The 89,522-nt window shown below is 59.5% G+C and carries 85 protein-coding genes and 1 pseudogene; 25 read left to right on the top strand and 61 right to left on the bottom strand.

The annotated features are described in order from the left end of the window. Positions 1-33: 33 nt before the first annotated feature. Positions 34-972: an AEC family transporter gene (locus ACLTXB_RS03905; protein WP_428226111.1), complete on the top strand. Its 939-nt coding sequence runs from the start codon at positions 34-36 to the stop codon at positions 970-972. Positions 973-1,817: 845 nt separating this feature from the next. Here ACLTXB_RS03905 and ACLTXB_RS03910 read toward each other — a convergent pair. Together ACLTXB_RS03910 and ACLTXB_RS03915 are read right to left on the bottom strand one after the other, a co-directional pair. Beyond that, complete coding sequence (locus ACLTXB_RS03910; protein ID WP_235395800.1) at positions 1,818-2,492, bottom strand: DUF2461 domain-containing protein; 675 nt, start codon at positions 2,490-2,492, stop codon at positions 1,818-1,820. A gap of 11 nt (positions 2,493-2,503) precedes the next feature. Further along, positions 2,504-4,276, bottom strand: a complete 1,773-nt coding sequence (locus tag ACLTXB_RS03915; RefSeq protein WP_428226112.1) for a VanW family protein — start codon at positions 4,274-4,276, stop codon at positions 2,504-2,506. Between the two features lie 447 nt (positions 4,277-4,723). Here ACLTXB_RS03915 and ACLTXB_RS03920 point away from each other — a divergent pair, with 447 nt between their 5' ends. Then, entirely contained in the window at positions 4,724-5,872 is a 1,149-nt protein-coding gene (locus tag ACLTXB_RS03920) for a 5-bromo-4-chloroindolyl phosphate hydrolysis family protein (protein WP_235395797.1), read from the top strand. A gap of 50 nt (positions 5,873-5,922) precedes the next feature. On the opposite strand, the gene ACLTXB_RS03925 is transcribed toward ACLTXB_RS03920, so the two are convergent. Then, positions 5,923-7,938, bottom strand: a complete 2,016-nt coding sequence (locus tag ACLTXB_RS03925) for an LTA synthase family protein (RefSeq protein ID WP_428226113.1) — start codon at positions 7,936-7,938, stop codon at positions 5,923-5,925. 455 nt (positions 7,939-8,393) lie between these two features. On the opposite strand from ACLTXB_RS03925, the gene ACLTXB_RS03930 reads away from it, so the two are divergent. The 4 genes from ACLTXB_RS03930 (at position 8,394) to ACLTXB_RS03945 (ending at position 12,173) form a co-directional block, all read left to right on the top strand. Next, positions 8,394-8,933 carry a hypothetical protein gene (locus ACLTXB_RS03930; protein ID WP_428226114.1) on the top strand — a complete coding sequence of 180 codons (540 nt, stop codon included), beginning with the start codon at positions 8,394-8,396 and terminating at the stop codon, positions 8,931-8,933. Next, the gene (locus ACLTXB_RS03935) at positions 8,930-10,660 is read left to right on the top strand and encodes a carbon starvation CstA family protein (protein WP_428226115.1); all 1,731 of its coding nucleotides are present in this window, start codon (positions 8,930-8,932) and stop codon (positions 10,658-10,660) included. The genes ACLTXB_RS03930 and ACLTXB_RS03935 overlap by 4 nt, the downstream gene beginning before the upstream one ends. 111 nt (positions 10,661-10,771) lie before the next feature. After that, a complete protein-coding gene (locus ACLTXB_RS03940) occupies positions 10,772-11,449 on the top strand; it encodes a lysoplasmalogenase family protein (protein ID WP_428226116.1) in 678 nt (225 codons plus the stop codon). Next, on the top strand, positions 11,436-12,173 hold the full coding sequence (locus ACLTXB_RS03945) for a TIGR01906 family membrane protein (RefSeq protein WP_428226117.1): 738 nt from the start codon (positions 11,436-11,438) through the stop codon (positions 12,171-12,173). The genes ACLTXB_RS03940 and ACLTXB_RS03945 overlap by 14 nt, the downstream gene beginning before the upstream one ends. A 49-nt stretch (positions 12,174-12,222) precedes the next feature. Here the strand turns inward: ACLTXB_RS03945 and trxA are convergent, their stop codons facing one another. The 3 genes from trxA to ACLTXB_RS03960 all read right to left on the bottom strand — a co-directional run bounded on the left by trxA (position 12,223) and on the right by ACLTXB_RS03960 (position 14,006). Continuing rightward, complete coding sequence (gene trxA / locus ACLTXB_RS03950) at positions 12,223-12,540, bottom strand: thioredoxin (RefSeq protein WP_008981704.1); 318 nt, start codon at positions 12,538-12,540, stop codon at positions 12,223-12,225. Positions 12,541-12,575: 35 nt separating this feature from the next. Further along, positions 12,576-13,430, bottom strand: a complete 855-nt coding sequence (locus tag ACLTXB_RS03955; protein ID WP_428226118.1) for an NAD(P)/FAD-dependent oxidoreductase — start codon at positions 13,428-13,430, stop codon at positions 12,576-12,578. 78 nt (positions 13,431-13,508) lie between these two features. After that, positions 13,509-14,006 carry a pyridoxamine 5'-phosphate oxidase family protein gene (locus tag ACLTXB_RS03960; RefSeq protein WP_428226119.1) on the bottom strand — a complete coding sequence of 166 codons (498 nt, stop codon included), beginning with the start codon at positions 14,004-14,006 and terminating at the stop codon, positions 13,509-13,511. A 193-nt stretch (positions 14,007-14,199) separates the two neighbouring features. On the opposite strand from ACLTXB_RS03960, the gene ACLTXB_RS03965 reads away from it, so the two are divergent. Beyond that, positions 14,200-15,906 (top strand): glutamine--tRNA ligase/YqeY domain fusion protein, encoded by a 1,707-nt coding sequence (locus ACLTXB_RS03965; RefSeq protein WP_428226120.1) that lies wholly within the window; start codon positions 14,200-14,202, stop codon positions 15,904-15,906. 67 nt (positions 15,907-15,973) lie between these two features. Here the strand turns inward: ACLTXB_RS03965 and ACLTXB_RS03970 are convergent, their stop codons facing one another. The 12 genes from ACLTXB_RS03970 to pyrE all read right to left on the bottom strand — a co-directional run bounded on the left by ACLTXB_RS03970 (position 15,974) and on the right by pyrE (position 29,252). Continuing rightward, on the bottom strand, positions 15,974-16,876 hold the full coding sequence (locus ACLTXB_RS03970) for a zf-HC2 domain-containing protein (protein ID WP_428226121.1): 903 nt from the start codon (positions 16,874-16,876) through the stop codon (positions 15,974-15,976). Beyond that, the gene (locus ACLTXB_RS03975) at positions 16,873-17,352 is read right to left on the bottom strand and encodes an RNA polymerase sigma factor (protein ID WP_151076210.1); all 480 of its coding nucleotides are present in this window, start codon (positions 17,350-17,352) and stop codon (positions 16,873-16,875) included. Before ACLTXB_RS03975 ends, ACLTXB_RS03970 begins: the two co-directional genes overlap by 4 nt. A gap of 218 nt (positions 17,353-17,570) precedes the next feature. Then, the gene (recD2, locus tag ACLTXB_RS03980) at positions 17,571-19,775 is read right to left on the bottom strand and encodes an SF1B family DNA helicase RecD2 (RefSeq protein ID WP_428226122.1); all 2,205 of its coding nucleotides are present in this window, start codon (positions 19,773-19,775) and stop codon (positions 17,571-17,573) included. A gap of 21 nt (positions 19,776-19,796) precedes the next feature. Beyond that, positions 19,797-20,138, bottom strand: a complete 342-nt coding sequence (locus ACLTXB_RS03985; protein WP_428226123.1) for a hypothetical protein — start codon at positions 20,136-20,138, stop codon at positions 19,797-19,799. Between the two features lie 46 nt (positions 20,139-20,184). Beyond that, positions 20,185-20,673: a COG2426 family protein gene (locus ACLTXB_RS03990; protein WP_008981696.1), complete on the bottom strand. Its 489-nt coding sequence runs from the start codon at positions 20,671-20,673 to the stop codon at positions 20,185-20,187. A gap of 27 nt (positions 20,674-20,700) precedes the next feature. After that, positions 20,701-21,240 carry a GNAT family N-acetyltransferase gene (locus ACLTXB_RS03995; RefSeq protein WP_428226124.1) on the bottom strand — a complete coding sequence of 180 codons (540 nt, stop codon included), beginning with the start codon at positions 21,238-21,240 and terminating at the stop codon, positions 20,701-20,703. An 89-nt stretch (positions 21,241-21,329) separates the two neighbouring features. Continuing rightward, positions 21,330-24,164, bottom strand: coding sequence for an excinuclease ABC subunit UvrA (uvrA, locus tag ACLTXB_RS04000; RefSeq protein ID WP_428226125.1), 2,835 nt, complete (start codon positions 24,162-24,164; stop codon positions 21,330-21,332). Between the two features lie 46 nt (positions 24,165-24,210). Further along, positions 24,211-25,083 carry a DMT family transporter gene (locus ACLTXB_RS04005; protein ID WP_428226126.1) on the bottom strand — a complete coding sequence of 291 codons (873 nt, stop codon included), beginning with the start codon at positions 25,081-25,083 and terminating at the stop codon, positions 24,211-24,213. Positions 25,084-25,107: 24 nt separating this feature from the next. After that, positions 25,108-25,599 (bottom strand): Cys-tRNA(Pro) deacylase, encoded by a 492-nt coding sequence (ybaK, locus tag ACLTXB_RS04010; protein WP_008981692.1) that lies wholly within the window; start codon positions 25,597-25,599, stop codon positions 25,108-25,110. A 32-nt stretch (positions 25,600-25,631) separates the two neighbouring features. Then, on the bottom strand, positions 25,632-27,602 hold the full coding sequence (uvrB, locus tag ACLTXB_RS04015; protein WP_235395755.1) for an excinuclease ABC subunit UvrB: 1,971 nt from the start codon (positions 27,600-27,602) through the stop codon (positions 25,632-25,634). A 110-nt stretch (positions 27,603-27,712) separates the two neighbouring features. Beyond that, complete coding sequence (locus tag ACLTXB_RS04020) at positions 27,713-28,402, bottom strand: JAB domain-containing protein (protein ID WP_235395753.1); 690 nt, start codon at positions 28,400-28,402, stop codon at positions 27,713-27,715. A 175-nt stretch (positions 28,403-28,577) separates the two neighbouring features. Beyond that, positions 28,578-29,252: an orotate phosphoribosyltransferase gene (gene pyrE / locus ACLTXB_RS04025; RefSeq protein ID WP_008981689.1), complete on the bottom strand. Its 675-nt coding sequence runs from the start codon at positions 29,250-29,252 to the stop codon at positions 28,578-28,580. Positions 29,253-29,469: 217 nt separating this feature from the next. Here pyrE and ACLTXB_RS04030 point away from each other — a divergent pair, with 217 nt between their 5' ends. Both ACLTXB_RS04030 and ACLTXB_RS04035 read left to right on the top strand, forming a co-directional pair. Next, complete coding sequence (locus ACLTXB_RS04030) at positions 29,470-30,648, top strand: sensor histidine kinase (protein WP_008981688.1); 1,179 nt, start codon at positions 29,470-29,472, stop codon at positions 30,646-30,648. Beyond that, positions 30,641-31,345, top strand: coding sequence for a response regulator transcription factor (locus ACLTXB_RS04035; RefSeq protein WP_020989903.1), 705 nt, complete (start codon positions 30,641-30,643; stop codon positions 31,343-31,345). The genes ACLTXB_RS04030 and ACLTXB_RS04035 overlap by 8 nt, the downstream gene beginning before the upstream one ends. 346 nt (positions 31,346-31,691) lie before the next feature. On the opposite strand, the gene ACLTXB_RS04040 is transcribed toward ACLTXB_RS04035, so the two are convergent. Genes ACLTXB_RS04040 through ACLTXB_RS04050 form a run of 3 tightly spaced genes read right to left on the bottom strand, consistent with a single transcriptional unit; the run spans position 31,692 to position 33,165 of the window. Then, on the bottom strand, positions 31,692-32,411 hold the full coding sequence (locus ACLTXB_RS04040) for a sigma-70 family RNA polymerase sigma factor (protein WP_110440010.1): 720 nt from the start codon (positions 32,409-32,411) through the stop codon (positions 31,692-31,694). Beyond that, on the bottom strand, positions 32,408-32,845 hold the full coding sequence (gene spoIIAB, locus ACLTXB_RS04045) for an anti-sigma F factor (protein ID WP_428226127.1): 438 nt from the start codon (positions 32,843-32,845) through the stop codon (positions 32,408-32,410). Before spoIIAB ends, ACLTXB_RS04040 begins: the two co-directional genes overlap by 4 nt. 14 nt (positions 32,846-32,859) lie before the next feature. Then, positions 32,860-33,165: an STAS domain-containing protein gene (locus tag ACLTXB_RS04050; protein WP_008981684.1), complete on the bottom strand. Its 306-nt coding sequence runs from the start codon at positions 33,163-33,165 to the stop codon at positions 32,860-32,862. A 247-nt stretch (positions 33,166-33,412) separates the two neighbouring features. On the opposite strand from ACLTXB_RS04050, the gene ACLTXB_RS04055 reads away from it, so the two are divergent. Beyond that, on the top strand, positions 33,413-34,783 hold the full coding sequence (locus tag ACLTXB_RS04055) for an MATE family efflux transporter (protein ID WP_428226128.1): 1,371 nt from the start codon (positions 33,413-33,415) through the stop codon (positions 34,781-34,783). Positions 34,784-34,917: 134 nt separating this feature from the next. On the opposite strand, the gene ACLTXB_RS04060 is transcribed toward ACLTXB_RS04055, so the two are convergent. The 7 genes from ACLTXB_RS04060 to ACLTXB_RS04090 all read right to left on the bottom strand — a co-directional run bounded on the left by ACLTXB_RS04060 (position 34,918) and on the right by ACLTXB_RS04090 (position 41,260). After that, positions 34,918-35,427 carry a hypothetical protein gene (locus tag ACLTXB_RS04060; RefSeq protein ID WP_428226129.1) on the bottom strand — a complete coding sequence of 170 codons (510 nt, stop codon included), beginning with the start codon at positions 35,425-35,427 and terminating at the stop codon, positions 34,918-34,920. A 66-nt stretch (positions 35,428-35,493) separates the two neighbouring features. Continuing rightward, on the bottom strand, positions 35,494-35,865 hold the full coding sequence (locus ACLTXB_RS04065; protein WP_020989901.1) for a type II toxin-antitoxin system PemK/MazF family toxin: 372 nt from the start codon (positions 35,863-35,865) through the stop codon (positions 35,494-35,496). A 198-nt stretch (positions 35,866-36,063) separates the two neighbouring features. After that, positions 36,064-37,182, bottom strand: a complete 1,119-nt coding sequence (gene alr / locus ACLTXB_RS04070) for an alanine racemase (protein WP_428226130.1) — start codon at positions 37,180-37,182, stop codon at positions 36,064-36,066. A 14-nt stretch (positions 37,183-37,196) separates the two neighbouring features. Next, positions 37,197-37,778, bottom strand: coding sequence for a hypothetical protein (locus tag ACLTXB_RS04075; protein WP_428226131.1), 582 nt, complete (start codon positions 37,776-37,778; stop codon positions 37,197-37,199). Positions 37,779-37,802: 24 nt separating this feature from the next. Continuing rightward, entirely contained in the window at positions 37,803-39,494 is a 1,692-nt protein-coding gene (locus ACLTXB_RS04080; protein WP_428226132.1) for an NAD(P)H-hydrate dehydratase, read from the bottom strand. Between the two features lie 95 nt (positions 39,495-39,589). Next, positions 39,590-40,507, bottom strand: coding sequence for a SufB/SufD family protein (locus ACLTXB_RS04085; RefSeq protein ID WP_235395735.1), 918 nt, complete (start codon positions 40,505-40,507; stop codon positions 39,590-39,592). A gap of 24 nt (positions 40,508-40,531) precedes the next feature. Then, the gene (locus ACLTXB_RS04090; protein WP_428226133.1) at positions 40,532-41,260 is read right to left on the bottom strand and encodes an ABC transporter ATP-binding protein; all 729 of its coding nucleotides are present in this window, start codon (positions 41,258-41,260) and stop codon (positions 40,532-40,534) included. A 569-nt stretch (positions 41,261-41,829) separates the two neighbouring features. Here ACLTXB_RS04090 and ACLTXB_RS04095 point away from each other — a divergent pair. The 4 genes from ACLTXB_RS04095 (at position 41,830) to ACLTXB_RS04110 (ending at position 47,781) form a co-directional block, all read left to right on the top strand. Continuing rightward, positions 41,830-42,615, top strand: a complete 786-nt coding sequence (locus ACLTXB_RS04095; RefSeq protein ID WP_428226134.1) for a polysaccharide deacetylase family protein — start codon at positions 41,830-41,832, stop codon at positions 42,613-42,615. Positions 42,616-42,680: 65 nt separating this feature from the next. Further along, a complete protein-coding gene (gene pheS / locus ACLTXB_RS04100) occupies positions 42,681-43,706 on the top strand; it encodes a phenylalanine--tRNA ligase subunit alpha (RefSeq protein ID WP_110440003.1) in 1,026 nt (341 codons plus the stop codon). Positions 43,707-43,775: 69 nt separating this feature from the next. Continuing rightward, positions 43,776-46,466 carry a phenylalanine--tRNA ligase subunit beta gene (gene pheT / locus ACLTXB_RS04105; protein WP_428226135.1) on the top strand — a complete coding sequence of 897 codons (2,691 nt, stop codon included), beginning with the start codon at positions 43,776-43,778 and terminating at the stop codon, positions 46,464-46,466. 235 nt (positions 46,467-46,701) lie between these two features. Beyond that, positions 46,702-47,781, top strand: coding sequence for a hypothetical protein (locus tag ACLTXB_RS04110; RefSeq protein WP_428226136.1), 1,080 nt, complete (start codon positions 46,702-46,704; stop codon positions 47,779-47,781). A gap of 49 nt (positions 47,782-47,830) precedes the next feature. Here the strand turns inward: ACLTXB_RS04110 and ACLTXB_RS04115 are convergent, their stop codons facing one another. The 7 genes from ACLTXB_RS04115 to ACLTXB_RS04145 form a co-directional block, all read right to left on the bottom strand. Beyond that, on the bottom strand, positions 47,831-48,694 hold the full coding sequence (locus ACLTXB_RS04115) for a glycoside hydrolase family 25 protein (protein WP_428226137.1): 864 nt from the start codon (positions 48,692-48,694) through the stop codon (positions 47,831-47,833). Between the two features lie 127 nt (positions 48,695-48,821). Then, a complete protein-coding gene (locus tag ACLTXB_RS04120) occupies positions 48,822-51,206 on the bottom strand; it encodes a homocysteine S-methyltransferase family protein (protein ID WP_428226138.1) in 2,385 nt (794 codons plus the stop codon). Next, positions 51,193-51,870 (bottom strand): vitamin B12 dependent-methionine synthase activation domain-containing protein, encoded by a 678-nt coding sequence (locus tag ACLTXB_RS04125; protein ID WP_428226139.1) that lies wholly within the window; start codon positions 51,868-51,870, stop codon positions 51,193-51,195. The genes ACLTXB_RS04120 and ACLTXB_RS04125 overlap by 14 nt, the downstream gene beginning before the upstream one ends. Before the next feature lie 15 nt (positions 51,871-51,885). Next, entirely contained in the window at positions 51,886-52,755 is an 870-nt protein-coding gene (gene metF, locus ACLTXB_RS04130) for a methylenetetrahydrofolate reductase [NAD(P)H] (protein WP_008981668.1), read from the bottom strand. 418 nt (positions 52,756-53,173) lie between these two features. Continuing rightward, complete coding sequence (locus ACLTXB_RS04135) at positions 53,174-54,802, bottom strand: gamma-glutamyltransferase family protein (protein WP_428226140.1); 1,629 nt, start codon at positions 54,800-54,802, stop codon at positions 53,174-53,176. A gap of 13 nt (positions 54,803-54,815) precedes the next feature. Beyond that, on the bottom strand, positions 54,816-55,289 hold the full coding sequence (locus ACLTXB_RS04140) for a pyridoxamine 5'-phosphate oxidase family protein (protein WP_428226141.1): 474 nt from the start codon (positions 55,287-55,289) through the stop codon (positions 54,816-54,818). A gap of 13 nt (positions 55,290-55,302) precedes the next feature. Next, a complete protein-coding gene (locus ACLTXB_RS04145; protein ID WP_008981665.1) occupies positions 55,303-56,061 on the bottom strand; it encodes an exodeoxyribonuclease III in 759 nt (252 codons plus the stop codon). A 183-nt stretch (positions 56,062-56,244) separates the two neighbouring features. Between ACLTXB_RS04145 and asnA the strand changes: the two genes are divergently transcribed. The 6 genes from asnA to ACLTXB_RS04175 all read left to right on the top strand — a co-directional run bounded on the left by asnA (position 56,245) and on the right by ACLTXB_RS04175 (position 60,333). Next, positions 56,245-57,258, top strand: coding sequence for an aspartate--ammonia ligase (gene asnA / locus ACLTXB_RS04150; protein WP_428226142.1), 1,014 nt, complete (start codon positions 56,245-56,247; stop codon positions 57,256-57,258). Between the two features lie 168 nt (positions 57,259-57,426). After that, positions 57,427-58,113: a TVP38/TMEM64 family protein gene (locus ACLTXB_RS04155; RefSeq protein ID WP_110442127.1), complete on the top strand. Its 687-nt coding sequence runs from the start codon at positions 57,427-57,429 to the stop codon at positions 58,111-58,113. Between the two features lie 118 nt (positions 58,114-58,231). Then, positions 58,232-58,651: a transcriptional repressor gene (locus ACLTXB_RS04160; protein ID WP_040649750.1), complete on the top strand. Its 420-nt coding sequence runs from the start codon at positions 58,232-58,234 to the stop codon at positions 58,649-58,651. Continuing rightward, positions 58,648-59,190 carry an NADH peroxidase gene (locus ACLTXB_RS04165; RefSeq protein WP_008981661.1) on the top strand — a complete coding sequence of 181 codons (543 nt, stop codon included), beginning with the start codon at positions 58,648-58,650 and terminating at the stop codon, positions 59,188-59,190. The genes ACLTXB_RS04160 and ACLTXB_RS04165 overlap by 4 nt, the downstream gene beginning before the upstream one ends. Before the next feature lie 25 nt (positions 59,191-59,215). Next, complete coding sequence (locus ACLTXB_RS04170; RefSeq protein WP_008981660.1) at positions 59,216-59,371, top strand: rubredoxin; 156 nt, start codon at positions 59,216-59,218, stop codon at positions 59,369-59,371. A gap of 188 nt (positions 59,372-59,559) precedes the next feature. Then, positions 59,560-60,333, top strand: coding sequence for a helix-turn-helix domain-containing protein (locus ACLTXB_RS04175; RefSeq protein ID WP_428226143.1), 774 nt, complete (start codon positions 59,560-59,562; stop codon positions 60,331-60,333). Positions 60,334-60,377: 44 nt separating this feature from the next. Here ACLTXB_RS04175 and bioA read toward each other — a convergent pair whose 3' ends face one another. The 13 genes from bioA to argC all read right to left on the bottom strand — a co-directional run bounded on the left by bioA (position 60,378) and on the right by argC (position 73,728). Beyond that, positions 60,378-61,565, bottom strand: coding sequence for an adenosylmethionine--8-amino-7-oxononanoate transaminase (gene bioA, locus ACLTXB_RS04180; protein WP_428226144.1), 1,188 nt, complete (start codon positions 61,563-61,565; stop codon positions 60,378-60,380). Between the two features lie 18 nt (positions 61,566-61,583). Beyond that, positions 61,584-62,267, bottom strand: coding sequence for a dethiobiotin synthase (bioD, locus tag ACLTXB_RS04185; protein ID WP_428226145.1), 684 nt, complete (start codon positions 62,265-62,267; stop codon positions 61,584-61,586). A gap of 14 nt (positions 62,268-62,281) precedes the next feature. Next, the gene (bioF, locus tag ACLTXB_RS04190) at positions 62,282-63,451 is read right to left on the bottom strand and encodes an 8-amino-7-oxononanoate synthase (RefSeq protein WP_428226146.1); all 1,170 of its coding nucleotides are present in this window, start codon (positions 63,449-63,451) and stop codon (positions 62,282-62,284) included. Further along, on the bottom strand, positions 63,448-64,188 hold the full coding sequence (locus ACLTXB_RS04195) for a 6-carboxyhexanoate--CoA ligase (RefSeq protein ID WP_428226147.1): 741 nt from the start codon (positions 64,186-64,188) through the stop codon (positions 63,448-63,450). The genes bioF and ACLTXB_RS04195 overlap by 4 nt, the downstream gene beginning before the upstream one ends. 2 nt (positions 64,189-64,190) lie before the next feature. Continuing rightward, positions 64,191-64,694, bottom strand: coding sequence for a hypothetical protein (locus tag ACLTXB_RS04200; RefSeq protein ID WP_428226148.1), 504 nt, complete (start codon positions 64,692-64,694; stop codon positions 64,191-64,193). 180 nt (positions 64,695-64,874) lie between these two features. After that, positions 64,875-65,666 (bottom strand): zinc transporter ZupT, encoded by a 792-nt coding sequence (gene zupT, locus ACLTXB_RS04205; RefSeq protein WP_110442121.1) that lies wholly within the window; start codon positions 65,664-65,666, stop codon positions 64,875-64,877. Between the two features lie 145 nt (positions 65,667-65,811). Then, positions 65,812-66,315 carry a GreA/GreB family elongation factor gene (locus tag ACLTXB_RS04210; protein WP_008981654.1) on the bottom strand — a complete coding sequence of 168 codons (504 nt, stop codon included), beginning with the start codon at positions 66,313-66,315 and terminating at the stop codon, positions 65,812-65,814. Between the two features lie 47 nt (positions 66,316-66,362). Next, positions 66,363-67,457 (bottom strand): alanine racemase, encoded by a 1,095-nt coding sequence (locus ACLTXB_RS04215; protein WP_110442120.1) that lies wholly within the window; start codon positions 67,455-67,457, stop codon positions 66,363-66,365. 26 nt (positions 67,458-67,483) lie between these two features. After that, complete coding sequence (gene nhaC / locus ACLTXB_RS04220; RefSeq protein ID WP_428226149.1) at positions 67,484-68,974, bottom strand: Na+/H+ antiporter NhaC; 1,491 nt, start codon at positions 68,972-68,974, stop codon at positions 67,484-67,486. A gap of 216 nt (positions 68,975-69,190) precedes the next feature. Next, complete coding sequence (locus ACLTXB_RS04225; protein ID WP_110442119.1) at positions 69,191-70,414, bottom strand: aspartate aminotransferase family protein; 1,224 nt, start codon at positions 70,412-70,414, stop codon at positions 69,191-69,193. 75 nt (positions 70,415-70,489) lie between these two features. Further along, positions 70,490-71,371, bottom strand: coding sequence for an acetylglutamate kinase (gene argB / locus ACLTXB_RS04230; protein ID WP_040649748.1), 882 nt, complete (start codon positions 71,369-71,371; stop codon positions 70,490-70,492). A gap of 15 nt (positions 71,372-71,386) precedes the next feature. Then, positions 71,387-72,610 (bottom strand): bifunctional glutamate N-acetyltransferase/amino-acid acetyltransferase ArgJ, encoded by a 1,224-nt coding sequence (argJ, locus tag ACLTXB_RS04235; RefSeq protein ID WP_040649747.1) that lies wholly within the window; start codon positions 72,608-72,610, stop codon positions 71,387-71,389. Positions 72,611-72,654: 44 nt separating this feature from the next. After that, positions 72,655-73,728 carry an N-acetyl-gamma-glutamyl-phosphate reductase gene (argC, locus tag ACLTXB_RS04240; RefSeq protein WP_008981650.1) on the bottom strand — a complete coding sequence of 358 codons (1,074 nt, stop codon included), beginning with the start codon at positions 73,726-73,728 and terminating at the stop codon, positions 72,655-72,657. Between the two features lie 224 nt (positions 73,729-73,952). Between argC and ACLTXB_RS04245 the strand changes: the two genes are divergently transcribed. Then, positions 73,953-74,834, top strand: a complete 882-nt coding sequence (locus tag ACLTXB_RS04245; RefSeq protein WP_008981649.1) for a LysR family transcriptional regulator — start codon at positions 73,953-73,955, stop codon at positions 74,832-74,834. A gap of 465 nt (positions 74,835-75,299) precedes the next feature. Here ACLTXB_RS04245 and ACLTXB_RS04250 read toward each other — a convergent pair whose 3' ends face one another. The 4 genes from ACLTXB_RS04250 to ACLTXB_RS04265 all read right to left on the bottom strand — a co-directional run bounded on the left by ACLTXB_RS04250 (position 75,300) and on the right by ACLTXB_RS04265 (position 79,008). Further along, complete coding sequence (locus ACLTXB_RS04250) at positions 75,300-76,334, bottom strand: rod shape-determining protein (protein WP_008981648.1); 1,035 nt, start codon at positions 76,332-76,334, stop codon at positions 75,300-75,302. A 146-nt stretch (positions 76,335-76,480) separates the two neighbouring features. Beyond that, positions 76,481-77,140 (bottom strand): ComF family protein, encoded by a 660-nt coding sequence (locus tag ACLTXB_RS04255; RefSeq protein WP_428226150.1) that lies wholly within the window; start codon positions 77,138-77,140, stop codon positions 76,481-76,483. After that, on the bottom strand, positions 77,137-77,322 hold the full coding sequence (locus ACLTXB_RS04260; RefSeq protein WP_374737092.1) for a hypothetical protein: 186 nt from the start codon (positions 77,320-77,322) through the stop codon (positions 77,137-77,139). The genes ACLTXB_RS04255 and ACLTXB_RS04260 overlap by 4 nt, the downstream gene beginning before the upstream one ends. 918 nt (positions 77,323-78,240) lie before the next feature. Beyond that, on the bottom strand, positions 78,241-79,008 hold the full coding sequence (locus ACLTXB_RS04265; RefSeq protein WP_008981645.1) for a type III pantothenate kinase: 768 nt from the start codon (positions 79,006-79,008) through the stop codon (positions 78,241-78,243). Between the two features lie 207 nt (positions 79,009-79,215). On the opposite strand from ACLTXB_RS04265, the gene coaBC reads away from it, so the two are divergent. After that, positions 79,216-80,406 carry a bifunctional phosphopantothenoylcysteine decarboxylase/phosphopantothenate--cysteine ligase CoaBC gene (gene coaBC, locus ACLTXB_RS04270; protein WP_428226151.1) on the top strand — a complete coding sequence of 397 codons (1,191 nt, stop codon included), beginning with the start codon at positions 79,216-79,218 and terminating at the stop codon, positions 80,404-80,406. A 145-nt stretch (positions 80,407-80,551) separates the two neighbouring features. Here the strand turns inward: coaBC and ACLTXB_RS04275 are convergent, their stop codons facing one another. The 3 genes from ACLTXB_RS04275 to ACLTXB_RS04285 form a co-directional block, all read right to left on the bottom strand. Further along, entirely contained in the window at positions 80,552-81,280 is a 729-nt protein-coding gene (locus tag ACLTXB_RS04275; protein ID WP_368076983.1) for an LrgB family protein, read from the bottom strand. Next, entirely contained in the window at positions 81,229-81,591 is a 363-nt protein-coding gene (locus tag ACLTXB_RS04280; RefSeq protein ID WP_151076236.1) for a CidA/LrgA family protein, read from the bottom strand. The genes ACLTXB_RS04275 and ACLTXB_RS04280 overlap by 52 nt, the downstream gene beginning before the upstream one ends. Positions 81,592-81,677: 86 nt before the next feature. Next, positions 81,678-82,937 (bottom strand): diaminopimelate decarboxylase, encoded by a 1,260-nt coding sequence (locus tag ACLTXB_RS04285; protein ID WP_428226152.1) that lies wholly within the window; start codon positions 82,935-82,937, stop codon positions 81,678-81,680. Positions 82,938-83,271: 334 nt separating this feature from the next. Between ACLTXB_RS04285 and ACLTXB_RS04290 the strand changes: the two genes are divergently transcribed. The 3 genes from ACLTXB_RS04290 (at position 83,272) to ACLTXB_RS04300 (ending at position 86,162) form a co-directional block, all read left to right on the top strand. Next, complete coding sequence (locus tag ACLTXB_RS04290; RefSeq protein WP_428226153.1) at positions 83,272-84,636, top strand: uracil-xanthine permease family protein; 1,365 nt, start codon at positions 83,272-83,274, stop codon at positions 84,634-84,636. 175 nt (positions 84,637-84,811) lie between these two features. Beyond that, positions 84,812-85,213, top strand: coding sequence for a serine proteinase (locus ACLTXB_RS04295; protein WP_428226154.1), 402 nt, complete (start codon positions 84,812-84,814; stop codon positions 85,211-85,213). A 121-nt stretch (positions 85,214-85,334) separates the two neighbouring features. Beyond that, positions 85,335-86,162 carry a glycosyltransferase family 8 protein gene (locus ACLTXB_RS04300; protein WP_428226155.1) on the top strand — a complete coding sequence of 276 codons (828 nt, stop codon included), beginning with the start codon at positions 85,335-85,337 and terminating at the stop codon, positions 86,160-86,162. 38 nt (positions 86,163-86,200) lie between these two features. On the opposite strand, the gene ACLTXB_RS04305 is transcribed toward ACLTXB_RS04300, so the two are convergent. The 6 genes and pseudogenes from ACLTXB_RS04305 to ACLTXB_RS04330 all read right to left on the bottom strand — a co-directional run. Beyond that, positions 86,201-86,440 (bottom strand): hypothetical protein, encoded by a 240-nt coding sequence (locus tag ACLTXB_RS04305; protein ID WP_428226156.1) that lies wholly within the window; start codon positions 86,438-86,440, stop codon positions 86,201-86,203. A gap of 202 nt (positions 86,441-86,642) precedes the next feature. After that, on the bottom strand, positions 86,643-87,143 hold the full coding sequence (locus ACLTXB_RS04310; protein ID WP_428226157.1) for a hypothetical protein: 501 nt from the start codon (positions 87,141-87,143) through the stop codon (positions 86,643-86,645). Positions 87,144-87,202: 59 nt separating this feature from the next. After that, entirely contained in the window at positions 87,203-87,700 is a 498-nt protein-coding gene (locus tag ACLTXB_RS04315; protein ID WP_428226158.1) for a hypothetical protein, read from the bottom strand. A gap of 88 nt (positions 87,701-87,788) precedes the next feature. Further along, positions 87,789-88,478 carry a DUF4367 domain-containing protein gene (locus tag ACLTXB_RS04320; RefSeq protein ID WP_428226159.1) on the bottom strand — a complete coding sequence of 230 codons (690 nt, stop codon included), beginning with the start codon at positions 88,476-88,478 and terminating at the stop codon, positions 87,789-87,791. Beyond that, positions 88,475-89,005, bottom strand: coding sequence for an RNA polymerase sigma factor (locus ACLTXB_RS04325; protein WP_428226160.1), 531 nt, complete (start codon positions 89,003-89,005; stop codon positions 88,475-88,477). Before ACLTXB_RS04325 ends, ACLTXB_RS04320 begins: the two co-directional genes overlap by 4 nt. A 75-nt stretch (positions 89,006-89,080) precedes the next feature. Further along, positions 89,081-89,522 (bottom strand): annotated as a pseudogene (locus ACLTXB_RS04330) (cell division protein FtsZ); the annotation flags it as partial.

Here is an 89,522-nt window from a genome sequence, read left to right on the forward strand (position 1 = left end):
AATTTCAGCACCGCCGTGAAAGGAGTTTGATCCATGCTGAACATCGGAGACGTCTTCTCCAATCTGGTGGGCCTGTTTCTGCTCATCGCCGTGGGATACGCCGCGGTAAAACTTCAGGTCCTCCCCGTCTCCTCCACCAAGCTGCTGAGCAATCTGCTCATGCAGATCACCCTGCCCGCCACCATTCTGGTCTCCCTGGTGCGGCCCTACGACGCCGCCTTTATCCGGGACGGGGTACTCATTGCGATACTTGGAACGGTGCTGTACCTTCTCTATGGCCTGCTGTCCCTGCCAGCCTGCCGCCTTTTCCATGTCGGTGAGGGACGCAGAGGCGCATGGATTTTCTCCGCTATGTTCAGCAACAATGGCTTTATGGGCTTTCCCGTAGCCCTTGCTCTCTTTCAGGAAGAGGGGTTGGCTCTGGCGGTATTCCTGGGTATTCCCTTTAATCTGCTGGCCTACACACTGGGCGCCAAGCTCATGTGCATGGACCACGAGGCAGAGGACTCCAGCCCACCGCCCTCCTGGCGCTCCATCCTGCTGACCAGCGTCAATGGTGCCATCCTGCTGGGGCTGGTAATGTACGTGGCGCAAATTCCCATTCCCGACGTGCTGTCCACTCCTCTCACCCATCTCTCTAATATTACCACTCCCCTGTCCATGCTGGTTATCGGTATGAATCTGACCGAGGGACGGGTGGGCGATCTGCTGCGGGATCGGGACGTCTTTTCCGTCTCCTTTCTGCGCCTCGTCTTTTTCCCGGTCCTTACCTGGGCCATTTTGCGGCTGCTGCCCATCTCCAATCCTCTGGTAGTGGGGGTGACTCTGATCATTATGGCCATGCCTTCCCCGGCCATCAGCGCCATTCTGGCGGAGAGCTATCACTCGGACAAGGAGTTCGCCTCCCGGTCGGTATTTCTCTCCAGCCTGCTGTGTCTTATTTCTATCCCGCTGATCTCTCTGCTTTTGTAACAGAGCCGAAAAAAGAAAAAAACGGGCCTTCGCCCGCTTCCATACGATGATAAAAAAGAAATGACCCTTGACTGCTTGTTTCGTAATCCAATGCAGTCAAGGGTCATTTCTGGTGGTTCTTGTTATCTAACATCATATGGTTACCTCACTTTCTATTGATTCGCATCTACCACACGTTCCGTTTACAGGATATCGATTTCTGCCATTCAACTTTTGTTGCCGCGCGTTCACTTCGCCGTGCATCCTCGCTTATGAGGTTCTGTGCTGTTGTGCGATCTCATGCTTCCTGCAACATCCTGTGGCATTTGCGTGACCAGATATACACTGCATCCTACCAGCTGATCTTGTACGGGGTTCAGAGCTTACCATTGGTTTACGCAGGTCCTGTTCGATTTCCCTGGCATTTTTGCTACCCATTGAATTCTTCTCTGCGTTCAGGATCTTGATTTCTCTTCAGCTTACCAAACTCTCATGAGTTTTTCCTGGTCCGCCGGGTACTGACAAGGTTTACCGAATTTTACTTGCTGATCTGGAATTCTTAAGATACAAACTTGCCTTGGATCTTTAAGGTGCCTTTGTTTTCCTTCGGGTCGATCTGTATTCCGATACAGGTTTGACAGCGTATGTTTTTGATTTACCAGGGATTTGATATATCTCAACTTTCTGCTGTCGGATCAGGTGTATCTGGTATCTAGGTTTGCTACCACATTGGTATCACCCTTTCTGGTTATAATATAGCACCCGCTCTATAATTTGTCAACGGTTTTTGGAGGAAATTACAATTCATTTTGCAAGTTTTTTGAAAATCACTTGCAAAAAGGGCGTGCCGCTGGGCACGCCCTTTTTTAGATCCGTTCCGGCGGCGCATCGCCCGCCAGATCCATCAGATATTCGTAGTACGGTTTCAGGAAACAGAAGCCCTGTGCCACCTGCTGGACCAGCTCAGGCTGGAACAGCAGGCCCTCACAATTTTCATCCCGGGTCAGGGAGATACTCTTGCGGTTGTACCAGGGGTACAGCAGAGGTCCCGGGTCCCCCTTGGGCCGCTTGTACTGCTCCCCTTCCAGCGCAAAGCCGGAGCCCTCCAGCTTCCTAGCCAGCTTCTCCAGAGGCTTGGGGTCCCGGTCAATGCGGGCACGGAGCTTGGCCATGGTGACAGGGGTGGGGTCGTAGCAGCCCATGCCGAAGCTGTAATACTCCGGAGCGATCTCAAAATAGAACGCCGGCAGACTGACCCACCGCTCCTTGGGACGGCGCAGGGTAAACCACAGGTGATCCTTATAAGGTCCCCGGCCGTGGAGCCGCCGGGCATCCCGGTAGATCCGGGAGACATGGAGGTTGAGTCCCAGCTCCGGGGATTTCTCCTCCATGACCTGCTGGACCTCCTCCCCCAGTTGGCGCAGGGGCTCAGCCACGTAGGTCAGATACTCCTGCTTGTGCTCCAAAAACCAGCTGCGTTCGTTATTGAAGCGGATTCCCCACAGGAAATCCACTGCTTGCTGTGAAAAACCTTGAAACATGTTGTGCTCCTTCAGGATGCCTGACTGCTGGCCCCTCCTGCCGACTGATCCGACGTACTGCTGGACGAGGAAGCCCCGGAATCCGTGCCCTGGCTGCCGGAATCGATGGGCTGTTCCGGTTCGGGCTGAGGCTCCGGTTCAGGCTGAGGTTCGGGCTGGGGCTGCGGCGGCACGCCGTTGACCCAGGTGGAGGGATCGCCGTCGGCGGGGTTGTACAAAATGGTCTTGGGACGCATTTTGTAGGTGCTGGAGGTCATCTGCTGCTTCTCCACCAGATTGCCGTTTTTGTCGTAGATATAGCGGTAGGTACTGGCACTGATACCGGTATAAGGATTCTGCTTGCTGTCCACCTTGGTGGTTCCGCGGGGGATAGACTCATCCGCCTTATACTGGGTGGTGGGAGAGACCCTGTCATAGGTGGTGCTCTTGGGCACGGCATAATAACCGGTCTCGTTGGTGCCGTAGATCTCCACGGTGAGCTTGCGCTTGCCGCCCTGGTCGTAGCTACGGGTGACGATCTTCACGGGATAGTTGGTGTTGTTTTTAAAGCGGAAATCCGTCAGACCATAGTATACCGTGGCGTCCATGCCCTCATCCACATAACCGGTGTTATACATGTGGGCCTTGCGCTCCACCACCTCCAGCGTGGTGTGCAGGACGGCGTAGTAGATGGTAGAGGAGGTCTGGCAGATACCGCCGCCCACCTCGTCCACCGAGGCGCCGCCGGAGTACACCGGCGCGGACAGATAGCCCTTGGAGGCAGTGCGGCTGCCGGTGGTGTTGTTGTAGGAGAAGATCTCTCCGGGCATAAGGACCACGCCGTTGCAGGCCTGGGCCGAGAGCTTAACGTTGTGCTTGCGGTTGGAAGAGCCGCTGACCGTTGTGGTACCGCTGCCCAGCAGATCCCGGAACAGCTTGGCCTGAAGGCTCTCCTTGGTCTCATTGGGCTGGGTCAGGGTGAGAGGGATGGAGACAGTCTCGCCCTCGGCCGCCGACTGATAGGCCGCCTTGGCCTGCTCCACGTCAAAGTCTACACCTACCACATGGTCCGTGGCCTGATAGGTCTCGGGGTCCACGGTGGCATCCACAGGCTCGGTATGCAGTTCTTCATACATGGCCTCAAAATCAGGCTCCCGGGGGCTCTCCTCGTGGGCGGTAAGGGTCACCGTCTCCGCCTGTACCGCTTCGCCCCGCAGCTGCTGGCTGATCTCGTCGGTCAGAGCCTGTTTGACCTGCTGCTCCGACTGCTCCCGGTCAATGGCCACACCGGTAACGCCCTTGGTGATCTTCAGGGCATCGCCCTCCACCACATAGGCGGCCTCGGTGATGCCGCCGCCGGCCAGCTGATCGGCCTCGTCCAGCAGCGCATTCAGCTCCTCTTTTCCGCTCTCGCTCCAGTCCAGCACCAGATCCACGTCCTGCTTCATTCCCATCAGGCTGCTCAGATAGGCACCGCCCTGAAGCAGGAAGTTACTCCGGCCGGCTTCCCACGCCTGCCGGACGCAGTCATCCGCCTCCAGGCTGAGGGCACTGCCGCTGATGCTGCCGCTCCAGGTGCCGTACTCCACCGGCAGGGTGACGCTCTTGGCCTGGGTCATGCTCTGCTCCAGGGTGGACTTTGCCTGCTCCTGGGTCATGCCGCCCACGGACACGCCGCCCACATGGACGCCCTTCATGATAGTCTGGGAGCCGCCCACCCAGGCACACAGGCCCACATAGGCGCCGACCACCACAACCGCTGCCGCTCCGATTCCGATGAGCAATTTCTTTTTCTTTGGGTTCATAGGGCCCTTGGCCCCATTGTTTTGGACCCGACTACCTTCCATATGACGTTACCTCCGCGCATCGGCCCGCGGCCGATACGTTTTTCTGTTTATTTCTCCACACAGATTCAGAATTTTATGGATATTTCTCCCTGATCCTGCGTGTTTCTGGAGATCATGACCCATTATAGCACCCCTGTTTTCCCCTTACAATTACAGAACAGTTACAACTGTCTTTCCCAAATTTCCCCTTTGAAGCAAAATATTTGGACCGCCCTTTACTTTTTTGCGCCCTTGGGGTATCATGTTTTTTACCCAGGTACTCCTGTCTGTTTTCAGGATCTGCATCCATTGTATGCGCCTTTAATCAATTTTAAGAAAATCTCAATTCGTTTTTGACACATCTCTGCTACAATATCCTTGTTAAGTCGGCCGCCCTGCGGCCTGCTATCGGAGGGAAAAGCCATTATGTCAAACTATCAATATCAGAGGGGAAACCGAAACAACGGCGATCTGACCTATTGGATCCTCGCCGTGGTATTTCTGGTCTGTATGCCGCCCATCGGCTTTTTTATGATCGTTCTGAAACTGCTGGGCGGAAAAAAGCGCACTGGACGCAGCGCAACCACCTATGCCCGCCGTCCCGATGCCGCGCCGGTGGGAGCCAGAACTACCTCCCCCCAGCCCGCTGCTGAGCTCACCGCCGAAGGCCGCAACGCCCAGCTGGCCGCGCTGGAGCGCAAGGGCCGCACGATGACCATTGTGGGCGCCGTACTTACCGCGGTTTTCCTCTTTGTCTCCCTCTCCAGCGTCAGCAACGCCTTTTATTGGCTGCTCCACGGAGATGTCGTGTGGTTTTTGGAAGACATGATGAACCTGCTGCCCATCTTCTGCTTCCTGGGCGGCGGCGCCGGATGCCTGTTTGTGGGGCTTCGCCGACAGAAGAAGGTACGCCGCTTCCGCCAGTATCTGGCCATGATTGGACGGCGCACCAGCATCTCCCTGGCCTCCCTGGCCTCCGCTACCGGCACCTCCCCCGCCAAAGTGAAGGATGACCTGGAAGACATGTTGGAGGAGAACCTGTTCCCCAACGGCTACCTGGATCTGGGCAGCGGCATGCTGGTGATCTCGGGCGACGGCCTGTCCGATCCTCCCAAGGAGGAGCCTAAGCAGCCGGAACAGCCCAAAGAGGAGCGTCCCCAGGACGCGGTACTGGATGAGATTCGCGCTGTCAACGACGCCATCGATAACCCCCGGCTCAGCCAGCAGATCGACCGCATCGGCGTCATCACCGCCAAAATTCTGGACTACCAGCGGCAGCACCCGGAGAAATCTCCCCAGCTGCACAGCTTTTTGAGCTATTACCTCCCCACTACGCTGAAGATCCTCCGGGCCTATGCCCAGTTGGAGGACCAGGAGGTGGCCGGTGAAAACATTACCGCCGCTATGGAGCGCATTGAAGGCATGATGGATAAGGTCGTGGAGGGCTTTGAAAAACAGCTGGACCAGCTGTTCCAGGGAGACGCCCTGGACATCACCTCCGATGTGGAGGTATTGGAGCGGATGCTCTCCAAAGACGGCCTGTCCTCCAAGGACAGTATCCGCCTGGAGCTTTAAAAGATAAAAGGAAAAGGCTGACATCCAACGATGTCAGCCTTTTTTCATGCTCAGGAAGCTCCAAATACCACCCGGTAATAGTCGTTATCCAAAATAGACGCCGAGTAGGCCACCCGGTTTTGCACCTCGGAGAGGCGCTCCGCCACATACTCCGGGTCAGGCTCGCTGCCGTCCCACATTTGGAAGGTGTCGGTGGTGGAGTCATAGCGTCCCTTGTCGGTGATAAAGCTGTAATTGGAGAAGATGACCAGCCCAGGCTCATCCGAGAGAATGTCCCGCCCCATAATGAGCCGGGAGTCGTATTCCAGGCCAAAGAGATTGGCCAGAGTGGGCATCACATCCAGGCTGGAACAGAATTTATCCACATGGACAGGCTCATCAATATCTGCACTCCACAAAATCAAGGTGTTTTTGTAGATTTCAAAGACGGGGTCCACCTCGTGGCCCAGCAGCTCGCTGTACTCCTCATCGGTGAGACCATAGGGGTAGTGGTCGGCGGAGAGGACGATAACGGTGTCATCCAGCTTGCCTGCCTCCTCCAGCTGATTGACCAGGCTCTCCATGGCCAGCTCCAGCTCCATCTGGCAGGCCAGATAGGCGGTCACCGCCTCGGAGTAGCCCAGGTCCGACACCTGGCTCCAGTGGCGGCGGGCCATGGAGTTGCTCTCATAGTTGTACTTCAAATGGCCGCTCACCGTCAGGCAGTAGACCATGAACTGATCCTCATTCACAAATTGGGGCACGATCTTTTCCATCATCTCCTGGTCAGAGGGCGGGAAATTCTCCTCGTCGATCTCCATATCCAGTCCGTTGCCGATGCCGTAATATTCGTAGCCCATATTGGGATGAGAGAGGTTGCGGTCGTAGTAATCGTAGAGGTAGTCGTGGTAGGCCAGGGTGCGGTACCCCAGATTTTTGAACAGGGTGCCAAAGCCGAAGGGCATGTAGTTGTCCGACGACTCCGAGTAACTCCACACCCCCGACTTGGGGATGAGACCCGTGGTGGTCACATACTCCCCGTCCGAGGTGGACACACCCCACAAGGGCGTATAGAAGTGGTCGCAGATAATTCCCTCGTGGGACAGCTTCCACAAGGTGGGAGTACGCTGGGGATCCATAGCCAGGGTGGAAAATCCCTCTGCCACTACCCAGACCAGATTTTTCCCTGCAAAGCGGCCCGTCCATTCATTTTCCGCCGTAGGTTCCACTTTGGAGAAGTACTGGTGCATGTCGGTAAGCACCGGATCGTCCTGGTCCCGCTCCAGCAGAGCGTCAAAGTCGATCTCCATCACATGCAGTCCGGGCTTCTTCTTCTCCTCCAGCTGGTAGGGTGCGGAAGTGCGCACCGCCAGCTTGGGCAGGATCTGGTCGTCCGGATCGATCCCAAAGAGCACCCGCCGGATCTCCAGCTGGGTCTGGGTAATCATACCGAAGTTCTGTACCTCCAGCTCCGGCGCGGCCGCCTGGAAGTAGATATACCGCAGCGACAGGTTCCCCCCGCCGCACAGCAGCACCAAGAGGATCCCCGCCACCTGTACCAGCGCACCCACGCCAAACCAGCGCAGCCGGTCGCCCCGGGCCAGAGGCTCACCGCTCACGATCCGGTCCCGGAACACCAGGGACAGCACCACAGGCACCACCATCATCAAAATGGGAAACCAGTTCATCAGGATCTGGCCCACCGCCATATCGCCGAAGGCTCCGGCCACCATGGCCATTTTGGTGATGGAAAAGATGGTCAAAAAGGTTTTGAACAGATGGTAGTAGACGATCTGAGAGCCCATCCACAGGGAGAGCAGGGCGGTACATATCACTACCAGCCACCGTCCCCGCCGCTCCTGCACGCCGCCGCACAGCAGTCCCAGCAGCACCGCCACCGGAATGGAGAACAGCAGGGTAAAAAATGCCCCGGCCGGGGACAGGCTATGAAAGCAGAAGAGCTTCATAAACAGCTCTTCATAATAAATAACGGCCAGGAAAAAGGCCGTGGGCACAAGAAGCCGCCGCCTGCCTGTCTTGGACAGGTGGAGAAGCCTTCTTTTTTTCTTCTGATCCGCCAACTCCATCCCGCAGCTCCTTTCCGCCCGCAGCACGGGTCCTTTCCAATATACCATACCTTATAAATGCAGGCTCATTTTACCCGATTGGGCCTAACCTGTCAACAAACCGCCCCAGGCCGGTTCCTTTTTCTTTTTTTCCAGCTCTCACCTTTAAATTTAAGGTTCAACCCACTCTCTAATTTTCTTCCTCCCTGCATTCTGACGCTTTCTCCCGTTCTTAACCACTTCCTTTTGCCGTTCCAACCAAAAAGGCATAGAATTTTTTCTTTTGCAGATAGTTTAGGGTTGCATTGAGCATGGAAATCTGCTATATTATCCTTAATAATTTATTCACATTTTTTCCATTTTCATTTCTTAAGTTTTTCCTAAATTTTTTCCGGCAACTTTTTGAGAAAAGCAGCCTTTTCCGGCTGCTTTCAACTTTGTCACCCCGCGCTGGGCGGGGGAAAGGATGGTTTTACGTGACTTCTCTGCGCCAGACCCTGGAGGAGCGTCTGCTGACGATCTTTTCCACCCACTATGACATCGAGCGCGGCAGCGACGATTCTGCTCTGAAGGCCTGCTGTGCCTTTCACTCCCGGGACTCCCAGTACGTACTGAGCAAAAAGGCGGAGCTCTGGGCGGCGGAGCACCACGAGTACCTCTACCTCTATTCCTTGTCTGAGCTGAACGAGACCGCTCTGGAGGACGTGTGCCGACAGACCCTGGAACTGGGCACCCCCCTGGTCAAGCCCCATGCTCAGCATATGTATACGTATCTCACTGCTTTGGTTCTGTGTGATCAGGCTGACAAGCAGGCTCTGGGCGCTTTGGTCAAGAAAAAGCACCGCAGAGAATTTAAGCTATCGCTCCATGGATGGATGGAGTTTCGTATAGCCGCCGTGGACCTGTCCACCGGCGAAATTACCACCAACCGCGCAGGAAGAGCCTTTGGCAAGGACCTGAAGCGGATGGTGGAACGTGTCATTGCAAACTATAAAGGAGAGGAGAAAACTCAATGAATGCAATGCTTGTTGTCATCGTTGGCATTATCATTCTGATCGTAGGTTACATTTTCTACGGCGGATGGCTTGCCAAGCAGTGGGGCGTTGACGACTCCAAAGTCACCCCCGCCCATGAGTTGGAGGACGGCATGGACTACGTCCCCGCCAAGGCTCCTGTTCTGATGGGTCACCACTTTTCTTCCATCGCCGGCGCCGGCCCCATCAACGGCCCCATTCAGGCTGCCGTGTTCGGCTGGGTCCCCGTTGTTCTGTGGGTCCTGATCGGCGGTATCTTCTTCGGCGCGGTTCATGACTACGGCGCTCTGTTCGCCTCCATCCGCCACAAGGGTCAGTCCCTGGGCGAGGTGGTCGCCCTGAACATCGGCGATCGTGCCAAGAAGCTGTTCCTGATCTTCTCTTACCTGACCCTGGTGCTGGTGGTGGCCGCTTTCGCCTCCATCGTGGCCAGCACCTTCGTGGGTATCAATGCGGACGGCTCCCACAATGAGACCAACGCCTCCGTGGCCATGATCTCCCTGCTGTTCATCGTGATGGCTATCCTGTTCGGCTTCTTTGTTTACCGCAAGGGCGCTTCTCTGGCTATCGCCACCGTCGCCGGCTGCATCGGCATCGTGATCTGCCTGGCTCTGGGCCTGGCCTGGCACCCCATCTACCTGTCCAGCACCACCTGGATGTGGATCATCGGTGCTTACATCCTGGTTGCTTCCGTGGCTCCCGTGTGGATCCTGCTGCAGCCCCGTGACTACCTCAGCTCCTTCCTGCTGTACGCCATGATGGTCATCGCCGCTGTGGGCGTCATCGGCGCCGGCCTCACCGGTGCGGACGCTGCTCACATGGATATGCCCGCCTTCACCGGCTGGTATGACACCCTGGCTCCCACCGGCAGCTCCCTGGGCTATGTGTTCCCCGCCCTGTTCGTTACCATCGCCTGCGGCGCTATCTCCGGCTTCCACTCTCTGGTGGGCTCCGGCACCACCGCCAAGCAGCTGGACCACGAGCGCGACGCTAAGCCCATCGCTTACGGCGGCATGCTCATCGAGTGTGCCCTGGCTCTGATCTCCCTGAGCGCCGTGTCCTTCATCTGGACCGAGTACGCCTCCGGCGAGATTGTCACCCCCACTCAGGTCTTTGCCGTCGGTATCTCCCGCATGGTGGCCTCCATCCCCGGCCTGGCCAGCGCTCAGGAGACCATTGCCTCCCTGCTGGTTCTGACCGTTTCCGTGTTCTGCCTGACCTCTCTGGATACCGCCACCCGTCTGGCCCGCTACATGTTCCAGGAGTTCTGGCTCAAGCCCGGCGAGACCTACAAGGACGCCACCGGCTTCAAGGCTATCCTCTGCAACCCCGTGGTGGCTACCGCCATCACCGTGGTGCTGGGCGTTGGCCTGGGCATGACCGGCTACTCCAAGATCTGGCCTCTGTTCGGCGCTGCCAACCAGCTGCTGGCCGCTCTGGCTCTGCTGACCGTGTGTGCCTGGCTGGGCAACATCGGCCGCAACAACAAGATGTTCTACTTCCCCATGGCCTTCATGCTGGTAGTCACTCTGGTCTCTCTGTTCCAGACTGTGACCAGCAAGGTGTCCGTCATCGCCGCCGGCGCTGCCAGCGACTGGGGCCCCTATGCTCAGGCCATTCTGGGCACCCTGCTCTTCGTGCTGGCCATCGTGCTGGCTGTGGAGGGCTGCATGACCATCTTCGGCGGCAAGAATCCCGCTCAGAAGTAATTCCATTTTTCCATCCAGACAAGAGGGTCCGGCAAACGCCGGGCCCTCTTTCTTGTTCTCTCTGCCCCTTTGTGGTATGATAGAACCTGCAGTCAGAAAGGAGGCGGTCTTTTGCGCCTATCTTATCGGGTACTGCCCCTGTTTCTCACTCTGGAGGCCATCCTCTACGCCGCCTTTCTGATCTGGGATGTGACGATCGGAGGCCGCGGCTCCAACCCCATTAAGTTTGCCGGCATCCTGCTGTGTCTGATCTACTCTTTATATCTGAGCCATCAGGGCGGCAGCCGTCTGGTGTCCGCCGCTCTGACCCTCACCGTCTTGGCCGATGTATTTCTCCTGCTGCTGGACGCACACTATGCCCTGGGTATTGTGCTGTTTTGCCTGGTGCAGGGGCTCTACTTTGTCCGCATCTACCGCAGCAATGGAGGCCGCAGCCTGTGGGGGCTGAGGGCAGCCCTGTTTGTTCTCGCCCTGGTCGTACTAAACGTGCTGGACCTGCTCATCCCCCTGAATATTCTGGCCCTGTTTTACTTCACCAACTTCTTCTGCAACGCGCTGTCCAGTCTGAGCTGTCCCGGACAGTCCATGCGCCTGTTTTCTGTGGGTCTTTGGCTCTTTCTCTGCTGCGATACGTGTGTGGGCCTGTTCCAGAATCCACAGCTGGTTCCCCCGGCGGTAAGCGCTTTCGTGTCGGTGGGGATGTGGCTGTTTTATCTCCCCGCCCAAGTTCTCATTGCCCTGTCGGGGGCAAATCCTTCTTCCGGAGGTTTTTCCCATGAAACCAAGTAAACTACTCTCTCTTTTTACCGGAGTGTTCACCGCCCTTCTGGTACTCTCCGCCTCCATCGCGGTGCCTCTGCTGTGCCGCCCCTTCTATTACGCCCACATCAAGGCCCTGAACCTGGACGGCTATACTGGCTTGAGTGTGGAGCAGATCAAAGAGGCTTTCGACCAGGTGATGGACTACTGTCTTGGCCTGCGGCCTGACTTTGCCGCGGGCGTGCTGCCCTTCTCCGCGTCCGGTGCCTCCCACTTTGCCGATGTGCGGGTGCTGTTTCTGCTGGATCTGTGGATAGCTGTGATTTCCCTGGCTGCGCTGGTGATTTTGTTTGTCCTCAGCCGGAAACGCAAGCTCACTCCCGCCCCTCTGCTGGGCCACGGCCCCGGCTTCTGGGCGGCCATTGGACTGGGCGGCCTGTTTCTCATCGTGGGCGGTCTGGCCGCCACCAACTTTGAGCGGGCCTTTGTGGTGTTCCACTCTATCTTTTTCCCGGGTAAGACCAACTGGCTCTTTGACTGGCGCACCGACCCCATCATCCTGCTGCTGCCCGAGGACTTCTTCCGCAACTGCGCCATTTTGATTTTGGCGCTGCTGGTGTTCTGGTGCGTGGTGCTCATTGCCGCCGACCTGCTGGCCCAGCGCCGCCGCAAAAAGCTGGCTCCGCCTCCCGCCTCCCCCTGTTCCGGCTGTCCCGGCGGTGGGGACTGCTCTGGGTGCTCTGGCTGTTCTTGAGAAAGGCATAAAAAATCCCGCTGTTGTAAAGCAGCGGGATTTTTGTCTCTTACAGGTTCTGATCCAGCACCTGGGTGAAGGCGCCGGCGGGCATCACGCCCACCTTGCGGTCGATCTCCTTGCCGTCCTTGAAGAAGATCACGGTGGGGATGGACATCACGCCGTAGCGCATGGCCAGCTCGCCCTGCTCATCCACGTCCACCTTGCCGATCTCGGCCTTGCCCTCGTACTGACCGGCCAGCTGCTCGATCACAGGACCCAGCATGCGGCAGGGACCGCACCAGTTAGCCCAGAAGTCTACCATCATCAGCTTGCCCTCGTTCAGGCTCTTGTCAAAACTCTCCTTGTTGTAATGCTGCAGTGCCATATTCAAATCCTTCTTTCTAAATATATTTTATGTTCTTACTTTGACCCATTGCGGTCCAGATATTCACAGGCGGACAGGGCAGCGATCAGGCCCTCCCCCACCGCCTTGGATACTTGCAGAGGTGCTCCCGTGGCATCTCCGGCGGCAAAGACGCCGGGCACACTGGTGGCCATGGATCGGTCCACCTGGATGGCTCCCTTCTCCAGAGTCAGGCCAGGGAGCAGGTCGCCGGGGGCCACCGCCTCCCGGAGGATAAACACTCCATTGACCGGGATGTCCGCTCCGTCCGCCTCCAGGGCGGTGACGGTCTGCTCGCCTTTGACGGCCAGCTTGGCCGCCTGGATGAAGGGGATGTCCTCCTCCAGCTGGTCCGGCCGCTTGGGGGCCACATAGACCACCTGGCAGCCGATGCTCTTGAGGTAAGCCGCCTCGTGGGGGGCGTCCTTGCTGCGGCCCACCACCGCCACCGGCTTATTGCGGTAGAGCATCCCGTCGCAGGTGGCGCAGTAGCTCACGCCCCGGCCCAGGTAGGTCTCCTCCCCGGGGAACTTGGCCTGGCGCACTACGCCGGGGGCCAAAATCAGGGCAGAGCCCTGGTAGAGCTGGCTGCCTACGGTGAGGGTGAAGCCCTCCCACTCCATAATAGAGAGCACCTTTCCGGTGACCATCTCCACCCCCATCTCCTGGGCGTGGCGCTGGAAGGCCTCCAGCATCTCCATTCCGGTCATTCCGGGCATCCCCAGGTAGTTGTCTACCCGCTCGGCCCGGGCCAGGGGACTGTCCTGCCAACGGTTGCCAATGACCAGAACGCTCTTATTCCGGCCCCGGGCGGTCACCGCCGCCGAGAGGCCCGCCGGGCCGCTGCCCAGCACAATGATATCATACTTCACACTTCCAGCCTCCTTTGGCGGTTCTTTCTGGTTCTGGTGGTATCATACCCCATTTTTCGGGGGTATACTGTGACTGGGTCACAAAGAGGAAGAATTTTTCTCCCGCACCAGTTCGATGGCCTCTTTGCCCGTCATGTGCTCCACGGTGAGCTCCACCATGGTCACATTGGAAAACTGAGCGCGGATCTCCTCGCTGCGCCCCTCCTCCTGGTCCGGGGAATACTTGGCGGCCAGAGCCGCCAGGGCCTGGCGCTTCTCCCAGGGGTCCTCCAGCACCCGGGCGGTGCCGAAGGCGATGACGCTGCGGAAGTAAGTGGTGTACTCCTCCGGCACGATCCGGTCCTGGTCCACCACACAGAAGGATACCTTATTATAATTCCGGATGGCATCCAGTTTATGCCCAGCCTTGGCGCAGTGGAACCAGATCTTTCCCTCTCCGTGCACATAGCTCAGGGGAACTGCATAGGGATAGCCCTCGTCCCCCAGCACGGCCAACACTCCGTGGGTGCCCCGTTCCAGCACCTGAACACACTCCTCCGCCGTCAGCTCCTGACGAAATCGACGCATGGGACGCATATGATGTCTCCTCTCTGTGCCTTTGGCGCATGATCTTTGGATACCTGAGTATAGCACACCGCCCCAACTCCTGCAAGGTGAGAGCAAAAATGGAAAAAACCTTGCAAGACAACCGCCCCTGGTGTAGAATAGTGAAGTTAAGATTCCCACGCGGGCAGGCTGTCTGCCCGTGAAAGAGACAGGAGGGTCAACCATGGCTGACGACATCAAGACCGGCGCCCCCGCCACCGAGGGTCCCGCCCCCAGCCAGAACTTTATTCACGAATTTATCGCGGAGGACATCGCTCCCGGCGGACGCTTTGCCGGGATGCAGGTCCACACCCGTTTCCCGCCCGAGCCCAACGGCTATCTCCACATCGGCCACTGCAAGGCGCTAATCATCGACTTCGGCTCTGCTGAGAAGTTCGGCGGCATCTGCAACTTGCGCATGGACGACACCAACCCCGCCAAAGAGGACACCGAGTTCGTAGACGCTATCCAGGAGGATATCCACTGGCTGGGCTTTGACTGGGGTGACCGCTTCTTCTACGGCAGCGATTACTTCGAAAAGACCTACGAGCTGGCTGTGGGCCTCATCAAGAAGGGCCTGGCCTACGTGTGCGAGCTGACCCCCGAGCAGTTCAAGGAGTACCGCGGCGACACCAACACCCCCGCCCGCTCCCCCTGGCGTGACCGCCCCATCGAGGAGAGCCTGGACCTGTTCGAGCGGATGAAGAACGGCGAGTTCCCCGAGGGCAAGTACACCCTGCGTGCCAAGATCGACCTGGAGAGCGGTAACTTCAATATGCGCGACCCGGTGCTCTACCGCATCCGCTATATCGAGCATCACCGCCAGGGTACCAAGTGGTGCATCTTCCCCATGTACGACTTCGCCCACCCCATTCAGGACGCCCTGGAGGGCATCACCCACTCTCTGTGCTCCCTGGAGTATGAGGACCACCGTCCCCTGTATGACTGGGTGATCAACAACACCGATGTGCCCAGCAAGCCCCGTCAGATTGAGTTTGCCCGCCTGGGTATCAACTACACCGTCATGTCCAAGCGGAAACTGCGCAAGCTGGTGGAGGAGAAGTATGTCTCCGGCTGGGACGATCCCCGTATGCCCACCCTGTGCGGCCTGCGCCGCCGCGGCTACACCCCCGCCTCCATCCGCAACTTCTGCGACCGCATCGGCGTGGCCAAGAACACCTCCACCGTGGAGTACGGCTTCCTGGAGCACTGCCTGCGTGAGGACCTCAATGAGCACGCCCAGCGTGCCATGGCGGTGCTGCGCCCCATCAAGCTGACCATCATCAACTATCCCGAGGGCCAGAGCGAGACCTTCGAGGTGGAGAACAACCCCAACGATCCCGAGGCCGGCACCCGTCCGGTCACCTTCTCCCGCAACCTCTATGTGGAGTCTGACGACTTCCTGGAGACTCCCATTCCCAAGTATAAGCGTCTCTACCCCGACGGCCCCGAGTGCCGCCTGAAGGGTGCCTACCTCATCAAGTGCACCGGCTGTGTGAAGGACGAGCAGGGCAATGTGGTGGAGATCTTGGCCACCTATGATCCCGACTCCAAGGGCGGCAACCCCGCCGACGGCCGGAAGGTGAAGGGCGCTACCATCCACTGGGTAGACGCTGAGACCGCTGTGGACGCCCAGGTGCGTCTGTACGACAACCTATTTGCCGACGAGAACCCCGACGGCGGCGATAAGGACTTCCTGGACTGCCTGAATCCCGGCTCCCTGGAGGTACTGGAGGGCTGCAAGCTGGAGGCCAGCCTGGCCAACGCCCAGCCCAGCGACCGCTTCCAGTTCCTGCGTCTTGGCTACTTCTGTGCCGACAGCAAGGACTCCAAGCCCGGCGCTCTGGTGTTCAACCGCGCCGTCAGCCTGAAGGACGGCTTCAAAAAGTAAGCATATGACGAAAAACAGCCCGGCGCACGTTAAAACGTGCGCCGGGCTGTTCTTTCTCTTGCAAGGATCATTCCTTGGGAGCTACCTGGAGACCGCTCTCGTATGCCCGCTGTTCCACAAACGCGGTATACGCAGCCTCGCGCTCCGGGTTATCATAACGGGCCTCATATTCGTCCCACAGGGTGTATTCCCACACGTTGATGGCATTGAGCTGCTGTGGGCCGCCCATGGGGTTGTCATAGACCGAGCAGTTCGTCACCCCGTTATCTGTTACCTCCAGGGATGCCAGGTAATCTTTTCCGCCCACGGTGATGGTAAAGTCAAAGCGGTAGAAAGTATCCCCATCGAACGATTCGCCGCCTACCACGGCAGAGGCATATCCACCCCAGTGGAAGCGGTAGCCGGAGAGTCCTCCCATCTCGGTATAGCCCTGGGCGGCAGCCACAAAGGTGTCGATGGCATCCTGGTCATAGTTTGCCAGCTCCTCTTCGGTAAACCGCTCCTGGAACTCCCCCCGTCTGGTCTCCCGGTCCACATACTTGGCCGCTCCCTCATAGTCCCCAGCCTTCATCTTTCCCAGAAAGGCGTGGGCCAGGTAGAACTCATGGAGGTTGGTATAGCACAGGCCGTCTCCAGTGACCTGGGCGATGCCCATAAGCACGAAGGGCACCAGAATGATGACCACGATCAGGGAGGCGATCCACCGGCGGCGGATCTTCTTCATCCCCTTGCGGAAGGTTTTCTCATGCTTTTTCTCCGGCTCCTCCGGAACGGGTTCTGCCGGGACAGGCTCCGCCTCAGGCTGGGGCTCCTCCGGAGTGGGGATATCCCCCGTCATCTCCCCAAATACCTGTTTGCAGGCGGCACATTCCTGCAGGTGCTCCTCCACCAGCTCCCGGCTGCTCTGGGTGCAGCAGCCGTCCACATAGAGGGGAAGCAGGTCCTGAACAATGTCACACTTGTTTTTCATCGCAGTCCCTCCAATTTCTGTTTTAACATCTGTTTGGCCCGGTAGTAGGTGACCTTGCCCCAACTCTCCGACTTACCCTTCATGGCTGAAATCTCCTTGAGAGAAATCTCACCGTAGATGTGAAGGATGACTACATCCCGGTAGTCCTCCGGCAGGGCGGCCACCGCCCGGCGCAGGGTATTTTGGACCTCCTGAGCGGAGAGGGCCTCCTCCGGTCCGGGCTGAGGCGTGTCGGCGAGGGTGGGAGTTCTGCGGCGCTCCTTGCGGCACTGGCTAAGCCAGAGGTTCTTCCCGATGGCGCACAGCCAGGTGAGCATCTGCCCCTGCTCCCGGTAGCTGCCGATATGGAGCAGCGCCCGGTAAAAGACCTCCTGAGTCAGGTCCTCCGCCTGGTTGGGATCGCCGGAGAGGGCCAGAAGAAAGCGGTATACCCGGTCATAGTAGACCTGGCAGGCCGCTGCAAAATCCTGGCTCATACTCCATCCCCTCCCTCCCGGTCCCCTGTTTGTTGGTTCCACTTGTTAAACGCCGCTTTTTCAGATAAGTTACAGGTTTCTTGAAAAAAATAGGGATGGCAATGCCATCCCTATTTTTATTTTCGTCTGATGGTACAGACTCCTGCTTTTGCCCGGAAGCAAAACGAAGTTTTGCAGAAAGTTCTTTGCCAAGCTTTCTTTCAAGAAAGCGGCTTTTCTTACAAGGAAAGCAACCGCGCTCGTAACCCCGAATAACGGCGGGTCTGGCGGTTGTTGGCCACCATGCGCTCCACCGCCTGGTCGTCTCCCACAATAATAAACAGTTCCTTCGCCCGTGTGATAGCCGTATAGAGCACGCCCCGGGTCATCAGCATGGACGCACCGTCCAGAGCGGCCAAAATCACCGCCCGGTACTCGCTGCCCTGGGCCTTATGTACCGTCACCGCAAAGGCGGGCTCCAGCTCCCCCAGCATGTCGGGTGAGTACTCCACCACCTTGCCGTCAAAGTCCACGGTGATGCACTCCCGGTCCACCTCCCGGATGACTCCGATGTCGCCATTGAACATGCCCATACCGGAGTCGGTGCCTCCGTCCTCCCGCCAGAGAATGTCATAGTTGTTTTTCACCTGCATGACCCGGTCCCCCGCCCGGAAGATCCAGTCCCCGAAGCGGCGCTCCCCCTTGTTCTCATCCGGCGGGTTCAGGGCAGCCTGGAGAGCCTGGTTGAGCACGCCCGTGCCAGTACCCCGGCGGCGGGTGGGGGACAGGACCTGAATCTGGTCGGCGGGGATGCCCATATTCTCGGGCAGCCTGCGGCGGCACAGGTCCACGATGGTCTCCGCCGCGCTCTGGGCGTCCCGGCGGCGCAGGAAGAAGAAGTCCCCCCGGTTCTCCCGCAGGTCGGGGAGCACCCCCTGGTTTACCTGGTGGGCGTTGCGGACGATGGCGCTCTGAGCGGCCTGGCGGAAAATCTCGGTGAGCCGCACGGTGGGCACCACCTGGCTGCGGATGAGGTCTGAAAACAGGTTGCCCGGCCCCACGGAGGGCAGCTGATCCGGGTCGCCCACCAGCACCAGGCGGCAGTCGTCCCGCAGCGCGGACAAAAGAGCGGCCATGAGAGGCACATCCACCATGGATACCTCGTCCACAATGACGGCGTCCACCTCCAGGGGATCGTACTCATTGCGGGTAAAGACCAGCTGGCCGGTGTGGGGGTCAAAGCCGGTCTCCAGCAGGCGGTGGATGGTAGAGGCCTCGGTGGAGCACAGCTCTCCCAGGCGCTTGGCCGCCCGTCCGGTGGGTGCGGCCAGAGCCGTCTCCAGCCCCATAGCTTCAAAGAGGGCCAGCACACCCCGGAGACAGGTTGTCTTACCGGTACCCGGTCCGCCAGTGAGGAGCATCACCTGCCGTCCGGCGGCCTGCTCCACCGCCTGCCGCTGCTGCTGGGCGTAGGTAATGCCCTGGCGGTCCTGGATCTTTTTGAGCAGCTTGTCCAGGTTATCGGGAGGCAGCAGCTCGGCCCGGCTCATCTCCCCGATGCGCTGGGCAATGTACACCTCCGCCTCGTAGATCTGAGGCAGGTAGACCGCCTGTTCTCCGGCGATCTCCTCTCGGACGATCTCTCCCCGGCGCTCCAGAGTGTCCAGCGACTCCTCCAGCCGCTCCTCCGGCACCGACAACAGCTGTCCGGTGGCCGCCACCAGCTTGCCCGCCGGGAGGAAGCTGTGGCCGTTATTCAGGTTGTGGTCCAGCTCAAAGAGCAGGCCAGCCTCTCGGCGCAGGGGAGCCTCCCCCTCCACGCCCAGCTCCAGAGCCAGGGCGTCGGCCTGGGAGAAGTCCACCCCAAACTCCCACCCGGACAGCAGGTAGGGGTTGGAACGCACCGCCTCCAGGGCCACATCCCCATAGGTGCGGTACAGAGGCATGGCCAGCTCCAGGGGCAGCTGATGCTGGTTTAAAAACTCCATCATGCGGCGCATGCCCATCTGCTGGCGGAAGGCGTTGCTGATGGTGCGGGCACGCTTGGGAGAGATACCCCGGATTCTGGTGAGCTTGTCCGGCTCCTCCTCAATGACATTGAGAGCCTCCTCCCCAAATTCCTCCACCAGCAGTCGGGCAGTGGCTTTGCCCACCCCCTTGACCGCTCCGGAGGCCAGGTAATGGTAGACCTCTTTCAGCCCCTGGGGCAGGCGGCGCTCCACCACATCGGCCCGGAACTGAGTGCCGTAGGTGGCGTGGCGCACCCACTCGCCCCGGACGGTCAGGTACTCCCCCGGGGACACCCCGGGCATAGAGCCTACCACCGTCATTTCCTCCTCCCCTGCGTCCAGGCGGAGGATGGTATAGCCGTTTTCCTCGTTTTGAAAAATAATGGAGGAGACCGTTCCCTCCAGCACCGGCTTCTCTCCGCGCTCTTGGTCCATACAGTCTCCTCCTCTCTCGTGTTATGGTTCCTCGTCCTGGCTCAGCCACTCCTCCAGACTTCCGGCGGGGCAGCAGCTTACCCAGCTCCAGCGCCGGGCCAGGTTCAGGGCCAGCTCCCGGCCCTGAGGGGTCAGGCTCCGGTCAAAAATCACCGCCCAGCCGCGAAATACGCCGCCCTCCCGGCACCAGGCCAACCAGCGCAGGGTGGCCTCCAGCCCCTCGCCGTCTCCCTCTCCAGGCAAGAGCATCCAAATGCGCTCTCCCCGCATGGGGCGCAGCAGCCGCCCAAACAAATGCCACAGCAGGACTGCCGCCCAAATCACAAACAGCACCGCCGCCGCCAGTTCTCCCAACTGTGTCAAGGAAACCACCTCCGGGCCATCCTATGCCCAGAGGTGGTCTATGGTGTCAGGAAAACAGGTTGACCCCCACATGGGTCAGGGCGGTCATGATACAGCCAGCGGTCAGCACACCCAGCAGCACCGCAGGGAAGGCCTTGCGCAGGCGCATGTCCAGGAAGGCGGCAGCCAGGGAGCCGGTCCAGGCTCCGGTGCCGGGCAGGGGGATGGCCACAAACAGCCACAGGCCGATATACTTGTATTTGCTCACCTTCTGTCCCTTCAGGTGGGCTTTTTTCTCCATCTTATCCACAACACCATTGAGACGGGGCATATACCGGCGCATCATCATAAAAATCTTACGGATATAGACGATGATGAAGGGGGCGGGAATAATATTGCCGATGACGGCAGAGACAAAGGCCTCCTGATAGGGCAGGCCCAGGGCCACGCCGAAGGGGATGCCGCCCCGCAATTCAATGATGGGGATCATGGAGACCAACGTGGTGAACACACACCGTCCAAAGTCGGTCTCCGTTAAAAAGTGCATGATATCCATGGGGGAACGAAACTCCTTTTATCTGTTTTATTCCAGAGGAGGCTTACAATCCGACATGACCACCTGATCCAGATACCGGGCAAAGTCCTGGTACTCCCCGGGCGCAGCCGGTCCGGGATTGGTCATCACCACCAGCGCATGGCCGGAAAAGCCCGCGCGATAAGGTGGGTGGATGTGGTGGTAGGGATTGGCGCAGAAGCCCGCCTTCTCGTAAAAACGCTGACGGCGGCGGGAGACTTCATCCACCGGAGGGTCGATCTCCAAAAGGACCCGACGCCCCTCCTCTCTCAGCTGCTCCAGGGCACGGGTCCCAATCCCCGTTCCCCGCAGCTGGGGCGCGATGGCAAAGTGCTCCACATAGCAAAAGGGGCCGGCTTCCCACCACAGAAGGATGCCCTGAAGCTCCTCGCCCTCCATCAGCAGGTCAAAGTGGTACCCAGGGCAGCCCAAACGGACCTGCTGAGCCTGCTTTGTGCGCCGCTCATGGATGGGAAAGCTCTGTTCATACAGGGCAAAGGCAGGCGCAAAGCGCCCGTCCTTGGGATGGGTCAAGTGATATCTGGTCATGCCCCTAACTCCTTTTTCCAGCGTTTCCTTTCTATCCTACACATTTTCGTTCCCCGCGTCAATGGCGCTGGAATTAAGAAACTATAAAGTTAATCCTGTGGTTTCAGCATCCGCGCCAAATACTGGCCGGTGTAGCTCCCGGGACAGGCAGCCACTTCCTCCGGTGTGCCGGTACACACAATGGTACCTCCCCCGTCGCCTCCTTCGGGACCCAGGTCAATGATATGGTCGGCGGTTTTGATGACATCCAGGTTGTGCTCGATGACTACAATGGTGTTGCCCGCATCCACCAGCTTTTGCAGCACATCAATAAGCCGCTGCACGTCGTAGCTATGAAGGCCGGTGGTGGGCTCGTCCAGAATATAGATGGTCTTGCCGGTGGAGCGTTTGCTGAGCTCGGTGGCCAGCTTCACCCGCTGGGCCTCGCCGCCGGACAGGGTGGTGGAGGACTGCCCCAGCTTGACATAGCCCAGGCCCACCTCCTCCAGCGTCTTGAGGCGGTTATACAGCTTGGGAATGTTCTCGAAGAAGGGCAGGGCCTCGTCCACCGTCATCTCCAGCACATCGTAGATGTTCTTGCCCTTGTAGCGCACTTCCAGAGTCTCCCGGTTGTACCGCTTGCCCTTACACACCTCGCAGGGCACATAGATGTCGGGGAGGAAGTGCATCTCAATTTTCAGCAGACCGTCGCCCTGGCAGGCCTCACACCGGCCTCCCCGGGTGTTGAAGGAGAACCGCCCCGGACCGTAGCCCCGGGTCTTGGCATCCTGAGTGGAGGCAAACAGCTCCCGGATGTCGTTGAAGAGTCCCGTGTAGGTGGCGGGGTTACTGCGGGGCGTGCGGCCAATGGGAGACTGGTCAATGTCGATGACCTTGTCCAGATACTCCTCCCCCTCGATGCGGTCGTGCTTGCCCGGGCGCACCTTCACCCGGTTCAGGTCGGCCCCCAGCTTTTTGTATAGGATCTCGTTGACCAAGGAGGACTTGCCGCTGCCCGACACGCCGGTAACGCAGGTAAAGGTGCCCAGGGGGATGTCCACGTCCACACCCCGCAGGTTATTTTCCCGGGCGCCGAAGATTTTCAGATGCTTTCCATTGCCTTCCCGGCGGTGCTCAGGAACAGGGATCTTCCGCCGGCCGGACAGGTAGTCTCCTGTGATAGAGCCGGGGGTGTTCATGACCTCCTCCGGGGTACCCGCCGCCACGATCTCGCCGCCGTGAACTCCTGCGCCGGGACCTACGTCTACAATGTAATCGGCAGCGCGCATGGTGTCCTCGTCGTGCTCCACCACCAGCAGAGTGTTGCCCAGGTCCCGCAGGTCCTGGAGGGTTTTCAGCAGCTTGTCGTTATCCCGCTGGTGAAGGCCGATAGAGGGCTCGTCCAGGATATAGAGAACGCCCATGAGGGAGGAGCCGATCTGGGTGGCCAGGCGGATGCGCTGGCTCTCGCCGCCGGAGAGAGAGGCGGCGGAGCGGGACAGAGTGAGATACTGAAGGCCCACGGAGCGCAAAAAGCCCAAGCGGTTTTTGATCTCCTTCAAGATCTGAGCGGCGATCATCTGCTGGGTCTCGGTGAGCTCCAGATGCTCCATGAAGTCCAGGGCCTCGGTGACCGACTTGTGGCAGAAGGTATCAATGTCGATGCCCCCCACCGTCACCGCCAGGGACTCCCGGCGCAGACGGCGACCGTGGCAGGTGGGGCAGGGGTTCTGGCTCATGCAGTCCTCCAGCTCCTTGCGCACCGCGTCGGACTGGGTCTCCTTGTACCGCCGCTCCAGGTTGTTGCAGATGCCCTCAAAAGCCTGGTGAAGGGTACCCTTTCCCCGGGGCTGGTCATAGTGGAGGGTAAGCTCCTCTCCCTTGGTGCCGTAGAGGATCACATCCAGCGCCTCTTTGGACAGGTCCTTCACCGGGGTATCCAGCTTGAAGCGGTACTTCTTGGCCAGAGCGTCAAAGTACATGCGGGAGATTCCGTCGGACTTGATGTTGTTCCACCCGGAGGCGGTGATGGCCCCCTCCAGGATGGACAGATTCTTGTTGGGGATGATGAGGTCGGGGTCCACCTTCAGCTGGCTGCCCAGGCCGGTACAGGTGGGGCAGGCGCCGAAGGGGTTGTTGAAGGAGAACATCCGGGGGGTGAGCTCCTCAATGGACACACCGCAGTCCTCACAGGCGTAGTTCTGGGAGAAGAGGATATCCCGGTCCTCCCCCACCACGTTGATGACTACCAAGCCTCCCGCCAGGTTGGAGGCCACCTCCACGCTGTCGGTAAGGCGGCGGGCAATGTCCTCCCGGATGACCAGACGGTCCACCACGATCTCAATGTTGTGCTTCTTGTTCTTCTCCAGCTTGATCTCCTCGCTGAGATCATAGGCAATGCCGTCTACCCGGCAGCGCACATAGCCGGAGCGGCGGGCATCCTCAAAAATTTTGGCGTGCTCGCCCTTCTTGCCCCGGATCACCGGAGCCATCACCTGGATACGGGTGGCCTCAGGCAGAGCCAGGACCTGGTCGATGATCTGGTCGATGGTCTGCTGTTTGATCTCCTTGCCGCAGATGGGACAGTGGGGCGTGCCCACCCGTGCCCACAGCAGACGCAGGTAGTCGTAGATCTCGGTGACGGTACCCACGGTGGAGCGGGGGTTTTTGGATGTGGTCTTCTGGTCAATGGAGATGGCGGGAGAAAGGCCATCGATGTAGTCCACGTCGGGCTTCTCCATCTGCCCTAAAAACATCCGGGCGTAGGAACTCAGAGACTCCACATACCGGCGCTGACCCTCGGCGTAGATGGTGTCGAAGGCCAGGGACGACTTGCCCGAACCGGACAGGCCGGTGAGCACCACCAGCTTGTCCCGGGGGATGGTCAGGTCGATGTTTTTCAGGTTGTTTTCCCGGGCCCCTTTGATGTCAATAAAATTCTGCATAGTGTCGTTCCTCTATCTTGATCTCTCCCCAGGCGGGGGAAGTTAGTTACTCTCGCAGCAGCACCACTGCCGCCAGGATGCTCACCACACCCAGGGCGGTGGAAATGTCCATGGCCTCATGAAACACCAGCACCCCCACCAAGGCGGCCACCACCGGCTCCACGGAGGCCAGGATGGCAGCTTTGCCGCTGTCGATCCGGGCCAGCCCCGCGGTATACAGCAGGTAGGGCAGTACAGTGGACACCACCACCAGAGCAGCGGCGGCTCCCAGCAGCTTGGGCTGGGTGGTAAGCACGGCCAGCTCTCCTGGGTGCAGGAACACCAGGGCGGCCAAACCGGCAAAGACGAAGGTGTACAGGGTGACTGTATATGGACCGTAGTGGCGCAGGGCAAAACGGCCGAAGATGGAGTACAGAGCGTAGAAAAATCCGGCTCCCAGCCCCAGCAGCAGGCCCTGCCCCGTCAGGCTGGCCTCGCCGCTCCAGGTGCCCGCCACACAGGCGCAGCCAAAGAAGGTGAGCCCCAGGGCGAGAAGCTTGCGCTTTGTGATCTTGTCCCGCCACAGCAGGGCGGACAGCAGCACCACAAAGGCGGGGGAGGTATAGAGCAAAATGGCGGCCACCGCCAGGGAGCACTGCTCCTGGCAGCTGAAATAGCACCAGGTGAAGAACACCACACTCACCACTCCAGTGCCGAAAAACCACCCCAGATGCTTTCCCTGCACCCGGAAGGCCTCCCGCTTCCACACCGCCAGCACCAGAGCCAGCGCCACAAGGCCGCCCAGGTTGCGCACCAGCACGATGCTCTCCGGCCCTAACCCGGCTCCCAGCAGGGCCCGGTTGAAGAGACCAATAAGCCCCAACAGGCTAGCTCCGGCCAATACCAGACCGGCGCCGCCCCGCTGCTGTGTCTCCTTCATCCAGCTTCCCTCCACAAAGCAGAATTATTCCACCGTTACATCGGCGGTGGTGCCCCCCACCAGGGCGATGAGGTCCGCGGGGTTGAGCTGCACCTGGTAGCCGATCTTCCCGGCGGACACCATGATGGTATCGATAATCTCCGCCGTCTCGTGGAACACGGTGGGATACTGCTTCTTCATCCCCACCGGGGAACAGCCCCCGTGGACGTAGCCGGTGAGGGGCAGCAGTTCCTTCTGGTGGAGCATGGCAATGGACTTCTCCCCCACCGCCTTAGCCGCCTTTTTCAGGTCCAGAGTATCTTCCACAGGGATGTCAAACACATAGATAGCCTTGGAGGCACCCCGGGCCACCAGAGTCTTGAACACACACTCCGGGTCCTGGCCCAGGGAACGGGCTACACTTGCCCCGTCCACCGCCACCCCCTCCTCGTGGGGATAGGTGTGGGGGGTGAAGGGGATGCCCTTCTGCTCCAAAATGCGCATGACGTTGGTCTTTTCTTCTTTCTGCTTTGCCATGGATCTCATTCCTTTTGTTGATATGCTTACGCTCACTGCCCACGCAATTCAATGATCTGATCCCGCAGGGTAGCAGCCAATTCAAACTCCAGCATTTTTGCAGCTTCTTTCATTGCCTTCTCCAGGCGGGCGATCTCGGCGGCCTTCTCCTGCTTGCTCATGGCCTTCACCCGGCCCTGGCGGGTCTGGGAGGGCTCGTCCGCCGGAGCGGAGATCTCCAGCAGGTCCCGCACCGACTTGATGACCGTCTTGGGCACGATGCCGTGCTCCTTGTTGTAGGCGTCCTGCTTTTGGCGGCGGCGTTCCGTCTCGTCGATAGCTCGTCGCATAGAGGGTGTGATAGTATCGGCGTACATGACCACCATGCCCTCAGCGTTTCGGGCGGCACGGCCGATGGTCTGGATGAGGGAGGTCTCGCTGCGCAGGAAGCCCTCCTTGTCCGCGTCCAGAATGGCCACCAGGGACACCTCGGGCAGGTCCAGGCCCTCACGCAGCAGGTTGATACCCACCAGCACGTCGAAGGTACCCAAGCGCAGGTCCCGGATGATCTCCATACGTTCCATGGTGTCCACATCGTGGTGCATATAGCGCACCTTGATGCCGTTGTTCTGCAAGTAATCGGTGAGGTCCTCCGCCATCTTCTTGGTGAGGGTGGTGACCAGTACCCGCTCTTTCCGGGCGGTGCGGGCGTTGATCTCGCCGATGAGGTCGTCGATCTGGCCCTCCACCGGCCGCACCTCGATCTTGGGGTCCAGCAGACCGGTGGGACGAATGACCTGCTCCACGATCTGGCCCGACCGGGTGCGCTCGTACTCGCCGGGGGTAGCAGAGACGTAGATCACCTGGTTGAGCCGCTTTTCAAACTCCTCAAATTTCAGCGGCCGGTTGTCGTAGGCGCAGGGCAGACGGAAGCCGTAGTCCACCAGGGTATTCTTTCGGGCCCGGTCGCCGTTGTACATGGCCCGCACCTGGGGCAGGGTGACGTGGCTCTCGTCGATAAACAGCACAAAGTCCTTGGGGAAGTAGTCCAGCAGAGTATGGGGCGGGGAGCCCACCGGGCGGCCCTCAATGACCCGGGAGTAGTTCTCAATGCCGGAGCAGTAGCCCAGCTCCTGCATCATCTCTACGTCGTACATGGTGCGCTGCTTGATGCGCTGGGCCTCGATGAGCTTGCCCTCCTTCTCAAAGTAGGCCACCCGCTCCTCCAGCTCCTTATAGATCTCCTGGACAGCAGCGTCCATCTTCTCCTTGGGAGTGACATAGTGGGTGGCGGGCCAGATGGGGATATGGCTGAGTTTGCGGATGGGGGAGCCGGTGACCACGTTGATTTCCGAGATGCGGTCGATTTCATCCCCAAAAAACTCCACCCGGATGGCGGTGTCCTTCCAGTAGGCGGGCCACACCTCCACCGTGTCCCCCCGCACCCGGAACATGTTGCGCTCAAAGGCAATGTCGTTGCGCTCGTAGCGGATGGAGACTAACCGTTTTAAAAACTCGTCCCGCTCCAGGATATCTCCCACCCGGAGGGAGACCATCATCTTGGCAAAGTCCTCCGGCTCGCCCAGGCCGTAGATGCAGGACACGGAGGAGACCACGATCACGTCCCGCCGCTCCAGCAGGGAGGCGGTGGCAGAGAGCCGCAGGCGGTCAATTTCCTCGTTGATGGCAGAGTCCTTCTCGATAAAGGTATCGGTGTGGGGGATATAGGCCTCGGGCTGGTAGTAGTCGTAGTAGGAGACGAAATATTCCACCGCGTTGTTGGGGAAAAACTCCTTAAACTCGGCGCACAGCTGGGCGGCCAGGGTCTTGTTGTGGGCCAGCACCAGGGTGGGCCGCTGGACCTGCTCAATGATCTTGGCCATGGTGAAGGTCTTGCCCGAACCGGTAACGCCCAGCAGGGTCTGCTCATCCAGGCCCATCTCGATGCCCTGGGACAGGGCCTCAATGGCCTGAGGCTGGTCACCCGACGGGGTGTACTCAGAAACCACTTCAAATTTCGGCATGTCGTCCCCTCCTCTGCCCGATGTCTCGTCCTATCATTATATCAGAACTAATGTTCTACGGCAACCAAAACTTGCGCCTCTCCCCTAGTTTTCCGGGAGAGGCGCAAATCTTACACAAATTTCAGTCCCCGCAGCTTTCGGCTCTCGCCCATGGATACCATGTCTCCGTCCACAAAGACCAGGTGGTCCACCAGCTCAATGCCGATGGGAGCCAGAATGGCCCGCAGGGTATCGGTGGTCAGCCAGTCGGCCTGGGATGGGATGGCCAGGTTGCTCACGTGGTTGTGGGCCACATAGACCCGGGCGGCCCGCAGGCCCATGGCCTCCTCGGCAATGCGCCGGGCGTTCATCTCGGCCATTTCGATGCTGCCCTCGGCCACCTTCCGCACGCCCAGCACCTGGCGCTTGCCGTCCAGGCACAGAACGTACACCATCTCGTTCCGGGCCCCGAAGAAGTAGGGCTCCAGCCAGGGGTAAGCGTCGTCGGCGCTGTTGATGATGTCGCTGAGCCGGGTGCGGCTGGCCTGATAGCGGCCCAACAGGGCGGGCAGCATCCGCAGTAGCACGGCCGTGTGCTCCCCAACGCCCTTTACCTTGCGCAGCTCCTCCACCGACGCATCCAGCACACCGGACAGAGAGCCGAACTGCTCAATCAGGTCATGGGCCAGGCCGTTTACATCCCCCTGAGGGATAGAGTAGAAGAGCAGCAGCTCCAGCACTCGGTGGTCGGGCCAGCCCTCGATGCCCCGGGCCAGAAATTCCGCTTTCATCCGCTGACGGTGACCGGTATGACTGGCCATGAGGAATCGCTCCTTTCTCTCTAAAAACGCTTACTTCTTTGCGCCGTACTGCTCCAGATAAGCCTCCATCCAAAACGCGGGCGATCCCTGCGGGGATCGCCCGCGTTTTCCGGGGGGCACCAGTTCCCCCCGGAGGCCCCCCTCCGCTCTCCGAGGGGGACGATAAGATTTTTTCTTAGCCCTTCGCTCCGTACTGCTCCAGATAAGCTTCCATCTTGGCCTTCATCTCGTCGTCGATGTAGACCTTGCCGTCCACGGGGTTATTGTGGAGGAAGTCGATGACCTCACGCACGGTGACGATGGGGAAGACCTGGATGCCGTAGTCCTCACGCAGCTCGTCCAGGGTGGAGCAGTCACGGGTACCCCGCTCCATGCGGTCCACCGAGACAAACAGGGCCTTCATGTTCACGTTGGCCACGTGCTTAAAGAGCTCAATGGACTCCCGCACAGCAGTGCCGGCGGTGACCACGTCCTCGATGATGGCCACGTTGTCCCCGTCCTGGGGCTTGTAGCCCACCATGGAGCCGCCCTCGCCGTGGTCCTTGGCCTCCTTGCGGTTGAAGCAGTAGGGCAGGTCCCGGTCATAGTTGCGGTACAGGGAGGCGGCGGCGGACACCGCCAGAGGGATGCCCTTGTAGGCGGGGCCAAACAGGCAGGTGATGCCCTCGGGCATGTGCTCCTGGATGCAGGCGGCGTAGTAGTCGCCCAGCTTGGCAGCCTGGGCGCCGGTCTTATAGTTGCCGGTGTTGACAAAGTAGGGGGTCTTGCGGCCGGACTTGGTGGTAAAGTCCCCGAAGGTCAGCACGCCGGAGCGCACCATAAAGGTAATAAATTCTTCCCGATAAGTCATCGTTGTTCCCTCACAGTTCTTTTTTCTATTTGACAGGGCGCAGCGCCCATGAGAAATCATTGTATTATACCACTTAATGCCCCGTCAGACAAGGAATTCTACCCTGTTTTTTCCTCCTTCTCGCCTCTCAGGTTCTCTCCCTTTACGGACCCGCGGCTTCCTGCTATAATGGAATCAAATCCATCTCCATACCCTTTGGGGAGAAAGGAACCGCGGTATGCCGAAAACATTGACCCGTATGTACGCTGCCCTATCCAAAGCCATAGGCTTTCTTCCGTCAGTTCCCCGGAATCTGCTGGTCACTCTTCTGTTTTTGTGCATCGCCTATGTGGTCAGCAGCATCCTGCTGGGCCATACCGGCGCGGAAAATAACTCCGCTCTGGTTTTTGTGCTGGCGGTGGTCTGTATCTCCTCCCTGACCGACGGCTACGCATACGGCATTGCCGCCTCTCTGGTGGGCGGATTTTGTATCAACTACTACTTCATGTTCCCCTACCGGGTCTTCTCCCTGAGCTACGCGGGCTACCCGGTGGCCATGGTGAGCATGGTGGCCATCTCCTCGGTGGTGTGCGCCCTCACCTCCCGAGTAAAGCTCCAGGCCATTGAGGCCATCAAGCGGGAACAGAACACCAAAACGCTCTACGAGCTCAATGCCCGCCTCAACGAGGAGAAAAACGCCATCCAGCTGGAGGCCGACCGGGAGGCCATCCGGGGCAACATCCTGCGTGCGGTGTCCCACGACCTGCGCACCCCCCTCACCGCTATTTCCGGCGCCGCCACTGTATTGCTCTCCGCCGACGAGGTCAAAAACTCGGAGAAAAATCTCTCCCTGGTCCAGGACATCAAAAGCGACGCCGACTCCCTCATTGCCATGGTGGAAAACCTGCTGTCTATTACAAAAATCCGGGACGGCGTGATGCCTCTCAACAAGCAGGAGGAGATGCTGGAGGAGGTGGCCGGCGACGCCCTGCTCACCATCCGCCGCCGCTTCCCCGCCTACCACATCTCCCTGGAGCTGTCGGAGGATATTCTCTATCTCCCCATGGAGCCCATGCTCATCAAACAGGTGATGGTCAACCTGCTGGAAAACGCCATCCGCCATTCCGGCGACCACGACCACATCCGCCTGCACCTGTTCCGCCAGGATGACTGGGCGGTGGTGGAGGTGCGGGACCGGGGAAAGGGCATCTCCCCAGAGGTGCGCCAGGCGGTGCAGTCGGGCCGTCCCCTGTCCGCCCGGCTCTCCGACGACTCGTCCCGGGGAATGGGTATCGGACTTTCTGTGTGTCAAAGCATCATCAAAGCCCACAACGGCTTCTTTGCCGCCGGCAACGACCCGGAGGGCGGAGCAGTCTTCCGTTTTGGCCTGCCACTGGAGGAAACCAACGATGAATGAAAAACGTGTGATCCTCGTCATCGAGGATGAAAAGACTATCAGCAACTTTATCTGCCGCGCCCTCACCGCCAACGACTACAAGGCCATCCCCGCCTTCAGCGGCAAGGAGGGCCTGTCCCTGTTCTTCTCCCACGGCCCTGACCTCATCCTGCTGGATCTGGGTCTGCCCGACATGGACGGCATGGACATTCTGAAGGAGGTCAGCGGCCTGCCTCAGGAGACCCCTGTCATCATCATCTCTGCCCGAGACCGGGAGTCGGAGAAGGTGAAGGCTCTGGACATGGGGGCAGATGACTACATCGTAAAGCCCTTCGGCGTCTCCGAGCTGCTGGCCCGCATCCGCACCACTCTGCGCCGCAGTGACCGGCTCAAGCTGTCCCAGGGCTCCCAGAAGGACGTGTACCATATCAAGGACCTGACGGTGGACATCGCTAAGCACCAGGTGCTGCTGGACGGAGAGGAGATTCACTTCACCCAGAACGAGTTCAAGATCCTGGAGCTTTTGTGCATCCATGCGGGCAAGGTCCTCACCTATGATTTCATTCTGGAGCATGTCTGGGGCCCCTACGGCGGCACCAGCAATCAGATCCTCCGGGTGAACATGGCCAACATCCGCCGCAAGCTCAAGGAGAATCCCTCCGACCCCAAATATGTCCTCACCGAGCTGGGCATCGGCTACCGGATGCTGGAAGATTGACTCTCTTATACACTGCTTTGGGCCCCGGCGCACGCTCTGCGCCGGGGCCCTTTACAACATTTTAACAGCAGAAATTCTTACATTAACGCCGCGTTTATCTCCCGGAGTCTATAATGGACTTTGTTGAACGGGTCCCCTTCCGGCCCGTCAACCGGCTTTACATAGCCAGCGTCTGAGGGTCCCTCACTTCCCTTCAGACGTCCCCCATCCAGGCGTGTGTGCCGGCGGTTTTCTTCTCTCTCCAAAACCCGGCCGGCCAAGTCCTCCACGCCCGGCATCCATCCGCGGCCCTCTTTCCGCCAAAAGAGGGCCGCCTTTTTTTGCAAAAAGCGGCCCTTCGTCTCTGCTAAGGCGGCAGCAGTACCTGGCGCAGCCGGTCCACGGCCCGGCGCTCCAGCCGGGAGATCTGCACCTGGGACACCCCAAGCACCCGGGCGGTGTTGGTCTGGGTGAGCCCCTTGTAGTAGCGCAGCAGCAGCACCTCCCGCTCCCGCTCCGGCAGCTGCTCCAGCGCTCCCCGCAGGGCGATGCGCTCCACCAGCCCCTCCTCCATACCGCCGGCACTGAGCACCCCCTCCAGGGTCAGCCCGCCCTCTCCCGTTTCGGCCTGGAGGGAGACCACCGGGTCGGCGGCGGTCTCGGCGGCAGCGATTTCCTCCGGGGTCAGTCCGGTCGCCTGGGCCAGTTCGGACAGGGCGGGCTCCCGCCCCAGGGTGCTCCACAGCTGGCTGCGCGCCCCCCGGATGAGAGCTCCCTGCTCCTTGAGTCCCCGGCTCACCTTCACCGCCCCGTCATCCCGCAAAAAGCGTCGAATTTCCCCGGCAATCTTGGGCACCGCGTAGGTGGAAAACTGGGTGCCGAAGGCAGGGTCAAAGCCCCGCACCGCCTTCAAAAACCCCAGGCAACCCAGTTGGTACAGGTCGTCCGGCTCTACCCCCCGGCCGTAGTAGCGCCGCACCACCGACCAGATGAGGCCGTTATTTTCCTCCAACACCTGTTCACAGGCCCGGTTGTCCCCTTCCCGGGCGGCCTGCAGCAGTTCCGGTGCGGTGGCCGTGCCGCTCATCGCCCCAGACGGCGGGCGATCTGCCGCCGCATAGTGACGGTGGTCCCCTTCCCTGGGGTGGAGCGCACCCGCAGCGTATCCATAAAGCTCTCCATGATGGTAAAGCCCATGCCGGAGCGCTCCTCGCTGCCGGTAGTGAACAGAGGGGTACGGGCCTGCTCCACGTCGGCGATGCCCACCCCCCAGTCCTTCACCACGATCTCCAGCTCATTGCCCGCCCGGAAGCGCAGCTTCTTGACTATTTTCCCCAACCGGTCGGGGTAGGCGTGGACAATGGCGTTGGTCACCGCCTCGCTGACGGCGGTCTTGATGTCGTTGATCTCCTCCAGAGTGGGGTCCAGCTGAGCGGCAAAGCAGGCCGCCGCCGTGCGGGCAAACCCCTCGTTGGCCGAGCGGCTGGAGAACTCCAGGGTCACGTAATTTTCCACCTTCATATGTATCCCCTCTTTCATTGGAAGCGAACGAGCTTGTTCAGGCCCGCGGTATCAAACACTCTCTGCGCCTGCTGAGGGGTATGGACCACCGTCATGGTGCCCTGGATCTGGGCCATGCGGCGGCTGGCCCGCAGCAAAACCGCGATGCCCGAGCTGTCGGTAAAGGTCAGGCCCCCCAGGTCCAGGGTCAGGGTGCGGGGCAGAGCCGCGTCGATCTGCCGGTCCAGCTCCTCCATGACCTCCTTGGCTCGGTGGTGATCCAGCTCGCCGGTGACGGCGGCGGTCAGGTGCCGTCCCTCTTCTGTACAGGTCACTGCCATGGTATTCTCTCCTCTCCCCTCCCGCCGGGCGGGGCAAAATCAAAGCGTCCGCGGCCTTTCAGCCGGGACGCTTCCGATTATAGGGCATGTCCCCCGTCACATTCCCCTGTATTCTGTCGCCCCGGGACGGGCAGCGTATTTTTTCCACCGTTTCGGGCAGGCTGTGGAAACAGCGGTTTACAAATTTCGCTCCGGGCGGTATGATGAAAAGGAATCCGCCGCCCCCGCGGCCCCGGGAGGTCCTACCGTGTCCAAACAGATCCATCTCACCTCCGGCCCCATCACCAGCCAGCTCATCCGGCTGTGTCTGCCTCTGCTGGCGGCCAATGTGCTCCAGCAGCTGTACAACATCATCAACTCCCTCATCGTGCGCCACTACATCGGCGGCGATGCCTTTGCGGCTCTTGGTGTGGCCGAGAGCGTGATGAACCTGTTCATCTATGTCATTACCGGAGCCTGCATGGGCGCATCCGTGCTGGTGGCCCGGTTCTTCGGGGAGCGCAACTTTCCCCGCCTGCGCCGGCAGCTGTTTGTCTCCGGCGTGCTCATTGGCGGCACCACCCTGGTGGCCGTCACCCTGACCCAGCTGTTCCTGCCCCAGCTGCTCCGGCTCATTTCCACCCCGGATGAGCTGATGGCGGACACCACCGCCTATCTGCGGGTCATTCTGGTGGGCATGCTCTTTACCTTCGCCTATAACTACCTTGCCTCCACCCTGCGGGCCATCGGCAACACCAAGGCGGCCCTGTACTTCCTCTTGGCCTCCCTGGGGTACAATCTCCTTGCCGCCTGGATCCTGGTGGCCCAAATGAAGCTGGGCATTGTAGGCACTGCCCTGGCCACCTCCAGCGCCCAGCTGCTCTCCGCCCTGCTGTGCCTTGCCTACATGCGCAAAAAGCTCTCCTTCCTGCGCATCCGAAAAACGGACATGCAGCTGGAGCCCATGCTCATGCGGCTGACCACCAGCTATGCCGCGGTGGCCGCCCTCCAGCAGTCCAGCCTGTACCTGGGCAAGCTGATGATCCAGAGCGCGGTCAACGGCATCAGTACCGACGCCATTTCCGCCTTTACCGCCACCACCCGGGTGGAAAACTTCACCCAGGCCTTCGGTATCAGCGCCTGTGAGGCCATCGCCATTTTTGTGGCCCAGAACCAGGGAGCCAAGCAGTACCGACGGGCCAACCGGGGATTTCTCCAGGGCTTTGCCATCACTACCGCCATCGGTCTTGGCTTCTCCCTGTTGCTGGGCTTCTTTGCCCAGCCCATGGTGTCCCTGTTTTTGGGGGACGACCTGCAGAGCATCCCCCTGGGCGTCTCCTATCTCCAGCTTATGGCCTGGTTCTACTTCCTCTCCTTCATCGGCCACTCCTATGTGGGCCACTACCGCGGCATCGGCCGCATGAACATCACCTTCTTCGGCACCACCTTACAGATCGTGGTGCGGGTGATCGGCACCTATCTGCTGGTAGGCGCTATGGGATTGGACGCGGTGGCCCTGTCCACCGGCCTTGGCTGGGTGGTCATTGTCCTCTTCCACTCCACCGTTTACCTGCTGGAGCGGCGAGGCATCGGCTATCACCTGTCCAGCGAGGACGGTCCTCCTCCCAAACAGGCATAAAAAATCGGCGAACCAAACTTGGTTCGCCGATTTTTTATTCTGTTTATTAAGAATGTTCTTCTGGTTTCACCCAGAAGCGAAACGCAGTTTCGCGCCAAAGTTCTTTTGCCTACTTTTCTTTCAAGAAAAGTAGGTTAAGAAAGCGAAAAAGAGCCGCGCACCAGGACCTTCACCGTGCTGTCGCCGGCGGTGATGTAGTGGTCGGTCATGGTGGCCATGTACAGGTGATTCTGTACCAGGGCGCCGCCGTGATTGAGGTTCTCCCCGGTGGTGGTATCCACCAGAGCGGGATTCACCGCCGCGCCGGCCGTGGCGCTGCCCACTCGGAGCATAACCTCCGCTCCCAGGCCCAAATTCATCCGCTGGCCCGCAGACAGGGTGACCACCTGGTAGGAGGCGCTGCCGCCAGTGCCCGACTGGCCCGCCAGCTGCTCAAACTGGGTAGTCAGCTCCTGCGCCTTGGCGTCTGCCTTGTCCTGGGTGGACTTCACCAAATCCGGGAGCACCGTCTGGGTGAGATAGCTCAGGGTGACCAGGGGGTCGTTCTGGTCTCCGGCCGCCAGCGCTCCCGCTCCTGCCGCCAGACAGGTGCCGGCCAGACAGAAGGCAGCCAGGCGGATCTTCCAGGTTCCCATCTTTTTCATTCTGATGTACTCCTTTTATCGTCGCGTTTCCTATGTAAACCGCCCGCAGGCGGTTTCCCTCCCGGTCTACACCATGGTCTCCGGATGGAGTCCAAAGCTGACCGCGATGGCGTTATCTACCTTTTTCATCGCCTTCTCATCCACCTTCCCCATGTGCTCCCGCAGACGGCGCTTATCCAGGGTGCGGATCTGCTCCAGCAGGACGATGGAGTCCTTGGGCAATCCGCAGCTGAGGGCGGAGAGAGGGATATGGGTGGGCAGCTTGGCCTTCCCGGTCTGGGAGGTAATGGCCGCAGCGATGACAGTGGGGCTGTGGCGGTTTCCGGTGTCGTTCTGCACGATGAGCACCGGACGCACGCCGCCCTGCTCACTGCCCACCACCGGGCTGAGATCGGCGTAAAAAATGTCGCCTCGTTTCACACTGTTGTCCACGTACATTCACACTCCGCTGGAAAATAGTACGCGTTACAGGGCCTTCCCGGTCCTTTATGTAACGCTGTACTATGATTCTCCCACGGGGCAGAGGGGATTATACGTCGCTGGGGTCAGAAAATTTTCGCCTCCGCGCCTTCCCTGCCGCAGGCGGACAGCCTGCCGCTCCACACCATCCTATGCCGCCCAAGGGCGGCTGGGCACTCAGGGCAGATAGATCCTGGGAACGCGGGGATTGAGGTCGCAGAGAAGCTCGTAGACAATGGTGCCCGTCAAGTCGGCCGCTTTTTCAGTCAGTTCCGGGCCGTAGACCAGCGCGATGTCGCCCGGCTTCACGTCGGGCAGATCGGTGACGTCCACCATACACATATCCATGCACACCCGGCCCACAATGGGACAGGGAACGCCGTGGATTTCCATAACCATGCGGTTGGACAGGCTGCGGGGATAGCCGTCGCCGTAGCCGATGGGCACCACCGCCAGCTTGGAATCCCGCTTCAAAACGGCAGTTCTGCCGTAGCTGACACAGGTACCGGCAGGCAGCTCTCGCACAGCGGCGATGCGGCTTTTCACCGTCATCACCGGGCGCAAACCCGGGCCGTCCAGCCCCTCCATCTCAGGAGCGGGATAGTAACCGTACAGGGCAATACCGGGGCGCACCATGTCCATATGGGTACAGGGATAGTTTAGCACAGCCCCGCTGGCCCCGCAATGGCAAATTTGAAAGGTAACCCCAATCTTTTCCAAGGTCTGCTTAGCATCCAGAAACTTGGTGAGCTGCCCCATGGTGTACTCCTCGCTGCTGTCGGCGTCGGCAAAATGGGTGAACATTCCCTCCGCCTTCAGGCCGGGCAGCGCGCACAGCCAGGCGATTTCCTGGGCGGTCTGTTCCCCTTGCCAAAGGAAACCCAGGCGGCTCATGCCGGTGTCCAGCTTCACATGGATGGTGAGCGTCTTTCCCGCCGCCACTGCCGCATCCGAGAGAGCCTGTCCGGTGGCCAGGTCCCCCACCGCCTGGGTCACCTGATACTCCAGCAGCATGGGGGCCAGTTCCACAGGAGTGTTGCCAAGGCACAGGATGGGCAGGGTGATCCCCGCCTGGCGCAGCTCCCTGGCCTCGTCCACACAGGCCACCGCCAGCATGTCGGCCCCCAGCTGCTCCAGCTTTTGGGCCACCTGCACCGCCCCATGGCCATAGGCGTTGGCCTTGCACACGCCCAAAAACCGGCAGCCCGCAGGCAGCATGGCGCGCAGAGCCCGGTAGTTATGTTCCAGGGCGGACAGGTCGATCTCCGCCCAGGTTCTCATCTTTGTGGTGTCCATCTTTGATTCCTTCTTTATGTCTTTGTAAATTCCGTGATCTCACAGGTAATGACCCGCCGTCCGTCCTGACTGATCTCCCCACCGGTGAGGGCGTGGGTCTGGGTGTCAAACCACAAGGTCACCTCACGCCCGGTGCCGGCATCCTCCTCCGGGTCGGCGCAGTGTACCTCCAGCACCCCGTCAGCCAGCGTACAACGGTCGATATACTGGGTGCGGGCGGCCTCCACCAGGGTGGGCAGAGCGCTCACCGGGGACAGGCTCTCCCCGTCCAGAAATCCGGTCTCCAGGCTCAGGTCCTCATATTCCAGAGTACCCTTGTCCCCATCCATACGGGCGGTGACCCCGGCGAGCATCCCCGGCTCCCGGATGACCACGGTGGTCTCCTCCCCGTCGCTGGTGACAGACAGGGTAAAGTCATAGACCCGCTGGCCGTAGTCTGCGTTCACCTGAGCCTGGAGAGAGTAACCGGTCATGGCCATATACTCCCCGCGAATGGCTACCGCCAGGGCCTCCGCCCCGGTCTCACCCTCTTGCCCGCCGCCGCAGCCTGTCAGCAGCAGGAACATCATTGGTAGGAAAAGCAGCCGCTTTATCACGCTGTTCCCTCCAAAATGGTTGATTCAGATTTCTGTCTGAGAACACTCCAACAGCACCTGGGGAATGGTGTCCAGCAGGTCGCTGGGGAGCATGGCGTACTCCCCCAGCTTCTGGGCGCACTTGTCCCCCGCCTTTCCGTGGAACCACACCGCCCAGGCAGCCAGCTCCGAGAGGTCCGTGTACTGCCCTACCAAATGCTTCTGCCCCCACAGGGCGGCGATCATACCGGACAGCACATCCCCCGAGCCTCCCTTGGCCATGCCCGGGTTGCCGGTCCCGCAGATCCAACACTGGCCGGAAGGGGCGGCGGTCACCGTTCCGTGGCCTTTCAGTACCACGGTACAGTGATGCGCTTTGGCAAAGGAGCGGGCAGCACTCAGCCGGTCCGTCACCGGCAGAGAAGTACCGGTGAGCCGTGCATACTCCCCGGCGTGGGGGGTAAGGACGGTGGGGGCGGAGCGTTTGTCCAGAATATCTATATGCCCCACCAAGGCATTTATGCCATCGGCGTCCAGCACCACAGGGATGTCCAGGTCCTCCAACAGGGCGCGCACCAGCTTCTCGGTCTTGGGGTGGCGGCCCAGGCCGGGTCCGATGAGAGCCACATCACAGCCCCTTGCCTTCTCCAGAATTTCTTCGTACTTCTCCGGCAGAGGGAAGGGCATAGCCTCGTCACACTTGACAGCCAAGATGTGGTAGATCTCACGGGGCACACCCAAAAAGACCAGTCCCGCTCCCGTGCGCAGGGCTGCCCGGGCGGCCAGGTTGGGCGCGCCGGTGTAGCCCTCGCTGCCCGCCAAAAGAAACAGCTTGCCAAAGTCCCCCTTGTGGCCGTCCACCGGGCGGCGGGGAAGATTGCGGCACACGTCGCCGGGCATGGCCCAGCTTTGCTCCGGAGCGCGCCAAATCTGACGGTTGAGCAGCTCCCAAGGGATGCCAATATCAACAGCCTGAACCTCTCCGGCCCGGCCCGCGCCGGCGTCCAGATAGAGGCCAGGCTTGGCACAGGTGAAGGTGACGGTCACCTTGGCCTGGACCGCGTCCCCCAGAATTTCTCCTGTGTCCCCGTATACCCCGGAGGGCAGGTCGCAGGAGACCACCGGGGTGTGCATCCGGTTGAGCCACTGCACCAGAGTCAAAAATTCCCCCGCCAGTGGGCGCTGAAGCCCCACCCCGAACAGGGCGTCCACAAAGCAGTCGCAGGTGGACATCCAGACGGTGGTGCGCTGGTCATTGAGATCCAGGGATTCCAGCTCGCCACCGGCCTCTCTCAACTTTTCCTCCATGGCCCGCTCGTCCTGCGTCATCTTTGCCCGGTCTCCCACCAGAAAGGTGCGGACCCGGTATCCTGCCTCCAGCAAGATCCGGGCAGCGGCCACGCCGTCTCCTCCGTTGTTGCCCGGTCCGCAGAAAATACCGATGCGCTGGGTAGGATCGGTGTTTTTGGACTCCACAATAGAGCGCAGCTCTTTCATCTCTCGCTGCTCCTCCGCCGTGGGCTCCTCCCCTGTTTTCACCATAAAGCACACGGAGGTGGCCTCTCCCAGGACACCCTTTTTTCTTTCAGGCCGTTTGACCTCTCCAACCAGATTCATCACCGTCTGGGCTACCGCCTGGGCGGCGTTCTCCATCAGCTCCAGGGATGGAATGCCCCGCTCCTCAATGGCAATGCGGTCCAGTTCCTTCATCTGTGCCGTGCTGGCCAGAATCTCCATGCTGCCGCGCTCCTTTCTCCCGGGACGTTTTTGCACATTGTACCACGTTTCTGTGGATAAAAAAAGTGGGACGCCCTGGGCGTCCCACAAAATATTTACTTCAAAAATCCGTTGACGATCTGCTCCTCGGCTTCCTTCTCGGTGAGTCCCAGGGTCATCAGCTTGATGAGCTGCTCACCGGCGATCTTGCCGATGGCGGCCTCGTGGATGAGCTCGGCGTCCACACAGTTGGCGGTCACCTCGGGGATGGCGGCCACCACGCCGTTGTCCATGATGATGGCGTCGCACTCGGAGTGGCCGTGGCACTTGGCGTTGCCGTTGATGCGGGCCAGGAACACCTGCTTGGAGTCCTCCCGGGCCACGGAGCGGGAGATGACGTTGGTGTGGCAGTCTTCACCGTTCAGGTCCACGGTAAAGTCGGACTTGGCCAGCTGCTTGCCGTGGGTCATTACCTTCTCCTTGATGATCAGCGTGGAGCGGGGACCCAGGGTGGCCTTGGTGGTGCGGACGGTGGAGTCCACGCCCTTGATCTGGGTGGTCTCCATCTCCATGTAGCTGCCCTCGTCCATCTCCACCACGGTGGTGGGGTTCATGATGTTCTCGCCCATGCCGTCGCCCTCGCCGTAGTGGCGCTCCACGTAGCGCACCCGGGCGTTCTTGCCCACGTAGAAGGTGTGGATGCCGGAGTGCTCGGAGTTCTGCACGCCGCAGTTGTGGATGCCGCAGCCGGCCACGATGGTAACGTCGCAGTCCTCGCCGATGAAGAAGTCATTATACACCGTCTCCTGCAGGCCGCTCTGGCTGAGCACCACGGGGATGTGCACGCTCTCGTTCTTGGTGCCGGGCTTAATGATGATGTCGATGCCGTCCTTGTCCTCTTTGGAGACGATATCGATGTTGGCGGTGGTGTTTCGGGCGGCCTTCTGGCCGTTGGCCCGGATATTGTAGGCCCCTTCGGGCACTTCGTGCAGATCAGCTACCTGCTCCAGCAGGCTCTTTTGAATTGCGTCCATAACTTGTCCCTCCTCAGCCTTTGCTCACTTTACCTTGTCGCTCAGGGCGCTGCACACGCCGGGGGCAGCCCCCAGCAGCTCGGGCAGGATCTCGTCCCGGGTGCCCTGGGAACGCACCTGGCCGTCGGCCAGCACAATGATGCGGTCGGCAATGTTCAGGATGCGCTCCTGGTGGGAGATGATGAGAATGGAGCCGTTGATCTTCTCATGCAGGTGCTCAAAGACCTGGATGAGGTTGGAGAAGGACCACAGGTCGATGCCCGCCTCCGGCTCGTCAAAGACGGACAGCTTGGTGCCCCGGGCCATGATCATGGCGATCTCAATGCGCTTGAGCTCGCCGCCGGACAGGGAGCCGTCCACCTCACGGTCAATGTAGTCCTTGGCGCACAGGCCCACCTCGGAGAGGTAGTTGCAGGCCTCAGGCACGCCGATATTCTTGCCGCTGGCCAGGGTGATGAGGTCCTTTACCGTCAGGCCCTTGAAGCGCACCGGCTGCTGGAAGGCAAAGCTGATGCCCCGCTGGGCCCGCTGGGTAATGTCCAGGTCGGTGATGTCCTCCCCGTCCAGCAGGATGCGGCCGGCGGTGGGCTTATAGATGCCGGCGATGATCTTAGCCATGGTGGACTTACCGCCCCCGTTGGGGCCGGTGATGGCCACAAAGCGCTCGTCGATGGTCAAATTGATATCCCGCAGGATGCCCTTGTTGTCGCCGTCCTGCTCGACGTCATAGCTGATGTGCTGTAACTCTAGCATGGGGTTGTCCCTCCGTTATCCTCTTCCGGCCCCACAGCCGGTGTTGTACATTCAGTTTGCCCGCCGGGGGAGATCCTTAGCAGGCAGTCTTTTTATTTTACCACTCTCCCGGTGGTTTGTCTATTGATTCCAGGGGCTGATCCCCTCTTTTTACGCTTTTTTCAACCGCGGGGGGCTGTTTCCCTTGGAGTGGTTTCTATTATATCCCTAAAAACCTACCTTGTAAATAGGTTTTTAAGATTTTGTTTTTCCCAGCTCTACTCCGGGAAAGGGGGTTGCTTTTTCCCTTTTTTTGTGATATAAAAGTCCATAGTCGAAATGCGAAGAACGGGAAAATAGGGTGTTTTCTTCTGTCAGAGAGGGCGGGTCACCGGCTGAAAGCCTGCCTGGGAAGCTTCCCCTTGGTTCGCCCGGGAGCGGCCCCCGAGAGGGGGACGGTGGTTCCGCCGTTACGGGAAATGAAGTGCGTGTCCAAGGACGCGAATGCGGGTGGTACCGCGGAAGGGTTGCCTTTCGTCCCAATTGATTGGGATGAAAGGCTTTTTTGTTTTCTTTTTCGGAGGCACACAATGTTTACGCGACGGATCTGTTCCCTGTTTGCATGCTCTGCAGTGGCCCTGCTGCTCCTGGTTTTCTGCACCGGCGACAGCGCCCTCTCCGGCAACGGTCAGGCCCTGCCCATCCTCATGTACCACGATGTGGTAGAGGACGGTCAGCCCTATAACACCTGGACGGTGACGGCGGGGCGGTTTCGGCAGGACCTGCAGTGGCTGAAGGACCACGGCTATGCCTGCGTGCTCCCCCGGGAGCTGGCAAGGGGCCACCTTCCCAGAGGGAAGGCGGTGCTCATTACCTTCGATGACGGCTACGAGAGCAACTACCGCCTGGCCTTTCCCATATTAAAGGAGTTTGGAGACAAGGCGGCCATCGCCCTGGTTACCAAATCGGTGGACCAGGGGGAGCCCGGATTTCTCACCTGGGACATGTGCCGGGAGATGGAGGCGTCGGGTCTGGTGGAGTTTGGCTCCCACACCTATGATCTGCACCACGACCAGCCCCGGGGCATCCGGCGCGCGCCGGGCGAGACCCGGGAGGCCTATGACCAGCGAGTGCTCCCTGACCTGGAGACCAGTGTGGATCTGATCCAGAAGAATCTGAACACAAAGGTTCTCTACTTCGCCTATCCCTACGGCCAAAAGGAGCCATGGTCCAGCGACTTTCTCCAAAAGCGCTTTGCTATGACGGTGACCACTAAATATGGCCGGGCCAATCTCTCCGGCGGGCGGTACGACCTGCCCCGGTACACCATCAGCATGGAGGAATCGGTGGCCCACCATCTGGGCGGAACGCCCTGAGATCGTTTTCTCTGTGGAACGGCGCTTTGCCGTCCCCATTTCATCCAAAAAAGGAGTTATGAACCATGAAAGAACAGTTAGCCAACATTCGCGCCCAGGCGCTTGCCGCCTTTGAGGGCGCCCAGTCCACTGCCGAGCTGGACAGCCTGCGCGTCCAGTACCTGGGCAAGAAGGGCGAGCTCACCGCGGTGCTGAAGATGATGGGCAAGCTCTCCGCCGAGGAGCGCCCCGCCATGGGCCAGCTGGCCAACGAGGTCCGCGCCGCCCTGGAGCAGGCTCTGGAGGCCAAGGGCAAGGAACTGGAAGCCAAGGCCCTGGAGGACCGTCTGAAGGCCGAGGCCCTGGACGTCACCGTTCCCGGCAAGGCCGTGAAGGAGGGCCACCGCCACCCCATGTATATCGCTCTGGATGAGATCAAGGAGATCTTCATCGGCATGGGCTTCACCGTGCTGGACGGCCCCGAGGTGGAGCTGGCCGAGCTCAACTTCGACCGCCTCAACGCCGAGGAGGGCCACCCCTCCCGTGACTGGTCCGACACCTTCTACTTTGACGAGGACAGCCGGGTGATGCTCCGCTCCCAGACCTCCCCCATGCAGGTCCGGGCCATGGACACCATGCAGCTGCCCATCCGCATCATCGCCCCCGGCCGCGTCTACCGTAAGGACGAGGTGGACGCCACCCACTCCCCCATGTTCCACCAGGTGGAGGGCATGGTCATCGACAAGAACGTCACCATGGCCGACCTGAAGGGCACCCTGAACACCGTGGTAGAGAAGCTCTACGGCGAGGGCACCAAGACCCGTTTCCGTCCCCACCACTTCCCCTTCACCGAGCCCTCCTGCGAGATGGACGTACAGTGCCACAAGTGCGGCGGCGTGGGCTGCCCCACCTGTAAGGGCGAGGGCTGGATCGAGCTGCTGGGCGCGGGTATGATCCATCCCCGGGTGCTGGAGATGAGCGGCATCGACCCCAACGAGTACTCTGGCTGGGCTTTCGGCATCGGCCTGGAGCGTACCGCTATGCGCCGCTTCAAAATCGCCGACCTGCGTCTCATCTTCGAGAACGACGTACGGTTCCTGGAGCAGTTCTGAGTTTGCGATCTGCTGCCAGCGGGCGCATAGAATGCGCCTCCACAAAACAAAACAAGGGAGTTTTCATATATGAATTTATCGCGTAAGTGGCTCAGCGAGTTCGTCCCCGTTGAGGCCAATGATAAGGAATTTGCCGAGGCCATGACTCTGTCTGGCTCCAAGGTGGAGGTCACCTACGATCTGGGCGCTGAGATTTCCAACGTGCTGGTGGGCCGCGTGCTGGAGATGGCCCGCCACGAGAACAGCGACCACATGTGGGTCTGCCAGATCGACGTGGGCCAGGCAGAGCCTGTCCAGATCGTCACCGGCGCCTGGAACGTCCATGTGGGCGATCTGGTGCCTGTTGCCATGCACAAGTCCACCCTCCCCGGCGGCAAGAAGATCGAGAAGGGCAAGCTGCGCGGCGTGGTGTCCAACGGCATGCTGTGCGGTCTCAGCGAGCTGGGCCTGGACGAGCGTGACTTCCCCTACGCCGTCATTACCCCTGCCGCCATTCTGGGCGACTACAAGCCTCTGGACAAGGAGAAGCCCTCTATCCCCGCTGACATTCAGCCCGGCCACAAGATCTACGGCCCTGTGGTGGCCGCCAAGGTGGCCGCCATCGCTGTCACCGGCTACTCCGCCTATGAGGTGACTCTGGACACCGGCGACGGCTCCTGCACTGCTTCCACCACCTGCCCCAACCTTCACGATGGGGACCTGGTGGCCTACAACACCAAGGCCAATGCCATCTGCACTTTGGAGGACCTCCACGCCCAGCAGGCCGAGTTCCCTCACTGCATCCCCGACGGCATCTTTATCCTCAACGAGGACTGCAAGCCCGGCGACGACCTCAAGCCCGTCATCGGTGCGGACGACCACGTGGTGGAGTTTGAGATCACCCCCAACCGCCCTGACTGTCTCTCCGTGATCGGTCTGGCCCGTGAGGCCGCCGCCACCTTCAACGCCCCCCTCACCCTCCACGATCCCGTGGTTAAGGGCGGCGCGGACGGCAATCTGATGGAGCTACTGGACGTGGAGACCCCCGCTTCCGACCTGTGCCAGCGCTACACCGCCCGGATGGTGCGCAACGTAAAGATCGCCCCCTCCCCCAAGTGGATGCGGGAGCGTCTGCGCTCCATGGGTGTGCGTCCCATCAACAACATCGTGGACATTACCAACTACGTCATGCTGGAGTACGGCCAGCCCATGCACGCCTTTGACTACCGCTATGTGAAGGGCGGCAAGATCATTGTGCGCCGGGCCAAGGAGGGCGAGGAGCTCACCACCCTGGACGGCCAGGTGCGCAAGCTCACCGCCAATCACCTGGTCATCGCCGACGAGACCCGGGCCGTAGGCCTGGCGGGCATCATGGGCGGCGAGAACAGCGAGATCGTCTCCGACACCGTGGACGTGGTCTTCGAGTCTGCCTGCTTCGACGGCACCTGCATCCGCAAGGGCGCCCTGGCTCTGGGCATGCGTACCGAGGCTTCCGCCAAGTTTGAGAAGGGCCTGGACCCCCTGAACACCCTGCCCGCTGTCAACCGCGCCTGCGAGCTGGTGGAGATGCTGGGGGCCGGCGAGGTGCTGGACGGCACCATCGACATTCTCAACTACGTGCCCCAGCCCCGCGTTCTCAAGCTGGAGCCTGAGAAGATCAACGCCCTGCTGGGCACCGACATCGGTGAGGCCGAGATGGTCTCCATCCTCAAGAAGCTGGACTTCCAGGTGGAGGGCGATCAGGTGACCGTGCCCTCCTGGCGCGGCGACGTCATCGGCATGGCCGACCTGGCGGAAGAGGTGGCCCGTTTCCACGGCTACAACAACATTCCCACCACCCTCATGCGCGGTCAGACCACCCTGGGCGGCTTCTCCGAGGAGGAGAAGCTGGAGCGTCAGCTGGGCTCTGTGTGCCGCTCCATGGGCTTTGATGAGATCATCACCTACTCCTTCATTTCCCCCACCTGCTACGATAAGATCCGCTGGGCCGCCGACGATGCCCGCCGGGAGTCCTTCAAGATCCTCAACCCCCTGGGCGAGGACACCTCCATCATGCGTACCACCGTCCTGCCCTCCATGCTGGAGATCCTGACCCGGAACTACAACTACCGCAATCAGAACGTGCGCCTCTACGAGGTGGGACGCATCTACCTGCCCGGCGGCGAGGACGGCCTGGCCGTGGAGAACAAGATCCTGTCCATGGGTGCCTACGGCGAGGATATGGACTTCTACACCCTGAAGGGCTGCGTGGAGGCCATTCTGAAGGACCTGCGGGCCTCCGACGTCCGCTTTGTGGTGCCCAGTGAGACCAATCCCTCCTATCATCCCGGCCGTGTGGCGGATGTCTACGTGGGTGATCGCCGCATCGGCGTAATGGGGCAGGTCCACCCCCTGGTGGCTCAGAACTACGGCGTGGACGCTCAGTTCTACTGCGCCGAGCTGGAGCTCAAGGAACTGATGGCCGCCAAGGGCGCCGATCCCGAGTACGTCCCCCTGCCCAAGTTCCCCGCCGTCACCCGGGACATCGCCGTGGTGTGCGACGAGGCCGTCACGGTGGGCGCGCTGGAGGACTGCATCCGCAAGGGCGCCAAGGGTCTGCTGAAGGACTGCAAGCTCTTCGACATCTACCGCGGCAAGGGCGTGGACGAGGGCAAGAAGTCCGTAGCCTTCAGCCTGGTGCTCCGCGCCGACGACCGTTCTCTCACTAGTGAAGAGGCTGACGAAGACGTGAAGAGCATCCTGGCTGCCCTGGAGAAGGACCTGGGTGCCATCCTCCGCTAACCCCGCTTTCTTGAAAGAAAGCTTGGCAAAGAACTTTGTGCGAAACTTCGTTTCGCCTCTGCGCCCGTAGGGTAGTCGGGTAGGAAAATCCCCGTTCTCCTCGCCTGATACACCAACCAAAAATATAAATCCCGGCCAGACGTTTGTCCGGCCGGGATTTTTCTTGCCTCTTTTTCACCGATGCCGCCAAACCAGCATAGTCTGAGGCAGATTTGGAAAGGACGGCGATGATTCTATGGCGGATGAAAAACACATCCAGTATTTTCTGGGGGCCAACTCCCCCTCCGGCTTTTACTCCCTCTACGACCACCTGCTGCCCCCCGAGCGGGCCAGCCGGTTCTACATCCTGAAAGGCGGCCCTGGCTGCGGCAAGTCCACTCTCATGCGCAAGGTGGCCCGCCGGGCCGAGGAGGCGGGCGAAACGGTGGAGTACACTCTCTGCTCCGGCGATCCCGACTCCCTGGACGCCATTCTCCTGCCCCGGCTGGGGGTAGCGATCGTCGACGGCACCGCTCCCCACGTGGTCGAGCCCAAATATCCCGGTGCGGTGGAGGAGTACGTCAACCTGGGTCGTGCCTATCAGAGAGAAGGGTTGCAGGAGGTGAAGGGAGAGCTCATGTCCTGCATGACAGGCTACAAGGCCTGCTACCAGCGGGCCTATCGGTGTCTGGGTGCGGCGGCAGCCATCCAGGAGGATTTGAGGGCCACCCTTACCACCCCCGCCCTGGAGGAGCGGCTGGCCAAACGGGCCAAAGGGATTCTCAGCCGGGAGCTGAAAGCTCGTCCCGCGCTGCCCGGACAGGTAAAGCAACGCTTTCTGGGCGCAGTCACCCACAAGGGGGTTATCACGCTCTACGACACAGCCCTCATTCAGTGTCCCAAGGTCTATGAGCTCCATGACCGCTGCGGCCTAGCCCATGGGCTGCTTACCCATCTGCTCTCCGGCGCGGTGGCCAAGGGCTATGATGTGGTGGCCTGCCCCGATCCCATGGCCCCCCAGCGTCTGGCCCATCTGCTCATTCCCCAGGCCGGGCTGGCCTTCCTCTCCGTCACCCCCGGTCAGTCTCCGGCGGAAAAACCCTGGCGGCGGGTACGCATCGAGACCGGCGTGGGCGGCGACCTGATGCGCCGCAGCCGCCCCCGCATCCGCTTTGCCCAGAAGGTGGGGGAGGCTCTCATGGAGGAGGCCGTGGCCTCCCTGGCCCAGGCCAAGGCCATGCACGACGACCTGGAGGCCATCTACCACCCCTACGTGGACTTCTCCCTGGTAGACCGCACCGCCCAGGAGCTGGCCCAGACCATTCTGAAGAAATAAAAATAGCCCCGCCCTGAGACCAATCTCACGGCGGGGCTGCGTTTCTTCGTTACTCTTTGGACAGATCCCGGAAGGCCAGGTTCAGATCCACGTTGCCCTGGATGCCCGGTACCGTTCCGGTGTGGGTATACTGCCACATCTCAAAGTCATAGTAAAAGTCGGGCTTTTCATCGTACTCCGCCAGCCAGAAGGAGAATTCGTCCAGCTGGTCCAGTTGGTAGTACAGGTATCCCTGCTCCTGGTTGAAGTAGACCATGGGGGTATACCCTCCTGCCCGCACCAGCTCGCAGAAGGTCTTGGCGCACTCGGTCATGCGCTCCCCCTCGATCTCGTCCGTACGTGCCTGCTGTCCGTCAATAAACTCCCAGTCAAAGACCACCGGATAGGTCACCGGGTAGTTGCGGATGGCCTCCAGCACGTAGTCGGCCTCCTCCTCTGCCTCCCGCACTGTGGTAGCCTGAGAGAAGAAGTATACGCCCACATCCAGTCCTGCCTTCAGGGCGCCTTCCATATTCTTCTGGAAGTTGGTGTCAGGCTGAATCGCTCCCTGGGAGTAGCCCCGGTAGCCCACCCGGATGATGGCAAAGTCCACCCCGGCGTCAGCCACCGCCTGCCAGTCGATCTCCCCCTGATAGACGGATACGTCCACACCCTGGAGGGCGTCGGGATAAGAAATCCACCCGTTTTCTCCCCGCACAAAGGCCTGGGGGATATAGGTGTTGCGCTCCACCCCATCCAGGGCGGTCATCTCCATATTGCGGTAATAAAAGGTATCCGGCTGCTGGCTCTGCCAGAACCAGTAGCCTCCGGCGCAGGCCACCGCCAGTACCAGCAACCCGAACAGCGCCTTTCCGATGCCGGTCTGCAGCAGCGGCCGTTTTTCGCTCCGCTTTCCAGCTCCTGCCTTGCCCATTCTGATAAGCCTCCTATATTCGGCCCGGAGGCCAATACGTAAAATTCTCCACCCTCTCCCCCGGTTTTGGGGAAAGGGCGGAGAATATTGTACCAGTTTTCGGTTCAAAAGGCAAGCTTTCTGCCCATTATCCCACCACGCGCTTGGCGATATCCACACTCTCCTTGGCATCTCGTGCATAGAAGTCCGCGGAGATCTCCTTGGCGTACTCGGGGGTGAGCACCGCGCCGCCCACCATGATTTTGCAGGGCAGCCCCGCGTCATGGAGCTGGGCAATGGTCTGGGCCATGCTCTTGAGTGTTGTGGTCATCAGGGCGGACAGGCCCACCAGGGGGGCCTCATACTTCCGGGCGGCTTCCACCACGGCGGCAGGGTCCACGTCCCGGCCAAGGTCGATGACGGTGTAGCCGTAGTTTTCCAGCAGCACCTTGACGATGTTCTTGCCGATGTCGTGGATGTCCCCCTTCACGGTGGCCAGCACCACGTTGCCGCGGCTCACATTGCCCCCCTCGCCGGTGGACAGCTTTTCCCGAATGACCTCAAAGGCGGCCTGGGCAGCGCCGGCCGACTGGATGAGCTGGGGCAGGAAAACCTTGTTCTGTTCAAAGTCGGCTCCCACCTGATCGAGCGCCGGGATAAGCACGTTATCCACAATGTCCATGGGAGCGGTGGTCTCCAGCAGAGCGCGGGTAGCCTGACCCGCCTCTCCCTTGAGTCCCGCGATGACCAGGTCCTTGAGAGACCGTCCCGTGGACTGGGGAGCCGCCGGGGCACTCCCAGCGGTGATGGAGGTGGACACGGAGGCATTGGCGTAGGCGGCAATAAACTCCCGGGCATCGGTATCCACGTTGGTGAGCAGGTGGAAGCACCGCACCGCTGCCATCATGGCGTCCACATTGGGGTTGATGATGGGCAGGTCCAGCCCGGCAGACATGGCCATGGTGAGGAAGTTCTGGTTCACCAGAGGCCGGGCGGGGAGACCAAAGGAGATGTTGGACACGCCCAACACCGTCTTCAGACCCAGCTCCGTTTTCACCCGATGAAGGGCCTCCAGAGTCTGGGAAGCCGCTGCCTGCTCGGCAGAGACCGTGAGGGTGAGGCAGTCGATATACACGTCCTCTCTCCGGATGCCAAGGGCCATAGCCCGCTCCAGAATGCGTTTGGCCACCTCAACGCGGGCCTGGGCGGTCTTGGGGATGCCGTTCTCATCCAGAGTGAGGCCCACCACCGCCGCGCCGTACTTCTTCACCAGGGGCAGGATGGTCTCCAGAGAGGCGCTCTCTCCGTTCACCGAGTTGACGATGGCCTTGCCGCAGTAGACCCGCAGGGCCTGCTCCAGCACCTTGGGGTCCGTGGAATCCAGCTGGAGAGGAGCGTCGGTGACTCCCTGGAGAGCCTTGACGGTGCGCACCATCATGTCCGCCTCGTCGATCTCCGGCAGGCCCACGTTCACATCCAGAATGTCGGCTCCCGCCTCGGTCTGAGCCAGAGCCTGACCCAGCATATAGTCCACATCGCCCCGCCGGAGGGCCTCCTTCATCAGCTTCTTGCCGGTGGGGTTGATGCGCTCGCCGATGACCCGCACCCGGTCAATGGGCACGGCCTGGGTGGCGCTGCACACGGCGGCGGGGACATGGCGGGGCACGTCCTTCACCGTCTTGCCCGCCAGCTCCTTGGACAGCAGGGCGATATACTCCGGCGTGGTGCCGCAGCAGCCGCCGAACACCTTCACACCTAGGTCGGCCAGAGCGGCCAGGCTCTGGGCAAACTCCAGGGGGGTAATGTCATAGCCCGACCCGTCGGGGTGGGGCAGTCCGGCGTTGGGCTTGAGGACGATGGGCAGGTTGGTCCACTTCAGCAGCTCCTCCACCAGAGGGGGCATCTCCCGGGGCCCCAGAGAGCAGTTGACGCCCACAGCGTCCGCTCCCAGGCCCTCCAGGGTAAGGGCGGCGGCAGCGGGAGAACAGCCCAGGAAGGTACGGCCGCTGGCCTCGTAGGTCATGGTGACCAGCACCGGGAGGTTGGAGTTCTCCTTGGCAGCCAGCAGGGCAGCACGGGCCTCCTGCAGGTCGGTCATAGTCTCGATGGCGATAAGGTCGGCTCCCGCCTTCACGCCTGCACGGACCACCTGGGCAAACAGGTCCACCGCGTCTTCAAAGCCCAGCATACCGGTGGGCTCCAGCAGTTGGCCGCAGGGACCGATGTCCAGAGCCACCAGGCCTCGTCCGGCGGCGGCCTCCTTGGCCACGGTGACTGCGGCGGTGACGATCTCCTCCACGGTGCGGCCGGTGCGCTCCAGCTTCTCCCGGTTGGCCCCGAAGGTATTGGCGTAGATGATCTGGGACCCGGCGTCCAGGTAGGCGGTGTGGATGTCCCGCAGCCAGTCGGGGTGCTCTAGGGCCACCAGCTCTGGGGTAGCGCCCACGGGCAGGCCCCGGGCCTGGAGCATGGTGCCCATGCCGCCGTCCAGCAGGACGGGGCGGTCGGTTTTTAACAGTTCAAGAAATTCCACAATGTCCACCTGACTTTCGGTATTGGCAGCTCTCCCGGGCGGGACAGCTCAGGCAGCTGCGCACGGTTTGTTGGATCTCCCCCCGGGCGATGCCCAGAATGGCGGTCACCGATTTGCGGGGGGTCAAAATATGGCTGGCGCTGGCGCACAGGCCGATCTTTCGGGGGGCGTCCAGCAGATGAAGGATCTCCCCCTGGAGCTCCAGAGGCAGGTCGCCGTAGCCGGGGCTAAATCGGAACGGGAAGGAGCAGCCGGGGAACTGGCTCTCGATCTCCTGCTCCACCTGGTCGCACACCTGCTCCACTCCGGCGGTGGCGCAGCAGTCCAGAGCCAGAGCCCGGAGCATGTCCCGGCTCTCCCAGCGGCGGATGAGGGCATCGGCCTGGGCGGAGAGGGTGGCGCAGAACACCGCCGCCCGCTCACAGCCCTCCAGGTGCTTGCGGAGATCCTGCCCCGGAAGGAGCAGTCCGCCCTCCAGGCGCACGCCGTCTTCCTCCAGGGTGATATCCAGCACCCGCCCTGTCCACCGGGGACGGGCCGCCGCCTCCATCTCCCGGGCACAGGTCTCTACCAGAGCCCGGGTTTCGGGGTCGGCCTTCTCGGCAGGGCAGCCCATGTACCGCAGCACCTCGTCCAAATCCAGAGGGGAAAGAGCGCTGATCACAGGGTACCTCCTAAATTATACGCGGCGGATGGAGGCCACGCTGTCGCTGATCTGCTTGGCCACCTGGGGATTATTCATGGTGTAGAGATGGATGCCATCCACCCCGGCGGCAATAAGGTCAGAGATCTGGTCGATGGCGTAGGCGATGCCGGCCTCCCGCAGGGCCTCGGGGTGGTCGCCATACCGGGCCAGAAGCCGGGTGAGCTTATGGGGCAGAGAGGCGCCGCACATAGACACCATGCGCTCGATGGAGGCCTTGTTCAGTACCGGCATGATACCTGCCTCAATGGGCACCTCGATGCCCGCCAGACGGCAGCGCTCCAGGAAGCGGAAGAAGTCGTCGTTATCAAAGAAAAGCTGGCTGACCAGGTGCTGGGCGCCCGCGTCCACTTTCTTCTTCAGATGGCGCACATCGGTAATGAGGTCAGGGCTTTCGGGATGTCCCTCGGGGTAGCAGGCGCCGGACACACCGAAATCGCCCCGGCGGCGGATAAAGGCCACCAGCTCATCGGCGTGGGCAAAGTCGGTCTTGGGCGGGAAGTTGGGGTTGCGGTCGCCCCGGAGAGCCAGCACATTCTCCACGCCGTCCTGCTTAAGACCGGCCAGCAGCTCGGTGACCTCTCCCTTGGTGCAGGCCACACAGGTGACGTGAGCCATGGCGGGGATATGGTACTGGTTCTGGATGATAGAGGCGATCTCACGGGTGGACTGGTTCACCGTGCTGGAGCCGCCTGCGCCGTAAGTGACGCTGATGAAGTCGGGCTTGATATCCTTCAAGCCGTCCAGAGTCTTATAAATGCTGTCCACGGGGCTGGTCTTCTTGGGAGGGAACACCTCACAGGAGAAGACGGTCTTGCCTTTTCCGAACAGTTCTGCGATTTTCATAACAGTTTACCTTCTTTCCTGGGTCATTGTTTCGCCCTGGTGGGCGAGTTCCTTTCTGCTCGCACAGAAAGGAACCAAAGATGCGCCAAGGGGTGTTCTTCCGATGAGCGCCTTCGCGCAGCGGGCGCTCATAGTCAGCCCACCCCCTGGACCCCCACTTACGGGGGACGCACTCCTGTAAATTGAGCACTTGCATCCGGCGGCTCCTAAAACAAGACCATCTGTTTTTTCTTGCCTCGGCCCACTGGGGCCTTCCTGAGTGAAAATTTGAATATTTCTGCGCTGAACCGACGCCGCCTGGTCCGGCAGAGCTGTGGCAGTTGGCTTGTTTATGCGCCTGCCTTTGGGCCTCTGCCCAGAGGCAAAACGAAGTTTTGCACAAAGTTCTTTTGCCTACTTTTCTTTCAAGAAAAGTAGGTTACCAGGCGGCAACGGAGCCGTCACAGCGGGGCTCGGTACCGGCGGCCAGCAGGCCGTTTTCCGTGCGCCAGATGATCTCTCCACGGCCCATGTCCACGTTCCGGTTGGCGATCTCCACCTCGTGGCCCATGTCTTCCAAGCCTAAAGCCACATGGGCGGGCACCTCCCGCTCCAGCTGGATGTGCTTGCCGCCGATCCACTGCATCCGGGGCGCGTCCAAGCACTCCTGGGGATTCATGTGGTAGTCAATGGTGTTGACGATGACCTGCACATGGCCCTGAGGCTGCATAAAGGCCCCCATAACGCCAAAGGGACCCACGGCCTTCCCGTCTTTCGTGAGGAAACCGGGGATGATAGTGTGGTAGGACCGCTTGCCTCCGGCCAGACAGTTGTCGCTCTGTTCATCCAGCGAGAAGTTGCCTCCCCGGTTCTGCAAAGAAATGCCGGTACCCGGGATGGCTACGCCGGAGCCAAAGGTGGTGTAGTTGCTCTGGATGAAGGAGACCATATTGCCCTGAGGGTCGGCGGTGCACAGATAGACCGTGCCGCCGCAGGAGGGGTCACCCGCTTCCGGCAGAATCGCCTTGTCGGTGATGAGAGCGCGCCGCTTGGCGGCGTACTCCTCGCTGAGCAGGTCCTCCACCCGGGTCTTCATGTACTTGGGATCGGCCACATAGGTCTTTGTGTCGGCAAAGGCCAGCTTGATGGACTCCAAAATCTTGTGGTAGGTCTCCGGACAATCCCGCTGCTCCGGCATGGACAGGCCCTTGAGGATATTGAGGGCCATGAGCACCGTGATGCCGTGGCCGTTGGGCGGGATCTCCCACACCCGGTAGCCCTTATAGTCCGTAGAGATGGGCTCCACCCACTCGGGGTGGTAATTCCGGAAGTCCTCCTCGCTGAAGTGACCCCCGGTCTCCCGACTAAAGGCCACGATTTTCTCCATCAGCGCGCCTCGGTAGTAGCTCTCACAGTTGGTGGCTGCCAACTCCTCCAGAGTCTGGGCATACTCCTCCCACCGGAAGATGTCGCCGGAGCGGTAGGGAGCGCCGTCCTCCTTTAAAAATACCTGCCGCCACCAAACGTGGGGGGCAGGGTTTTGCCCCATAGCGGCCAAAATGCGCTTGGAGTCCTTCTCCCACTGGGGCTGGAGGTTCACCTGAACCGGCACCCCATCCCGGGCTGAGGTGATGGCGGGGGCAAAAAGCTCTTTAAGGGGCTTGGTGCCAAAGCGGCGGTTCAGCTCCGCCCACCCTGCCGGGGCGCCCGGCACCATGGTGGGGATCCAACCTGTTTTGGGCATCTGGTCAAAGCCCAGCTCCCGCACCAGCTTCGCCGACAGATTCCTAGGGGCTCGTCCGCTGGCATTGAGGCCGTAGAGCTTCTGCTCGGCCTCGATCCACACCAGGGCAAAGCAGTCAGAACCCAGGCCGTTGCCAGTGGGCTCCAGCAGAGGCATGGCAGCGGCCATGGCCACCGCCGCGTCCACCGCGTTGCCCCCTGCCTTCATCACATCCAGGCCAATCTGTGCCCCCTGTGGAATGGAGGTACAGGCCGCCGCATGGCGGGCGTAGACCATATTGCGGCGGGAGGGGTAGGCGTATTTCTGGCTGTCAAAGTTCGGCATACCGATCCCCTCCTCAGCCCGCCTGGTTGGATTTGCCCGTCCACTGAGCGACCTCCAGGGCAAATACCGCGGTGCGGTCCACCGCATCATCCGGGAAGTCCCAGGTCCGGCCGGTCATGTGCTCCATGACCGCACCCAGTCCAACCTTCTTCTCCTCCCGGTCTGTGAGCGGCCGGATCATGCCGGAGCCCATAATACTCCGGTAGGTAAAGCTGTGGCCGCAGGCAGTGTCGGCAGTACGCAGGGCGTGGCCGCAGTCCATCTCAAAGGCCACCATGCCGTCTTGACGGAAGGCATCTACTTTTCTTCCCTCCGGGGCAGAGTGGACAAACAGGGTGAGCTTCTCCCCCTCCAGCCGATAACCGAAGTTCATGGGGACAATAAACAGCCCCGCTTCATCCTGGGCTGCAATGCGCACCGCGTCGCACTCCTTCAAAATATCTTCCAGCTGATCCAGATCCCGGATCTCCCGGTCTTTCCGTCTCATCCCGCTCCCTCCTTTAAATATCCAGTTCCAACAGGACGGGGCAATGGTCGCTGCCCTCTACCTGGGTGAGGATCTCCGCCCGCTTGATGGCGTTTTGCAGGCGGTCGGATACGATAAAGTAGTCGATGCGCCACCCCGCGTTCTTCTTCCGGGCCTGGAACCGGTAGGACCACCAGGAGTATACCCCCTCCAGGTCGGGATAGAGGAAACGGAAGGTGTCGGTAAAACCGGAGGAGAGCAGAGTAGTCATTTTCTCCCGCTCCTGATCGGTAAAGCCGGCGTTCATGCGGTTGGTCTTGGGGTTTTTCAGGTCGATCTCCCGGTGGGCCACGTTGAGGTCGCCGCAGTAGATGACCGGCTTGACCTTGTCCAGCTCCATGAGGTAGGCGCGCAGGTCGTCCTCCCACTCCATGCGGTAGTCCAAACGCTTGAGCTCACTCTGGGAGTTGGGGGTGTAGCAGCACACCAGATAGAACTTCTCATACTCCAGAGTAATGAGCCGCCCCTCGTGGTCGTGCTCCTCTTTCCCCATGCCGTAGCGCACCGCCAAAGGCTGGTGGGGAGTAAAGACGGCGGTACCCGAGTACCCCTTCTTTTCCGCGGAGTTCCAGTACTCCAACATATTCTCCCCCAGGTCCACGTCGGCTTGGCCTTGCTCCATCTTGGTCTCCTGCAGGCAGCAGAAATCCGGCTTTTGTTCCTGATAAAAGTCCAAAAACCCCTTTTTCAAACAGGCCCGCAGGCCATTTACGTTCCATGAGATCAATTTCATCCAGTCGCTCTCCCCTTTCCTGAGCGTAAAATTACTTGTCCCATTATACGTGACGGATGACAAATTGGCAAGAAGCGATTGCAATTCCTGCGAAGGCGCATTATAATATGTTCCATTGAAATCCGCTCCATGCGCTTCAATTCGTATCGTAACGCAATTCTAAATAAAGGAGGCTCCATTTCTATGGAACATTCCAGTATTCCCCAGGGGTATGCGCCCCTGCTGAGTATTTATGAGACCCAAAAGGCCATCGGCCTGCTCAATCGCCTGTTTGAGGACCGGCTGAGCGGCGCGCTGCGGCTGCACCGGGTGTCCGCTCCTCTGTTTGTGGCCGCCTCTTCCGGCCTCAACGACGACCTCAACGGCGTGGAGCGTCCTGTCGCCTTCGACATCCGGGGCGTGGATGACACCGCCGTGGTGGTGCACTCCCTGGCTAAGTGGAAGCGCCTGGCCCTCAAGCGCTATCAGTTCCATCCCGGCGAGGGCCTGTACACCGATATGAACGCCATCCGCCGGGACGAGGATCTGGATAATCTCCACTCCGCCTATGTGGACCAGTGGGACTGGGAGAAGATCATCGAGGCCCAGGACCGCACGGTGGACTACCTGAAAGCCACAGTTCGTGACATCGTGGGCGCCCTGCGGGACACCCAGTCCTTCCTGCGCTCTATGTTCCCCCAGCTGTGTGTGCTGCCGGAGATCCCCGAGGAGATCACCTTCATCACCACCCAGGAGCTGGAGGACCTCTACCCCGACCTCACCCCCAAGCAGCGGGAGCACGCCTTTGTGAAGGACCACCCCGTCACCTTCCTCATGGGCATCGGCGGCAAGCTGAAGTCTGGTAAGCCCCACGACGGCCGCGCCCCCGACTACGACGACTGGAATCTGAACGGCGACCTGCTGTGCTGGGACAGCGTCAACGGTCAGTCCCTGGAGATCTCCTCCATGGGCATCCGGGTCAGCCCCGAGTCCCTGGACCGCCAGCTCACCCTGGCCGGCTGCGATGATCGCCGGGAGCTACCCTTCCACAAGATGCTCCTCAGCGGCCAGCTGCCGCTGACCATGGGCGGCGGCATCGGCCAGTCCCGGGTATCCATGCTGCTGCTGGGCAAGGCTCACATCGGCGAGGTTCAGGTCTCCCTGTGGGATGAGGACACTCTGCGTGCCTGCGACGCCTCTGGCATCATCCTTCTGTAAGATTTCAAAGATCCCTCCGGCATTGCCGGAGGGATCTTTTGCTGTCCTTTATGGATTTTTAAGAATCCATTCGCAATTTTTCAATAACTGTGTGGTATGTTAAGGAGGACGGCGCGGGCGTCTTCCGCCTTTTCCCGTCTGAACTAAGAAATAAAGAGGTTTTACCACATGAAGCGAGCGGGCAAGTATCTCTCTTTGGCGGCAGTCCTTCTGCTGCTTCTGGGCGGCGGAGTGTTTCTCTGGCACAGCGGCTTTTTTGCCGCCGCCTCCTCTCAGGAATCCATGCAGGCGTATATCCAGCGCTTTGCTCCCTACTCTCACCTGTGCTTTTTCCTGGTGCAATTTCTCTCGGTGGTGTTGGCTCCCATCCCCAGCAATATCACCGCCCTGGTGGGGGGCGTGATGTTCGGTACCTGGCTGTCCTTCTTTCTCACCTTTGCCGCCGTGCTGCTGGGTTCGCTGCTGGTCTTTGTGCTGGCCCGGAACCTGGGGCAGTCCTTTGTCAACCGGGTGGTGGGCGAGCGGGTATCGGCCAAATACCTGGATGTGATCCACGCCAAGACCGATGTCTTTCTGGTGCTGGCCTTCCTTTTCCCCTTCTTCCCCGACGACCTGCTGTGCATCCTGGCCGGACTCACCTCCATCTCCCTGCGGCGCTTCTTTTTTATCGCCCTGCTTACCCGGCCCTGGGGCCTGCTCTTTGCCAGCGCACTGGGCGGCGCCTCCTTCTCCATCCCAGTATGGGGTATGGCTCTCATCGGTGTGGCCGGTGCCGCCCTGTTCCTGCTGGGCATGAAGTACGGCGACCGGGTAGAGGCCTCGATTCTGCGGGCACTGCGGCGGGATGATCTGTAATCCTACGGGAGAAAAAATTTTTTCAAAAAGTGGGATTTCCCTCTTTACAAGTCCTTCCGACTGTGGTATTATCATCTCGCAAACAAGAATTACTACTGTTAAGGAAGGAGGCGGCTTTTTGGAGCGAACCACTCGATACAGTAAAAAGCGGGAGGCAATCCTGACCGCACTGCGTCAGACCGACGCGCACCCCTCTGCCGAGTGGCTTTACCAAACTCTGAAGGCCACTCACCCGGACCTGAGTCTGGGGACCGTTTACCGCAACCTGCTCTTCTTTCAGCAGCAGGGCACCGTCCAAAGCGTGGGCGTGGTCAACGGCCAGGAGCGCTTCGACGCGGACACCACCCCCCACAGTCACTTTGTTTGCACCTGCTGCGGCGCGGTCATCGATCTCAAGAAGATCCCGATGGATGCCAACCTAAACCAAGCCGTGCAGTCGCAATATGGCTTCCAGGTGGAACGCCATGAGCTTACCTTTTACGGAAAATGCAAAGCATGTATGCAGTCAAAACATTTTGAGGAGGACGTTTTATCATGAAGAAGTTTGTTTGTTCTGTTTGTGGTTATGTTCACGAGGGCGCTGAGGCTCCTGATTTCTGCCCCATCTGCAAGGCTCCCAAGGAGAAGTTCGTGGAGCAGGCCGGCGAGAAGAGCTGGGCTGCTGAGCACGTGGTAGGCGTGGCTCAGGGCGCTCCCGAGGAGATCATGCAGGGTCTGCGCGAAAACTTCCAGGGCGAGTGCACCGAGGTCGGTATGTACCTGGCTATGGCCCGTGTGGCTCACCGCGAGGGTTACCCCGAGATCGGTCTGTACTGGGAGAAGGCCGCCTATGAGGAGGCCGAGCACGCCGCTAAGTTTGCCGAGCTGCTGGGCGAGGTCGTGACCGACTCCACCAAGAAGAACCTGGAGATGCGTGTTGACGCCGAGAACGGCGCTACCGCCGGCAAGTTCGAGCTGGCTAAGCTGGCCAAGCAGCACAACCTGGACGCCATCCACGACACCGTGCATGAGATGGCTCGCGACGAGGCCCGCCACGGCAAGGCTTTCGAGGGCCTGCTGAAGCGCTACTTCGGCTAATCTTCTAACAAGAAGGAGAACGAACATGGATAAGTATGTTTGCCCCTGTGGCTACGTCTATGATCCCGCTGTTGGCGATCCTGATAACGGCGTGGCTCCCGGCACCCCCTGGGAGCAGGTCGCTGAGGATTGGGTCTGCCCCATCTGCGGCATGGGCAAGGATGTCTTTGAGAAGGAGTAATTCCTGAATATCAGGAGGGAACCAGAATTCTGGTTCCCTCCTTTTTTGTTGCAAAAATACGCCTTTTTCCCCATTGCAACCGCTGGTTGTCAAATTGTATCCCACTTTAGGTTGCGCTGCTGCCTGCTTTTTGCTATTCTAAACACCGTCAAGGGCCCTTGACTACTCTTTGTTTCGGAGGGCTGGAAATGGAATTTCAACAGCGGCTCTATGAGCTGAGAAAGCAATCCGGTCTGTCCCAGGAGGGGCTGGCCGATCTCTTGGGGGTATCCCGTCAGGAAGTGCAGAAATGGGAGGCAGGGACCTCCCGGCCCGACCTGGACAACCTGGCCGCCCTGGGCCGGTACTTCAATGTGTCTCTGGACTATCTGGTCACCGGCCAGGAGGCACAGGTCTCTCCCAGCCAGGTTACCACCACCATCGTCAACAACTACTACACTCCCTTCCACTACGAATACAAAAGCAAGCGCACCCTCTTCGGCCTGCCCCTGGTCCACATCCGGCTGGGACACCGGGGAATGGGCGTGGCCAAGGGAATCCTGGCCATCGGCAATGTGGCTGTGGGTGTGTTCACCCTGGGCGGTTTCTCCTTTGGGCTGTTGTCCGTGGGCGGGCTCTCCTTCGGTCTGCTGTTCTCTCTGGGCGGCTGGGCCATGGGGGCTCTGGCCATCGGCGGATTGGCAGTAGGCCTTCTCGCCTTCGGCGGTGCGGCGGTGGGGCTGTTCGCCATGGGAGGCGGCGCCTTTGGTGTGTACGCTGCGGGCGGCGGAGCTATCGCCTCGGAAATCGCCATCGGCGGTTCGGCTCACGCTCCCCTGGCCATCGGTCAGACGGCGGAAGGGGCATTGACCTTTGGCCGCGGTGCCGACCCGGCAGCCGTGGCTGCCGCCATTCGGGAGGCCGCTCACGGGGCGCCCAAGTTTATCCAGCACATTCTGATCTTCCTGGCGCAGAATTGGTAACGAAAACGAGGACGCGGTATCCACCCCGTCCTCGTTTTGTTTTTTTACCGCCGGAACCAGGCCTTCATGGTGTCGGTCACCTGAACCAGTTCCTCCTCCGTGATCACATAGGGAACCATGGAATAGATATACCGCAGGAAGGGGCGGCTGAACACCCCCCGCCGACGGGCAAACTCCTGGAATCCCTCCACGTCCCGACTGTTTTTTACTTCGATACAGGCACATCCCCCCATGATGCGCACCTCTTGGATTCGGGGATCATCCAGATCCGCCAGTTCCAGGCGGCAGATCTGCTGGATGCGGGCAATGCGGGACAGATAGTCTCCCTCCTCAAACAGCTGGATGGAGCGCAGCGCCACGCTGCACGCCAGGGCGTTGCCCATGAAGGTGGGGCCGTGCATCAGGGCATGGTCCGGGTCATCGCTGTAAAACCCCTGGTACACCTTGTGGTTGGCCACCGTCACCGCGTGGCCGATGTATCCTCCGGTGAGCGCTTTGCCCAGCACCAGGATATCCGGCAGCACCAGATCGGCCACAAAGCGGTGGCCGGTACGCCCAAATCCGGTAGCCACCTCATCAAAGATCAGCAGCACGCCATACTGGTCGCACAGCTGCCGGGCTCGTCTCAGGAAGGACACGTCGTACATCCGCATCCCCCCTGCCCCCTGGAGAAGAGGCTCCACAATAAAGCAGGAAAAGGTCTCCCCCTGTTCTGCGAAGACCCGCTCCAATTCCTCTACCTGGGTGGGGATGTGGACCACATCCCGCTTCTCCCGCAGGATCCCGTGGTAGTCCGGGTCGTCCCCCACCTCCATGGTCTTAAACGTATCGCCGTGGTAGGCGTGGGTGAGGGAGAGCACCTTGCTGCGGGAGTTGCCCCGATTCAGATGATACTGGAGAGCCATTTTCAGGGCCACCTCCACTGCCACACTGCCCGAGTCGGAGAAAAAGCAGTAGTCCAGGTCCCTCGGCAGCCACTCCTCCAGCTTTTGAGACAGCTTCTCCACCGGCTCGTGGGTCAGTCCTCCCAGCATCACGTGGGCAAACCGCTCCGTCTGCTCCTGGATGGCCCGGTTGAGCTCCGGGTGCTTATAGCCATGGATCACACTCCACCAGGAGGACACCGAGTCAATGAGCTTATCCTCCCGGGTATACAGGTACACACCCTGGGCATCTACGATGTGGTAGGGCTCTTTCATGGTTTTCATCTGCTGATAGGGATACCAGATCATAGCAGGATCCTCCAAATCTTATTCATACAGGGCCGCCAGCGCCTGCGCGTCCAGGTCCAGCTGATCGTCCCCCTCCTTAACACAGGCCAGCACCTTCAGGCCAGTCAGGGCTTCGCACATCACCCGGTTGTCCTCCTCCATCCCATCTCCGGAGTGGAAGCGGTTCAAAATGATTCCCTTGACCGGAATTCCCCGGCTGCGCATATATTCCGCCGTCAATCCCACGCTGTTGATGGTACCCAGCCCGGCGTCGGCCACAAGGAGGCAGGACAGCCCCAGAGCCTGAATGACGTCCTCCATCCAGATCTTCTCCTGGTCAAAACGGATGGGACACAGGATGCCCCCGCTCCCCTCTATGGTGACATAGTCATAGCGCCCGCACACCTGGGCAAACCGGCGCCGGACCTCCTCCAGATCCACCGGATTTCCCTCCACGCGGGAGGCCAGGTGTGGAGACCAGGCGTTCTCATACACATAGGGACACATCTCCTCCAGGGGCTGGCCGATCCCGGAGATCTGCTGTACCCATGCCCCGTCCCCGGGAATGAGGCTGCCGTCTGCCCGGCGGCGGTTTCCGCTCATAGCCGCCTTAAAGTAGCCCGCCCGGCGGCCGCTCTGGGCCAGTTTTTTGACCATGAGGGCGCTGACAAAGGTCTTGCCCACATCGGTCCCGGTTCCAGTAATAAAAAGATTTCGGCTCATCGGTTTCTCCTGCCTTATCGTTCCGTATTCTGTCCCAGCACACAGGCCAGGGCCTGGGCCAATCCTGCCAGCTCCTCCCGGGTGTGGGAGGACATGAGGGCGACACGCAGCCGGGCGCTCCCCCGTGCCACTGTGGGGTAGCGAATGGCGGAGACGTAGTATCCCCGCTCCTTCAATGCCTCCATGGCTGACATAGCCTGTTTTTCCTCTCCCACGACGATGGGGAGAATGGCGCTGTCTGACTGAGCGGGAATCCCATAACACCCCAACTCCCGGCAGAGAAAGGCCATATTATCCCGTAGCTGAGCCACCCGCCGGGGCTCTTCCTGGATTTTTTGAAGCCCGCGCAGCCCTGCCGCCATGGTCACCGGCGAGAGGGCGGTGGAAAAGATAAAGCTGCGGGCCTTATTGGTCAGGTATTGGATAAGCTCCGCCGAGCCGCACACAAAGCCCCCCTCGCTGCCCACCGCCTTGCTCAGGGTGCCCATCAGCACATCCACGCTGCCCTCCATGTGGTAGTGCTCCTCCGTCCCCCGGCCGGTGGCTCCCACCACGCCGGTGGCGTGAGCCTCATCGATCATGGTGCGTACTCCGTATCGCTTCGCCAGCTCCACCAGTTGGGGCAGAGGGACCAGATCACCGTCCATGCTGAACACTCCGTCGCTGACGATGAGGCCCTTGCGTCCCCGGTATGCCCCCAGCTTGGCCTCCAGATCGGCCATGTCGTTGTGCCGGTAGACCACCACCTCCGCCCCGGACAGGCGGCAGCCGTCAATGATGCTGGCGTGGTTGAGCTGGTCGCTGAAGATCACATCCCCCCGCCCCATCAGAGCGGAGAGAATCCCCACATTGGCCATGTATCCGGTGTTGAACACCAGGGCGGCTTCCCGGCCCTTGAACCGGGCCAGTTCCTCCTCCAGACGCACATGAAGAGGCCCGGTTCCGGTCGTCAGCCGGGAACCTCCTGCCCCCACACCGTACTGCTCCAAGGCTTCACAGGCGGCTTCCTTCACCTCCGGATCATTGGCCAGGTCCAGATAATTATTGGAGGAAAAAAGCCTCTGGTGACGTCCTGCCGACTCTACCACAGTGGTCTGAGGACCATCCAGCACCGTCATGGTCCGGTAGAGCTCCTGCTCCCGCAGTCTGTCCAGTTCCTCCGAAAGCCAGTTCCATTCCTTCATCGTTCCGCCTCCTCCGGCAGATGTACCAGCACTTTTTCCCTCTCCAGATAGCGGATGCAGGCCTCCGCCTCCTCCCTGCTACCCCGAAAGAGAAAGATACGTCCGCCGTTGGGGCTCCCCGGCTCCTTCAGCTTGGTGATGCGTACATAGCCCAGCTCCTTGGAGGCAAAATACCCGGTTACATAGTCCGGGTCATCGGAGATACACAGCTCCCCAAGAATATTGTTTTGGTTGGCCACCTTGGTGGCCAGCACCAGCGCCTCCCGGAAGTGGTTTTTCTCCGGCCCGGTCTCTCCATCCTGTGCCGCATCCATGTAGGTTGCTCGGATCCCCCGGTGTGGGTCGGGCTCCAGATGCTGGAGGGTATCCACGTGGAGCAGCATGGCTCCCCGCATCCCATAGGCCGCCTCCATCTGCCCCAAAATCGCTTCCCCGTGGTCGATTCCCGCCTGCGCCAGCAGCTTCCGGAGCTGATCCCGTCCCTCTTCCACCGTGTCCACCGGACAGGTGGTCACAGGCAGGGCCTCCAGATGGGTCACCTCCTCCGGAGATACAGCCTCCACCTTCAGGTTAACAAAGTCCGCTCTGCCCTTGGCGTGGTGCAGCGCCCGCTCCAGCAGCTGGCTGACCACCTTCTCCAGCCGCTCCTCCCGGACAATCTTTTCTGCTCCTGAGATATGCCGCTCCCGTCCAGCTTCCCGCTGGCTGGCCCGCATTTTTACGCTGTACAATTCCATGCTTATTCCTCCCTGGCACACTGCTCCATCCCCGGAATACGCCGCAGCACCGGTTCCAGCAGCGCTACGCACACTCCGGTAAACACCATCCCAGGTACTGCTGCACCCAGCAGAGGCAGCACCGGCACTCCCAGTACGCCTGCCAGCACCACCCGGGCACAGCCCGTCCCGACCGGACCGGCCAACACCATAGCCCACTTTTTTCCGGGCAGCAGACTCACTATCAGTCCTGCCGCCACCCGAAACACCATAGCCACCAGCACATTCCACGGGGTATGGGTACCCATCATTAACTGAACAAGGCTGGCGCACACCCCGATACCCAGATAGCGCCAAAAGCCCACGCTGGCCACCAAACACACTGCGTAGGGTGCGGAGAGTTGAAATTCCGCTCCCGGCAGGATGGAAGGCAGCTTGATCATACCCAGCAGGATGAGCAGGGCGGTAAACATTCCATCCAGAGCCAGGGTTCTGGGAGTAATGGATGCAGTTCGTTCCTGATTCATAAGGGGCTTCCTCCTTCTTACGCACGGCTCTCGTAGTAAACCTCACTATTTTATTGGTTTACGATTCTTGTGCATCGTACCATGCTCTCCCGCAATTGTCAACCTAAAAAAATATAGATTTACAATTTAAGCAAAAAGAAGCGCCGCACAGGAACACTCCCGTGCAGCGCGTAATAAAACTTATAGAAACAGCAGCAGGCTCACTGCCATGACCGCCATGCCGGAAATCAGACCGTAGAGGGACAGGTGGTGCTCCCCATACTCCCGGGCCGCCGGCAGCAGCTCGTCAAAGGAGATAAACACCATGATCCCCGCCACCCCGGCAAACAGCACACCGAACACAGTATCGTTCATAATGGGCCGCAATACTAACCAGCCCAGCAGCGCCCCCAGAGGCTCCGCCAGCCCGGACAGGAAGGAGTACCGGAACGCCTTGCTCCGGGAGCCGGTAGCCTGGTAGATGGGCACGGAAACGGCGATTCCCTCCGGGATGTTATGAATGGCGATGGCCACCACGATGGGAATAGCCAGTCCAGGCTCCTGGAGGGCGGAGACAAAGGTAGCCAGGCCCTCGGGGAAGTTGTGAATGGCAATGGCCAGGGCGGTAAACACCCCCATGCGCATCAGCTGCCCGGCCTTGGGATCCCCTTCCATGCTTTTCACCTCATGGGGGTTCTCTTCCTCCGGGATCAGCTTATCGATCACAGCAATCACCAGCATGCCGCCAAAAAAGGCCGCCACGGTGGCCCAGCTCCCCGGTCGGGTACCCAATTCCCGCACCAGAGCCTCCCGGGCCTCTCCCATGATCTCCACCAGGGACACATAGATCATCACACCGGCCGAAAAGCCCAGCGAGACCGAAAGGAACTTACGATTGGTACTGCGGCACAAAAAAGCGATGCCGCTGCCGATGCCGGTGCTCAGTCCAGCCAGCAGAGTGAGAAAAAACGCCAAAAATACTCGATGGTCCAAAGGACACCTCCAATCTTATTTTCTGGTTAGCTTACACTAATTTATGTGATTGTACCATCCCGGGCCGCCCCTGTCAACGGTCCGCTACGTCCCCAATTTACACCAAAAAAGGAACCGGAGCCATAGCTCCGGTTCCTTCTCTCATTTAGTAGCGGTTGAGAGGGATCTCCCCGTCGTCGCTGCCCTTTTCGATGGCGCGGATCACCGCGTCATAGCCGTAGTTCTCGTTGACCTGGATATGCACCCGGTCCCCTACCCGGCGGCCCAGCAGGCAGCGCCCCACCGGGGACTCCTTGCTGATGAGCCCCTTCAGGGCGTCCTGGCGCATGGTGGTAACGATCTGGTAGACCTCCTCCTCGTCATCGTCCTCCATATAGACGGTGACCTTGTCGTACAGTCCCACCTGGTCGCTGCCCGACTGGTCGGAGATGACCACGGCGGTCTTGATCATATTCTCCAGGAATCGGATGCGACTCTCGTTGCGGTTTTTCTCCTGCTTGGCCGCCTTGTACTCAAAGTTCTCGCTGAGATCCCCGAAGGCCCGGGCCTCCTTCACCGCCTCCAGCAGCTGGGGGCGCAGAACGATGCGCCGGTGGTCCAGCTCCTTGCGCATAAGCTCCAGATCTTTTTGCGTCAGTTCATTGTGCATGATGCTCGCCTCTCATAAAAACCGGGCGGCCAGAAGCCGCCCGACGGTTACGTCTCATTCTTGTAATAAATGTGGACGCTTTTACTGCCTGTTAAGTATACCATAGTGGCGTAGCACAAGTCAAACTCCAGCACGTCTCCGGTTTTCAGCCGCCGGGTGGCTCCCTCCACATCCAAAATGGTATGGTCGGAGGAGGCGCCCAGCACCTTGATGCCCGGCTCCCGGGGGATTAGGTCGTCGCTCTCTCCGTAGTCCACTCGGCCCATGGCCAGCAGACAGCGCAGGCGGTGGCCCCGGTCCACGTAGGTACGGGTTCGGCCAAAGGCGTCCACCGACAGCTCGCCCACCGGGTGGGAGGGCTTGACCTTGGATTCAATGACCTGCGCCCGGAGGACCATAATGTCCTTGTGCATAAAGTCCATATTGCAGCCCCAGATGCTGCCCAGGAGGATGCCCTCCCCCACCCGCAGGTGGTTGATGCGGGGCGGCATGGTACCGTCCAGCACCATATGAAGGGAGGAAGACGCGCCGCCGGAGATGACCTCCAGCTTCCGTCCGATGGCTTTCTCCACCTGCTCGGCAGCCGCCACCAGGTCGTGCATTTTTTCCGGAGTGGCCTGGATAGAGCCATAGCACCCCAGGTTGGTGCCCACGCCCAGCAGTTCCAGGTTGGGCAGGTCGTGCTCCACCTCCAGGGCGGCGGCCACCAGCTCGTCCCAGTCCCAGAAGCCCTCCCGCAGGTCACCCAGGTCCACCATAAGGATCACCTTGTGGGTCTTCCCCTTGTTTCGGGCCGCTTCATCCAGCAGCCGCAGGACGGAACATTCACTGTTTAGACTGATATCCGACCAGGTCACCACATCCTCCACCTCACTGGGCATGGGGATGCGGATGAGCATGAGCGGAGTCCGGATTCCGGCCTCCTTCAATCCGCGCAGCTGGTCCATCCGGGAGGAGGCAATACTGGACACTCCCACTTCCTCATAGACCTTTGCCGCTGCAGGCAGCGCGTGGAATCCCTTTACTACGCCGGAAATCTCAATAGAAGAAGCCTGGCAGCGCTCTTGGAGCGCTGCCAGGTTTTCCTTGAGCTTTCCCAGATCGATCTCCACATGGGGATATTGATAACTCGGTTGGCTCATATGTTCGTTCCTTTAAACCGCGTAAATTAGGCCTTCACAGCCTTCTGACGCTTGTAGGGCTTGTTGTCCAGGTCCTTCAGGGTCAGGCCCAGAGCGGCACACAGCCAGTTGATGATGGGCATCAGCCAGTTGAAGATGGCGAAGATACCATACTGCTCCACGCCGATACCCAGAGTGGTAGAGATGTACACACCGCAGGTGTTCCAGGGGATCAGAGCGGAGGTAACGGTGCCGGCACCCTCCAGAGCGGAGGACAGAACAGCAGGATGCAGACCCATCTTGCGGTACTCCTCGGCGTACATACGGCCGGGAACCACGATGGAGATGTACTGCTCGGGCATGGTCATGTTGGAGATGACGCAGGTGACCTCGGTAACAGCAACCAGGGCTGCAGGACCCTTGGCCAGCTTCTTGATCTGGTTGACGACGACCTCCAGCTGGTGGGTACCTTCCATGATGCCGCCGAACATCATAGCAATGATGGTCATGGCCACGGAGTTCATCATACCCATGATGCCGCCCTTTTCCAGCAGCTCAACCAGGGTGTCATAGGTCTCAGAACTCAGGGCAGCTTTCAGAACCTCCTTCAGCTCGTCAGAGAAGGTGAAACCATCCAGGCCGAAGGAGAACAGGGTACCCAGACTGCAACTCTCAGGCTGGAAAATGAGGCCCAGGATACCGCCGGCAAAGATACCCAAGGTGATGCCGGGGATGGCGGGCATCTTCATGGCTACGGCCACGATAACGATAACGGGGGGCAGCAGCAGGATGGGGTTGATGTTGAAGAGACCGCCCTGGGCTGCGTTCAGAGCATTGGCAAATTCAGTCACGCGGCTCATATCGGCCTCGCCGCCGTGATACTGCATAGCGCCCAGCACACCAAAGACCACCAGAGTGATCACATAGGTGATGGCGGTGGGGATCATCATGGCCTTCACGTGAGCGATAACGTCAGTGCCGGCCATAGCGGGGGCCAGGTTCGTGGTGTCAGACAGAGGAGACATCTTGTCGCCGAAATACGCACCAGAGAGGATGGCGCCGGCGGTCATAGCGGGATTCATGCCAAGGCCGAAGCCGATGCCCATGAATGCCACACCCATGGTGCCCATGGTACCCCAGGAGGTACCGGTGGCCAGAGAGGTGATGGAACAGACCAGCACGGTGGCGATGAAGAAGATGGAGGGATGGATAATCTGCAGGCCGTAGTAAATCATGGTGGGTACCACGCCGGCGTTGATCCACACGCCGATGAGGATACCAACGATGATCAGAATACAGATGGACTGAAGAGCCTTATAGATGCCGTCCATCATCATTTTCTCAATAACATCCCACTTATAGCCCAGATACAGGGCCATCAGAGCCGCGACGCACACGCCGCAGAACATAGGTACATGAACGGGGGCACCAAAGATAATGATGCCTACTGCCAGCAGGGCAATCAAAGCAACCAGGGTAATAAGGGCTTCCCATACTTTTGGCATGCGGCCGTCTCTGGATTTATTTGTCTCACTCATAGAATTGCTACCAACCTTTCTTTCATTACTTTGCATGTTCTGCATTTTTTGATTCAGCGTTGGATTGCTTGTGGACGTTTAGCCTGGTACCGCTATGCACCTCCTCCCTCTCAGAGCTTTACAACACAGACCTCCAGGTGCAAGTCTGGGCGCGCCCGCCGGCGCGCCCAGATCTCGCCCCAATGCGTGTGTTAAATGACTACTTTAAACTGGATCTTACACACCCAGCTCGGTCATGGCCTTGTCGATGGCGGCCACAACGATATCAACCTCTTCCTCGCTGGCGATCAGCGGGGGAATGAAGCGCAGGACGTTGCCCGCGGTGCAGTTGATAAGAACCTTTTGCTCGAAGCACTTCTGGACGATCTTGGGACCGATCTCGTTGTCCTTGAGCTCAGCGCCGTTGATCATGCCCATGCCGCGGACCTCGGTGATGGTGCCAGGGTGCTTGCCGGACAGCTCGGTGAGCTTGGCACGGAAGTACTCGCCCACCTTCACCGCGTTGTCCATCACGCCCTCGTGGAGCATGGTGTCCAGGGTCGCCTCCGCCAGGCCGCAGGCCAGGGGGCCGCCTGCGAAGGTGGAGCCGTGGGTGCCGGGAGTCAGGGTCAGAGCGGCCTCGCCGCGGGCGCAGACAGCGCCGATGGGCACGCCGGAGCCCAGAGCCTTAGCCATGGAGCAGGTGTCGGGCTCCACGCCGTAGTTCTGGTGGGCGAACAGCTTGCCGGTACGGCCGGAGCCGACCTGGACCTCGTCGAACATGAGCAGGATACCCTTCTCGTCGCACAGGTCACGCAGGCCCTGGAGGAACTCCTGGGAAGCGGGACGGACGCCGCCCTCGCCCTGAACAGGCTCGGTGAGAATGGCGCACACGTCGTCGCCCATCTGAGCCTTCACGGACTCCAGGTTGTTGAACTCGGCATAGCGGAAGCCCTCAGGCAGAGGGGAGAACCACTTGGGATTGTGAACGATTTCCTGACCGGTAGCGGTGGCGGTAGCCAGCGTGCGGCCATGGAAGGACTTCAGCATGGAGATGACCACATAGCGCTCGGGGTGGCCATGGTCCTTGGCGTACTTACGGGCCAGCTTGATCTGACCTTCGTTAGCCTCAGCGCCGGAGTTGGCAAAGAACACCTTGTCAAAGCAGCTGTTCTCGCAAATCATCTTACAGACCTGGATAGCGGGCTCGTTGTAGTAGTAGTTGGAGCAGTGCATCATATCCTTGGCGCGGTCCAGAGCCTTCACGATGGCTGGGTGATGGTGACCCAGGCCGTTGACGGCGATGCCGCCCACGAAATCCAGATACTTATTGCCGTCCAGATCCCAGACCCAGCAGCCCTCGCCCTTGTCCATCACGATGGGCATTCTGGCGTGGTTGCCGTACAGATACTTATCAGCAGCGGCGATGGCCTCAGCATTGCTCTTGAATCTCTCAATCATGGGAAGAGTCCTCCTTTTTATTGATTTGTTCCGGCTCTCCCGGGAGGTAACTCCCGCGGAGGGGGTCCGGAAAATTCACTTATTCCACTTGATGCCCACGCTGGGCTGATCCTTACCTACGGTAGTGCCGATACCCTCGTTGGCAAAGGCTTCGTAGAGGATGCTGTGGGGCTTGCGGCCGTCGATGATGTGGACGTTGGTCACGCCCTCCTCAATGGCCTGAACACAGCAGTCCACCTTGGGGATCATACCGCCGGCGATGGTGCCCTGATCCTTCAGGCCCTGCACGTCGGCAATGTTCAGATAGCTGATGACGTCGCGGATCTTGATGTCGTTGCACAGACCCTCGATATCGGTCAGGAGCATCAGCTTCTCAGCGCCCAGAGCGCTGGCCAGCTTACCAGCGGCGGTGTCGCCGTTGATATTGAAGCTCTGACCATTCCCGTCGGTACCCACAGGAGCCACCACGGGGATGTAACCGGCGTCCAGCAGAGCCTGCACGGGAGCGGCGTTCACTTCGACGATGTCGCCCACGAAGCCCAGCTCCTCGCTGCGCTGCACGCACTTATAGATGTTGGCGCTGATACCGGACAGGCCCACGGCCTCGCCGCCGATGGCGTTGATCCGGCCAACCAGCTCGCTGTTCACCTGGCCGATGAGCACCGCCTCTACCACGCTGATAATATCAGCGGAGGTGTAGCGCAGGCCGTTGATGAACTGCACGGGGATATCCAGCTTCTCCAGCATCTTGTTGATGCCGGGGCCGCCGCCGTGGCTGAGCACGGGCTTCATCCCCAGGAGCTTGAGCATCACCACGTCCTGGAGGACGGCGGCCTTCAGCTCCTCGTTGATCATGGCGTTGCCGCCATACTTAATCACAATAACCTTACCGGCGTACTTCTTGAGATAGGGCATTGCCTCCATCAGGGTGGCAACCTTGCTGGCTACATCATTCATAGCGCGCCCCTCCTCTTAAGAACGGTAATCGCCGTTGATCTTGACGTAATCGTAGGTCAGGTCGCAGCCGAAGGCGGTGGCCTGGCCGTCGCCGCTGTGGAAGTTCACGATGACGGTGATGTCATGCTCGGTGAGCACCTTCTTGGCCAGTTCCTCGCTGAAGTCGGTGCCGAAGCCGTTCTCCATCACCACCACCTCGCCGGCGGCGCTCTTCAGGATGCAGTCGGCCTTGGTGGGATCCACGTCGGCGCCGGAGTAACCGGCAGCGGCCATGATGCGGCCCCAGTTGGCGTCCTTGCCGAACACGGCGGCCTTAAACAGAGTGGAACCAGCGATGGAACGGGCCACCATCTTGGCGTCCTTCTCGGTGGGCAGACCGCCGGCCTCTACGATGATGAGGTGGGTCGCGCCCTCGCCGTCGGAAGCGATGCGGCGGGCCATATCCATGCAGATGTCATCCAGAGCGGCAGCAAAGGCAGCCTTGTCTTCCTCGGTCTCCACGGCCACGCCGGAAGCGCCGTTGGCCAGCAGGAACAGGGAGTCGTTGGTGCTGGTGTCGCCGTCCACGGTCATCATGTTAAAGCTCTTGTCGGTGCTCTTCTTCAGCATCTCCTGGACCACAGCGGCGTCCACCTTGGCGTCGGTGGTGATGTAAGCCAGCATGGTGGCCATGTTGGGGTGGATCATGCCGGAGCCCTTAGCGCAGGCGCCGATGCGGATGGTGCCGCCGGACAGCTCCAACTCCAGAGCGGTCTCCTTGCGGACCAGGTCGGTGGTCATGATGGCCCAGGCGGCCTCAGAGCCCTTGTCGGCGCTCATGTCGGGAGCGATGCGGCGCACGCCCTCCAGCACCTTCTCAACGGGCAGCTGCTGACCGATCACGCCGGTGGAGCACACGAAGACCTCGTCCTCGCCCAGTCCCAGCAGCTTCTCAGCCTCGGTCTCCACCAGCTTGGCATTCTTGATGCCCTGCTCGCCGGTGGCGGCGTTGGCGTTGCCGCTGTTGATGACAACAGCGCGGGCCTTACCCTTCTTCAGGATCTCACGGTCCAGAATCACGGGAGCGGCGCAGAACTTATTGGTGGTGAACATGGCCGCACAGGAGGCGGGATATTCAGAATAAATCATAGCCACGTCGGGCTTTTCACTCTTGCGGCTCTTCACGCCCACATAGCAGGCGCCGGCCAGGAAGCCCTTGGGGGTGGTCACGCCGCCGCCCTGGATCAGTTTATAAGCCATAGGTATCCTTCCTTTCTTCCGTCACGACAATGATGTTTGATCAATCAGGGGTACATGGGGGGGATCAGCAGGCCGGTGGTCTCAGGCAGATCGAAGATGATGTTCATATTCTGGATTGCCTGACCAGCGGCGCCCTTGCCGATGTTGTCGATGACGGAGCTGACCAGCAGGCGCTTGGTACGGGCGTCATAGGTGGGAGTCATGCAGCACATATTGGTGCCGGCGGTCCACTTGGTCTGAGCGGGCTTGCTGGCGGGGAAGACGCGCACGAAGGGCTCATCCTTGTAGTAGTTCTGATACAGCTCGAAGAGCTCGTCGTTGGTGATATCCTTGTTCAGGGTGGCATAGATGGTGACCTCGATGCCGCGGATCTGGGGAGTCAGGTGAGGCTGGAAGTTGATGAACTGCCAGGTCTCGGGCTTCATCAGATCTCTGCCCTGGATGTAAGCGATGTTCTGCTCGATCTCGGGGGTGTGGCGGTGAGAGCCGCCCAGAGCGTAGGCGCAGAAGTTATTGGTGGCCTCGGTGAGCAGCTTGTTGGGGGCGGGACGACGACCGGCGCCGGTGTAGCCGCTCTTGGCGTCCACGATGATGGTGTTCTCCACCACCATGCCCTCCTTCACCACGGGGTACAGGCCCAGAGTGGTGGCGGTGGGATAGCAGCCGGGGTTGGAGATGAGGCTCTTGCCCTTGGCCAGATCGCGCTGGATCTCAGGGATGCAGTAAACGGCCTCCTTGGTCATCTCATAGTTGGGGTGCTCCAGGTGGTACCACTTCTCCCAGGTCTTGGCGTCACGGAAGCGGATATCAGCGCCGAAGTCGATGAACTTCTTGCCGGCGGCCAGGACCTTCTCGGCAATGCCGCACACGGTGCCGGCGTCCACAGCGGTGAAGACCACGTCGCTGTCCTTGACGATCATGTCCAGAGTCTCGTCGTTGAGGGGGAGGATCTCCTGGTCGTAGAAGCCCATCAGAGCAGCGTGCTCATCCTGGATCTTCCGGCCGGCAGCAAAGCTATCGGCCAGATGGGCGACCTGTGTCTCGGGATGGTGCACCATCAAGCGAAGCAATTCACCACAAGCATAGCTGGCAGCACCGCAAATAGAAAAACGAATCATGACACTTTTCCTCCTTTTTTGTTGTAAAACATCCAACCAGGAATTCCATTTTCGCAATCTTTACTTCCATTTTAAATTATTTTTGAATGGATCGTAACGATTCTGTTGAATTTTCCTACTGTGTATTATATAATTACTAGGCAGAATATACAAGAAATTCTTTTTTCTGTTTCGCATTCCTAAGTGGAATGTCGTAATTTTGTGAAGAAGGAGCCAACATTTTTATGAGTATTCGCAAATATATAGCCTACTTGAAAACCATTGAAACCGGCAGCATCACCCACGCAGCCGCCCAGCTGGGCTATACCCAGTCTGCCATCAGCCGCATGATTGCCGATCTGGAGGACGCCTGGGGAGTCAAACTGCTCACCCGAAACCGCTCCGGCATCGAGATCAGCTCGGAGGGTTTGGTGCTTCTGCCCAAACTCCAGGCCATCTGTAAAGACTATGAGGATCTCAACTACGCTATTTCTGAAATCCACGGCCTCAGCTCCGGTTCCATCCGGGTGGGCGCCTTTTCCTCCATCTCCAGCGGCTGGCTGCCCCAGATGATCAAGTCCTTCCATGAGATCTATCCCCACATTGATTTTCAGCTCATCAACGGAGAATATAATCAGATCGCCTCCTGGTTGCGCCGGGGTCTGGTGGACTGCGGCTTCCTTAATCTGCCCGTCTCCAACGACCTGGAGGCCTCCTTCTTACTGCAGGACACCCTGGTAGCCATCCTGCCGGAAAACCATCCGCTGGCCAACGACCCCTGCTATCCCATCGCTCAGCTGTCCAACGAGGACTTCATCAATTTGAAGGAGGAGCAGGACCACGAGATCACCAAGTTCCTGGATCACCTCCAGCAGAAGCCCAACATCCGCTATGAGGTCAGCAACGATTACGCCATTTTGTCTATGGTGGAGTGCGGTCTGGGCATCAGCGTGGTCCATGAGCTGATGCTCTACCCCAACCGCTACCATATTGTGGCCAAACCCTTTGATATTCCTCAGGTTCGGGACATCGGCATCGCGGTCAAGCGGGACGTTCCTCCCTCCACGATTACCAAGTTATTCGTGGAACATGCTAAACAGTGGGCCAGAAAGATGACCGTGGGTTAACGGGGATTTTGGGGGACTTACCTCGATTTTTCTGGTTGATATGCACAGACGAAGTGAACTTTTCTTCTGTTACCTTGTTAAGCATACCATAAAATCAGACAAAAAGAAATAGTGATTTTCACAAATTTTGGCTGTATATTTATACGCATATTCGTATATTATTCAATCATATCTGTTTCTTTCATTTTTCTTTCCGAACTCGCCTTTCTTTCCCTTTTCTCCCCCGTGTTTTCCCCTTTCTCTCTCGACCCCGAGGATTCTCCCCTCCGAAAAGTGGTTTTTCCGATTCAAACATTTTAACTGGCTCAAAAACATACAGGCCCCGGACGCCGAATTGGGCGTCCGGGGCCTCGTTTATACCGGATATCCACTTTATTTCAATTTATTTTCATTTTTACCGTTTGTTCCAACTGCAAAAAAAGAAGTGGCCCCCACAGGGGCCGCCTCTTTGTACAAAGTGCAAGATCAATAGTTCATCTGCTTGCGGCGGGACAGGTTCATGGTACCGTCCTGCATCTGGTCCAGGCTGTCCAGGCTCTTGCCGGTACCCTCGGCCACGCAGGAGATGGCATCCTCAGCCACATGGGTCTCAATGCCGGTGTGAGACTCGATGAGCTTATCAAAGCCCCACAGCAGAGAGCCGCCGCCGGTCATCACGATGCCGTTGGTGGAGATATCGGCCACCAGCTCGGGGGGAGTACGCTCCAGAACACCGTGAATAGCCTCCAGGATGCGGCTGGAGACCTCCTCGAAGGCCTCGATCATCTCGCTGGAGGAGACGGAGAACACGCGGGGCAGGCCGGTCATCAGGCAGCGGCCCTTGATCTCCATGGTGACCTCCTCAGGACGGGGGAACACACAGCCGATCTTCATCTTCAGCTCCTCGGCAGTACGGTCGCCGATGAGGACGTTGTGCTTGCGGCGGATATACTTCACCACCGCCTCGTCGAACTTGTCGCCAGCGATCTTGATGGAAGCGGACTCAACCACGCCGCCCAGAGAGATGACGGCAATATCAGCGGTACCGCCGCCGATATCAACGACCATATGGCCGTCGGGCTTGGTGATGTCGATACCCGCGCCGATGGCAGCGGCCACAGGCTCCTCAATGAGGTAGGCCCGGCGGGCGCCAGCCTGGATACCGGCGTCGACCACGGCACGCTCCTCAACCTCGGTGATGCCGGAGGGGACGCAGATGAGCAGACGGGGCTTGAAGAGGGAGAAGGTGGTCACCTTCTTGATAAACTCCTTGAGCATCCGCTCGGTCATGTCGTAGTCGGAGATCACGCCCTCACGCAGGGGACGCATGGCAACGATGTTGCCGGGGGTACGGCCCAGCATAGCCTGGGCGTCGGTGCCCACCTTCAGCAGCTTGCCGGTGTTTTTATCCATGGCCACCACGGAGGGCTCGCGCAGAACAACGCCCTTTCCCTTGATGTATACCAAAACAGAGGCGGTGCCCAGGTCGATCCCGATGTCTTTGCTAAACAAATTAAACATAGCCTTCCACCTTATTATGATTCCGTTCCGGCCGGAGCTTCCCGCCGGATAAGTTGTATTCAGACATTTTTCATTATAACGGCTCAAGCAGCGGTTTTCAACTAGTATTTCGCCATATTTCCAGGAATTTGCGCCCGTTTTGTGATTCAATTTTTCCTTGCCTGAGCCAGGGTGGCGCATACCACCGTCTCCGCGCCTGCGCCGGACAGCAGCCGGGCGCACTCGCTCAGGGTAGAGCCGCTGGTCACCACATCGTCTACCAGCAGCAGGTTCATCCCCTCTGGTCTGGCATCCTTGCGCAGGCGGTACGCCCCCAGCACGTTGGCCCGACGGCGGGCGTCGTCCTGAATGCCGGATTGGGGCGGAATATCTCGAACCTTGTCTAACATGCCCAAAACAGGCAGTTCCAATTCCCTGGCAACCCATTTCGCCAGCAGCTGAGCCTGGTCATAGCCTCGTTCCCGCCGGCGCTGGCGGCTCAGCGGCGTCCAGGTGACCGCGTCCATCGGCTTGTCCCAATGGTCCCGGACACACTGAGCCACCAGAATGGCATAGGCGCGGGCGTAGCTGGCCCGGCCGGAAAATTTGAAGCGGTGGATGGAATCCACCACCTTGCCCCGGTAGGCCAGGGGTGAGAGACACCCGGCGGTAAAATCCACCTTGCGCTCGCCCTGCGTCCCCACCAGCCAGGGCAGCACAGGCTGACACCTGGTGCAGGCCGGGACATAGGAGCCCTCCAACAACCCTTGGCAGTAGGGACATTTCGGGGGAAACAACAGGTCCATAGCCCAGTCGCTCCATGTCATGGTTCTTTGTCCTCCGGAATGGGGCCGTGTTCTTTTTCAAAATTGCGGATGCACTGTTGAATCAGATAGAGGATCTGGCCGCTCATGGAGCGGCCCTCATAGGATGAAATGTACACCAGCTTTTGATGCATTTCACGGGTGATCGTAATACCAAGATGTTTATCACGCTTCAAAGGTTTCACCATCCAAGACTGAAATTGGACTTGATTATATTGGATTCACCTTTAAATTATCTTGTTATTAACTTGATTCTAGTATGGAAAATTTGCGCAAAATAAAAAATGTTCTTTCCAGCGATGGAAAGAACCAAAGACCGCCGGGGGACGCCTTCGAGGAACACTTCGCCTGCGGCGGTGTTCCTAGGCGGCTTTCCCCCGGTCCCCCGTTACGAGAGCGGGCCACTTTAGACTTTTGGTCACTTCCGGCGGCCTAAGTTTTGACCGTGCATCCCTCTGCTCTCGGCCCACAGGGGCCTTTTGCAATCAAAATTTGCCGCTTTGTGCGTTCTAACGTGCAACCGCCTACTGCGCCCCTTCCTGTTGGGTGCGGCGGTGGTCGGGCAGACAGCTACCACGGCTTTGCCAGAGTAGGCGGTGTCATTTCAACCCATCCTCTCTCCAAATTTTAGGCATGTAGGCCCCAGTGGGCCGAGGCAAGAAAAACTGCGGAACTTGTTTTAGGTCCGCCGGGAGGTCATAACCAGTCCCCCTGGAGGGCGTCCCCCGTAAAAGGGGGTCTGGGGGGCGACGCCTATGAGCACTGGCGCAAGCCAAGTGCTCATCGAAGGAGACCCCCAGTCACTCTTTGGTGCCTTTCTGGTGACCCAGAAAGGCACCCGCCCCGCAGGGCGGAACCCCTCTCCAAAAAATTCTTCTCTCTGCTCCGCCGCGCCTGACCGCGGCACACTGACTTAACTTAACAATAACATTAACTTTTTACTTTACTATTTACTTAACATAACGGTGGCCCTAACTGTACAGGACCGTACACCTATCCCGCCATTTTCTTTTCCAGAGGCGAAACGAAGTTTCGCACAAAGTTCTTTTGCCTACTTTTCTTTCAAGAAAAGTAGGCGGGCCGTCAGAACGACGGCCCGTCTCTTACTTCTTATTCTTCTTGTAGATGACATTCAAACCCTTGAGCAGCAGATCCTTCTCAATGGTCATCTCCCGCTTGCACAAAGGCACAATAAACTGCGCAATACCGCCGGTGGCCACCACAGTGACCGGCTTGCCCAGCTCGGCCTCCATGCGCTCCACCATGCCATCCAGCATGGCCGCCGCACCGTACATAATACCGCTGCGCATACACTCGATGGTGTTCTTCCCGATGGCACGCTTGGGCCGGTCCAGCTGGATACCCGGCAGCTGTGCCGCCCGGCTGGACAAAGCCTCCGCCGACACCCGCACACCGGGGATGATGGCTCCGCCGATGTAGTTGTTGCCCTGATCCACCACAGTGATGGTGGTAGCGGTACCCATATCAATGAGCATTAAAGGCGCGGTATACTCCTGCAGGGCGGCCACGGCGGCCACGATGAGGTCGCTGCCCACGGAAGCGGGGTTGTCCATCTGAATGTTCAGCCCGGTCTTGATGCCCGGTCCCACCACCATGGGGGTCAGCCCGGTCACCTTGTAGGCGCCGGTGCGCACCGCATTGAACACAGGAGGCACCACCGAGGAGATGATCACATCCTCCACCGTCTCCACCGGTACTTCAAACAGGGAGAGAATATTTTTGATCTCCACGCCGTACTGGTCGGAGGTCTTGATGCGGTCGGTAGCAATCCGGGCCTCAAAGACGATTTTATCGTCCTGAATCCCGCCGATGACAATGTTGCTGTTGCCGATGTCGATGGCCAAGAGCATGTGTCTCACCTCTAGCAAATATAAAGTAAAGAAATCCGTCTTTTAACCGCACCATTATAGCGAATCCGTCCTTTCTTTGCAAGACTGAGATTCGCGGGAATTTTGCATATCTGGACAAGTTTCTTTACAAGCGGCAATTTTTATGCCATAATCTTGCTGTACCGCCCGCCTGGGCGGCAGTTTTTAGAAACGTAAGAGGGTTTTAACATGTTACAGGGAAAAACCGTTCTTCTGGGCGTCACCGGCGGCATTGCCGCCTACAAGGCCGCTGCGCTGGCCTCTGCCCTGGTCAAGCAGCACTGCCAGGTAGAGGTCGTGATGACCGAGCACGCCACCAAGTTTGTCACCCCCCTCACCTTTGAGCAGCTCACCGGCCGCCGCACCATGGTGGACACCTTCGACCGCAACTTCTCCCACCAGGTGGAGCACATCGCCCTGGCCCAGCGCACCGACCTGGTGCTCATCGCCCCGGCCACCGCCAATGTGTGCGCCAAGCTGGCCCACGGTCTGGCTGACGACATGCTCACCACCACCGTTCTGGCCTGCAAGTGCCCCAAGCTCATTGCTCCCGCCATGAACACCAATATGTACGAAAATCCCGTCACTCAGGACAACCTGGACATTCTCCGCCGCTACGGCTGGGAGGTCATTGCCCCCGCCAGCGGCCGTCTGGCCTGCGGCGCGGTGGGTGCAGGCAAGATGCCCGAGCCGGAGGACCTGCTCCAGCACGTGCTGCGCCAGCTGGCCTGCCCCCACGACTTAGAGGGGAAGCATGTTTTGGTCACCGCCGGACCCACCCAGGAGTCCCTTGACCCAGTGCGCTACCTCACCAACCACTCCACAGGCAAGATGGGCTACGCCATTGCCCGCATGGCCATGCTCCGGGGAGCTCAGGTCACCCTGGTCACCGGCCCTACCGCCATCGCTCCGCCTCCCTTCGTGGACGTGGTACCTGTGGTCTCCGCCCAGGACATGTTCGAGGCGGTGGCCGCTCACAGTCCCAACGCGGACATGATCTTCAAGGCCGCCGCCGTGGCTGATTACACCCCCATTGGGTACAGCAACGATAAGGTAAAGAAGAAGGACGGCGACCTGTCCATCCCCCTCAAGCGCACCACTGACATTCTGCAGTATCTGGGCCAGCACCGCCGTCCGAGTCAGGTGATCTGCGGCTTCTCCATGGAAACCCGGGACATGCTGGAGAACAGCCGGGCCAAGCTGGAGAAAAAGAACGTGGATATGATCTGCGCCAACAACCTGAAGGTGGCGGGAGCCGGCTTCGGCACCGATACCAACGTGATCACGCTGATCACCCGGGATGGCATTGAGGAGCTGCCTCTCCTCTCCAAAGAGGAAGCTGCCTCCCGCATTTTAAGCGCCGCCCTACTTTTCTTGTAAGAAAAGTAGGCAAAAGAACTTTGTGCGAAACTTCGTTTCGCTTCTGGGATCCACGGGAGAATGCCAGGACAAGAAGGCTGGTCCCCCTACAAGAACATTGGGCAAGAAAAAGGAGTGCTTTTCCTTGGAAAAGCACTCCTTTTTGTTAAATAAACAGGGCTAAGATGGAGGTAAAGATGCCGCACACGCAGATGGCAATGGAACTCATGGCTCCCTGGAGCTCGCCCATCTCCATGGCCTTGGTGGTACCCAGCGCGTGGCTGCACGCGCCGGTGGCCAGTCCCTGCGCCACCGGGTCGGTGACCCGGAACCATTTGGCAAACAGGGGAGCAAACACTGCCCCTACCACGCCGGCCAGCACCACCGCCGCCGCCGCGATGCCCGCCGCGCCGCCGCGGCTCTCGGCGATGCCCACCGCGATGGCGGTGGTCACGCTCTTGGGCAGCAGAGAGGCAGTGAGCATGTCCTCCATCTCAAACAGGCGGCACAGGGCCAGCACACTGCCCAGGCTGGCCGCACTGCCCGCCAGGCAGCCCACCAGTACCGGAACAAAGTATTCCTTCAAAGTCTGGCGCTGGTAGTAGATATTCAGGGCCAGCACCGCTGTCACCGGCCCCAGCATCATCTTGATGATGTCGCCCCCCTGGTTATAATCCTCCAGAGGGATTCCAAACACCGCCAGCAGAGCGATGATCACCAGAGAAGCAACCAGCAGCGGGTTACACAGCACCCACTTTGTCTTTTTTTGCAGCCATACACCCCCGCACCATGCCGCTGCCGAAAGAGCCAGTCCGAAAAACGGGGAACTCAACATGGCATCCATTATTTCCTCTCCCCCTTTCTGCGGCGCAGCATCAGCAGCTGCACCGTCCATCCGGTGACCAGATAAACTACCGGCGTGGTCAGTCCCACGATCACCAGCAGAGGGAGGGCCTGACTTTTTAGCAGGGTCCCGTGCTCCACGATGCCAACAAACGATGGAATAAAGAAGAAGGCCATATTGGCCACCAGAAAGTTGGAGACTGTCTTGATATGCTTGTCCTTGATCACTCCGGTGAGCAGCAGTGCCATCAGCAGCACCATACTGATCACACTGGACGGAAAAGACACCGGAAGCAGCGCCGCCACGCCCTCTCCCACCAGCGACAGCCCAAAAATAAGGGCCAGTTGTCCCATGATATTCATTTTGATTCTCTCCCAAAGAAAAAACACAAGCGCCCCGGCCTGGGGCCGGGGCGCTCCAACCGTTGATATACTTATAATGCCCGGAATTACTCCCAAATTGCAGTGGCGAAGTAGTCCTCGGGAGTCTCGGCACGGCGGATCAGCCGGGTGGAGCCGTCCTCCTGGAGCAGCACCTCGGCAGAGCGCAGGCGGCCGTTATACTGATAGCCCATGGCGTGGCCGTGGGCACCGGTGTCGTGGATAACCAGCAGGTCGCCAATCTCAATTTCCGGCAGCATGCGGTCCACGGCGAACTTGTCATTGTTCTCGCACAGGGCGCCGGTCACGTCGTACTTGTGGTCGCAGGGGGCGTCCTCCTTGCCCATGACGGTGATGTGGTGGTAGGCACCGTACATGGCAGGCCGCATCAGGTTGGCCGCGCAGGCGTCCACGCCCACATACTCCTTGTAGGTGTGCTTGAAGTGGAGCACCTTGGTGACCAGGTGGCCGTAGGGTGCCAGCATAAAGCGGCCCAGCTCGGTGCACAGGGCCACATCGCCCATGCCCGCGGACACCAGAATCTCCTCATAGGCCTTCCGCACACCCTCACCGATGACCGCGATGTCGTTGGCGGTCTGGTCGGGACGGTAGGGCACGCCCACGCCGCCGGAGAGGTTAATGAAGGTGATGTGAGCGCCGGTCTCCTCCTTCAGCTTCACCGCCAGCTGGAACAGGATACGGGCCAGAGCGGGATAGTAGTCGTTGGACAGGGTGTTGGAGGCCAGGAAGGCATGAATGCCGAACTCCTCAGCGCCCTCCGCCTTCAGGCGCTTAAACGCTTCGGTGATCTGGGCCGGAGTCATGCCGTACTTGGCGTCGCCGGGGTTGTCCATCACCTGGAAGCCCTCCTTGCTCTCGCCCAGCTGGAACACACCGCCGGGATTGAAGCGGCAGGAGATCTTCTTGGGGATGTAGCCGATGGTCTCCTTCAGGAAGTCAATGTGGGTGATGTCGTCCAGGTTAATGGTGGCGCCCAGCTTGGCAGCCAGAGCGAACTCCTCAGCGGGAGTGTCGTTGGAGGAAAACATGATCTGTCCCCCGGTAAAGCCGCAGCGGTCAGACATCATCAGCTCGGTGAGGGAGGAGCAGTCCACGCCGCATCCCTCCTCCTTCAGAATCTTCAGGATCTGGGGATTGGGGGTGGCCTTCACAGCAAAATACTCGGTGTAGCCGGGGTTCCAGGCAAAGGCCTGGCGCAGAGCCCGGGCGTTGGCACGGATACCCTTCTCGTCATAGAGGTGGAAGGGGGTGGGATAGGTCTTCACCATCTCCTGGAGCTGCTCCAGGGTAACAAAAGGCTTCTTCAAGGTCCATCGCTCCTTTTTTCTCTGGCAGAGTTTGACTGCAGGCAAATACAAAATCATTTGTAGTTTATCCATTTTTCTCGCTAAAGTCAACCGCCCCCTTCTTCTTCCCTTCGATTCCTGCAATTTCCCCATGAATCAGGAAATTTCCTCTTGCGCTTTTGTGTGAAATCTGCTATTATACCGGTTTAGAAATAGGAAAAGGAGGGAATGTCATGACCGTTCTTGGTACCGGCCGCGTGTTTCTTTCTTTTCCGTTTTGTGTTTGACAATCGCTGGGCGATTGTCTTTTTTTATGGCCGTTTGGCCTGTGTGTAAACAAGAAGGGAGAATCACTATGCCGCAAAATCAAGCCATTTATGATGCCCGGCAGCTGGGACGAACCAAAATGTTCATCCTGGGCGTGCAGCACATGTTCGCCATGTTCGGCGCCACCGTGCTGGTACCCGCCCTCACCGGGCTGAGCGTGTCCGCCACCCTGCTCTTCGCGGGTCTGGGCACCCTGCTGTTCCACTTCCTCACCAAGCGGAAGGTCCCCGCCTTCCTGGGCTCCTCCTTCGCCTTCATCGGCGGCTATCAGGCCATCGCCCCCATGCTGGAGGACGGCACCGCCAACACCCAAATGCTGCCCTACGCCTGCTTCGGCGTGGCTCTGGCGGGGTTGATGTACGTAATTCTCTCCGCCCTCTTTAAGGTGTTCGGCACCAAGAAGGTCATGCGCTACTTCCCCCCCATCGTCACCGGCCCGGTCATCATCTGCATCGGCCTGACCCTCTCCTCCACCGCCATCACCAACTGCCGGGATAACTGGGCCATTGCCCTCATCGCCATCGCCATTGTGGTGGGCTGCAACATCTGGGGCAAGGGTATGGTAAAGATCATCCCCATCCTGCTTGGTGTGGTGGGCTCCTACGGCGTGGCTGTCATCTGCCAGGTCACCGGCATGCACACCATGGACCCCGCCAAGCTCCAGGCTCTGGCCGACGCCCCCTGGATCGGCCTGCCCTTCCAGTTTCAGGACACCCTCTTTGGTCTGTTCAGCCGTCCCGACCTGGACACCGGCCTGCTGCTCACCGCCGCAGTGACCATCATGCCTCTGTCCCTGGCCACCATGGTAGAGCACATCGGCGACATGTGCGCCATCTCCTCCACCTGTGAGCGCAACTATCTCCAGGACCCCGGCTTCCACCGCACCCTGCTGGGCGACGGTCTGGCCACCACTCTGGCCTCCATCTTCGGCGCCCCCGCCAACACCACCTACGGTGAGAACACCGGCGTGCTGGCTCTGAGCAAGGTCTATGATCCCCGGGTCATCCGCATCGCCGCCGGTCTGGCCATTCTGTTCTCCTTCTCCCCCAAGTTTGCGGCCCTGGTGTCCGCCATGCCCACCGCTACCATGGGCGGCGTGTCCATGGTGCTCTACGGCATGATCTCCGCCGTAGGCGTGCGCAACGTGGTGGAAAACCAGGTGGACTTCACCAACAGCCGCAACGTCATCATTGCCGCCCTCATCATGGTGCTGGCCATCGGCATCAACTACTCCGGCGCGGTGAGCTTCCAGGTGGGCGAGGCCACTATCAGCCTGTCCGGTCTGGCTGTGGCCGCCATCACCGGCATCGTGCTCAATGCCATTCTCCCCGGCAAGGACTACGAGTTCGGCCACGACGAGAATGGCGACACCGCCGTCAACTTCAAGGTCTGATCCCCCGTCTCAGCATCAGGGCCCCGGTGGTTTTTCCACCGGGGCCCTTTCTGAAATCTCCCCTTACAAAACTTAAAAAAAACATTAAATCCAACATCAGGTTCTTGCGTGGGGGGAGGAAATACGCTAAAATGGGCTCAGTAAACGGGAGACCGTATTTCAAGGAGGTACTACCATGGATTTTATCAATGATCTCCAGGAGAGAGCAACCGACCTGGCTCAGAGTGTTGTGGCCACGTCCAAGCGTCTGGCGGAGATTGCCAAGCTGAAGGCCTCCAACATGGCCGAGGAAGATACCATCAGGAAGGCCTATGTGGAACTGGGCAAGCTGTATTACGCTGAGCACGGCACCACTCCCGACGGTGCTTATGCTGCCGCCTGTGAGAAGATCACTGCCGCCCGTGCTGCCATTGAGACCAACAACGACCGCATCGCTGAACTCAAGGCTACCGCCGAGGCGGAGGGCGAGATCATCGACGTGACCCCCGAGGCCGCTGAGGAGCCTGAAAACGAGGTCACCGAGGCTGACATCGTCCCCGAGGAGCCCGCTGCCGACGAGGAACAGCCCAAGGAATAATCCGTAACCGCGTAAGGCGGGGCCGTGTGCCCCGCCTTTTTCTTATATTTCCTCTTGTTCTCCACGCCCCTTCTGCGTATAATACGTAGTACAATTAAGAACTATATAGAAAGGGATCTCCATGGATATCTTAGTCACCGTAAACCGCGCCTACCTCTATCCCCTGTCTGTGATGCTCAAAAGCCTGGTCTGCCAGCACCCCGGCACGCCCATGCGGGTCTTTGTCCTCCACCGCTCTCTCACAACGGAAGACCTCACCGCTCTGGAGCGCTCTGTGGACGAGTCCGCCCTCACCCTGGTTCCCGTGGCCGCCGATCCCCACCTGCTGCCCCAGGCTCCCACCACCGACCGCTACCCCATGGAGATGTACGACCGCATTTTTGCCGCCTTTCAGCTCCCCCAGGAGCTGGAGCGGGTACTCTATCTGGACCCGGACCTGGTGGTGAATCACCCCCTGGACAGCTTGTGGGAACTGCCTTTGGAGGAATACTTCTTTGCGGCGGCCAGCCACGTGGCCAAGGGGATGGAGAAATTTAACGCCATCCGGCTCCAGTCGGAGACTCCCGGCCCCTACATCAATTCCGGGGTGCTGCTGATGAACCTTCCGGTGCTGCGCCGGGAGCAGCAGATCCAGCCCGTGCTGGACTACGTCCAGGCCCACCGCAAGACCCTGCTTCTCCCCGACCAGGACGTGATCAGCGCCCTGTACGGCGACCGCATCCTGCGTCTGAATCCCTGGCGGTACAACATGACGGAGCGGCTGCTCACCGCCGCTCTGCTCACTCCCGGCCACCCGGTGGACCTGGACTGGGTGTTGGAGAACAGCGCTATTGTCCACTACTGCGGCCGAAATAAACCCTGGAAAGCCAACTATCTGGGTAAGCTGGACTGTGTGTGGCAGCAATATGCCGACCTGGTCCGGTTCCAGCCGCCAAAAGAAGCGGAATAATAAATACGGGCCGCAGGTTTGACCTGCGGCCCAGTTTTTTACTCCTCTTCCGGTTGTTCCTGTAAACGAAGCTTTTGAGGTGCAAACAGATAGAGCAGATAGATCCACGCATTTAAACATTCCACCAGCCCCAAGCCAGCTGAAAATCCATCATTAACCATGATCCAGCGTGACTCAGGGGAGATCACCTCCACCGCTATATCCAGCACAAACCACACCACTACAAACACTATCCCGCAGATTCGTTTGAAGTTGGGAATCTGTCTCAGTATCTCCAAGCGTTTTCGGCTGCTCCAGCCGAATGCCCCCAACCCTGGAAGCACTCCGCCAATTAGCAGACAGAGGTATTTTCCCCACCGGGGCAAGGAAACGAACCATAGTAGGAAGGTTGTTGCACAGACAATGAGAAAACACAGCACCTCCAGAATCTTTCGCGCCCTGAGTAACATAGATTTGCACCTCACTTTTATGCAATCAACCTTATTTCATAATCAGTTGGCGTGAATAAGAATCTACCAAGGTTCCATTTTGATAGAGATCATAATGACTAACCAACCACTCTGTTTCAATATGGCGTTTTGTCTTATCTAACCGGTCCACTCTATATTTATATTTCATCTCATTTTTAATCTTGTAAGTACCTGCCCGAGCAAAAGGTTCTTGTGCATAGATATTTTCTACAAAATCCTTAGCTATATCAGTAGCCAGTTCTTTTCCTTTAAATTCTGGAACCTGAGAACTAAAAGCATCAACAAGGGCACTGGACATCTTTTCCTTAATTTTATCTTTTACTTTCGCTTCTGTCTCGGAAACTGTTAGTTCAACTTCTTTACCCCAGGGCTTAGTTTCATACGTGTAGTAGTACCGGTTTGGATCACGCATTGGCCCAGAATCATCCGGCACACCTGCCGCAAATCCGCTGGACACTAGTCCCAGCGCCATTGCCATGACCAGCATAAAAGATACAAATCGCTTTTTCATGTTTACTGTACTCCTTTCTCATATACAATGCAAATAAATTATCTTTTTCTAAATGAATCTTAAGCCTTCTTCTCCGGGGACAAGATTGTCTTCGTCTCCGACTTGCTTCCCGACCAGGCCGTCACCACTACTTTGGCCCGGTAGGTCTTGCCTGCCGTCACCGCCTTTGTTTCTGACACGGAGGCCCGCACTCCACCCGTCTCATCTGTCCATGTGCCGACTATTTTCCAGGTGCTACCTACTTTTTCTTGAAGAGTTACCTCCACTTTACATCGATCTACACCATCTTGCCCAATTACAGATGCCTTAATTGTTGCTATACCTTTATCTATAGCAAAGCGTACTTTTGCATCAGTAATATACATTGAGCAAGGTGTTACAATGGTTGAATTTACATTTTCTACCGCTGATACATTTGGTATCATACCAGCACACAGGCAAATGGACACACATAGGGCCGGGAGAAGCGCTTTTTTCTGGAACATGGGAATCATATCCTTTATCCTTTCTTTTTGTGTTTGTTCTTTATAACCAATAAGCGTCTCGATTTTGGACACTGCTTTTTAAAACTTTTCAGAAAATTTTCAGACCATATAGGAAAGCGGCTGGAAGCCTTGTATTCCAAGGCTTCCAGCCGCTTCATGCTTACCTGTCTATCTGAATCCCTTCCGCAACCTTTTCCAACTCCTCCATCGGAATGGTACCGGACAGGGTATACACAAACTGACCTTCTGTCCACTGGACAGTATGATCCAGGCCCTTTTCAATCCCTATGGTCTCCTCACCGTGAACTTGGAAATGGGTAATTTCAGCATCTTCTGTATCTAAGTAAAGCTTCATATCCGTATTGTCATCCACCAAAACCTGATCTAGCTCTACAAACTCTCCAGATTTATTTTTCCAGCATATATAAAATCCAAGTGTATCCAGCTCTCTGTCTGTCTCCACCATCCCCTCCGGCAGATAGGTAAACTCCAGCTCTCCGGGTTGCTCGTCAGTTTTCACATCGGAGGTATAGCGGAACTCTGTAAAGTCAGAGAACACCTGCACCACCACCTGTAATACCTGCCGTCGGAAGGCGGCATCCACTGTCATGCGTACCGAGAAGGACAGGGCCACAAAGGCCAGCACAAAAATGGCTGCCCGCCTGGCATAGGTCAGTGCCGCCCGCACGGCCGGGGAGCGCCGCTGGCGGCGCAGCAGCTTGTTCATGTTCCGCTGGAATTTGTGGGAAAAGGTATGCTCCGGAATGTCCTCAGGCAGGCTTTCCTCCAGCCAACGCTCGCCCGCGGCGGCGCTGTACTGCTCCAGCAGCCGGTCCAGTTTCTCGTTCATACCTCCACCCCCTCTTCCTTCAGCGCTTCCCGCAGCTTCTCCTTGGCCCGCTGGAGCGTCCTGGCCACATTGCCTTGGGACATGGACAGCATCTTTCCGATCTCCCGGTCGGAAAAGCCCTGCCAGTGCTTCAAAAGCAGCAGCTCCCTGTACCGTGGGGACAGGCGTGCCATGGCCCGGCTGAAGGCCTCTTCCTCCTCCGGCGCCGGGTCCTCCCGCTGGGCAGTGGGCGTCCACTCCTCCAAAGGCAGAGCCTCCCTCCGTCGGCGGCGCTCCAAACGGTTCAGCGCCACCCGTTCAACAATAATAACCACGAAGCCCCTGGTTTTTGGACAGTCCGGTTCCCCAACCTGGTCGATGTGCTCCGCAATGCGCACAAAGGCGTCGTGGACCGCGTCCTCCGCCTCCTGAGCGTCGTTCAGAATGCGGTGTGCCACATAAAACATGAGATTTTTATACCGGAGGTACACTTGCTCAAATTTATTTTGGTCCTCCGCATCTTCGATCATAGAGAGATAGATCAGCACGGCGTACTCCTTTAAGAAAAAAGCCCCGGAGAAGGGGAACCTTCTCCGGGGTGAATACGTACATGTAGGGCGGAATCAGCGCTTGCGGCTGAAAATGCGCTCCAGGATATCCCAGTCGTCATCGCTGACGGCGGCCTTCTCGGGCTCAACCACAGGGGCGGCAGAAGCCTCGCCCTGAGGCGCGGCCTGCTGGCTCTCCTTCACCCGGTCTCCCGCCTGGGAGAAGGGTTTTTGGGACATATCAGCAGCAGGAGCGGCGGCAGCCTCCTCCTTCTCGTCAAAGCCGGTGGCAATGACGGTGACCCGCAGCTCATCCTCCAGGGTGTCGTCAAAGGCGGCACCGAAGATGATGTTGGCCTCGGGGTGGGCGGCCTCCTGCACCAGGTTGGCGGCGGTCTCCACCTCTTCCAGGCCGATGTCCATGGAACCGGTGACGTTGATCAGCACGCCCTTGGCGCCGTTGATGGAGGTCTCCAGCAGGGGGCTGGAAATGGCCATCTTGGCGGCCTCCTCGGCC

This window comes from Flintibacter sp., from assembly GCF_046973065.1.

Bases quoted from the DNA above. Each gene is read 5' to 3' on its own strand.
- ACLTXB_RS04170 (WP_008981660.1), top strand. From the start codon at position 59,216: ATGGATAAGTATGTTTGCCCCTGTGGCTACGTCTATGATCCCGCTGTT.
- ACLTXB_RS04090 (WP_428226133.1), bottom strand. From the start codon at position 41,260: ATGCTAGAGTTACAGCACATCAGCTATGACGTCGAGCAGGACGGCGAC.
- pyrE (WP_008981689.1), bottom strand. From the start codon at position 29,252: ATGACTTATCGGGAAGAATTTATTACCTTTATGGTGCGCTCCGGCGTG.
- argC (WP_008981650.1), bottom strand. From the start codon at position 73,728: ATGATTCGTTTTTCTATTTGCGGTGCTGCCAGCTATGCTTGTGGTGAA.
- coaBC (WP_428226151.1), top strand. From the start codon at position 79,216: ATGTTACAGGGAAAAACCGTTCTTCTGGGCGTCACCGGCGGCATTGCC.
- ACLTXB_RS04210 (WP_008981654.1), bottom strand. From the start codon at position 66,315: ATGCACAATGAACTGACGCAAAAAGATCTGGAGCTTATGCGCAAGGAG.
- ACLTXB_RS04245 (WP_008981649.1), top strand. From the start codon at position 73,953: ATGAGTATTCGCAAATATATAGCCTACTTGAAAACCATTGAAACCGGC.
- ACLTXB_RS03920 (WP_235395797.1), top strand. From the start codon at position 4,724: ATGTCAAACTATCAATATCAGAGGGGAAACCGAAACAACGGCGATCTG.
- ACLTXB_RS04255 (WP_428226150.1), bottom strand. From the start codon at position 77,140: ATGACATGGAGCGACTGGGCTATGGACCTGTTGTTTCCCCCGAAATGT.
- ACLTXB_RS04085 (WP_235395735.1), bottom strand. From the start codon at position 40,507: ATGGACGCAATTCAAAAGAGCCTGCTGGAGCAGGTAGCTGATCTGCAC.
- argJ (WP_040649747.1), bottom strand. From the start codon at position 72,610: ATGGCTTATAAACTGATCCAGGGCGGCGGCGTGACCACCCCCAAGGGC.
- argB (WP_040649748.1), bottom strand. From the start codon at position 71,371: ATGAATGATGTAGCCAGCAAGGTTGCCACCCTGATGGAGGCAATGCCC.
- ACLTXB_RS03945 (WP_428226117.1), top strand. From the start codon at position 11,436: ATGAAACCAAGTAAACTACTCTCTCTTTTTACCGGAGTGTTCACCGCC.
- ybaK (WP_008981692.1), bottom strand. From the start codon at position 25,599: ATGGCAAAGCAGAAAGAAGAAAAGACCAACGTCATGCGCATTTTGGAG.
- ACLTXB_RS03925 (WP_428226113.1), bottom strand. From the start codon at position 7,938: ATGGAGTTGGCGGATCAGAAGAAAAAAAGAAGGCTTCTCCACCTGTCC.
- ACLTXB_RS04250 (WP_008981648.1), bottom strand. From the start codon at position 76,334: ATGTTTAATTTGTTTAGCAAAGACATCGGGATCGACCTGGGCACCGCC.
- recD2 (WP_428226122.1), bottom strand. From the start codon at position 19,775: ATGGACCAAGAGCGCGGAGAGAAGCCGGTGCTGGAGGGAACGGTCTCC.
- ACLTXB_RS04030 (WP_008981688.1), top strand. From the start codon at position 29,470: ATGCCGAAAACATTGACCCGTATGTACGCTGCCCTATCCAAAGCCATA.
- ACLTXB_RS04200 (WP_428226148.1), bottom strand. From the start codon at position 64,694: ATGAATCAGGAACGAACTGCATCCATTACTCCCAGAACCCTGGCTCTG.
- ACLTXB_RS04195 (WP_428226147.1), bottom strand. From the start codon at position 64,188: ATGGAATTGTACAGCGTAAAAATGCGGGCCAGCCAGCGGGAAGCTGGA.
- ACLTXB_RS04020 (WP_235395753.1), bottom strand. From the start codon at position 28,402: ATGGCCAGTCATACCGGTCACCGTCAGCGGATGAAAGCGGAATTTCTG.
- ACLTXB_RS04165 (WP_008981661.1), top strand. From the start codon at position 58,648: ATGAAGAAGTTTGTTTGTTCTGTTTGTGGTTATGTTCACGAGGGCGCT.
- metF (WP_008981668.1), bottom strand. From the start codon at position 52,755: ATGAAAATCGCAGAACTGTTCGGAAAAGGCAAGACCGTCTTCTCCTGT.
- ACLTXB_RS03965 (WP_428226120.1), top strand. From the start codon at position 14,200: ATGGCTGACGACATCAAGACCGGCGCCCCCGCCACCGAGGGTCCCGCC.
- ACLTXB_RS04145 (WP_008981665.1), bottom strand. From the start codon at position 56,061: ATGAAATTGATCTCATGGAACGTAAATGGCCTGCGGGCCTGTTTGAAA.
- alr (WP_428226130.1), bottom strand. From the start codon at position 37,182: ATGGACACCACAAAGATGAGAACCTGGGCGGAGATCGACCTGTCCGCC.
- pheS (WP_110440003.1), top strand. From the start codon at position 42,681: ATGAAAGAACAGTTAGCCAACATTCGCGCCCAGGCGCTTGCCGCCTTT.
- ACLTXB_RS04135 (WP_428226140.1), bottom strand. From the start codon at position 54,802: ATGCCGAACTTTGACAGCCAGAAATACGCCTACCCCTCCCGCCGCAAT.
- ACLTXB_RS04175 (WP_428226143.1), top strand. From the start codon at position 59,560: ATGGAATTTCAACAGCGGCTCTATGAGCTGAGAAAGCAATCCGGTCTG.
- ACLTXB_RS04050 (WP_008981684.1), bottom strand. From the start codon at position 33,165: ATGGCAGTGACCTGTACAGAAGAGGGACGGCACCTGACCGCCGCCGTC.
- uvrA (WP_428226125.1), bottom strand. From the start codon at position 24,164: ATGCAGAATTTTATTGACATCAAAGGGGCCCGGGAAAACAACCTGAAA.
- ACLTXB_RS03975 (WP_151076210.1), bottom strand. From the start codon at position 17,352: ATGAGCCAGGATTTTGCAGCGGCCTGCCAGGTCTACTATGACCGGGTA.
- ACLTXB_RS04035 (WP_020989903.1), top strand. From the start codon at position 30,641: ATGAATGAAAAACGTGTGATCCTCGTCATCGAGGATGAAAAGACTATC.
- ACLTXB_RS03960 (WP_428226119.1), bottom strand. From the start codon at position 14,006: ATGCGTCCCATGCGTCGATTTCGTCAGGAGCTGACGGCGGAGGAGTGT.
- ACLTXB_RS03970 (WP_428226121.1), bottom strand. From the start codon at position 16,876: ATGAAAAACAAGTGTGACATTGTTCAGGACCTGCTTCCCCTCTATGTG.
- ACLTXB_RS03990 (WP_008981696.1), bottom strand. From the start codon at position 20,673: ATGGATATCATGCACTTTTTAACGGAGACCGACTTTGGACGGTGTGTG.
- ACLTXB_RS04280 (WP_151076236.1), bottom strand. From the start codon at position 81,591: ATGAATATCATGGGACAACTGGCCCTTATTTTTGGGCTGTCGCTGGTG.
- ACLTXB_RS04155 (WP_110442127.1), top strand. From the start codon at position 57,427: ATGAAGCGAGCGGGCAAGTATCTCTCTTTGGCGGCAGTCCTTCTGCTG.
- ACLTXB_RS04140 (WP_428226141.1), bottom strand. From the start codon at position 55,289: ATGAGACGGAAAGACCGGGAGATCCGGGATCTGGATCAGCTGGAAGAT.
- ACLTXB_RS04300 (WP_428226155.1), top strand. From the start codon at position 85,335: ATGGATATCTTAGTCACCGTAAACCGCGCCTACCTCTATCCCCTGTCT.
- ACLTXB_RS03935 (WP_428226115.1), top strand. From the start codon at position 8,930: ATGAATGCAATGCTTGTTGTCATCGTTGGCATTATCATTCTGATCGTA.
- ACLTXB_RS04095 (WP_428226134.1), top strand. From the start codon at position 41,830: ATGTTTACGCGACGGATCTGTTCCCTGTTTGCATGCTCTGCAGTGGCC.
- ACLTXB_RS04110 (WP_428226136.1), top strand. From the start codon at position 46,702: ATGGCGGATGAAAAACACATCCAGTATTTTCTGGGGGCCAACTCCCCC.
- nhaC (WP_428226149.1), bottom strand. From the start codon at position 68,974: ATGAGTGAGACAAATAAATCCAGAGACGGCCGCATGCCAAAAGTATGG.
- uvrB (WP_235395755.1), bottom strand. From the start codon at position 27,602: ATGCCGAAATTTGAAGTGGTTTCTGAGTACACCCCGTCGGGTGACCAG.
- bioA (WP_428226144.1), bottom strand. From the start codon at position 61,565: ATGATCTGGTATCCCTATCAGCAGATGAAAACCATGAAAGAGCCCTAC.
- ACLTXB_RS03995 (WP_428226124.1), bottom strand. From the start codon at position 21,240: ATGACCAGATATCACTTGACCCATCCCAAGGACGGGCGCTTTGCGCCT.
- ACLTXB_RS03915 (WP_428226112.1), bottom strand. From the start codon at position 4,276: ATGAACCCAAAGAAAAAGAAATTGCTCATCGGAATCGGAGCGGCAGCG.
- ACLTXB_RS04320 (WP_428226159.1), bottom strand. From the start codon at position 88,478: ATGAACGAGAAACTGGACCGGCTGCTGGAGCAGTACAGCGCCGCCGCG.
- ACLTXB_RS04265 (WP_008981645.1), bottom strand. From the start codon at position 79,008: ATGCTCTTGGCCATCGACATCGGCAACAGCAACATTGTCATCGGCGGG.
- asnA (WP_428226142.1), top strand. From the start codon at position 56,245: ATGGAACATTCCAGTATTCCCCAGGGGTATGCGCCCCTGCTGAGTATT.
- pheT (WP_428226135.1), top strand. From the start codon at position 43,776: ATGAATTTATCGCGTAAGTGGCTCAGCGAGTTCGTCCCCGTTGAGGCC.
- bioF (WP_428226146.1), bottom strand. From the start codon at position 63,451: ATGAAGGAATGGAACTGGCTTTCGGAGGAACTGGACAGACTGCGGGAG.
- ACLTXB_RS04005 (WP_428226126.1), bottom strand. From the start codon at position 25,083: ATGAAGGAGACACAGCAGCGGGGCGGCGCCGGTCTGGTATTGGCCGGA.
- spoIIAB (WP_428226127.1), bottom strand. From the start codon at position 32,845: ATGAAGGTGGAAAATTACGTGACCCTGGAGTTCTCCAGCCGCTCGGCC.
- ACLTXB_RS04065 (WP_020989901.1), bottom strand. From the start codon at position 35,865: ATGTACGTGGACAACAGTGTGAAACGAGGCGACATTTTTTACGCCGAT.
- ACLTXB_RS03910 (WP_235395800.1), bottom strand. From the start codon at position 2,492: ATGTTTCAAGGTTTTTCACAGCAAGCAGTGGATTTCCTGTGGGGAATC.
- ACLTXB_RS04080 (WP_428226132.1), bottom strand. From the start codon at position 39,494: ATGGAGATTCTGGCCAGCACGGCACAGATGAAGGAACTGGACCGCATT.
- ACLTXB_RS04295 (WP_428226154.1), top strand. From the start codon at position 84,812: ATGGATTTTATCAATGATCTCCAGGAGAGAGCAACCGACCTGGCTCAG.
- ACLTXB_RS04115 (WP_428226137.1), bottom strand. From the start codon at position 48,694: ATGGGCAAGGCAGGAGCTGGAAAGCGGAGCGAAAAACGGCCGCTGCTG.
- ACLTXB_RS04215 (WP_110442120.1), bottom strand. From the start codon at position 67,457: ATGAGCCAACCGAGTTATCAATATCCCCATGTGGAGATCGATCTGGGA.
- ACLTXB_RS04310 (WP_428226157.1), bottom strand. From the start codon at position 87,143: ATGAAAAAGCGATTTGTATCTTTTATGCTGGTCATGGCAATGGCGCTG.
- ACLTXB_RS03905 (WP_428226111.1), top strand. From the start codon at position 34: ATGCTGAACATCGGAGACGTCTTCTCCAATCTGGTGGGCCTGTTTCTG.
- ACLTXB_RS04225 (WP_110442119.1), bottom strand. From the start codon at position 70,414: ATGATTGAGAGATTCAAGAGCAATGCTGAGGCCATCGCCGCTGCTGAT.
- ACLTXB_RS04040 (WP_110440010.1), bottom strand. From the start codon at position 32,411: ATGAGCGGCACGGCCACCGCACCGGAACTGCTGCAGGCCGCCCGGGAA.
- ACLTXB_RS04060 (WP_428226129.1), bottom strand. From the start codon at position 35,427: ATGAAAAAGATGGGAACCTGGAAGATCCGCCTGGCTGCCTTCTGTCTG.
- ACLTXB_RS04290 (WP_428226153.1), top strand. From the start codon at position 83,272: ATGCCGCAAAATCAAGCCATTTATGATGCCCGGCAGCTGGGACGAACC.
- trxA (WP_008981704.1), bottom strand. From the start codon at position 12,540: ATGGCACTGCAGCATTACAACAAGGAGAGTTTTGACAAGAGCCTGAAC.
- bioD (WP_428226145.1), bottom strand. From the start codon at position 62,267: ATGAGCCGAAATCTTTTTATTACTGGAACCGGGACCGATGTGGGCAAG.
- ACLTXB_RS04275 (WP_368076983.1), bottom strand. From the start codon at position 81,280: ATGGACGGTGCAGCTGCTGATGCTGCGCCGCAGAAAGGGGGAGAGGAA.